98 protein-coding genes, 5 tRNA genes and 6 pseudogenes (1 of these 109 cut by a window edge) are annotated in these 115,343 nt (G+C 50.8%); 50 read left to right on the plus strand and 59 right to left on the minus strand.

Features of this window, described 5'->3' with window-relative positions:
* The 9 genes from NAL19_RS13840 to NAL19_RS13880 form a co-directional block, all read right to left on the minus strand.
* Positions 1-380: the 5' end (the start) of a DUF4942 domain-containing protein gene (locus NAL19_RS13840; RefSeq protein ID WP_137742060.1), read on the minus strand. 454 nt of this gene lie to the left of the window's left edge; the window shows 380 of its 834 coding nt (coding positions 1-380); its start codon is at positions 378-380; its stop codon lies beyond the left edge, outside the window.
* A 117-nt stretch (positions 381-497) separates the two neighbouring features.
* A complete protein-coding gene (locus NAL19_RS13845; RefSeq protein WP_137742059.1) occupies positions 498-818 on the minus strand; it encodes a TA system toxin CbtA family protein in 321 nt (106 codons plus the stop codon).
* Positions 819-887: 69 nt separating this feature from the next.
* Positions 888-1,223 carry a type IV toxin-antitoxin system YeeU family antitoxin gene (locus NAL19_RS13850; protein WP_039360467.1) on the minus strand — a complete coding sequence of 112 codons (336 nt, stop codon included), beginning with the start codon at positions 1,221-1,223 and terminating at the stop codon, positions 888-890.
* A 39-nt stretch (positions 1,224-1,262) separates the two neighbouring features.
* Positions 1,263-1,736, minus strand: coding sequence for a RadC family protein (radC, locus tag NAL19_RS13855; protein ID WP_039360464.1), 474 nt, complete (start codon positions 1,734-1,736; stop codon positions 1,263-1,265).
* 771 nt (positions 1,737-2,507) lie between these two features.
* The gene (locus NAL19_RS13860) at positions 2,508-2,819 is read right to left on the minus strand and encodes a hypothetical protein (protein WP_263057647.1); all 312 of its coding nucleotides are present in this window, start codon (positions 2,817-2,819) and stop codon (positions 2,508-2,510) included.
* A 12-nt stretch (positions 2,820-2,831) separates the two neighbouring features.
* The gene (locus NAL19_RS13865; RefSeq protein WP_263057648.1) at positions 2,832-3,119 is read right to left on the minus strand and encodes a hypothetical protein; all 288 of its coding nucleotides are present in this window, start codon (positions 3,117-3,119) and stop codon (positions 2,832-2,834) included.
* Between the two features lie 23 nt (positions 3,120-3,142).
* Complete coding sequence (locus NAL19_RS13870; RefSeq protein WP_263057649.1) at positions 3,143-3,646, minus strand: hypothetical protein; 504 nt, start codon at positions 3,644-3,646, stop codon at positions 3,143-3,145.
* The gene (locus NAL19_RS13875; RefSeq protein ID WP_180742545.1) at positions 3,643-4,371 is read right to left on the minus strand and encodes a helix-turn-helix transcriptional regulator; all 729 of its coding nucleotides are present in this window, start codon (positions 4,369-4,371) and stop codon (positions 3,643-3,645) included. The genes NAL19_RS13870 and NAL19_RS13875 overlap by 4 nt, the downstream gene beginning before the upstream one ends.
* A gap of 431 nt (positions 4,372-4,802) precedes the next feature.
* The gene (locus tag NAL19_RS13880; RefSeq protein WP_263057650.1) at positions 4,803-5,687 is read right to left on the minus strand and encodes a GTPase family protein; all 885 of its coding nucleotides are present in this window, start codon (positions 5,685-5,687) and stop codon (positions 4,803-4,805) included.
* Positions 5,688-6,287: 600 nt separating this feature from the next.
* Between NAL19_RS13880 and NAL19_RS13885 the strand changes: the two genes are divergently transcribed.
* Positions 6,288-6,917: an inovirus Gp2 family protein gene (locus NAL19_RS13885; RefSeq protein WP_263057651.1), complete on the plus strand. Its 630-nt coding sequence runs from the start codon at positions 6,288-6,290 to the stop codon at positions 6,915-6,917.
* Between the two features lie 120 nt (positions 6,918-7,037).
* Positions 7,038-7,253, plus strand: coding sequence for a helix-turn-helix transcriptional regulator (locus NAL19_RS13890; RefSeq protein ID WP_180742785.1), 216 nt, complete (start codon positions 7,038-7,040; stop codon positions 7,251-7,253).
* 348 nt (positions 7,254-7,601) lie between these two features.
* Here the strand turns inward: NAL19_RS13890 and NAL19_RS13895 are convergent, their stop codons facing one another.
* The gene (locus NAL19_RS13895) at positions 7,602-9,191 is read right to left on the minus strand and encodes a YfjI family protein (RefSeq protein ID WP_317630287.1); all 1,590 of its coding nucleotides are present in this window, start codon (positions 9,189-9,191) and stop codon (positions 7,602-7,604) included.
* 303 nt (positions 9,192-9,494) lie between these two features.
* Between NAL19_RS13895 and NAL19_RS13900 the strand changes: the two genes are divergently transcribed.
* The 6 genes from NAL19_RS13900 to NAL19_RS13925 all read left to right on the plus strand — a co-directional run bounded on the left by NAL19_RS13900 (position 9,495) and on the right by NAL19_RS13925 (position 15,540).
* Positions 9,495-9,632: a hypothetical protein gene (locus tag NAL19_RS13900; protein WP_263057652.1), complete on the plus strand. Its 138-nt coding sequence runs from the start codon at positions 9,495-9,497 to the stop codon at positions 9,630-9,632.
* A gap of 261 nt (positions 9,633-9,893) precedes the next feature.
* Positions 9,894-11,348: a flagellin gene (locus NAL19_RS13905; RefSeq protein ID WP_263057653.1), complete on the plus strand. Its 1,455-nt coding sequence runs from the start codon at positions 9,894-9,896 to the stop codon at positions 11,346-11,348.
* Positions 11,349-11,399: 51 nt separating this feature from the next.
* Positions 11,400-11,945, plus strand: a complete 546-nt coding sequence (locus NAL19_RS13910) for a helix-turn-helix transcriptional regulator (protein ID WP_263057654.1) — start codon at positions 11,400-11,402, stop codon at positions 11,943-11,945.
* Positions 11,946-12,334: 389 nt separating this feature from the next.
* Positions 12,335-13,240, plus strand: a complete 906-nt coding sequence (locus NAL19_RS13915; RefSeq protein WP_263057655.1) for a helix-turn-helix transcriptional regulator — start codon at positions 12,335-12,337, stop codon at positions 13,238-13,240.
* 3 nt (positions 13,241-13,243) lie between these two features.
* Positions 13,244-14,089, plus strand: a complete 846-nt coding sequence (locus NAL19_RS13920; protein ID WP_103158361.1) for a hypothetical protein — start codon at positions 13,244-13,246, stop codon at positions 14,087-14,089.
* Entirely contained in the window at positions 14,089-15,540 is a 1,452-nt protein-coding gene (locus tag NAL19_RS13925) for a hypothetical protein (protein ID WP_263057656.1), read from the plus strand. The genes NAL19_RS13920 and NAL19_RS13925 overlap by 1 nt, the downstream gene beginning before the upstream one ends.
* A gap of 208 nt (positions 15,541-15,748) precedes the next feature.
* On the opposite strand, the gene NAL19_RS13930 is transcribed toward NAL19_RS13925, so the two are convergent.
* The 12 genes from NAL19_RS13930 to uvrY form a co-directional block, all read right to left on the minus strand.
* Positions 15,749-17,263, minus strand: a complete 1,515-nt coding sequence (locus NAL19_RS13930; RefSeq protein WP_263057657.1) for a class I SAM-dependent DNA methyltransferase — start codon at positions 17,261-17,263, stop codon at positions 15,749-15,751.
* A gap of 1 nt (position 17,264) precedes the next feature.
* Complete coding sequence (locus tag NAL19_RS13935) at positions 17,265-18,077, minus strand: hypothetical protein (protein WP_263057658.1); 813 nt, start codon at positions 18,075-18,077, stop codon at positions 17,265-17,267.
* Positions 18,074-19,804 carry an AAA family ATPase gene (locus NAL19_RS13940; RefSeq protein WP_263057659.1) on the minus strand — a complete coding sequence of 577 codons (1,731 nt, stop codon included), beginning with the start codon at positions 19,802-19,804 and terminating at the stop codon, positions 18,074-18,076. Before NAL19_RS13940 ends, NAL19_RS13935 begins: the two co-directional genes overlap by 4 nt.
* Positions 19,805-19,807: 3 nt before the next feature.
* Positions 19,808-21,604, minus strand: a complete 1,797-nt coding sequence (locus NAL19_RS13945) for a restriction endonuclease subunit S (RefSeq protein WP_263057660.1) — start codon at positions 21,602-21,604, stop codon at positions 19,808-19,810.
* Positions 21,601-24,381 (minus strand): type I restriction-modification enzyme R subunit C-terminal domain-containing protein, encoded by a 2,781-nt coding sequence (locus NAL19_RS13950; RefSeq protein WP_263057661.1) that lies wholly within the window; start codon positions 24,379-24,381, stop codon positions 21,601-21,603. The genes NAL19_RS13945 and NAL19_RS13950 overlap by 4 nt, the downstream gene beginning before the upstream one ends.
* Positions 24,382-24,517: 136 nt before the next feature.
* Positions 24,518-25,777 carry a tyrosine-type recombinase/integrase gene (locus NAL19_RS13955; RefSeq protein ID WP_263057662.1) on the minus strand — a complete coding sequence of 420 codons (1,260 nt, stop codon included), beginning with the start codon at positions 25,775-25,777 and terminating at the stop codon, positions 24,518-24,520.
* A 202-nt stretch (positions 25,778-25,979) separates the two neighbouring features.
* Positions 25,980-26,066 (minus strand) — tRNA-Leu (locus tag NAL19_RS13960).
* 8 nt (positions 26,067-26,074) lie between these two features.
* Positions 26,075-26,148, minus strand: a tRNA-Cys gene (locus NAL19_RS13965).
* 51 nt (positions 26,149-26,199) lie between these two features.
* Positions 26,200-26,275, minus strand: a tRNA-Gly gene (locus tag NAL19_RS13970).
* A gap of 139 nt (positions 26,276-26,414) precedes the next feature.
* Entirely contained in the window at positions 26,415-26,963 is a 549-nt protein-coding gene (gene pgsA, locus NAL19_RS13975; protein WP_039533720.1) for a CDP-diacylglycerol--glycerol-3-phosphate 3-phosphatidyltransferase, read from the minus strand.
* A gap of 58 nt (positions 26,964-27,021) precedes the next feature.
* Complete coding sequence (uvrC, locus tag NAL19_RS13980) at positions 27,022-28,854, minus strand: excinuclease ABC subunit UvrC (RefSeq protein WP_263057663.1); 1,833 nt, start codon at positions 28,852-28,854, stop codon at positions 27,022-27,024.
* Positions 28,847-29,503 carry a UvrY/SirA/GacA family response regulator transcription factor gene (gene uvrY, locus NAL19_RS13985; RefSeq protein WP_010279369.1) on the minus strand — a complete coding sequence of 219 codons (657 nt, stop codon included), beginning with the start codon at positions 29,501-29,503 and terminating at the stop codon, positions 28,847-28,849. The genes uvrC and uvrY overlap by 8 nt, the downstream gene beginning before the upstream one ends.
* A gap of 643 nt (positions 29,504-30,146) precedes the next feature.
* On the opposite strand from uvrY, the gene NAL19_RS13990 reads away from it, so the two are divergent.
* Complete coding sequence (locus tag NAL19_RS13990) at positions 30,147-30,371, plus strand: DUF2594 family protein (protein ID WP_225085144.1); 225 nt, start codon at positions 30,147-30,149, stop codon at positions 30,369-30,371.
* Between the two features lie 92 nt (positions 30,372-30,463).
* On the opposite strand, the gene NAL19_RS13995 is transcribed toward NAL19_RS13990, so the two are convergent.
* Both NAL19_RS13995 and NAL19_RS14000 read right to left on the minus strand, forming a co-directional pair.
* A complete protein-coding gene (locus tag NAL19_RS13995; protein WP_225085145.1) occupies positions 30,464-30,751 on the minus strand; it encodes a hypothetical protein in 288 nt (95 codons plus the stop codon).
* Between the two features lie 615 nt (positions 30,752-31,366).
* Positions 31,367-31,442, minus strand: a tRNA-Lys gene (locus tag NAL19_RS14000).
* Positions 31,443-31,777: 335 nt separating this feature from the next.
* Here NAL19_RS14000 and cycA point away from each other — a divergent pair.
* Positions 31,778-33,190: a D-serine/D-alanine/glycine transporter gene (gene cycA, locus NAL19_RS14005; protein WP_225085146.1), complete on the plus strand. Its 1,413-nt coding sequence runs from the start codon at positions 31,778-31,780 to the stop codon at positions 33,188-33,190.
* 170 nt (positions 33,191-33,360) lie between these two features.
* Here cycA and iraP read toward each other — a convergent pair whose 3' ends face one another.
* Positions 33,361-33,627: an anti-adapter protein IraP gene (iraP, locus tag NAL19_RS14010; RefSeq protein WP_225085147.1), complete on the minus strand. Its 267-nt coding sequence runs from the start codon at positions 33,625-33,627 to the stop codon at positions 33,361-33,363.
* A 392-nt stretch (positions 33,628-34,019) separates the two neighbouring features.
* A pseudogene (locus NAL19_RS14015) lies at positions 34,020-34,289 on the minus strand (LysR family transcriptional regulator); the annotation flags it as partial.
* Positions 34,290-34,668: 379 nt separating this feature from the next.
* On the opposite strand from NAL19_RS14015, the gene NAL19_RS14020 reads away from it, so the two are divergent.
* Positions 34,669-34,744 (plus strand) — tRNA-Asn (locus NAL19_RS14020).
* 425 nt (positions 34,745-35,169) lie between these two features.
* On the opposite strand, the gene NAL19_RS21730 is transcribed toward NAL19_RS14020, so the two are convergent.
* Positions 35,170-35,607 (minus strand): hypothetical protein, encoded by a 438-nt coding sequence (locus tag NAL19_RS21730; RefSeq protein WP_317630288.1) that lies wholly within the window; start codon positions 35,605-35,607, stop codon positions 35,170-35,172.
* A gap of 50 nt (positions 35,608-35,657) precedes the next feature.
* Positions 35,658-37,046: a sensor histidine kinase gene (locus NAL19_RS14025; RefSeq protein ID WP_263057664.1), complete on the minus strand. Its 1,389-nt coding sequence runs from the start codon at positions 37,044-37,046 to the stop codon at positions 35,658-35,660.
* Between the two features lie 98 nt (positions 37,047-37,144).
* Here NAL19_RS14025 and NAL19_RS14030 point away from each other — a divergent pair.
* Together NAL19_RS14030 and NAL19_RS14035 are read left to right on the plus strand one after the other, a co-directional pair.
* Positions 37,145-37,309 (plus strand): annotated as a pseudogene (locus NAL19_RS14030) (IS256 family transposase); the annotation flags it as partial.
* A gap of 73 nt (positions 37,310-37,382) precedes the next feature.
* Positions 37,383-38,591 carry an IS256 family transposase gene (locus tag NAL19_RS14035; protein WP_263057665.1) on the plus strand — a complete coding sequence of 403 codons (1,209 nt, stop codon included), beginning with the start codon at positions 37,383-37,385 and terminating at the stop codon, positions 38,589-38,591.
* Positions 38,592-38,601: 10 nt separating this feature from the next.
* On the opposite strand, the gene NAL19_RS14040 is transcribed toward NAL19_RS14035, so the two are convergent.
* Complete coding sequence (locus NAL19_RS14040; protein WP_263057666.1) at positions 38,602-39,285, minus strand: response regulator; 684 nt, start codon at positions 39,283-39,285, stop codon at positions 38,602-38,604.
* 204 nt (positions 39,286-39,489) lie between these two features.
* On the opposite strand from NAL19_RS14040, the gene NAL19_RS14045 reads away from it, so the two are divergent.
* The 6 genes and pseudogenes from NAL19_RS14045 (at position 39,490) to NAL19_RS14070 (ending at position 43,934) form a co-directional block, all read left to right on the plus strand.
* Complete coding sequence (locus NAL19_RS14045; protein WP_263057667.1) at positions 39,490-40,326, plus strand: MipA/OmpV family protein; 837 nt, start codon at positions 39,490-39,492, stop codon at positions 40,324-40,326.
* A 327-nt stretch (positions 40,327-40,653) separates the two neighbouring features.
* Positions 40,654-41,136 carry a DUF2501 domain-containing protein gene (locus NAL19_RS14050; RefSeq protein ID WP_263057668.1) on the plus strand — a complete coding sequence of 161 codons (483 nt, stop codon included), beginning with the start codon at positions 40,654-40,656 and terminating at the stop codon, positions 41,134-41,136.
* A gap of 172 nt (positions 41,137-41,308) precedes the next feature.
* The gene (locus tag NAL19_RS14055) at positions 41,309-42,808 is read left to right on the plus strand and encodes a SulP family inorganic anion transporter (RefSeq protein ID WP_263057669.1); all 1,500 of its coding nucleotides are present in this window, start codon (positions 41,309-41,311) and stop codon (positions 42,806-42,808) included.
* A 326-nt stretch (positions 42,809-43,134) separates the two neighbouring features.
* Positions 43,135-43,299, plus strand: a complete 165-nt coding sequence (locus NAL19_RS14060) for a hypothetical protein (protein WP_263057670.1) — start codon at positions 43,135-43,137, stop codon at positions 43,297-43,299.
* A 61-nt stretch (positions 43,300-43,360) separates the two neighbouring features.
* Positions 43,361-43,684 (plus strand): annotated as a pseudogene (locus tag NAL19_RS14065) (enolase C-terminal domain-like protein); the annotation flags it as partial.
* 73 nt (positions 43,685-43,757) lie between these two features.
* The gene (locus NAL19_RS14070) at positions 43,758-43,934 is read left to right on the plus strand and encodes a hypothetical protein (RefSeq protein ID WP_411561435.1); all 177 of its coding nucleotides are present in this window, start codon (positions 43,758-43,760) and stop codon (positions 43,932-43,934) included.
* 212 nt (positions 43,935-44,146) lie between these two features.
* Here the strand turns inward: NAL19_RS14070 and NAL19_RS14075 are convergent, their stop codons facing one another.
* The 3 genes from NAL19_RS14075 to NAL19_RS14085 are packed head-to-tail and all read right to left on the minus strand — an operon-like array spanning position 44,147 to position 49,139.
* Positions 44,147-47,230, minus strand: a complete 3,084-nt coding sequence (locus tag NAL19_RS14075) for an efflux RND transporter permease subunit (RefSeq protein WP_263057671.1) — start codon at positions 47,228-47,230, stop codon at positions 44,147-44,149.
* The gene (locus NAL19_RS14080) at positions 47,230-48,312 is read right to left on the minus strand and encodes an efflux RND transporter periplasmic adaptor subunit (protein ID WP_225085181.1); all 1,083 of its coding nucleotides are present in this window, start codon (positions 48,310-48,312) and stop codon (positions 47,230-47,232) included. Before NAL19_RS14080 ends, NAL19_RS14075 begins: the two co-directional genes overlap by 1 nt.
* Before the next feature lie 26 nt (positions 48,313-48,338).
* Positions 48,339-49,139 (minus strand): MipA/OmpV family protein, encoded by an 801-nt coding sequence (locus NAL19_RS14085; RefSeq protein ID WP_263057672.1) that lies wholly within the window; start codon positions 49,137-49,139, stop codon positions 48,339-48,341.
* Positions 49,140-49,306: 167 nt separating this feature from the next.
* Here NAL19_RS14085 and NAL19_RS14090 point away from each other — a divergent pair, with 167 nt between their 5' ends.
* From NAL19_RS14090 to NAL19_RS14100, 3 genes are all read left to right on the plus strand, one after another.
* Positions 49,307-49,996, plus strand: coding sequence for a response regulator transcription factor (locus tag NAL19_RS14090; protein ID WP_225085183.1), 690 nt, complete (start codon positions 49,307-49,309; stop codon positions 49,994-49,996).
* 5 nt (positions 49,997-50,001) lie between these two features.
* Positions 50,002-51,201 (plus strand): sensor histidine kinase, encoded by a 1,200-nt coding sequence (locus tag NAL19_RS14095; RefSeq protein WP_263057673.1) that lies wholly within the window; start codon positions 50,002-50,004, stop codon positions 51,199-51,201.
* 331 nt (positions 51,202-51,532) lie between these two features.
* Entirely contained in the window at positions 51,533-52,366 is an 834-nt protein-coding gene (locus NAL19_RS14100; RefSeq protein WP_225085185.1) for a transporter substrate-binding domain-containing protein, read from the plus strand.
* 28 nt (positions 52,367-52,394) lie between these two features.
* Here the strand turns inward: NAL19_RS14100 and NAL19_RS14105 are convergent, their stop codons facing one another.
* Positions 52,395-53,804, minus strand: a complete 1,410-nt coding sequence (locus NAL19_RS14105; protein WP_263057674.1) for an MmgE/PrpD family protein — start codon at positions 53,802-53,804, stop codon at positions 52,395-52,397.
* 289 nt (positions 53,805-54,093) lie between these two features.
* Here NAL19_RS14105 and NAL19_RS14110 point away from each other — a divergent pair, with 289 nt between their 5' ends.
* From NAL19_RS14110 to NAL19_RS14125, 4 genes are read left to right on the plus strand one after another with little or no spacing between them, the layout of a single operon-like run.
* Positions 54,094-54,771: an amino acid ABC transporter permease gene (locus NAL19_RS14110; RefSeq protein ID WP_225085187.1), complete on the plus strand. Its 678-nt coding sequence runs from the start codon at positions 54,094-54,096 to the stop codon at positions 54,769-54,771.
* 8 nt (positions 54,772-54,779) lie between these two features.
* Complete coding sequence (locus NAL19_RS14115) at positions 54,780-55,445, plus strand: amino acid ABC transporter permease (RefSeq protein WP_263057675.1); 666 nt, start codon at positions 54,780-54,782, stop codon at positions 55,443-55,445.
* Between the two features lie 23 nt (positions 55,446-55,468).
* Entirely contained in the window at positions 55,469-56,281 is an 813-nt protein-coding gene (locus NAL19_RS14120) for an amino acid ABC transporter ATP-binding protein (protein ID WP_225085189.1), read from the plus strand.
* A 28-nt stretch (positions 56,282-56,309) separates the two neighbouring features.
* On the plus strand, positions 56,310-57,227 hold the full coding sequence (locus tag NAL19_RS14125; protein ID WP_263057676.1) for an aminotransferase class IV: 918 nt from the start codon (positions 56,310-56,312) through the stop codon (positions 57,225-57,227).
* 509 nt (positions 57,228-57,736) lie between these two features.
* Here NAL19_RS14125 and NAL19_RS14130 read toward each other — a convergent pair.
* A pseudogene (locus tag NAL19_RS14130) lies at positions 57,737-58,888 on the minus strand (IS3 family transposase).
* 68 nt (positions 58,889-58,956) lie between these two features.
* On the opposite strand from NAL19_RS14130, the pseudogene NAL19_RS14135 reads away from it, so the two are divergent.
* The 8 genes and pseudogenes from NAL19_RS14135 to NAL19_RS14170 all read left to right on the plus strand — a co-directional run.
* Positions 58,957-59,298, plus strand: a pseudogene (locus NAL19_RS14135) (TIGR03747 family integrating conjugative element membrane protein); the annotation flags it as partial.
* Between the two features lie 278 nt (positions 59,299-59,576).
* On the plus strand, positions 59,577-60,362 hold the full coding sequence (locus NAL19_RS14140) for an arylamine N-acetyltransferase family protein (RefSeq protein ID WP_225085191.1): 786 nt from the start codon (positions 59,577-59,579) through the stop codon (positions 60,360-60,362).
* 7 nt (positions 60,363-60,369) lie between these two features.
* On the plus strand, positions 60,370-60,933 hold the full coding sequence (locus NAL19_RS14145) for an RBBP9/YdeN family alpha/beta hydrolase (RefSeq protein ID WP_225085192.1): 564 nt from the start codon (positions 60,370-60,372) through the stop codon (positions 60,931-60,933).
* A 2-nt stretch (positions 60,934-60,935) separates the two neighbouring features.
* Positions 60,936-62,120 carry an MFS transporter gene (locus NAL19_RS14150; RefSeq protein ID WP_225085193.1) on the plus strand — a complete coding sequence of 395 codons (1,185 nt, stop codon included), beginning with the start codon at positions 60,936-60,938 and terminating at the stop codon, positions 62,118-62,120.
* A gap of 26 nt (positions 62,121-62,146) precedes the next feature.
* On the plus strand, positions 62,147-63,052 hold the full coding sequence (locus tag NAL19_RS14155; protein ID WP_263057677.1) for a diiron oxygenase: 906 nt from the start codon (positions 62,147-62,149) through the stop codon (positions 63,050-63,052).
* Positions 63,053-63,074: 22 nt separating this feature from the next.
* A complete protein-coding gene (locus NAL19_RS14160; RefSeq protein ID WP_411561398.1) occupies positions 63,075-64,109 on the plus strand; it encodes a 2Fe-2S iron-sulfur cluster-binding protein in 1,035 nt (344 codons plus the stop codon).
* A 27-nt stretch (positions 64,110-64,136) separates the two neighbouring features.
* Positions 64,137-65,390 carry an ATP-grasp domain-containing protein gene (locus NAL19_RS14165; RefSeq protein ID WP_225085196.1) on the plus strand — a complete coding sequence of 418 codons (1,254 nt, stop codon included), beginning with the start codon at positions 64,137-64,139 and terminating at the stop codon, positions 65,388-65,390.
* A 187-nt stretch (positions 65,391-65,577) separates the two neighbouring features.
* Positions 65,578-65,742: pseudogene (locus NAL19_RS14170) on the plus strand (RAQPRD family integrative conjugative element protein); the annotation flags it as partial.
* 34 nt (positions 65,743-65,776) lie between these two features.
* Here the strand turns inward: NAL19_RS14170 and NAL19_RS14175 are convergent.
* Positions 65,777-67,290, minus strand: a protein-coding gene (locus NAL19_RS14175; RefSeq protein WP_411561399.1) for an IS3 family transposase whose coding sequence is annotated in 2 segments (ribosomal slippage) — positions 65,777-66,840 and positions 66,840-67,290 — 1,515 coding nt in all. Because the reading frame shifts where the segments join, the coding sequence is not laid out codon by codon here.
* A 254-nt stretch (positions 67,291-67,544) separates the two neighbouring features.
* On the opposite strand from NAL19_RS14175, the gene NAL19_RS14180 reads away from it, so the two are divergent.
* Together NAL19_RS14180 and NAL19_RS14185 are read left to right on the plus strand one after the other, a co-directional pair.
* Positions 67,545-68,912 (plus strand): pyridoxal-phosphate dependent enzyme, encoded by a 1,368-nt coding sequence (locus NAL19_RS14180; RefSeq protein WP_263057679.1) that lies wholly within the window; start codon positions 67,545-67,547, stop codon positions 68,910-68,912.
* 45 nt (positions 68,913-68,957) lie between these two features.
* Positions 68,958-70,118, plus strand: coding sequence for a trans-sulfuration enzyme family protein (locus NAL19_RS14185; protein WP_039360130.1), 1,161 nt, complete (start codon positions 68,958-68,960; stop codon positions 70,116-70,118).
* A gap of 447 nt (positions 70,119-70,565) precedes the next feature.
* Here NAL19_RS14185 and NAL19_RS14190 read toward each other — a convergent pair whose 3' ends face one another.
* Positions 70,566-71,654, minus strand: a complete 1,089-nt coding sequence (locus NAL19_RS14190) for an NADH:flavin oxidoreductase/NADH oxidase (RefSeq protein ID WP_225085198.1) — start codon at positions 71,652-71,654, stop codon at positions 70,566-70,568.
* A gap of 87 nt (positions 71,655-71,741) precedes the next feature.
* On the opposite strand from NAL19_RS14190, the gene NAL19_RS14195 reads away from it, so the two are divergent.
* From NAL19_RS14195 to NAL19_RS14205, 3 genes are all read left to right on the plus strand, one after another.
* A complete protein-coding gene (locus tag NAL19_RS14195) occupies positions 71,742-72,047 on the plus strand; it encodes an ArsR/SmtB family transcription factor (protein WP_225085199.1) in 306 nt (101 codons plus the stop codon).
* A 173-nt stretch (positions 72,048-72,220) separates the two neighbouring features.
* A complete protein-coding gene (locus tag NAL19_RS14200) occupies positions 72,221-73,768 on the plus strand; it encodes an FGGY-family carbohydrate kinase (protein WP_225085200.1) in 1,548 nt (515 codons plus the stop codon).
* Positions 73,765-74,793 (plus strand): 2-hydroxyacid dehydrogenase, encoded by a 1,029-nt coding sequence (locus NAL19_RS14205; RefSeq protein WP_263057680.1) that lies wholly within the window; start codon positions 73,765-73,767, stop codon positions 74,791-74,793. Before NAL19_RS14200 ends, NAL19_RS14205 begins: the two co-directional genes overlap by 4 nt.
* A 52-nt stretch (positions 74,794-74,845) precedes the next feature.
* Here NAL19_RS14205 and NAL19_RS14210 read toward each other — a convergent pair whose 3' ends face one another.
* The 5 genes from NAL19_RS14210 to NAL19_RS14230 form a co-directional block, all read right to left on the minus strand.
* Positions 74,846-75,787 (minus strand): carbohydrate kinase family protein, encoded by a 942-nt coding sequence (locus NAL19_RS14210; RefSeq protein WP_263057681.1) that lies wholly within the window; start codon positions 75,785-75,787, stop codon positions 74,846-74,848.
* Positions 75,788-75,849: 62 nt separating this feature from the next.
* Positions 75,850-76,848: an ABC transporter permease gene (locus NAL19_RS14215; RefSeq protein WP_263057682.1), complete on the minus strand. Its 999-nt coding sequence runs from the start codon at positions 76,846-76,848 to the stop codon at positions 75,850-75,852.
* On the minus strand, positions 76,845-77,837 hold the full coding sequence (locus NAL19_RS14220; RefSeq protein ID WP_225085204.1) for an ABC transporter permease: 993 nt from the start codon (positions 77,835-77,837) through the stop codon (positions 76,845-76,847). The genes NAL19_RS14215 and NAL19_RS14220 overlap by 4 nt, the downstream gene beginning before the upstream one ends.
* A complete protein-coding gene (locus tag NAL19_RS14225; protein ID WP_263057683.1) occupies positions 77,834-79,381 on the minus strand; it encodes a sugar ABC transporter ATP-binding protein in 1,548 nt (515 codons plus the stop codon). Before NAL19_RS14225 ends, NAL19_RS14220 begins: the two co-directional genes overlap by 4 nt.
* Before the next feature lie 3 nt (positions 79,382-79,384).
* The gene (locus NAL19_RS14230) at positions 79,385-80,365 is read right to left on the minus strand and encodes a sugar ABC transporter substrate-binding protein (protein WP_411561436.1); all 981 of its coding nucleotides are present in this window, start codon (positions 80,363-80,365) and stop codon (positions 79,385-79,387) included.
* Positions 80,366-80,604: 239 nt separating this feature from the next.
* Here NAL19_RS14230 and NAL19_RS14235 point away from each other — a divergent pair, with 239 nt between their 5' ends.
* Together NAL19_RS14235 and NAL19_RS14240 are read left to right on the plus strand one after the other, a co-directional pair.
* The gene (locus NAL19_RS14235) at positions 80,605-81,126 is read left to right on the plus strand and encodes a 1,2-dihydroxy-3-keto-5-methylthiopentene dioxygenase (RefSeq protein WP_225085207.1); all 522 of its coding nucleotides are present in this window, start codon (positions 80,605-80,607) and stop codon (positions 81,124-81,126) included.
* A gap of 84 nt (positions 81,127-81,210) precedes the next feature.
* On the plus strand, positions 81,211-81,675 hold the full coding sequence (locus NAL19_RS14240; RefSeq protein ID WP_015840924.1) for a DUF1456 family protein: 465 nt from the start codon (positions 81,211-81,213) through the stop codon (positions 81,673-81,675).
* A gap of 100 nt (positions 81,676-81,775) precedes the next feature.
* Here NAL19_RS14240 and NAL19_RS14245 read toward each other — a convergent pair whose 3' ends face one another.
* From NAL19_RS14245 to NAL19_RS14280, 8 genes are all read right to left on the minus strand, one after another.
* On the minus strand, positions 81,776-82,720 hold the full coding sequence (locus NAL19_RS14245) for an Rpn family recombination-promoting nuclease/putative transposase (protein WP_263057684.1): 945 nt from the start codon (positions 82,718-82,720) through the stop codon (positions 81,776-81,778).
* A 156-nt stretch (positions 82,721-82,876) separates the two neighbouring features.
* On the minus strand, positions 82,877-83,710 hold the full coding sequence (cobA, locus tag NAL19_RS14250; RefSeq protein WP_263057685.1) for a uroporphyrinogen-III C-methyltransferase: 834 nt from the start codon (positions 83,708-83,710) through the stop codon (positions 82,877-82,879).
* A gap of 25 nt (positions 83,711-83,735) precedes the next feature.
* On the minus strand, positions 83,736-86,444 hold the full coding sequence (locus tag NAL19_RS14255) for a nitrate reductase (RefSeq protein WP_263057686.1): 2,709 nt from the start codon (positions 86,442-86,444) through the stop codon (positions 83,736-83,738).
* Entirely contained in the window at positions 86,441-90,628 is a 4,188-nt protein-coding gene (gene nirB, locus NAL19_RS14260) for a nitrite reductase large subunit NirB (RefSeq protein ID WP_263059725.1), read from the minus strand. The genes NAL19_RS14255 and nirB overlap by 4 nt, the downstream gene beginning before the upstream one ends.
* A gap of 19 nt (positions 90,629-90,647) precedes the next feature.
* Positions 90,648-91,442 (minus strand): ABC transporter ATP-binding protein, encoded by a 795-nt coding sequence (locus tag NAL19_RS14265; protein WP_015840929.1) that lies wholly within the window; start codon positions 91,440-91,442, stop codon positions 90,648-90,650.
* Between the two features lie 10 nt (positions 91,443-91,452).
* A complete protein-coding gene (gene ntrB / locus NAL19_RS14270) occupies positions 91,453-92,367 on the minus strand; it encodes a nitrate ABC transporter permease (RefSeq protein WP_263059726.1) in 915 nt (304 codons plus the stop codon).
* Between the two features lie 12 nt (positions 92,368-92,379).
* Positions 92,380-93,639: a CmpA/NrtA family ABC transporter substrate-binding protein gene (locus NAL19_RS14275; RefSeq protein ID WP_263057687.1), complete on the minus strand. Its 1,260-nt coding sequence runs from the start codon at positions 93,637-93,639 to the stop codon at positions 92,380-92,382.
* A gap of 932 nt (positions 93,640-94,571) precedes the next feature.
* Entirely contained in the window at positions 94,572-95,861 is a 1,290-nt protein-coding gene (locus tag NAL19_RS14280; protein WP_263057688.1) for a nitrate regulatory protein, read from the minus strand.
* Positions 95,862-96,161: 300 nt separating this feature from the next.
* On the opposite strand from NAL19_RS14280, the gene NAL19_RS14285 reads away from it, so the two are divergent.
* The 7 genes from NAL19_RS14285 (at position 96,162) to NAL19_RS14315 (ending at position 103,191) form a co-directional block, all read left to right on the plus strand.
* The gene (locus NAL19_RS14285; protein WP_263057689.1) at positions 96,162-98,282 is read left to right on the plus strand and encodes a tail fiber protein; all 2,121 of its coding nucleotides are present in this window, start codon (positions 96,162-96,164) and stop codon (positions 98,280-98,282) included.
* Complete coding sequence (locus NAL19_RS14290) at positions 98,282-98,899, plus strand: tail fiber assembly protein (RefSeq protein ID WP_263057690.1); 618 nt, start codon at positions 98,282-98,284, stop codon at positions 98,897-98,899. Before NAL19_RS14285 ends, NAL19_RS14290 begins: the two co-directional genes overlap by 1 nt.
* A 535-nt stretch (positions 98,900-99,434) precedes the next feature.
* On the plus strand, positions 99,435-101,012 hold the full coding sequence (gene cydA, locus NAL19_RS14295) for a cytochrome ubiquinol oxidase subunit I (RefSeq protein WP_263057691.1): 1,578 nt from the start codon (positions 99,435-99,437) through the stop codon (positions 101,010-101,012).
* Positions 101,013-101,026: 14 nt separating this feature from the next.
* Positions 101,027-102,166, plus strand: a complete 1,140-nt coding sequence (gene cydB / locus NAL19_RS14300; RefSeq protein WP_263057692.1) for a cytochrome d ubiquinol oxidase subunit II — start codon at positions 101,027-101,029, stop codon at positions 102,164-102,166.
* Between the two features lie 19 nt (positions 102,167-102,185).
* Entirely contained in the window at positions 102,186-102,290 is a 105-nt protein-coding gene (cydX, locus tag NAL19_RS14305; protein ID WP_010278781.1) for a cytochrome bd-I oxidase subunit CydX, read from the plus strand.
* Positions 102,291-102,501: 211 nt separating this feature from the next.
* On the plus strand, positions 102,502-102,867 hold the full coding sequence (locus tag NAL19_RS14310; RefSeq protein ID WP_263057693.1) for a YidH family protein: 366 nt from the start codon (positions 102,502-102,504) through the stop codon (positions 102,865-102,867).
* Positions 102,868-102,870: 3 nt separating this feature from the next.
* Positions 102,871-103,191, plus strand: a complete 321-nt coding sequence (locus NAL19_RS14315) for a DUF202 domain-containing protein (protein WP_263057694.1) — start codon at positions 102,871-102,873, stop codon at positions 103,189-103,191.
* 88 nt (positions 103,192-103,279) lie between these two features.
* On the opposite strand, the gene fdhE is transcribed toward NAL19_RS14315, so the two are convergent.
* From fdhE to NAL19_RS14365, 10 genes are all read right to left on the minus strand, one after another.
* Positions 103,280-104,209, minus strand: coding sequence for a formate dehydrogenase accessory protein FdhE (gene fdhE / locus NAL19_RS14320; protein ID WP_225085220.1), 930 nt, complete (start codon positions 104,207-104,209; stop codon positions 103,280-103,282).
* Positions 104,210-104,573: 364 nt separating this feature from the next.
* On the minus strand, positions 104,574-106,025 hold the full coding sequence (locus NAL19_RS14325) for a PLP-dependent aminotransferase family protein (RefSeq protein ID WP_263057695.1): 1,452 nt from the start codon (positions 106,023-106,025) through the stop codon (positions 104,574-104,576).
* Positions 106,026-106,133: 108 nt separating this feature from the next.
* Complete coding sequence (locus NAL19_RS14330; RefSeq protein ID WP_263057696.1) at positions 106,134-106,856, minus strand: glutamine amidotransferase; 723 nt, start codon at positions 106,854-106,856, stop codon at positions 106,134-106,136.
* Positions 106,857-106,972: 116 nt separating this feature from the next.
* On the minus strand, positions 106,973-107,419 hold the full coding sequence (locus tag NAL19_RS14335) for a hypothetical protein (protein ID WP_263057697.1): 447 nt from the start codon (positions 107,417-107,419) through the stop codon (positions 106,973-106,975).
* On the minus strand, positions 107,412-108,317 hold the full coding sequence (locus NAL19_RS14340; protein WP_225085224.1) for an endonuclease/exonuclease/phosphatase family protein: 906 nt from the start codon (positions 108,315-108,317) through the stop codon (positions 107,412-107,414). Before NAL19_RS14340 ends, NAL19_RS14335 begins: the two co-directional genes overlap by 8 nt.
* Positions 108,318-108,472: 155 nt before the next feature.
* A complete protein-coding gene (locus NAL19_RS14345; RefSeq protein WP_225085225.1) occupies positions 108,473-108,949 on the minus strand; it encodes a YlaC family protein in 477 nt (158 codons plus the stop codon).
* Positions 108,950-109,106: 157 nt separating this feature from the next.
* Positions 109,107-109,736, minus strand: coding sequence for an SDR family oxidoreductase (locus NAL19_RS14350; protein ID WP_263057698.1), 630 nt, complete (start codon positions 109,734-109,736; stop codon positions 109,107-109,109).
* Positions 109,733-110,233 carry a heme utilization cystosolic carrier protein HutX gene (gene hutX, locus NAL19_RS14355; RefSeq protein ID WP_263057699.1) on the minus strand — a complete coding sequence of 167 codons (501 nt, stop codon included), beginning with the start codon at positions 110,231-110,233 and terminating at the stop codon, positions 109,733-109,735. The genes NAL19_RS14350 and hutX overlap by 4 nt, the downstream gene beginning before the upstream one ends.
* A gap of 14 nt (positions 110,234-110,247) precedes the next feature.
* A complete protein-coding gene (gene hutW / locus NAL19_RS14360) occupies positions 110,248-111,561 on the minus strand; it encodes a heme anaerobic degradation radical SAM methyltransferase ChuW/HutW (RefSeq protein WP_263057700.1) in 1,314 nt (437 codons plus the stop codon).
* 414 nt (positions 111,562-111,975) lie between these two features.
* The gene (locus tag NAL19_RS14365; protein ID WP_263057701.1) at positions 111,976-113,568 is read right to left on the minus strand and encodes an ABC-F family ATPase; all 1,593 of its coding nucleotides are present in this window, start codon (positions 113,566-113,568) and stop codon (positions 111,976-111,978) included.
* A 117-nt stretch (positions 113,569-113,685) separates the two neighbouring features.
* On the opposite strand from NAL19_RS14365, the gene NAL19_RS14370 reads away from it, so the two are divergent.
* On the plus strand, positions 113,686-114,582 hold the full coding sequence (locus tag NAL19_RS14370; protein WP_263057702.1) for a PhzF family phenazine biosynthesis protein: 897 nt from the start codon (positions 113,686-113,688) through the stop codon (positions 114,580-114,582).
* A 13-nt stretch (positions 114,583-114,595) separates the two neighbouring features.
* Complete coding sequence (locus NAL19_RS14375; protein WP_225085231.1) at positions 114,596-115,156, plus strand: GNAT family N-acetyltransferase; 561 nt, start codon at positions 114,596-114,598, stop codon at positions 115,154-115,156.
* Positions 115,157-115,343 lie beyond the last annotated feature (187 nt).

Raw genomic sequence — 115,343 nt, forward strand, 5'->3', positions numbered from 1 at the left:
GCTTCGCTAATGACAGGTAGGTCACCCTCATCCAGATTTTTATGCCATTGTGTACGCGCTTCGGCGTCCATTAGCGACAGCATGCCGGATTTCAGCATCAGGTCACGCCAGATATTACGATCCAACGTGCGGATGATGGCTGACATCGCTTTAGCTGGCGTTTCTGTCAGCCAGCAATCGTAGCGATGCCCTTGCTTTAATGCCCAGTCTTCGGCGGTGCCGCCACCGATAGTCGCCGTTAGCGTTGAGATCGACTGTAGCTGATTAAGGAGTTGTTCTATCTGTTGTAGCGCGGCATCACGTCCGGTAACGATACGCTCAATGTTGGTCGAGCAAATCAGCTCGGTGTGTTCGGTCAAAACCTCGGGTTCAGTTTGCATAGTTTGTGGTCCATACATAAAAGCAAATGCGCCAACCGGTCAGGGCTGGCGCATTATGCATCGGAGAGAAGAATAAATAGATTTGGTGAGATGTAACTGGAAAGCGGCTCGCAGTCTTTATGCTTTGAGCAAGCCGGTAGCACGTCTGGCACGGAGAACATCAACGGCAGTGAGAAACGGCGATTGCTTCTGCCAGCTAAAGCCGTTGCGATCTATACGCACCAGTTCATATTTTTCCACCAGAAAATTGATGGCATTGAGCAACGTGATGCCAGCATCAATATGTTCCTGAATAACATTTTCCTCACAGAACGGTGTGTCGTTCAGCGTCAGACCGTAGTGTTTTTCCAGCAGGTAGGTAAGCAGTTGCTGCCAGACGGCTATAGGCGACGCACAGGGGTTATCCTCCCGTGGCGGGATTGCAGATGATGTTTGCATGGGAATACTCTCTACAGGTTAGGTCGATAAAATCAGGGAATTGCCAAGGACGGGGAGAGAAGCAGCGGATTATTGTGTTGCAGCAGAAATTGGATAAATAACAATATACACGTAGCCAAAACTGCCCAGCGTATCGGCTTCACAGGTCCATTCGTTGCAATGCAGCGTGATGCAGCCTTGTTTATGGGGATTCAGTTCCCCCGTGCGTAGCTTCTGTTCCAACTGCTTAATCAACTCAGGAAAGATCTGTTCCAGATGACGAGCTTCTGTTTTGCTGAACGCACCGATAACACTGGCCCGATCTGCCAGATAATGAAGAGAGTGACCTTCCTGAACCAGCCTGGCTCCGAATTGCGGAGTAACGGCACGTTTTAGTCCCCATTCCGGGGAATCTGATAATGACATAGTGCTTTCCTTATAAGAGAGCAGTGGTAAGTGAGATCATCACAGCCAGCCACGTTCAGCAAACGACACCACCTCATCGCCGCCAATCACCAGGTGATCAAGTACTCTGATATCAAGCGGTGAGAGGGAATTTTTCAGTGTGTCAGTGATATGGCGATCGGCCTGACTGGGCTCTGCCCAGCCGGAAGGATGATTGTGGGCCAGTATCACGGCTGCGGCGTTATGACGCAGTGAAGATTTGAGGATTTCACGCGGATGCACTTCGGTACTGTTGATACCACCCAGCGCAATAATTTCCTTTTCTATCAGGCGATGCTGGTTATCCAGATACAGCACCATAAAGACTTCACGCTCCAGGCCGCTGAGCTCTAGCAGTAACCAACTTTTGGTGTCCTCCGAGGTTTTGAACTGCCGCGCATTTTTACGTACCCGTTTTTCCAGCAGGAACAGCGCCATCTGGATGATGCGCTGTTCTTTGGACGCAACGCTGCCAGCCAATGAATTACATGACATGGTGATTCCTTGAAGTGAAGTAATAAGGGGAAATAGATCAGTGCGAGTAAAACTAGAATGCCAGAACCAGCATATTTTCGGCCAATATCCACAGTTTTCAGTTAAATGGTTGGTAATCAGGACCTTTAATAATCTGGCCGTAACTCCCGAAGGTTATACGGCCATCGTTTGCTAATGAGCGAAGAGATATAAGGTGGTGGTGGCACAGGATGATCCGACTATTGCTGGGTCCGAAGCTGCGATAGTCTATCTTAATCACTACCAGTTAAAGGTAAAAGGGCCTTGACTGGTCTGTACCGTTAACTCCAATGGTCGGCACTTTGTGAAGCCGCTGTTGCTGGGCGTTGTGAAGGAGAATGTTTGTCCATATCCCAGGCGTTTGTTCATATTTTTTCCCCGACCTGTTATGGATATTAAACAGTTACCCCGGTTTAATGTAAGCGACTGAATGGTGATGTCATTTTCTAGGCTGGTCAGAGTCAACTGCCAGACGGGAAGATTGGGGTTATTGATAAGATAAGTTCCCTGAGAGCTAACGGATAGTGGGACTGTGTTAGCGAGGGTAGAGAAGCTGCTGATAAGCAGCGCAGCGGCAAATACGTATTTAAACATGACTGTTATTCCTTTTCGAAGATTCACATGAATCATTTATTTTTATATGGTAATGGCGAGATTTTTACACACCAGATGCCTCACTGCGTGTGCTGCCTGGCGTATAGACAACCAGTTGAGAGGCCAACTCATCCATCTTAAGTGGATAATTACCATGCATTACATCAGTTGTTTGCCGACAATCATCAGGCCAGCAACCCAACCGATACACTGGGGTCCCACAAGCCAGAACATCCTGGCTTTCATCAACCCTCCCATACCTCCGTTGGTATAAATACTATCCGGCATCAGCCAAAGGCGCAGACTAGCGCCGATGGTCATCCCGGTACCGGGCCCCAGCGTCATCCAAAACAAGTAGCCCATACCCTGACCGAAACTTCGTATCTCGCCGGTATTACCAAAAGCGTTAAACAGGACAACCACAAGCGCGATAGCGAATGCAATCGCGAAATATTTAATAATAAGAGCCATTCTCTTCTGTCCTTATTTACGGCACTGCTGCGCAGCGCTCAGCATATTTTCCATAAAGCGTGGAGGAGCAGAACCGTACTGCTGATTCATTTTTTCAAGCTCCCCATGCGTATATTTCGTTTTAAGGTCATCCCAAATGCATCCACAAATGGCGGTAGTACCACCTCCCGATTTACAGCCCCGGATAAACTCACGTTCATTTTTGTCACCACAGCCGCTCAGGGCTGCAACTGACAAGAGAGTGCTGAGCAGAAAGAGTAAGCGGATGGTAATTTTTGTGATTAATTGCATATCTGGCATTGCTTTTCCTTGCTGTAAGACCATTAAAGATTGTCCGATTGAGGGATGCCTTCTTCAGAAAGTGCATGACTGATGTTGTTCACCACCGTGTCCGGATCAAGCTTTATTTCCGCCAGACGCTTGCCGGTTTCCGGCGAGCCTTTAAAGACATTAAGAAAAGTGAGCGGCTTACCTTCATCGTTTGTTCCCGTCGTAATCTGGTAATACGTGTCACCGTTGTGAACGGTGAACTCCTGAATACTGATAACCTGATTGTTTTGGTATGCATAAGTGGTACTGTTCGCCGGAACGGTAATATCCATTTCCTTATGCTCTGCACCGATCACACCGAACGAATAAGATACCGACGGCGTGATGATGCAAATCTCCACCTCTTTTTTGTGGTTTGCTGTCTGCGCATAAAAAACGGGTTTGGCGCAACGCTGTAGATGAGCCTGTATGAGTGCTTCGGGTGTGCTGGCATATGCTGCTGGCAATGATGACAGCGTCAGACCACAACAGAGCAGCAGACCTGTTATGTGTTTCATGTTTTGACTCCTTTTAGTTTGGATTGAGCAGCAGGGTGGTATTCTCGGAAGGTGTGAATGACGTTGCTGATAAAGTGAAAATGCGGAAGTGCGTTAATAAAATCCTCATCCGTAATCAGTGCGCCAATCTCACTACGTCGGCTAAAATGTTGCTCCGATAGAGAGACGGAACTGACATCCTCAAGTCTGAATACCCTTATCGCACCATACTGGCTAGTGACCAGATACCAGTGTGGATACGGGTAAATCAGCCGATAAGGCTCCAGGTCATCATGGCGAGTACCCTTTACCAGTAAGCTGACTGTCCGGTGATGGTAAATAGCTTCTGCAAGCCGCAGGAAGCAGTCCGGTAGCACACTGGTTGGTTGCTGTGCATGACCTATTAGACACGGAGAAGTACCGTTTTCATCCATCAGCAGTTGCATGAGCTGACGGCTTTGTGAGGGAATGAGATGGGCTATCCCGGTGTTGCGAGCAAACGCCAGTGCTCCGGGAATGTGATCGCGCTGCGGATTCTGGTTCAGACGCCATACTCCGTTATCACTGATGATATCAAGATGCAGTAGACGCTGATGGAAATCCCGACGAAGGGTGCGTTCAGAAACGCCAAATTCATCCGACAGTGCTTTTAGTGAAAGAGATTCACCAGCAAGAAGTCGACTGATAATGACCGACAGCCTGAGCGCTAATCTGTCGTGTCGCTGCGCAGGCTCCCTGGTGCACATATGCCCTCCTTAAACAAAAAATAGCCAGATAACTCATACAGTTATTATGCAGGATGGACCGGACAGGTTATGTCCAACGACAGTGAGGGCTGGCAAGAAAAATGCAATATTTTTCTGCTGGTAACATGCTGAAAATAATGGAATTGACAAGGGTTGCTTAAAAAGAAAACAGAGCGTGGACATATCCTGTCACAAGGCATGCATACAGGATACCCGGCTAGGACGAGAGGAGTATGAATAATGGATTCTTAAGAATCCATTATTGAGAAATAGAAAGAAGGTGTTAAACAGGACAGTGAGTACCAGACAAAGAATGCGAATATTATCCTCAACCCAACGTGATGCCCGACAGTAATGTTGGATGCGATGTATATTGCAATTCAGTTTCCGTCCATGGAGGCTTTTAGGATCAACATGCAAATCATCCACACTTAAAAAAACCAGTGCCAAAACGCAGTGGCTGCATTCACAATTCCCTCGCGCACCGAGCCCAGACTATCACGCACCGACCTTGGTAGTGGGATCTCTTCCACTATCCGGGTGAACAATTCCCCCAGAAGGGCACCGAAATCCTTTCGGGCGGTACTCTCTGCTTCTTTTGTTCTGTGCTCTGTTCTGACCTGACGAAATACACCACTGCTTGCCTCTGATGGTAGCGCGTGTACCAGTGTTTCCACCAAACGAGCCAAGTTATAACCGGCTTTTGCTGAAACAGCGTGCACCGGGTATGGTGTGGAGAACTGACGGGAGACAGTTACACTTCGTGATGTAAGCGTTAGCAACTGAGCGATGGAAGGTTGATGGGTTTCACGGTCCCATTCCAGTGATGGTTCAGCCTTATCGGCCTGGTTGATCACAAACACGATACTGGCGGGTGAAACACCGCATCTCAGCAGAAAGCGGTGAAAGTCTTCATCGCTGGCACAAGCACGGTCATCAGCCTTCATGACCCAGAGAATAAGATCCAGTTTTGGTAACTGCTCTTGATACAGTTGCTGGTATTCCTGGTCGCGCTCAAGGGATTCGCCAGCACCGGGTAAATCAACCAGCGTCATACGCCGTCCTTCTATTTCCAAGGTAAAGCGTAGTGGCCTGCGGGTGCATCCCTCCACATCGCTGACCGGACTGAGTGGTCGCTGGAAAAGGGCATTACAGAGAGATGATTTACCTACTCCAGTTTTACCCATAATACCAATAACTGGCTCGTAATGAATACACTGGCGAATACGCTCGATTACTCTATGGGTAAGATATTCAGGAAAAAGGGATAAATGTTTCTTCAGGGCAACAATGCCCTGTTCGGTGTTATCAGTCATAAAACCTCCGGATATAAAATAAAAACATACGCCAGTATCTCTACTGGTTTATTCAGGTGGATAATATAGGTTTTAATTTATTTTTAATTAAATTTTCTAGGGCTATCTTGAGAATGGCAGAAGGGAGGTTAAGAAGCTGTGTCTTGTGTACAATAGGATTTTTACATATTTTTCAGACCCGCTATTATATGTAATAACAATTGCTAACTTGAGAGTAAAAACAATGATCTATTTGAAGTAATAATCGAAATTTTCATGAGTTTCTTCTTCTATTGCAGTTGTGAATTAGTCTCCAGTGATACTTGTCGGGTTGGTAATATATTAATATAGTCATAAGCAATATCTTTATGCATGAGAATTAATATAAAAACACATTGATTCATTGGTGATAATTAATTTACATACAAGAGTTTATTCCATCTGCGCATATCTAATTCGTGACAGTGGTTATTTGTAAAATTAGTTAATCATATCATAGTCACCACTCCATTAGCTGTATTAATTATGCACACTCAAGCATATCACTCGTTCCACAAAAAGTAATTTATCACTGCACAACACATTCTATTGAATAAACTAAATAACATAAGGTAACAACATATGAGCATCAATACTAACAACTACGGCACACTGAATCAAAATTACATGAAACGTATTCAGGACACCATCAATAAAGCACTTAATGAATACCCAAGAGTCATGGTGTTAAGGGTCGACCTTCGCTTGCCTGATATTAACACAGGTTTATATAACACAGACTCTGGATTAATTACTCGTTTCACTGTTTCCTTGAAAGCTCAAATTGAAGCTGATTTGTTGAAAAAACAAAATTCAGGCAAACGGGTTCATTCCTGCCATGTTCGTCATATCTGGGCGAGGGAGTTTAATGAGTATGGCAAGAAACATTATCACGTGGCATTACTCTTCAACCGAGAGTCATATGCGTTTCCGGGAAGCTATACCTCCACGAATGGAGAATATACCCACAACCTAGCATTAATGATTATGGAGGCCTGGATGAGGGCTCTTGGGCTTAATACCATCGTTAATTATCAACAGTATTATCCCCTGACAGAATTTCCGGTTAATTGCTACTACCACCTGAGTAAAAACAGTGATGATTTTTCGACTCAGTTTTCAGCCATAACAGACAGGGTTAACTATCTTGCAAAAGAGTACAGCAAAGATAATTTAGATGGTCAGCGCAACTTTGGCTGCAGTCAGTACTGATTGAGCTGAAATGTATTTTTCTACTGATGAAAGGAATGTTATGACAGAGCACCAGGATAACAGTAATGGAATACCTGGAGCTTCTGTCTTTCATTCCTTTTAAGACAGAGAGAAATAGTCATGACTAATTCAAATTCTAACCAGAGTCTGTTTAACGATAAAATGGTAGATATGGTATTCATCACTGAATTCACAGGGCTCAGTGATAAATGGTTCTACAAGCTCATCAGCGATGGTCAGTTCCCTAAGCCAATTAAATTAGGGCGTAGCTCCCGGTGGTTAAAGAGTGAAGTTGAAAACTGGGTTAATAAGAGAATCTCTGATTCACGTGGTTGATTGCTGATAATATTTTCAATCTAGTTAATTTTTATAAAATCGAACATCATGCCTCATGTAAAAATGAACCATAGCGATTTATAATATTTCCAACTCTTTTTACAGGCAAGATTCTAACATATCACAACCAGCTCTATTTATAGTCAAAAATCATCATTACGATCAAAAAAACACAGCTTCAGTTGCTACTGTAGCAACTGAAGCCAATTAAAAACAATTCACAAACTTTAGTGTGGGCATTTTTTAACCAACTGAATGATGATGAGATTTGCGTGTTACGCCTTCATCCGAAGGCCATAAATTTTCGATATCTCAATGTCTAGTATTAAATTGCATATCAAAACTGACTTAAATCACACTTATCTTGTAAGGCCTTCCCTTCGTATTATCCCTCGATTGAATAATCGCACATGGAGTATAAGGCATGAAACCTTGAGGCAGATTGAAAACACCATTAGAATGATGAAGAGTAACGAATAAAGCGCCATTGGAATTCATCTGGATAACTCCAAAACATCCCTGACTGATTAACTGATTTAGTACTGGCGTCAATCTTTCAGTACGTCTAAGACGATGGGGGCCATATTTTTCCAGGTCATTTTTCAGAAATGCGGCTCCATTATTTTGTCTTATTCTGTTCATTATCCAAGAATATAGCTCACGAACATCTAGCTCAAACTGACAACGTTCTGACATAGGGTAAAACAACAAACTTGCCTGATTTAAATACCAATCCACAATTTTCATTGCACATTCTAAAGTACCAGATGGGATTTCCTCAGAGTTATCATCGTAAAAATACTGAAGCAAAGCTGCTATTCTTAAGGTATTTGCACTAGCCTTTGATGCTATATCTCTAATATGCTCCCATTCATTTCCTAGGGACATTTTCTTTTCTATCTCTGAACGGTTATTTTTCCAGAGAGGCAGAGCATTTTCCGTAAGTTTTAGTTTTTTCTTTTGCGCGGTGGTATCATAAATCTGGGTTTTATTTAACTCCAGAAATTCTGAAACTCTTTCATGAAAAATATTTAAATCATGTTCTGCTGCTATAGATTCTTGAGTATTACCACGTAATCCAATTGTACTTTCACCCCAAGCAAAAAGAAATCGGGACATAAACCCGCTAGATCTCGCTAGGCCACCATGTTTTTTCAGGTAGTCCATAAATACTCCGGGCTGGGACATTAATGAAAAAGTCAGGCGTGGAGTCATCTGATAAATTTCACCTTCAGCTCGACGAAAGTCAAATACCTCACCATCCCAGGCTTTATTCAGTAGCCCGGGATTATTCTTCAGATAACTTTTAAAAAAGGTAATCGCTTCATCGGAAATGAACCCGGCTTCAGGATGCTCACTGAGTCCTTCAACGAGAGCTTTTAACGAGGTGTCTTCATAGATGAAATTCGGTCGTACTGGGCGTCGAGGTTCACTCTCAGCATGCTTATTTATTTCCTGCTCTTCATTCTCTCCGGGGTAACCTTTTCTAATAGCCTGCCTGAGATTGCTTTCGAGTGCTTGTTGTCGAATTTTCCAGATTTTAACTTTTTGCTTATAATTGACTAATTGCTGCTCATATTGCTGTATGAGTTCTGATGCGAACGCATAACAGGGCTTCATGATCTGCTTATTAATTGTTGTTTTTCCTTCACCTGATTCTGCTATGGTCATCAGATAAAGTGAACAGGGTTCCGACATGTTTGTATGAGGCTGTATCACCTCAATCAGTGACTGGCAGGCCAGTGATGTTGCCGCCAACACAACATTACCAATCATTTCAACCGGAATTTGGGTATTGCTCTGTAATGCCCGAATAACATTTCTCAGTACGGGAGGAAAGGACTCCACTGGATAAGGCGGCAATGATTTTTTTACGGGGTTGTGTAGCCCTGGGGGGGTTGCCGTTGTGAAATTATAAACATCAGGGTACATACTCATATTTCTTTACACCTTCGTTATTCTGGATCGAGGCAACATGATTCAGCCAGCATAAAACAGAATGCCTTACAGATGAAAGAACTTGTATGTCCGTAAGTAGGTACCGTATGAAGCACTTTCCGCCGTTGGTAACAAAGGTTACATCTTGTTCTACAAGTATGCCTATCTGCACTTAAATAAATTGGGAAACGGTCTCCAGCAGTTATTCAACTGCGAATACGCTCCCCCATAATGCAGAAATTGCTAACACTACTTTGCTGGTTAGTAATTGGTTAACAAACCGCTTACCCAAGAATCTTATCATTGAACCGCAAAAACAACATACCAATTCAGGTGTGGATTAACACCCGCCTGCGCACTCAGCCAACACTACGGGCGGTGATTGAAGAATATGTCTTCTTCGCCTGCTTTGGTTACTGGGCAGACTACCAACCTGCTTAATTTTCATGCCGTTACGTGAACACTGATTCAGAGCGCTTTTGATCGGTAACACCGATCGATACGATCGCATCGATCTATCAAAACGATTATCTTTTGATCGTCAGCGTCGATAAGCTATTGCTGAGAATAACCATAACGTAATGTTTTATCTGTTTTTATTTCCATTATCGGGAAGAACTGACTATTGCCTTTTGTCCGGTAAATCAATAATCAGCAGATAAAACTCACCCGTTATTTTTGCCAAATTAGGACTGGTGCGCAATGACGCCGATTACCTCTCTTCATTTAACTATACTGAATCAACAGGGTAAATCGGCCACCCGATTGAGCCAGGCGATTGAACGGCTTTCATCGGGCCTGCGCATCAATGGCGCGAAGGATGATGCTGCGGGCCAGGCGATTGCCAACCGGATGACTGCCAATCTGAATGCCAACAGCGTCATCATCAACGGAATGAAAGATGGCCTCAGCCTGATGCAAACGGCCGAGAGCGGGCTCAGTGCCATCAATAACCTGATACAACGCGGCAGGCAACTCGCGGTGCAGGCGGCAAACGGCACGTTGTCAGATACCGACCAGGCCAGCCTGAACGGCGAATATCAACAAATCAGGGAAGAGATCGACCGCATCGCTTCATCGACACAGATCTTTGGCCGCTATCCGTTGGCACCTGCTGAACCGGGCCCTCAGCCTGCCAAATTAGGGGAAACTTTGCCACTGGCTGGAAAGTTTCCCGTCCCCAATATCAATCATCAATTTCCTTCTGGGGTCATTTCGCTGGCTTACATTCCTGCTGGCGCAAAAAACATCACCATAACCATCGACTCATTAAGCGCCGATGACGATATCCAGCTATTCGCGCGAGATGGCAAGCATCTGGCCGGTACACCCGCAGTAGGCACAGACGCCGATATCGTCTGGTCAGCAAACGGTGTGACAGATGAAAGCACCATCAATACCGCCGTGATTACGCAAGATAACGGTTTTTTACCTGGAGCCACCTACTCGGCAGATTCGCTGCTGCAAGCCGGGGAATACAATATCAATACAGGGGCACAGACCACTTATCAGGGTATGATCATCACCTACAGCGGTGATGGTGACCGTTTTGAAGATGCCAACACCGGGGGCTTTAACGATGGAAATGTGGGCGCAGCAAACCGACTGGAAAAAATTCACATTGATGAGGTGACAGAAGATCTGATTGTCATTGTGGTTGGCAGCGGCGTGTTTTACAGCAACGCAAGCTGGGATGAACTTCCCACACCGACAGAGCCAGCCCCGCCACTGCCGCCCTCCGTACCAATCAGCAAGGAAACGACATTTGTCGTCGGGGCAAGTTTCGGTGATGAGTTGCAAACGGTCACTATCAACCCAACGCCAGCAGATAGCCAGTCACTGGGGCTTTCCTCTGTGACGCTAAGTACACCAGAACAGGCCAGCGCGGCATTAGCCACATTCGATAACGCACTGAAAACTCTGGACGGTTACCGCAGTGAGTATGGCAGCCAGATGAACCGTTTTGAATCCGTCACTGCCGTGCTGTCACAGGAGAAGGTTGCAATCGCTGCCGCCCGCTCACGCATATTGGATGCGGATTACGCCATTGAGGTTTCCGCGATGGCAAAATCCCAGATTCTACAACAGGCTTCCCTGTCCGTATTGTCACAAGCCAACCAACTGTCGGGAAACGTATTAAAGCTCTTACAGGGATGACGTGCCGCCATAAACATCACGTTGTTATTTTTCTATCGAATTGCGATCGCCATGAGTATTGAAATATTCAGCCGCTGCCCTTTCACCACGGCGGCGTTTACCTGTCTGGGAAATAGGGGTAACGGTAATGTGCCAATCACTGTTGTTGATATTGAACACGGTATCGACATGGCACTATTAACCCACATCATTACCACTGAACACCGGACATTAATTATTATTCTCAACAACCGCAGACATGCACCGGTGATGGTAGCTAAAAAGGTATTGCTATTATCAAAACACGCACCGATGAGTACGATTAAAAAAGTGATCTCTGCCCTGTCATCGTTCAAAGAAATAAAAGGCAAGACGATATCGTTATCACCAAATGAGAAAATATTCTTCGGTTATTGGCTGGACGGAATAGCAATACAAACCATCGCAAAGAAAATGGCGATAACCCATAAAACCGCCAACAATATGAAAAATAATATCTACAGGAAATATGGCATAAAGGATCTGCTCACCTTTTTACTCATCGCCAGAATTTCACATATGCAAAGTATCGCTGACGCCGAGCATCACAGGGTTATCTACGTTGATAAGGTGGCGTAAAGTCGGCCAGTTAGCACCCCATAAATCATTGCTGCTTTATATGCTACAAGTCAATCAGCAAGGGCATTCGTGCTTGTTTCACTAGGGCGATGAAATCCACCGACAATCCTGACGTCTGCTAAACACTTTTGAGCTACAGTGCCATGCTCCAACTTAATAACTACTGTTGATCGTTATCAACACTTTCCTCACACCCAAGCCAGTAAAATGGACGAGTAAAGGGATCGCTTCATCACAACAGAACCTTTTAAGAAAAGCCAAATTCTGCCGATAAATAGTGAAGGATTATTTGTAATACCCTTAGTCAAGTGACATCCAACCATTTGACTGACACGCCCTGACAGTAACGAGGCGTAATTTGATAAGGAAATGCTACAGGGGTACTGCACATGAGCGGACATGAAGTCATGGTTCAGAGAATTACCGTTATTATTTCGCAACTTTATCAATACGGTTTTATCTCACGCGAAAAGCTGATAGATGAATTCAAAATCAGCGAACGCACACTGTATCGCGACCTTAATCGTCTGGGTGATCGTATCGCCCATGATGGTGATGGTATCTACAGATTGTCCCCAGTTTACGCCAAATCTCAGTCACTTAAAGAATTACAAAGCCTCCTCAGTACATTAGGTATGGAAGAACTAATTCCTGTCCAAAAACTCTTATCTCAGTCAGATTTCACTTCATTAAGCATACGTTCACTTCCGGGGGACCCCGAAGCCAAACGTATACTGGAGAATAACTACAATCTGTTTGATAAAGCGATTCGTGAAAGCAGCATCTGCGAGTTTCACTATAAAGACAAACACCGTAGCGTTTCACCTTATAAGCTTATGAATATTAAAAGTGTTTGGTATCTTGGCGCAGTAGAGAACGGAAGCGTTAAAGGATTTCAACTCACTAAAATCCGTTGGCTGAAACTGACATCACTACGTTTCAAGCCAGAATCTCACATAAAGCAATATTTTGCTGAAGAAGATGATGTCTGGTTCTCTCTTCATAAACAGACTGTACACATTAAGATTGCAGCAGATGTCAGCTACTACTTTCAACGGCGCAATGTATTACCCGCACAGAAATTAATACGAAAAGAACGCAATGGCGACTTGATAGTACAAACGGAAATGGCGCATGAAAACCAACTATTTCCACTTTTACGATATTGGCTGCCAAACCTCACCATTATAGATCCTATTAACCTACAACAACGTTTTTATCAGTTGCTCAATCAGCAGTTAGCTGCAATAGAAATAAATTGTGGGGATACTTTCAACACTATGCAAAAGGAGTAAAAAATGTTACGAGGCTCAGAAAGGAAAGATGCGTTATCCAGCTTGCAAACCACCACCAATAATTATGAAAAACAGGCTAAAAATGCCCAGGAAAAAATCACAGATCTCTTCTTATTACGTCAGAGATGTGGCAAAGATTTAATTCCCCGTGTGGAAGGTTTTGTAAGTCGGCTAGCCAATAAACCTAAAGAATTTGACAAGTCATGGGAAGAACTGAAAACGGAAATTGCTGAATTTGATAATGTTGTCGAAAAACTTGAAGAAGAATATCGCTCATCGCACGTAGGTAAAGGGACTGCTGCTGCAGGAGTCGCAGTAGGTGCAGGGGTAGCCGCATTTGCACCTACAGCAGCACTAGCTGTAGCAACAACTTTTGGAACGGCATCAACAGGAACAGCGATTGCTACATTAAGTGGTGCAGCCGCGACGAATGCAGCTTTGGCATGGTTAGGTGGGGGAGCGCTAGCAGTTGGCGGCGGGGGGATGTCAGCTGGTAGTGCACTACTTGCACTCGCTGGGCCTATTGGCTGGGGTATTGGCGCTGTGGGTATTGCGGGGGGAACATTACTTGCACGTCGCAAGAACGGAAAAATTATTGAGGAAGCTCAGAGGGAAGAACGTCAGGTTCGTGCCAAGACTAGCGAACTCAGGGTAATGGAACGCAGTGCGCAAGAATTGAAAGTGTTGACATCAGAGCATTATCAAGGGACTGAAAACATCGTTGATGTACTGGAAAAAACTGCACCGCGAGACTACAGACAGTTTAATACAAACCAGACAGCTCAATTAGGGGCATTAATTAACCATATCAATTCGTTATCAAAACTGATCAATAAGAAAATTCAGTGATGAAAAATACCAATATGCATAACGCAGTAGGCGATCAACTTATCGGCAGTGCTGTTAATTCTCTCAATCAGATTCGCATAGAACATGAATTGTTCAGGTTGTCACAGCAAGATCGAGCGTTTGAACTAGCTGGCGAACAGATACAAAAGGTACGTGACTTCATTGCATCCCCTAATAATATTCTGGGCTCGATGGCTACCAAACATGGCGAGATTGCTGAACAAGTTGAGGTTGGGGTGCGTAACGCTCGTCAGGCGGTCGATGAAGGGCTTGTTGATGAATCTGCTTTACGCGCAACATTTAACGGGGTGGGCCGCACAGCTCCTGCGGACTACAAGATCGATGGCTTTGAAGTACAGTCAAAATTTATAAACGGCATTAATAACAATCTAACGCATGTCCTGAAGCACATGGAAACCTATCCTGACTTCACAAAGGGTGAACCATTTTACCATATCCCCAAAGATACCTGGCAGACCATTCAGGATGTAATTGACGGGAAACCAGTTGAGGGATTGAGCGAAAAAACATTGCAGGCCATCAAGAATAAGGTTGCCGATATTGAGAGCGCGACGGGGAAACCATTCGCCGATGTTGTACGTCCAAGTGTCTCTGATTATAAAGACGTTCAGTGGGGAAAAATCGACGAAACGCTTGATAAGCATGATCAGGAATTAGCAAAACAGAACGAAGCCAAAAAAGCGGAGATTATCGACGATCACCAACCATCTCTGAGTGAAGGAATGCGTGCAACAGCGATGGGGGCTGCTTTCGGCGGTTTTTTTGCACTTGGAGCAGGGATATATAGCAAATATCGTGAGGGTAAAAATATTTTTCATGGAGAGTTCGATGTGCAGGACTGGCAGGACGTTGGATTGGATACACTCAAAGGTGCTGCTATCGGCGGGGTATCCGCTGGAGCGATTTATACCCTAACTAACTATGCCTCTATGGGGGCTCCATTTGCCAGTGCGCTGGTCACCGCTGCTAAAGGAGTGGGAAGTCTTGCAATCTCTTATCAGCGTGGTGAGATAAATATTGATGAGTTTACTGATCTCGGACTTATCATCTGCGCTGAGTCTGCAATCGTCGGAGCTATGTCCATCGCAGGTCAAGCGTTAATTCCCGTACCTGTTCTTGGCGCATTAATTGGCTCCATCTCAGGGAAGTTTATGGTTGCTGTTGCCAAAGGTCTGGACAGTAAAATACGTCGAGCTCTACAGGCAAGGATGGACGACTTTACTCGCCGTCTGGACGATGTTGAGCAGCGAGTGCTTAATCGTATTCTGTCCGACTTCGCCGCATTGGGCGAACTAACAGAAGCTGCTTTCAGCGTAAAAAATAACATCCATCTGTTGGAGAGCAGTATTACTCTGGCACAAGCCTATGGTGTTGAGGAAAGCAAAATCATCAAAAACGCAGACGATCTAGATGCGTTTATGATGGCTTAACTTGATAAGTTTAAACAACGTTCAATGTAGACTACATGATGTTATAACTTATAGCAGAAGCAAGAAAACCATAAGGTAAATATAAGTTGTATTAGTGCCAACTTAATATTGAAGTCAGTAGCTCATTAAATTAGCCAATTATCTTTGCAAAAAATTTTTATATGCTAGTTATCCATAAGAATTGGATAACTAGCTATTTATTATTTAACTATTTGGATTTTGATGCGACTTGTAACCCATTAGCCACTTCGCGGAAAGCGGTTAATGCAGCTTCTAAATGTTCAATAATTTCGTGCTGTAGAACATCTGGTGGCGGCAAGTCTTCAAGATTATCCAGGCTGTCGTCTTTCAACCAAAAAATGTCAAGACTAGCCTTATCTCTAGCTACAAGATCTTCATAGCTGAAGAACTTGAAACGTTCAGTTTCTTGTCTTTTGTGACGATTTTTTGGGTTATAGCAAGCGATAAAATCCTGCAAGTCATTTAGTTTTAGCGTACGAGTCTTTAACGTAAAATGCTTGCCAGTACGCAGATCATAGAACCAAATTCCTTTTGTATGAATTTTCCCATCTTTAGGCTTTGCATCAAAGAACACAACGTTAGCTTTCACGCCTTGTGCATAAAAAATACCTGAGGGTAAACGCAGTATGGTGTGAACATCACAATTTTCCAGCAATTTCCGTCGAATCTTTTCCCCTACCCCACCTTCAAACAATACATTATCAGGCAGTACAACAGCCGCTTTACCGTCTAATTTCAGCATACTTACTATATGCTGCAAAAAGTTTAGCTGTTTGTTAGAAGTCGTTTCCCAAAAATCCTGACGCTCATAAGTCAACGCATCGTGGTCTTCTTCACCTTCTTCGTTAGTAATAATCATGCTGCTCTTCTTGCCAAATGGCGGGTTGGCCAGCACGTAATCCACTTTAATTCTAGGCTCAGAAATTAAGGCATCAGCACGCTCAATAACGGGTTCACCATTCAGCTCACCGATATTATGCAAGAACAGATTCATTAGGCACATGCGACGAGTATTAGAAACAATCTCATTGCCATAAAATGTTCCTTCACGTAAAAAACGTGCCTGCTTACTATTTAACTTTGGGATTTCACGAGACAACCAAGCTTTATTTTCTTTTATCCATTGCCCAGTACCAGATAGCCACTCATTAGCAACCAAGAAGAAACCACCTGTTCCACAAGCAGGATCAGCTATGGTTTTCATAGGGACTGGCTGAATACAAGCTACTATCGCTTGTATGATTGCCCGAGGTGTAAAATACTGCCCAGCCCCACTCTTAGTATCTTCGGCGTTCTTTTGCAGCAAGCCTTCATATAGATCACCTTTAGTATCGGAATCAAGACTAATCCAACGTTCAGCATCGATTAGCTGAACCAACCGAGAGAGCTTGGCTGGGTCTTGAATCTTATTCTGAGCTTTAAAAAAGATAGCTCCAAGCATCCCTGATTGCTGCCCTAGTTTATGCAAAGTTGCCAAATAATGGGCTTCTAACGGTTCCCCTGTTTTACGGCTCAAACTGTCCCAGTCATAGCCTTTAGGAATCTTTGTTTCGTGGTTATATGGCTCTTGTGCATATTCGTGAGCTAACTTCAGAAACAGCAAATAAGTCAACTGTTCTAAATAATCCCCATAGCCAACACCGTCATCGCGAAGAGTGTTGCAGAAATTCCAAAGTTTCTGGACAAGGGTGCTTGCGTTCATATCAGGCCTCTAAGAGTTCTTGTATCCAGGGATGAGCTTCGCTTCGCTGCCCCCGTAGAAGAAAATGCATGTCGCCACTGTAAGGCGAATCGCGGTCAATGGCTCGTCGCAATCGCGCAGCAACGGCCTTGAAGTCACCCGCGCGATTTAGATCTTGCGTTGCCAGCTCGAATAAGCGTTTGCCCTCATCTATATCAGACATCAGTTGAACTACTGCAGCATGGCGTCGCTTGCATGTCGGTTCGTAGTGAAGGTGATAAATTTCGATGGACGCTTCAGCTCGTTGCTTAGAGATAGGGTCAGTACTGGCTGCACATGGCTGACCATTTTCTTGATGGCAACCAAGTAGGCGCCAGTCTGAAATCTCGCAAGGGTCTAGTAACAGTGGTTGCTCAGCAGTTACAGACCCTACTGAGTAAACACGCTGTGCTTCGTTAACCAGAGGAAAGCGATCAGCCTTACCACCAACTGTACCACCCTCTTGATCCTTACGCCGACTGTTGCAAAAGGTACAAGCATAGCGGAAATTGCTTTCGTCAAAAGCCAACCAGCGATAGCCTGCGTGAAAATTGGCTGCATCACTGACGCGATTCTTTGGACGGAAGTGATCAACAGCGTTGTCTGACCGGTCCACGGGGGATTCGCAGTACCAACATTTGTCGTGTAAAAGCGTAGCCAGCCCATCTTTGAGGGCACGCCAAACCTGATCGTAGTCGTTCGGATTCTCGCCAGTAGCGACTGCCTGAGCAGCAGTTTGAGAGCGTTGAGTCCAGCCAGTTGGCTTCACAAGTCTTGAGCGATCGACATACCTCATGAAGCAGCCCCTTCAGGTGGATTCGCAGAGCCGGACAGCAGTTCGGCGATAAGCCGTTTAGCCAGTTCCTCGCGCTCAGCCCGAGACATTTGCACCACATGTGTGGCGAGTTGTTTGGGCTGTGCTGTTTCAAATTTCTGAACCAGCAGGTCATTGCGCAACCGTAAGTAGCGCGAGTACTCGTCATCGGGGTGGAAAAAGCGGAATCCAAGCCGATCCAATTGCGCGTTTGTGAGGTCTAAGTCATTCTGCTCTTGTTCGGTAAGTTTTTCCTTGGCTGCGAAAGCTCGCTGGGTCTCCAAAAGTTCCTGTGTTGGGAGATCGAGTGACGATGCAATCCCGAACATATCACTGGTCACGATTGCCGCATACCCCATCCCTCGTGGAGCCATCTCTGGGTAACAGGCCACAACTCGTCGTTGCTCATTCTCTTTGGTCATCCGCAGGATCTGTACTTGTTCACGATCCAGTTCGGCAATAGCAAGTGGGTTATGAGTTGTCAGTAAGATGTGACTTGTCTCTTCTTGCTTAGTACCACTAGCAATAAACTGTTTTAGGTATGAGATATAATCCACACTCCACCTAGGGTTCAAATGAGTATCCGGCTCATCCAATAAAAACAGACTTTCGTCTTCGGCAGTAAAGCGCAGGAGCCCTAGTACTGTCAGTAACTGTTGTTCGCCTTCGCTGAGCTCTCGAAAGGTCACATACCCTTCGTTTTTCTTTAAACGAACGCGAATACGAACCTCTTCGATCAGTTCAGAGACATAAGTGCTTTCCAAATCCCGAAAGAATTCGGCTGGCGCTTGACTGCCGACCAAGCGCCGCAGCGCATCAATATCCTTTATATAGAGATATTTAAATTGCAGTGTTTCTTTGTTCCAGATAGAAGTTGACACACGCCGTGATACCTCAATCGGTGCCAATGCAATGTCATAGAGGTGCGATAAGAAATCACGCACGACTCCTCGTGCATTCCAGAAGCGACTATCCCCATCTGGAGCTTTGGATTTCCATGGTGGTTGTCTCAACACAAACAGTACAGATTCAATCCCCTCATCTGGATCGAGACCTAAATGCTCATCCAGAAAGTTCCTAACAATATCAGACTGTTGAATCAGAAAAGCGAGCAGGACGAATTGGCTGTGTACCGGCATGGCATAGAACAATCGTTTTAAGCCAGGATCTTCACCATTGCGTAGCTTACTATCATAACTTTCCAAATAAGGCCGGAAAATCTCGTGCATACGCGAACTTTCGCCCGAATAGTAGCTGAATACATAACGAGGAAGATGCTCAACACCAGCATTCAAAAAGGTACTAAATTTTATCACTCTGCCACGTAGAGCTGAGACATCTCCCTCCCCATCGAGGAAGGGAGCGAAAGTTCCCTTACCATGGGCCTCTGCATCCGTCGCAACATGGATAATAAAAGATTCTTTTTCTCGATCAGGATCAGCATCAATATGAATGTACCGGAGACTATCGCCAGCCCCCATACGATAAGACAACTGAAAGGCAAAAACTGGCGAGCGTTTTTTGGCGATTAAATCACGAAAAATTATAGCCAGTGCCTCTAGCACATTTGACTTGCCCGTACCGTTCCAACCAATTACCACAGTAACCCAATGATCCTGATCGAAATCGATAATGACATTCTTCAGGTTTTTGAACTGGTGGGTTGGGCTGTCTTTAGGGCTGCCTATAGTGAGCTTATCCAAACGCATAGCTTAACCTACCAACTTTAGGCGATCGCCAATTTTGCGGCCTTCTTCGTCCATGACCACATCAACTAACAACCGTTTATCTTTATCCAACACTCGCAACTCGGCATACAGCATTTCAACCTCTTCGGTTTGAGCACTATCAGCTATCCCACAGAGCTGAAAAGCATCTTGTGCTGGTAACCAGTCGCTCGCTTCAGTGAGTACATCAACTAATTTGCGGGTCACAGTCGAGAGCTCCTTTTTTTTGTTCTTGGTTCTGCGCGGTTTAGGTTGTTTAGCTTGTTCCGCGAGTTGGATACGGATGCGTTCCAGCAGCACGCTGGCAGGTTCATCATTAGGCTCCTGCGTTACTAATTGCCCAGAGAATGCGGCACGCAGAATATTTTGGCGTTGGGCGCTGCATTGTTTGAGCGATAAATCGATAGCAGCCAATTGTACAAAAGCATCGTTGTCTGCTTCGCCAACCATCCGCACAATTAGAGATTGTTCATTGGCTGGTGGTACAGGGACCGCTAACTTACTGAATCGACCAAGGCTTACCTTTTTTTGGGCTACACCTTTAGTCATTGGCTCAATTTGACGCTTTCCAACATTCGAATTGATCGCTATTTTCAAAAATAATGGGTTCATTAATTCGCCACAGCATCGAATTTTTATGCAATCTGCCGTGATAATCGCGGGAGGCTGATCGTCTGGATATACGTCTGCATCCCCTGGTGGCTCGCCCATTTTTGTAACTATGACATCACCCGGCATTACACCATGCGCACTTAGCTCGTTTGCTTTTACCTGTGATACAAACCTGGTGTTCTCACCACCGTAATTGCCTGAGCGAATATTGCGAACAAAGACCAAAGGCACACCTGAAGCACGGTAATCAGAAACTTTAAGGTTGCTGCCAAATGGTCCTATAGCAAGGCTGTATTGTTCATCAGAAGCAATTTGTTCCACACTCGCCCAAACCCACCCCTCCGGCAGTTGCGGTAAATCAGTAGTATCGGGTTGCACCGGCTCAGGGTATTTTTTCTGCCAGTCCTTCGGTGGTTTTTTGCCCTGCTCGGTAAACTTGGCCAACTGCTTGGCTTCCCAGCGAGCGCGGCGCTCAAGCAGAATGCGTTCCAACAGTTGTGATCCACTCTCGAACGGTGGGTTGCTCTCTCGCCACTCTGCTGTCAAAGTCCCTTCGACGGCGGCTTTGAGCAATGACTGGCGATACTGGAAAAGCTTTTTCTGTGCAGTTTTAAGCTCGGCTACACCCGCATCGAGATCTGCCAGTAGCTCTTCGAGTTTGGTGACGATGCGGGTTTGTTCAGCACGGGGAGGCACTGGTAGTTTCAAAGTACTTAAGTTACCGCGAGAAATTCGTTTTCGTGTTGAACCACTTTGCAATGAATGAATATCGGCTCTGAATGATGGTGCGTTGATGAAATGCATCAACCAAGAGCGATCAAAATGCTCTTCTCTTCCTCGGACAACACACACATCAACCACTGTTACTGACTGTTTATTATCGCCGGGGAACAAACATGCCCGCCCCAATGGGTCAGGCATTCTAGCTATCAGCACATCGCCACGTTTTAGGAATGTGCACCCCAATTCAATAGCAGTTGAGTGTGTGAGAAAACGATTCGACTTATTCAAGTACCGACCATCGCCAATATCAGCAAGTTGAATAAGTCGAATGTCACCAGTGGGATCTTGATCCTTGCTCTCAATCCAATCACCGTCTACAAAAATGCCATCATTAGAAATGAGTTCAGGTAAGCAGGCATATACCCATCCACACGGCAATTCTCTCACGCCACCAATTCCTTATTCATTTCGTTTATCAAGGTATCTAGTTCCTTATCAAATAGTTGCCAGGCCTTCTGCAACCCGCCCTTATCGGCCAGTTCGGCGTAGTCAAAGTCATCGCGCTGAATACTACAACTGCTGGCTATATGCTCTTTAATCAAGCGTAACCATTCGGTTTGCTCTGGGGTAAAGGCACTAGCTCGCTGAGCATTATGGCGGAAAATCCAGGTCTGGAAGCGCTTATCTACCTCATCGGCAAAAGGTTTGAGTTCACTCTCCAGCCCCAGTGCAAAACGGACCAGCGAGACCAGATCGGTGAGTTGACGTTTGCGCTCAACTCCCTTGACCTGGTTAGTCTGAACCCGCTCATAGGCACTCCATAGTCGTTCAGTGGTCAGCATCAATGGCGGCTTGGCGAGATGTTCGTGCAATTCCTCGATCATGTCAAAGGTCAATGCCCGTCGCTGGTAAGGTTGTTGATAGAAGAAGCTAAGTGCAGCAATTTCATCCTTATGCAGTTGAATATAACTCACAAATTCAGCAATATTAGCTTTAGCTTGGCTCTCAGCCTGTTCAGAGAAGCCGGAGAAGATGACCTGATCCAGGTTGATATGGTCAATCAGTTGCTCTCGCTCACGGCAAGCATTCTCAATAGCATCACGCAATGATGGTTTATCAAAAGGAGCACAAGCTTCAGCGACACGGCCAGCACGAGCAGCAGCTATCTCCTCAGGCAATAAGGTCTCTTCGTTACGGGTGAGTCCCTGTGAGAGAGTAATATCCAGCGCTGTAGCAACAATAGCATCGGGATCCAGTGCAGTGATCAAACCTTTACCGAGATCACCAATACTCAGTCCCCCAGAGGCTTCTTCAATCCTAGCCTTGGCTTTGTCATCCAACTGTTTGGCTAGCCGGACAAGACGATTAGCCAGTGACAAAACGGTGTCATCATCCCTACTCCCCATCGCGACACCCTGAAGTAGATCCTTCAGCGCAATATTCGGCTTTTTCTCTAGTGGGCGGCTCTCAGTTTTGAGCGATTTCTCCACCCCAACAGCATCAATCAGTACGAAGCAGCTTTTCGCGCCGTCAGCACTGTTACTCACACGCTTCAAGCTATCGCTATCAAGCGATCGCACACCCCGGCCTTTCATCTGCTCGTAGTAACCCTTGCTGCGAACATCACGCATAAACAGCAGAACTTCCAACGGTTTGATATCCGTACCAGTGGCAATCATATCCACTGTCACAGCGATACGCGGGTTGTAGTCATTACGAAAACTACTGAGGACACTATCCACATCTTCGTCCGATCGATAAGTGACTTTCTTGCAAAATGCATTCCCTTGGTCATAGATTTCACGCACTATATTGATGATGTCATCAGCGTGGCTGTCTGTTTTAGCAAAAATAAGTGTTTTGGGTGTCTCTTGCCGGGATGGAAAGATCTGTTTTTCAACTGCATTCTTCATCGCAAGGATCACTTTGCGGATCTGGCTGGGATTAACTACAGAACGATCCAACTCTTTCCCTGAATAAATGGTATCTTCCTCAGTTTCACTCCAACGCTTTTTGCGCGTTTGTCGGTCACGATGATCCACCCATTCTTTAGCTTTAAGTTCAGAACCTTTCTTGGTTATTTCCGTTTCGATTTCGTAGACGTCGTAACCGACGTTGACTCCATCAGCGACTGATTGTTCATAAGTGTATTCAGCCACAATGTTTTCGTTAAAAAAGCCAAAGGTACGCTTATCAGGGGTAGCGGTCAGGCCTACCAAACTGGCGTCAAAGTAATCGAGAACCTGCTTCCAAAGGTTGTAAATGCTTCGATGGCATTCATCGATAATGATGAAGTCGAAAGTCTCTACCGGAACAAGCGGATTGTAGCGGACCAGCTTTTCTTGCCGACTGGTTTGTTGCACCTCATTAAGAGAAACATCTTCAGCCGACTCGTCTATAGGCTCTCCACTTAGGATGGAATACATCCGTTGGATGGTGCTGATACACACCTGCGCATGAGGATCGACATTCGGAGAATTCAAACGTTGTACGTTATAGAGTTCGGTAAACTTACGCCCATCATCCGGCGGAGTGTAAGCCATGAACTCTTGATGTGCTTGTTTGCCGAGGTTACGAGTATCCACCAAAAAGAGAATACGCTTAGCACCGCCAAATTTAAGCAATCGGTACACCGAAGTGATCGCCGTAAAGGTTTTGCCCGCACCAGTAGCCATATGTACTAAAGCTCTCGGCTTATTCTGGGCCAACGATGCTTCCAGACCAGTTACTGCACTAATTTGGCAGTCGCGTAAATTACGCTCTGGCAAGGCAGGCATCTGCTCGGCCAAACGGCGTCGCAGGGTCTCTGGTTGATCCAGCCAGGTTGCCAAGGTTTCCGGTTTGAAGAAGTGGAAGATCTCGCGCGAGCGCGGGGAGGGATCCGCATTATCAGTAAAGCGGATGATTTGCCCCGTAGCTTGAAATAGGAAACGCAGAGGAGACGAGTCTTTCCGCCATTTCAGTTTGGCCGAAGCATAACGGTCAGACTGAGTCTCAGTTACTGTAATATTTTCACCAACGCTATCCCTTTTAGCTTCAATGACGCCGACCATATCCCGGTTTATGAACAACACATAATCCGCAGGTCCACTGTCTGTGGGGAATTCACGTATCACTACACCAAGGCCTGCCGACAGGTTAACTTGCTTCATATCCTGAATAATCCAACCGGCTTGTTCTAGCCTCGAATCGATTATCTGGCGCGCCTTCGCTTCTGGCGTCATACGTGCTTCCTCCTTTACCAGCGTGTGTATACAGTCTTATAGGTCAAAATAATGTTCAAAAAAATAGCTCTTTTAATAATTCTACTTTATTAGGTTGTAACGCTTTCCAGAGTTACAACCTGTTATTTACTATGAATTAGCCAGCCAATAACTTCCCAAAATCAAACGCACTCACCGCCTTCTCCCGATTCGCATCGAGAAAATCCGCCCACCACTGCAACATCAAACGACGTTCATCCAGATGCTCCGCTTTATGAATGTACGCAGCACGAACACCGTTACGTTCCTGATGGCTCATCTGTCGCTCTACCGCATCCCTAGACCACAACCCTGACTCAATTAACGAACTACAGGCCATGGTGCGAAAGCCATGACCGCATACTTCCGTTTTGGTGTCGTAGCCCATGGTTTGCAGCGCTTTGTTTACCGTCCCTTCACTAACAGGTTTTCGTGACGAATGATCGCCAATGAAAACCAGCTCGCAATGCCCACTCACTTCTCTGATCTTTTTAAGGATCTCCAGAGCCTGACGGCTTAGTGGAACAAGGTGTGGCGTGTGCATTTTTGAACCGCGTTCGGAGAACTTCACGCCGGGGATTGGTTCACGCTCTGGGGGAATCGTCCATAAGGCACGCTCGAAGTCGATTTCCGGCCAGCGGGCAAAACGGAGTTCGCTGGAACGAATGAAAATCAGTAGGGAGAGGTTAATAACCCACTTGGTAAATTCACGACCTTTGTAACCGTCGATCCGGCCAAGAAGTTCAGGCAAGCGTTCGAGTTCCAACGCAGGGCGGTGTTCGACTTTGCCGGGCATAATTGCCCCTGCCATATCTTGCGCCGGGTTATAGTCAATCAGTCCATTTTGTACGGCATAGGTCATGATGGCAGTCACACGTTGTTTTAGACGCTTAGCCACTTCTAAACGTCCAGAGCGTTCAACGTTTTTAATCGGTGTCAGCAAGTCGCGTGTTTTCAAATCTGCGATATGTGTGCTGCCAATAGCGGGGAAAATATTGTCGCTCAGGCTTTTCAGGATACGTTCGCCATGGGATTCCGACCACTTCTTGTTGTCGGCGTGCCAGGCGCGAGCCACAACTTCGAAGGTCTTTTCATCCTCTTCCTGTTTGGCTTTTACCGCTTTCTTATGTTCGCGGGGATCGATGCCCGCAGCGACCTGCTTCCGAGCGTCATCCCGTTTCTGACGCGCTTCAGAAAGAGAGACTTCAGGATAAACGCCTAATGCCATGAGATGTTGCTTGCCACCAAAACGAAAACGCAGCCGCCAGTATTTGGAACCATTGGGATGAACCAGCAGAAACATCCCATCACCGTCAGTCAGTGAATACTCTTTTTCTTCTGGTTTTGCCGAACGCACTTTGATATCGGTCAGAGCCATTATCAATATCCTCATTGGTGCTTACGGTGAGTATACAGAGCAAGATAGAACCAACATATATACTCAGATGTATACTCACAAGCAAGTTGATGTAGGTTGAATTGCGTTGACGTTGGGAGAGTATGGAATGAAGGGGAAGCCAGTAAAACCGTGGGTTTTAGGCAAAAAAATAGACGTCGGTTGACGTCTATTGATGTATCAATGGTGCCCGGGGCGGGACTTGAACCCGCACAGCGCGAACGCCGAGGGATTTTAAATCCCTTGTGTCTACCGATTTCACCACCCGGGCATAAATATTGGAGGCGCGTTCCGGAGTCGAACCGGACTAGACGGATTTGCAATCCGCTACATAACCGCTTTGTTAACGCGCCAAAATATTCAGGTCTCAATGACCAACATCCGCTATTGCCGATGCTTTAAATTGGAGCGGGAAACGAGACTCGAACTCGCGACCCCGACCTTGGCAAGGTCGTGCTCTACCAACTGAGCTATTCCCGCAACACAGAACTTACTGATTTTTTTAACTTCTTACAAACCAGCGTTGCTGTTGATGCGGTGCATTCTACTGACCTGACACGATGAGTCAACAGAATTATCAAGCAACCACGTTCGTTTGCTGATTTTTACGGCGCTTCGATCAAGGTTCAAGCAAATCGTGACGCGCCGCGTTTAAATATTGGAACATGGACCAGAAAGTGAGCACCGCCGCGATGTACAACGCCACAACACCAACACCTTCAACAATGCGTTCCGGCCGCCATAGCAAAGCAAAAAGCGCCATCATCTGAGCCGTAGTTTTCACCTTTCCTACCCACGACACGGCGACGCTACTTCTTTTGCCAATTTCAGCCATCCATTCGCGCAAGGCGGAAATAATGATTTCCCGCGCGATCATCGTTGCTGCTGGCAGCGTAATCCACCAGGAATGATAGTATTCCGCAACCAGCACCAACGCGACAGCCACCATCACTTTATCCGCAACGGGATCAAGGAAGGCGCCAAAACGCGTGGTCTGTTTCCAGCGGCGGGCAAGGAAACCATCAAACCAATCCGTCACGGCAGCAAATACGAAAATCAGCGCACAAAGCAGTGGTGCCCAGACGAACGGAAGATAAAACGCCAGCACAAAAAACGGAATAAGAGCAACACGAAACAGGGTAAGCAACGTCGGTATATTAAATTGCATAGCGCTTAGGTAACTATCTGGCTGGAGTGGATACTAGGAGTATGTTGCTACATTGTCCCTAGTGTTTCAATGCATGGAAGATCTTTTCTGCCAATGCATGCGAAATTCCTGGAACATTTGCAATCTCCTCAATACTGGCATTCATCAACGGTTGTAGCCCCCCCATGTATTTCAGCAGGGTTTGACGACGTTTAGGGCCGACACCTTCGATAAGCTCCAGCGTACTGGTACTCTTGACTTTTGCTCTCTTTTTACGATGTCCGCCAATCGCATGATCATGTGAATCATCGCGAATATGCTGAATAACGTGCAACGCAGGAGAATCAGGTGGCAGTGCCACGCCCTCGCCTGTTGCCTCAAAAAACAGGGTTTCCAATCCAGCTTTACGATCGCTGCCCTTTGCAACCCCAAGCAGCAGAGGCTTATTTTTATCCCATGATACTTGTAACGAGTCGAATACGGCTTGAGCCTGACCGAGTTGCCCCTTCCCGCCATCAATCACAATGACATCAGGTATTTTACTCTCATCCAGCGCTTTACCGTAACGACGTCGGAGGACTTGAGCCATGGCAGCATAATCATCACCGGGCGTAATACCACTGATATTATAGCGGCGATATTCGGAACGTAACGGACCATTCGCATCAAATACCACGCAGGATGCCACAGTCTGTTCACCCATCGTATGACTGATATCAAAACACTCCATGCGATGAATTTCCGGCAGTTGCAAGACGCTTGCTAATGCAGCCAGACGCTGATGAATTGTGGATTGTTGAGACAGTTTTGTGACTAATGAAGTGGCAGCATTCGTCCGCGCCAGTTTTAAATAGCGAGCGCGATCACCGCGGGGCTTCGTCTGAATCTGCACTTTTCGCCCCGCAACCGCCGTCAGGGACTCCGTTAATACGTCTTTATCGGGCAAAGTAAAATCAAGCAGAATTTCTGCAGGAAGCGTTCGGCCTAAGCTTCCTTGTAAATAGAACTGCCCAACAAACGTTTGCACCACTTCCCCTAATTCCGTACCACCAGGCACTTTGGGGAAATAGCTCCGACTGCCAAGCACTTTTCCCTGCCGGATAAACAGGACATAGACGCAAGCCATGCCAGCATCAAAAGCCACACTGATCACATCCAGATCTTCACCGTCGCCGGAAACAAATTGTTTTTCCGTCACCCGTCGGACCGCCTGAATCTGATCGCGTATCCGGGCCGCCTCTTCAAAATTCAGGTCGCGACTGGCGGCTTCCATTCGAGAAATGAGTTGATTCAGTACTTGTTGATCTTTGCCAGACAAAAACAGGCGGACATAGTCAACCTGCTGCTGATAATCCTCATCGCTTACCAAACCGCTAACGCAAGGCCCAAGACAGCGGCCGATTTGATATTGCAGGCAAGGACGAGAGCGGTTGCGATAAACGCTATTCTCACACTGGCGCACAGGAAACAGTTTTTGCAGCAATATCAGCGTTTCACGCACGGCATTGCCGTTGGGGAATGGGCCGAAATACTCGCCCTTCGCATACTTGGCACCACGATGAACAGCCAGACGTGGATGAGTATCACCGCTCAGAAAAATCATGGGGTAGGATTTATCGTCGCGCAGCAAGACGTTATAGCGCGGCTGATAAAGCTTAATGTAATTGTGTTCCAGCAGTAAGGCTTCAGTTTCTGTGTGCGTGATCGTGACATCAATATACTTGATGCTTTTGACCAATGCCTCGGTTTTACGGCTGGCGACATGACTGCGGAAATAGCTGGCAAGCCGTTTTTTTAAGTCTTTTGCCTTACCGACATAGATGACCGTATCACCCGCGTCATACATACGGTAGACACCAGGCTGGCTCGTTACCGTTTTTAAAAATGCCAAAGCATCGAAACTCTCACTCACTACTTAACAATGTCTCCGCGGTAAAAAGCCCATGCTTGATAGCCAGATGAGTCAACTCTACGTCGCCGTTAATATTCAGCTTGCTAAACATACGGTAACGATAGCTGTTCACAGTTTTAGGGCTAAGATTAAGTTGATCTGAGATTTCAGTCACTTTCTGCCCCTTCGTTATCATTAGCATAATCTGTAATTCGCGTTCAGACAAACACTCCAGCGGTGCGTCCGTTTGCGGTTCCAGCTGGCTTAATGCCATCTGTTGGGCGATATCAGAAGCAATATACCGTTTACCTGCGTGTACTGCTCGAATGGCGGAGATGACTTCCTGAGGGGCAGCAGCTTTGCTCACATATCCCGCAGCTCCGGCCTGCATTACTTTTGCGGGTAGTGGATTCTCCGTATAAATAGTGAGCATGATGACTTTTATATCTGGAGTAAAACGCAGGATCTTACGCGTTGCTTCAAGCCCACCGATCCCCGGCATGCTCATGTCCATCAGGACAACATCCACATCATTGCTTCGGCACCATTTAACGGCATCTTCACCACAGCATGCCTCACCAACCACTTTCAGACCTTTGATATCGTCAAGAATGCGTCGTATCCCTGCCCGCACCAGTTCATGGTCATCAACAAGAAAAACGCTAATCAAAGAATAATTCTCCAAAAAAGGGAGTAACACTTACATAAAAAGTTGCTTGCAGGTGATACTACGTTGGTTTCAAAAAATAATGAACACTGATTTATATGAATATGTATTTTAAAATATGCCGAGAAAGAATAAAGCGCGTTCCCGATCATAACAATATATCGTCAAGCTGATGGTGTATGTCGATCACATTCTTAACATTTCAAATACGCCACGCAGTATAAACAGTCCGGCGGCACAAAATGTATAAAAAACAATGCAAATCAAATGGCCTGCAATTGGCTTTACATCTTAAATGTCAATAAAAAGTCACTATTGTAATCGGAATATCATTGGGAATTTTATCATCGCCTATCACTTTATTATACAAATAATATATTCAGTGAAGCACGTCCATAGTGAACATCATATGTATTAAACGAAACACATCTATAGCCTTTACCACGAAAAAAAACCAAGAATATAGACGCTCTTTTAATAAGTTAAATGCATAAAAAACAGTCACTAAAATGGCGTTATCCACGAATAATATCAATCCACAATATGCTTTATGGTATACTCCCGTTCATCTGGTTCTGCCTGCCATACCAGCGGTAACGCCCGCAGCAGGCGAAGAAAAACATCTTTTTCTTGTTGAGGAGAAAACATGAGCAACGCAGATTTTTCTACTGCCGCATCCGCTGAAACACTGGCCCACGAGGTTACCTGCCTGAAGGCGATGGTTACGCTGTTATTAAAATCAATCGGCCAGGCAGATGCCGGTAAAGTTATCATCAATATGGAAAGATATATTGCTCAATTGGAAGATGCCGAGCAAGCCGCTGTTTTTGATAACACGATTAAACAGATCAAAACCAGCTACCGTAAATAGCACTATTTGCTACACCGCCATGTTAATAATTTGCTCTGGCGGTGTAGTGATATTTAGTGTTGCTATACTGATTAGAAAATAGAGACTCTCGTCTATTTATTTCCAATACTGATGAGTTTCAAAAGTAGCGCCTCTTCTTTCTTTTTATATTGCGATAATTCTGTCACCAACGCTTTATCCAGAAGCTGTTTCCTCGAGAGTGATTTTCTTTCATCAACCAGTTCTCTCAGCTCGGTGAAGCATTCATTGATTTTGTACTCTTTAGAACTTTCAGTACAAATTATTTCATGGATTGCCTGACTCAGTTCAGACAACGAGATAACCGATTTTGGATCCTGGTGACTTTTTTCTATGACAGCCAGTAATTTTTCGAATCCCATATGACCCTCCGAAATCAAGCAGAAACTTGCTTATGGCTAACCAGGAAACTCCAGCTACTTCTAAACGCCGCCCCAGTGGATGTGAACACAGCCCTGTGCAAACTCGTCATATTCAAGCTACATACGCGCTGGCTACACGACTCAGCACACTGATGTGTACTTCTGCGCACGTCGCCCTAAAAGGGCAAACGCCTTGCGCTGTCCAAAATGTGAACGTTTTGCCTGCAACTCGAATGATGTAGAGCAGTTCAACCCGCAATATCATTATTACGCTCTGTCGACTATTCCGTCTGTTAAGCATAGCACTTTCTCGTGACTCTTCAGAGCCCGTACGACACATGCCCATCACGCAGAACGATGACTTTCAGCAACATCATCAGCCGCGTTATATCCTCACCAACATTAACGTGCCTATGAATAAAAAACGCCATAGAAAAGCCGATCTATTAAGTAATAAGATTGTGAAAAAAATGAGATAAAATAAAAACCCGGAGAGTGATGAAATAACGCAGAAATACGGATAAATTTAAGAAATGATATAATTAGAGAAAAATTAACTAAAAAGAAAAGCAATAATAAAAAACAAAGAAAATAAACATAACTCATTGAAATTGTTGGTGGGTCGTGCAGGGTTCGAACCTGCGACCAATTGATTAAGAGTCAACTGCTCTACCAACTGAGCTAACGACCCAACGGGGAGGATTATTCTCCTCCCTGATTCATCTGTCAAACACTTCATATTAATTTTTTATACGCGTTAATAGCATTGTTAGCGATTGGTAAATTTGTTAACCTGCTCAACCTATTTATCTATGCCTATCATCGTTTTATATCCTCTTCATTTTAGGGCGAAAAATATACAGCATCACTTTACATCATTATCTGCCCTCTTTATGCCTGGCTATCTCAGACATCCGCTGTAATAAGTACCGCGGTTGCGCTATCTTCTTTGTTTCGATTTTCGCAAACGAGAGCCGCCAAAGAGCTCAAAAAACATCACAGACAGAAACAGGAACGTGTACTTAAATGGTCGAACAATCAAAAGAAGCCGCAGGCCTTGCTCCTGAACAGGGAGAGGGACTGCAACGGAATCTGACTAATCGTCATATTCAGCTCATCGCCATCGGCGGAGCGATCGGTACTGGGCTATTCATGGGCTCAGGTAAGACAATCAGCATGGCAGGCCCGTCGATCATCTTCGTTTATATGATCATTGGCTTTATGCTATTTTTCGTCATGCGCGCAATGGGGGAGCTATTACTCTCCAACCTCAACTATAAATCATTCAGTGACTTCGCAGCCGATCTGCTTGGTCCGTGGGCAGGTTTCTTCACTGGCTGGACTTACTGGTTCTGCTGGGTCGTAACCGGGATCGCCGATGTCGTCGCGATTAGCGCCTACTCTCAGTTCTGGTTCCCCGATTTATCACAGTGGGTCTCCTCCCTGCTTTGCGTTCTGCTCTTACTTACGCTTAATCTGGCAACCGTGAAACTGTTTGGTGAGATGGAATTCTGGTTCGCCATGATAAAAATTGTCGCCATTGTTGCGCTAATCGCCGTTGGCGCTGTACTGGTCATGATGCAATTCTCTTCGCCATCGGGCAACGTCGCCTCTTTTACCAACCTCTGGAATGATGGTGGCATGTTCCCCAAAGGAATAAGTGGTTTCTTCGCTGGATTTCAGATAGCCGTATTTGCCTTTGTCGGCATCGAACTGGTTGGCACGACGGCTGCTGAAACGAAAAACCCGAAGGTCGTATTGCCTCGGGCGATTAACGCCATCCCGATTCGTATCATCATGTTCTATGTTTTTGCGCTCATCATGATTATGTCCGTCACGCCTTGGAGCGCGATTACGGCAGATCGTAGTCCTTTCGTAGAAATGTTCGTACTTGTCGGCTTACCTGCGGCTGCCAGTATGATCAACTTCGTCGTCCTGACGTCTGCGGCATCTTCAGCGAATAGCGGCGTTTTCTCCACCAGCCGCATGCTCTTTGGTCTGGCTAAACAAGGCGATGCACCGAAAAGCTTCGGCACGCTCTCTAAACGTGCTGTCCCTTCGGCTGGACTGATGTTTTCCTGTATCTGTTTACTGTCTGGCGTCGTGTTGATCTATCTGATTCCGAACGTGATGACCGTCTTTACGCTGGTAACCACGGTTTCCGCAATCTTATTCATGTTCATCTGGAGCATCATCCTGTGCTCTTATCTGACCTATCGTAAAAAGCGCCCGCAGCTACATGCCGAATCATCCTATAAAATGCCATTGGGTATTGTTATGTGCTGGGTATGTTTGGCCTTTTTCGCTTTTGTTATTGTACTGTTAACGTTACAGCCAGATACACGGCAGGCGCTCATTGTTACGCCGCTGTGGTTTATTGTTCTGGCTATTGCTTATCAGTTTATTCGACGAAAAAAGCAGGCTGTTGACGTGAAGTAAAGCGTATAAATGCAAGAAAGGCGCGGACAACGTCGGCGCCTTCAAGTTTTTTCAGCAAAATCACCCATAGCAGAAGTATTCTCTATTATTGAATATAAATAATTCTCAATTGGATATACGAAGATTAATACGCGATCAATTAATGTCGTTACCATTGATATATAAGAAAGTTATTCCCGTAATGAAACGGTTGTGATTCGATTGATATTTTTTGCCAATAGTTCGAAAGCTAATGAATTATGGTCATCCTTCCGCTGAGAAGCATCAGCAACCACACCTTCTATTTTTCTATTTAACTCATTGATTTTGCTGTCATCAAATGTTGAAACAATAGCAGAAATCAGCATCTCTAACGATTCAATCTTCGCGTTAAGCGCTTTTTCTCCAACTTCTTTTTCTGCCAGCTTTATTAAAAGATGAGAGAGGATATTATTCATTTGAACTCCTTAATCAAAAAAATAACCGTCATACACCCATAAGGTAACACCTGTCTTGACGAACAGGATTAGAGAAAACATAACGAAGATTAATGTAACACTGTGAATGGCCTGATCGCTAGTGTCTATTACCATTTTAAGGAAATCATATTCACATTGCGGCAATAAAATGAAGTTGCAGATAAATAAACCAAATAAATAAAAAAAATAAAAAGCCATTTTATTTTTAAGAATGACCTCCCTGTTTTGAAGAAGACCGACAACGCGAAAATTGTGATGAAGTTCACGAAAAAATAAAAACACATCGATTTCTGACAGAACGTCAGAAAAGAAAGTCAGATTGAATAGCCAGCCATCGGGGAACGGCTGGCTTTAAACGTTAACGCTTACGCACTCATTGATTGTCGTGCGCCACTCACCGCATCCTTTGCCTGTTCACACTGTGACAATATCGTCTGTGCGTGAGAATAAAGAATTTTCCCCGCCTCGGTAGGCGTCACACCGCGTCGACTCCGCACCAGCAGTTGTTTTTCGAGTTCACTCTCCAGCGTCGCGACCTGCTGGCTCAGCGCCGGTTGTGCAATATGCAACAACTCAGCAGCCTGCGTCAGGCTACCGATATCAACGATTTTCACAAAATATTTGAGCCGTCTAAGATTCATGTCTGCCTCCTGAGTAGTTACTCTAAAGAGGTAGCAAAAAGCGCGCCATATTATGTTTCTATGCCTAAGAAAAAGTGATACCTCATTGATAAGCCACAGGTAAAATAAGGAAAAGCAATGATTCTGCTAATCAACCTCCCTGCTTTTGCCTGAAGAATCAACCACCGGGCGAATACCCGTCTGCACCATCCTAAAGCAAACCCTGCTATTTTAGAGTGCACGCTTGCCCGCTCATCGATGCGTATCACGACTTTCCTGTGCTCAACTTGGGCAATAATTTCAATATGTTGGTTATTAGTTCGTCAATCAAACACCTCGAGTGATAACAGCCTTTGACAACCCGAAACGCTCCCGCTATTATCCATCGCACTTAACCGATTCCTCTGTAGTTCAGTCGGTAGAACGGCGGACTGTTAATCCGTATGTCACTGGTTCGAGTCCAGTCAGAGGAGCCAAATTTAGAAAATCCCGCTTAAAGAAATTTAAGCGGGATTTTTGCTTTTCAACATCTTATCCAACAAATTCACGTGCAAAACATTCCTGATGCCCACGTTTTCCTTCTGCATCGTGAGAATGTGGTGGTCAGATTGGTGGTCAAGTTGGTTCGATGCCGGAGTGCCCCCCAAATGGCGCTTAATGACTCAAATATCCGCAACGTAACGGTATCCGTAGAAAGTGGATCACTACATCACGGGAAATGCTCTGCGGCTGGTTAGCCGTGCCAACGAACCGTTGCTACGGCGAGTAAAGCTATCGACGGAATAACCCTTTCAACACGGCTGTAAACTTACAAAGAAGCAAGTTACGCGTGGATAATATTCAATTTCAGGGAGTGGCTAATTTTGGGGCGGGATGTTTCGCTGTATAGCTTAGTGTCATGCTAGCAGGTTCTATCGCCGTCAGCCCACCGCTTGATATCACTTATATTTGGCGACCTGATGCCTGTACTCAAGATATTCTTCGTGGTGTATAGATTGATCTTAGCTTTATCACCACCATGGTTTTCTATCTCAATTAGTGTGTTGTTAATCAGCAGTCCTTCTGAAAGAAACTTTTGATTGATCTCGCCTTCTTGCCGCTCGCCGTCAAACTCACTAAATACGATGACCGGATTTCCTGAATATGACTGATACTCCAGACACTGCCTTGCCATGTACCTTAGCGTTCGATAAGTATCGGACGCTCCCGTCTTGCTAATGAAACTGCCGTCTAAAGACGATTCGCTATTCTTTAAATCGCTTACGGTTATGGCACATCCGCTGAGTGATATAGAAAATACTATTGTAACCAGGGGCAAATATTTCAATTTATGCTCCATTATTCTGGTAAGTGTCCTACTCCGAGTTGGGACTAAAACGGTGCTTTCTTTCAGACGGAATGGTGATTTGGGAAGTCAACAATAACCATGAGTCCACCTTCTGCTGACGTGATCAGGAAAACACGACTGTTGTGTTGTTGCGCAACCGCTTTGACTATTGCAAGCCCCAACCCGCTCCCACTTTGTATCTGATTGGGATCACGAAAGAATCTGTCGAACACCCGCTCCCTCAATTCAACCTTGATGCCTGGCCCTGCATCTGAGATACGCAATTGAGTGGATTTATCTAACGATCGTACTTCTACCTCAACCCGCCCGCCGTCAGGACTGTACTTCACAGCATTTTCAATTAAGTTATCGATCAGCGATATCAGGCGTTCCCTGACACCTGTAATCCAGACTTCATCATGAGAGTAGAACTCAAGCTCAATTCTGCTCTCAGCAGCTAGCGGTGCCAACTCAGCCATTCGCTCTTGTATTAGCGTCGTCAGCGGTACAGGCTCCATAACCGTGTCAATGCGTGCTTCACTGTGCATCAGCACCAGCAACTGATTGACGAGACGAGCAGCACGGCTATTGCTGCGAATAATCCCTGCAAGTAATTCCTGTTGGCTAACGTTACTTACATCGGACTGTAAAGCCTCAACATTGACTCGCATTGCCGCCAGCGGAGTACGCAACTCATGTGCGGCATCGGCAATGAAAGTCCGCTCCCTTTCCGTGCTTTCTCGTACCCTGGCAAGGAATATATTAATCGCGTCCACCATTTGGCGAAGTTCCATGTGCTTGGGAACTGCTTTTAAGGGAGAAAGATCTTCTGGTGTTCGCAAGGAAACTTCATTTGCCACTTTGTTCCAGGGGCGCATTGCAATGCGGATTGACAGCCACGCGGGAAACAACAGAAAAGGAATGCATACCAGCAGCGGTAATATGTAATATCCGCGCGAGTTCAGGTATATGAAGAAGTTCCAACCTCCGGCAGGCGTGACCAGTGTCACCTCTGTGTCGGAATGACCAGACTTCACAGTACGGCTAGTCCAGGTTCGGCCGTTACTCTGAATCTTCTGAATCATCCCATAATCGGTGTTTGTCACGCCTACTGGAGCGCCATCAGATGAATAAATGATCGCTTTATTCTTCCGAACGATTAGGCTGATTGACATTTTTGGGTCTTCACCTCCGCCATAACCTTCCCGCAGCGCCTCGCTGAACGTTTCCAGCACATCGGTTAGATCGTGCGGGCGATCCCCCATACGATCCACCAATGTCAGAATAGTTTCATAGGTTTTGCTGCCTGATAGCATTGGAGGGCTACGTAAGTTATCCCATAAAATGTAGGTCAGAAAAATACACCAAAGCAGCGTGAGTAATAGCATCTGGGCGATCATAATTCGCCGTACGAGCGTTGGGATTCTCAGATTGCGCCAAAAATTACGCATCAACCGCCCCCCCTTCTGAATGGGTAGAGCCTGTACATAAATTTGTGTAATTGCCTGATTTTGATATGTTCAATCCAACATCAAAAGCAGGTTAATTTATGGACGAAAAACAATTACAGGCACTGGCTAACGAACTGGCCAAAAATCTTAAAACACCTGATGATCTCAGCCAGTTCGATCGCCTGCTGAAAAAAATCAGTGTTGAAGCCGCCCTTAATGCTGAAATGTCCCACCATCTCGGGTACGAGAAAAACCAGCCCAAAGGAGCCTGTACATAAATTTGTGTAATTGCCTGATTTTGATATGTTCAATCCAACATCAAAAGCAGGTTAATTTATGGACGAAAAACAATTACAGGCACTGGCTAACGAACTGGCCAAAAATCTTAAAACACCTGATGATCTCAGCCAGTTCGATCGCCTGCTGAAAAAAATCAGTGTTGAAGCCGCCCTTAATGCTGAAATGTCCCACCATCTCGGGTACGAGAAAAACCAGCCCAAAGCGGGTCTTAACGCACGTAACGGTTATTCCACAAAAACGGTCATTACTGGCGATGGCCCGCTCGAACTGCGTACTCCGCGAGATCGTGATGCCACATTCGAACCTCAACTGGTGAAGAAAAATCAGACCCGGATAACCAGCATGGATAACCAAATCCTGTCGTTATACGCCAAAGGCATGACTACCCGAGAGATCGTCGCGACGTTTAAGGAACTGTATGACGCAGATGTGTCGCCGGCCCTGATTTCAAAGGTCACGGACGCAGTGATGGAGCAGGTTGTTGAATGGCAGAATCGGCCGTTGGATAGCCTTTATCCCATTGTTTATCTTGACTGTATTGTCCTTAAGGTCCGTCAGGATAGTCGTGTCATCAACAAATCCGTGTTCCTGGCCCTGGGCATCAATATCGATGGTCAGAAAGAACTACTGGGTATGTGGCTGGCGGAAAATGAAGGGGCGAAGTTCTGGCTGAATGTGCTGACGGAGCTGAAAAACAGAGGTCTGAACGACATTCTCATCGCCTGCGTTGACGGTCTGAAAGGCTTCCCTGACGCTATCAATGCGGTCTATCCGCAAACCCGCATCCAGTTGTGTATAGTCCATATGGTGCGCAACAGCCTGCGCTTCGTCTCATGGAAGGACTATAAGGCCGTCACTCGCGACCTGAAGGCGGTTTATGGGGCCGCGACGGAAGAAGCGGCGTTGCAGGAGCTGGAAACATTCGCCAGGGTCTGGGATGAGCGCTACCCGCAAATCAGCCGGAGCTGGCGTGCAAACTGGGCGAATCTGTCAACATTCTTCGCGTACCCGAGTGACATCCGTAAGGTGATTTACACGACCAATGCCATTGAATCACTGAACAGCGTCATCCGGCATGCCATAAAGAAACGCAAGGTGTTCCCGACAGATGACTCAGTAAGGAAAGTGGTGTGGCTGGCAATACAGTCGGCATCAAAAAAATGGACGATGTCGATCCAAAACTGGCGGCTGGCGATGAGCCGCTTTATTATCGAGTTCGGTGACCGCCTGGACGGTCACTTCTGAGAAATGGCATTTACACAGAATCATGTACAAGGTCAATGGGTACGGTGTCAATGACAAACCCCACGCCTCTCACCGTTCGCACATAGCCGTCACCGATTTTGCGCCGCAAATTTCCCATATGTACATCGAGCGCATTGCTCATATTTTCTTTTGCACCGAAGATCCGTTCTTCCAGAAAACGACGTGTCAGAACGCGGTCAGCGCGCAACATTAATGTTTCAAGCAGCGCGTATTCACTTGCCGTCAAATCAACATGACTCTCACTCACTGTCACGCGACGAGTCGGCGCATGGAGAGATAGCCCTCGAATTTCTATCACCTCATTCTGAAAACCGTAACTGCGCCGCACAAGTGCTCTCACCCTGGCCAATAACTCGGCGAGAACAAAAGGTTTGACGAGATAGTCGTCTGCACCGGCATCCAGCCCAGTCAAACGATCTTGCAGAGTGCCTCGAGCCGTCAGGATGATGACAGGGATTCCCTTGAACTGCTGACGCAGACGCGTCAGCAGGCTCATGCCATCACCGTCGGGCAGGCCGAGGTCGAGCAATACCAGTTCTGGCACGCATACATCGAGTTGATGCAGAGCATCCACTTTACGGCGAACCCATATGACATCTAACCCTTGGTCTGTCAGGGCAATACGTACGCCATTGCCAAGATCGATGTCGTCTTCAATTAGGAGAATTTTCACAATAGCCACTTTATCAACAGTGAATGAAGAACGTCTGAAGAAAAAACGATATCAGGGAATCTATCAGGTTTGCAGAACGGGCACTTACTTCAGTATTTCTTCATTTTGGGCTCATGAGAACTTCAGAGTCAGCATTCAAACTGAGCGTTCCGGCGTTTAAAACCGCTTGTATTGTAGTCAGTTGAATCCACAAGGACTTCCTTAATGAGAAACATCGAACTGAGCCATAAGTTCCTCCATTCACTCTCGGGGCGTACCCTGAAAAAATCGTTGTCGGGATTTATCCTGGCGTTACTGTCCACCCCAATACTGGCAGCAGGACAACAACAGGGTAACCAGTTGACCCTCGGGGGAGGCGCGGATGTTGCACCACGTTATTCTGGTTCGGATGAAAGCCGCGTCACGACTGCCCTGGTAATTGATTACTCTATGGTAAATGGTTTCTTCGTCAGTACCACGCGTGGTATCGGTTACGGTAACAGCATCGGCAAATTTGATTACAGCGCTGCGCTGAGTTATCGCGCAGGCCGAAAGGATCGTGACGTGGACAGCGACTCGCTCAGCTACGGTAGTGACGACTTGCGAGGTATGGGTGACGTCAAAGGCTCGGCTATCAGTGTGCTTGGCCTGGGATACGAGGTCACCGACTGGCTTAATTTGCAATTGCAGGCTGAGGTGCCGATTTCTCAGCGAAACAATGGCGAGGCCCTGCATTTCAGCATTGTCAGCCCGCTCTATTCGTCATCGAAAAATTCTGTGACACTGGCGCTGACCAGCAGTTGGGGAACCAGCAAGTACATGCAGACTTACTACGGGGTAAGTGCATCACAGTCGGCGGCATCGGGGTTTACGCGATATGATGCCAGGTCTGGAATTTACGCCTATTCACTGAATATGGGCTGGACGCACAAGCTCAACCAAGACTGGAGCGTAGATGCCGCAGCAGGTTTTACGCAGTTGGCTGGTGATGCACGCAATAGTTCAATTGTTCAACGAAAAACATCGCCCACGGGAAGCCTGAAGGTGACATATAGCTTCTGATCGTTGTTAGATATGTGTTTCTCGGAAGCGTGTGGCTATGCACTATCAATAAATACAAATTCGAACCGCCCTAGTTCAGATGATGGGGCGGTACTGAACAAAAAGAAGAGATCACACCTTTGCCCCCATTAATGGACTGTCCGAGCATCGTATTCTTGAATTCCCTGGGAGAACGGATAGATAGAGACAGGAGTCAGAAAAAACGTGGTAGAAACCGTAACAAATTCAAATAAAAGAAGAGAAACGATGCAGAGATTTCTGCTTTTTAAGTACGATATTTCGCGGTATTTTCTACAACGTGGACGTTAAACAGAGAGTAAGGGTGTCATGAAATCAATCAGAAACGTAGTCGGTGCCGTTGGTTTAGCGGCTTTTATGCTTACAGGCTACGCCCAGGCAGCAGGTTTGCAGGATTCACTTTCCAGCGCGGTTAGCCAACTCGGTCAGAATAGCGCTTCATCCGGCGGATTGAGTGGATTAGCAGGGCTGCTCAATGGTGGCAATCAGGCGTTAAGTGCCGGCAGCATGAACAACGCGGCAGGGATCCTGCAATACTGCGTGAAACAGAAGTTGGTTTCTGCAACCAATACAGAAAACATCAAAAACCAATTGTTGGATAAACTTGGTCTGACTTCTCAGCAAGAAAAACAGCAACAGACTGATTATACACAAGGGCTGGCAGGTCTCTTGAATACCCGCGATGGCAAACAACTGAATCTGAATAATATAGGAAATACGCCTTTAGCGGAAAAGGTGAAGACCAAGGCGTGCGATATTGTCTTGAAGCAAGGTGTGAAATTCCTTTCCTGATATTGATTCATTGGCTCTTGCCAACGGTTTTATTGAGCAGATATCGCGCCAATGCCCCCTTCCTTCATCGCGGAGTTTTCCCTACCTGCCGATGAAGGACAGTATCTTTTATCCTGCCGATAATTTATCCTCTCCCGCATTTTGTCATGACATAAAAATTAAGCCTGCATATATGATTTCATCACCCGACGCCACGCCGGTACCATCGCCTTCTGCGCCGTCAACGCTTGCTGTATTACGCTCTCCTTCGCTGCTGATGCGCGAGATTTTGGCTGGCACCATCACCGCACTGGCACTTATCCCAGAAGTGATTTCGTTTTCTATCATCGCAGGCGTCGATCCGAAAGTTAGCCTGATAGCCTCCATTGTGTTGTGCTTCACCATGTCCTTCCTCGGCGGTAGGCCAGCAATGGTGACGGCGGCGGCGGGAGCCGTAGCGCTGGTTATCGGACCGATGGTACACGCACACGGCGTAGCTTATATCCTGCCTGCCGTGATCATGGCAGGGATCATCCAGATTCTGTTTGGCCTGGCCGGATTGGCGAGAATGATGCGCTACATCCCGCGCTCGGTGATGATCGGTTTCGTCAATGCGCTGGGCATCCTGATTTTTGCCGCGCAGGTCCCGCATATTTACGGGCAATCCTCGCTTGTCTGGCTGCTGTTTGCGCTGACGCTCGCGATTGTTCTGCTGTTGCCTTATGTGGTGAAAAGCATTCCCGCACCGCTGGTCGCGATTGTGACGGTAACCGCAATCGCTATTTTTACCGGCATCACGGTGCCTAATGTCGGCGATGCTGGCCCTATGCAGCCCGGATTACCGGGTTTCACTCAGTGGCTGGTGCCGCTCAATCTTGAAACGCTACACATCATCTGGCCGACCGCGCTGAGTATTGCCTTTGTCGGACTGATGGAGTCGCTGTTAACGGCCAAACTGGTCGACGACATCACGGATACGCCGTCCAGCAAGCGCCGCGAATGCTGGGGACTGGGGGTTTCCAATATCTTCGCCGGCTTCTACGGCGGCATTGCCGGGTGTGCAATGATCGGGCAAACCGTGGTCAACGTGGAGTTAGGCAAAGCGCGCACGCGCCTTTCTACCCTCGCCGCCGCGCTGGTGCTGCTGCTGTTAGTGACCGGACTGAGCGAAATCATGGCGAAGATTCCCATGGTGGTGCTGGCCGGCATTATGATGATCGTCGCGGTCAAGACGATGAACTGGCATAGCCTGCATCCTACGACGCTGAAACGTATGCCTCTGTCGGAAACGCTGGTGGTCATCGTGACGGTTATCGCCACCGTCTCGACGGGGAATCTCGCTATCGGCGTAGCGGGCGGTGTGATCTTTGCCATCCTGCTGTTTGCTCGCCGCGTGGCGCACGTCATTCACGCGGAGCGGCAGGTGAGTGAAGACGGACAATCGGTAAACTATACGGTGCGCGGGCCGCTCTTCTTCGGCAGCAGCAACGACCTCTTCGAACACTTTCTCTATGCGCAGGATCCGCAAAACGTCACCATCGATCTGACGCACGCCCAAATCTGGGATGCCTCCAGCGTGGCGGCGCTCGACGCGATCGAAACCCGCTATCATCGCTATAATGCGAAGGTTGCGATAGTCGGGCTGGATACCCATAGCACCAAAATCCACCAGCGTCTGTCTGGGCACCTCTAAGTCACCCGGCGTTCGAAGACGGCTACCGTCGCGGACGCCAGCGTTGACAACCCGCCCGCCTGTGTGATTAGACTCAATGCTAAGCAGGCTAACTTAAGGAAAGGGTTGATGAAAATTACCGACGTGCGCGTGATCCTCGCGAATCGATATATGTTTGTTGAGGTCACCACTGACGAAGGGCTAACGGGCATTGGCGAATCCGGTACCTGAGGCTTTCTCGATGCCTCCAAAGGTGCGGTTGAGGCACTGCGCACGTATCTGATTGGGCAAGATCCGCTGCGTATTGAACACCACTGGCAGTATATGTACCGCTCGGCGCCGCCATCATGGGGGCCATCAGCGCCATCGATATCGCCCTGTGGGATATCGCGGGCAAATATTACGATACGCCGGTTTATAACGTGCTGGGCGGTCGCTGCCGCGACAAGGCGCGCGTTTATGCGCATGCAGGAGGCCGCACCACGGAAGAAACTATCGCCAACCTGAAATAGGCCAAAGCCGATGGCTTTACCGCGATTGGTCATCTGACGCCTTTTCTGGATGAGTCGCGCGATGCCCCCCTACTTCATCACCCACGCCAAAGAGATCGGCAAAGCCATTGAGCGCATCGGCCTCTATCGGGAAGCGGTCGGTAACGATGTCGACCTGTGTATCGAAGTTCACCGCCGTCTGAAAACCGCCGATGCCGTGGTGTTCGCTCGCGGTATTGAGCCGTTTTATCCCTATTTTATTGAAGACCCTATCGGCGCAGATAACTTCGACTCCATGGCGGAGGTGGCCGACAAAATCAATATTCCTATTGCCACTGGCGAACGCCTGAATAATCCGCAGGAATTTGCGATGTTGATTCGCCGCAACGTGGTCGCCTATGTGCGCCCTGATGTCTGCATGTGCGGGGGGCATTACCGGTGCGACAAAAGTGGCGGCGCAGGCAGAAGCCAACGATTTGATGGTCGTACCACACAACCCACTCAGCCCGGTGTCTACCGCCGCCTGTTTGCAGATCGCCGTCAGCATTCCGAATTTTGCCCTGCTGGAGTATCCAAGGGGGATGACCAGCCGGCGTTGTCGGAAAAATTTGGCGCAACAGGCGTCGAAAACGGCGTACGGAAAAAAGACGTGGTGAAGAACACCTTCAAATGCGTGGACGGGTTTATGGAAATACCGACGCAATCCGGTATCGGTATCGAGCTGGCGGACGATCTGGAGAACCGCTTCCCTTACCGTCGTCGCGGCCTGAAAACCCGGCTGCACGTCGACGGTTCCGTCGTCGATCAATAACGACAATTCGGCAGGTTGTGGCTATCACGCGTCGCGCCACAACCTGCCGCGTTTTTCTTAAGACGACGTAGAATTTGCCGCTTTCCGCCCTTCCCACTGCATGAGCAAACTCAGCGCCGCAGGCAGCGCAAGCAGTGTCAGCAGCGTCGCCACCATCAACCCGCCGATAATCGCGTACGCCATCGGCCCCCAAAACACCTGATGTGCAATCGGGATCATGCCAAGAATTGCCGCCAGCGCGGTCAAGACTATCGGCCGTGAACGATGCTGGGCGGCATTCACAATCGCCTCTGTCGCGGGCTGCCCGTTTTTCACGTTCAGATCGACTTCGCCAATCAGAATAACCGCATTACGAATAATCATGCCCGCCAACGCAATCGCCCCCAGCAGCGCCACAAACCCCATCGGTGTGCCGGTCGGCAACATGGCGGCAACAATACCGATCAGGCCAAACGGCGCGGTCAGAAATGCCAATACCATGCGAGAAATGCGCTGTAACTGAATCATCAATAGCACCAGCATGACCAACAGCGTCACTGGCAACACCGCATATACGGAACTATTGCCTTTATCAGACTCGGCCGCCACGCCACCTTCTGTGATGTGGTACCCTTCGGGTAACGTGGTACGATAGCGTTCAATCTCAGGCGCCAGTTTTTCAGATAGCGCAGGAGCCCGCACGCCCGATGCCACATCCATTTGTACCGTAATGAACGGCTCGCGCTGACGCCGCCAGATAATCGGATCGTCGACACCATACGCCACGGTAGCGATTTGCTCCAGCGGGACGGCGCGCCCATCCGCGATCGGTATTTGCAGATTAGCGATCGTCGCGACGTCTCTGCGTTCCTGCGGCGTGCCGCGCACGACCACATCCACCAGCCGATTACCATCGCGCACCGACGTCAGCGTAGAACCGGAAAATATCGCCGCCAACATGCTGGCTACATCCTGCGAACTGATGCCAACGGCGCGGGCTTCCGTCTGATTGAGCACCACGTTCACCGTGCGCTCCGGTTGGCCCGAGGTCAGATTCACCTCACGAACATCAGCCTGATTCCCCACCAGGCTAGCCAGACCTTGCGCAATATCACGGACGCGGTGAATATCCGGCCCGGCGACTCGATATTTAAGTGGCCAGCCCACTGGCGGCCCCAGCTCCAGTGCGGACACACGCGCCACAATATTGCTAAAATCGCGCTCAAGCACCTGATTCAACCGTGCGGCCAATGCGTCCCTCGCCTCCAGACTTTTTGCCACCACCACTAGTTGCGCAATATTTTCGTGGCTCAACAGCACATCCATCGGGAGATAAAAACGTACCGCGCCCGACCCAACATAGGTGGAAAAGTGGTCAACATCGGGATCGTCTTTCAGCATGGCTTCCAGCCGTTTCGCCTGCGTTTCCGTCGCTGCCTGTGAAGCGTTCGCCGGCAGCGTCAGACTGACCAGCAGTTCCGGTCTGTCCGAAGCGGGAAAAAATTCGCCTTGCAGCCGGGTAGCGCCAAACAAGGCGACCACCAGCAACAGCACTGCGATGAGTAACGTCATTCCCCGGTTTGCCAGCGCTTGTTGCAGCCACTGGCGATAAAGACGACCAACCCGCCCCAGTTCGTTATGCTGGTGACGAAACGTTTTTGGCAACAACCAGACGCCGAGCAAGGGTGAAAAGAGAATGGCCACGATCCAGGAACTCAGCAAGGAGATAAGCACGACGACAAAAAGTGAAAAGCAGTATTCGCCCGCGCTTGATGAGGCAAACCCCACCGGGATAAACCCGGCAATCATCACCAGCGTCCCCGTCAGCATGGGGAAGGCCGTGCTTTCATAGGCCCATGCCGCCGCCCGCTTGCGATCCCAGCCCTCTTCCAGTCGCGACACCATCGCCTCCACGGTAATCATGGCGTCATCAACCAACAACCCCAGCGAAATAATCAACGCCCCGAGCGAGATACGCTGTAAGCCAATACCGGTTATCTCCATACCAATAAAGGTCATCGCAAGCACAATCGGGATGGATGCAGCAACGACCAATCCGGCACGGCTGCCAAGAGAGACGAACGATACCGCCAGTACAATCGCAACAGCTTCCAGCAGCACTTTGATGAATCCGCCGACTGCCCCTTTCACCACTTCCGATTGATCGGCCACGCGCGTCATTTCAATCCCATGCGGAAGCTGCGTTGCAATCACGTTCATTTTATCGCGAATGGCCTGACCGAAATTGAGCATGTTGCCAGTCGGAGCCATGGAGATTGCCAGCCCAATCGCTTTCTCACCATTAACCCGAAACGTTGGCGACGGTGGTTCTGCCGTTTCACGGTGAATCGTAGCGATATCAACCAGCGGGACAAATTTCCCGCCGATGCGCAATGTAATCTGGCGCAAGCTTTGCTCGGAGGTGAACGCCCCGCTAACGCGCACGGCAATCTTCTCATCTTCAGTGCGAATAATACCCGCAGGTGTGACCGCATTCTGCGCTTTCAGTGAATCAATAACCTGCTGCGCATCAATCCCTAATCCGGCAAGACGTCGGGGAGAAAACGTCACCACGATCTGTTCTTCTTCCACGCCCAGCATGTCGACCTTGCCAACATCCGGCACGCTCAATAACGCAGCGCGAATATCCTCGACACGATCGCGCAGCTCTCGCGGCGAAAACCCTTCGGCGGTAAAGCCATAAATCGTACCAAACGTATCATCAAATTCGTCATTAACAGACGGCGGGCTGACGCCATCAGGGAGCGAACTGGCGATGTCCGTCATTTTCTTACGCACCGTATACCAGATATTCGGTACGGCAGATGGCGGCGTGTCATCACGCAGGTTAACGAAAACCACCGATTCCCCAGCTCGGGTGTAGCTCTCGACATAATCGAGATACGGCGTTTCCTGTAATTTTTTCTCCAGCTTATCAGTAACGAAATTGACCGTATCATTCACCGTGGCGCCCGGCCAGGCGGCAGACACCACTGCGGACTTAATGGTAAATGCCGGATCTTCGTTGCGAGGCAAACGTTGGTAGCTCATCACGCCTGCCGCCATAATCACCAGCATCATAAACGCGACCAGTTGCTGATGCGCCAGTGCCCAGGCGGACAGGTTAAAGCGGGCGCGAGTGGGTTGTTGTTCCTGTGACATCAGCGACGCTCCTCCTCATCCAGCCGAATTTTCTCATCTGGCCGTAATTTACTGACGCCAGCGGTCACCACGCGATCGCCTTGTTTCAGCCCCTCGGAGATGAAAATCGTCGTGTCGCTATAGCGCGCCACGGTAACCGGCCGCAAACGAACCGTCTGCGTTGCCGTGTCTACGACATAGACCGCAGGCTGCTCCCTCTGTCGCGTAAGCGCAGAGGCGGGCAGTTCAATGACGGCCGTGTCAGACTGCTGTATTGCACCCTTCACACTTGCTCCCAGTACCATCGCAGCGGGTGGCGAAGTTAACGTGACTCTCACTCTGAAAGTACGCGTAACGGGATCGGCCTGTGGGCTGATATCCCGCACTCGCCCTTCAGCCTGAACGCTCGGATCCGACAGCAATGAAACACGAATAACGCGCGAGGAAAGTGACTGATTAACCAGCCGTTCCGGTACATCAAACACCGCATCGCGCCCGTCGAGGGAGGCCAGTTTCACCACCTCTTGTCCGGCACTCACCACCTGGCCGGGGTTCGCGCTGACAGTAGTGATGACGCCGTCCTGTGTGGCCGTGAGTTGCGTATAGCCGAAGCGTTCCTGCGCGCCTTTCACCGTTGCCTGCGCACTTTCACGGCGGGAAACCGCCGCGTCCCAATTTGCCTGCGCTTCATCAAGCTGCACGCGTGCAATCGCTCCGCCCGGAGCCAGTGCCTTCATGCGGGAAAAATTGCTTTTCGCCAGCCGTTCCGCCGAAATTGCGCTGGCTAAATCCGCCTGTGCACTACGCAACTGGTTTTCACTGTCGCGTGCATCAAGCGTCGCAATAACATCGCCACGCTTTACCGACGCGCCCACATCCACCAGACGATTAAGGATGCGACCATCCAGTCGAAAACCTAACGCCGTTTCTTCATAAGGACGAACTTCCCCTGTCAACGTCACCGGTTCCCGACTCATCGCCGGCATGACCACCAACGTTTTTACCGGCCTGACGGACGGTGACACAGGCACATCATCAGCGCTGTCACAGCCGCTAAGTAACACGGCCGACAGCAGACAGAAAGCAAAACGGCTGACCATCATTACATCCTCTCACTTACCAGATAACATCAGAACGAATACAGAACGGCCAGCGTGGCGCCGGTATCATTACGCCGTTCAACAACTTGACTATCCGCAACCTTGTCAGTAAGCCAGGTTGAGGTCACCGCCACGTTAGTTGACCACACAGGGCTAAATTGATGCGTCCAGTTTGCCCCCAGCGCATAGCCGTAAACGCCTTTACCAGCATGATAAACTGCCAACCCGGAGCGGATACTCTGCTGCTGCGTCACGCCATAGTAGGTTTGGTTAAAGCGAGCATCCCCCATCAACACGTCCGCCGACAATGCCAGCACATCGTCTTGTGCCGCGGACTGCCATACCGTGCTCTTTGCCCCGACGCGGTAGTGATTTCCCCTTTTTGTCTCACTCAGCGCAAACTCGCCGCTCGCTTCCAGCGCTAGCCACGGCGCAAACTGATACCCCGCCGTTACGGTGGTGGTTACCGATCCTTTAACCTTGCCCATTCCTTTCAGTCGGTTTGAGCCTGCACGCCACTGGCTGTTTTTATCATCCCTTCCCATGTCGTAACCGATGGCGTGATCGAGATAAAAACCGGAAGGCGACTGGTATTGCCAGCCGATACCATGCGTAGAATCGAAATAAAGCGCGCCGCGCTGAATGGTCAGCACAGGCAGGGCCGTAGTCTGACGATCTTTACTCCCTCGGTAACGCGGCGCATTTTGAGCGGCAGCGCCCACGGTCACATCCGTGTGGTCGCCGAAAATCGAGGGCGATGATGTTTCCAATTCCGCAGCCAATGCGGTGCCAGATAGCACGATAGCGGGCAGGCTAGTAGATAAAATCATTCTTGTTATGTTCATACATCCCCTCTTTGACGCGATAATCTTTTACCATGGTGTTCCCTGGTGGGTGCAAGGTAATTGGTGTTAGCTTTTATGCACCGTGGCGGATTATGCTGATGCTTAGTCAAGAAACGTTTTGTGGTTTTTTAAGATTTCATCAAGAGGGTGCGATGGCAGAAAAACGGGTGTTAATTATTGAAGACGACATGGATGCCGCTAGCGTGCTCGAGGCTTATCTGCGGCGCGATGGCTATCAGGTTGCTATCGCGCCTGATGGACAAAAAGGTCTGCACATGGCGCTGACCAGTAAACCCGATTTGATTTTGCTGGACGTAATGCTACCGAAGATGAATGGTTCAGAGGTGCTATCCGCCCTGCGTCAGCGCAGTAATATTCCGGTGATTATGGTCACGGCTATCGGCGACGAGCCGGAAAGGATTGGCGCACTGCGCTACGGTGCGGATGATTATGTCGTCAAACCTTATAACCCACAGGAGGTGGTAGCACGGGTGCAGGCCGTACTGCGACGAACGGGCTATGCGGTCCGCGAAGAGGCGATCCTGACATTCGAAAATCTCTCGGTTGATCCCACCTCCGTGACGGCAAGCATCGCGCTATCGCCATCCGAATCTGTGGTTCTCGATCTGACTCCCACTGAATTTAATATTCTGGTGACGTTGCTCAAAGCGCCAAACCGCGCCTTTACGCGGAACGAATTACTGGAAGCCAGCCTGCCGGAAAGCGACGCGCTGGAACGAGTGGTGGACACGCACGTCCACAATCTCAGGAAAAAGCTCAACCAGCACAACATCATCAATGTGCTCGTTACCGTCCGCTCCGTCGGCTATCGATTCCGGTGAACCTGATGAAAAAATCGATCTTTCTGTCAGAAAACATGTCGCTGTGGCGCTGGCTGTGTTTCCGTATTATTTCACTGCTGCTCGCCACCATACTGATTATTGCGGCCCTCATGTGGCTGCGCTTCGCCATCAACAATGTCTACATCGAACAGCAAATGCCGGACGAGGTACGGACGGAGTTTCAACAGTTAAGCAAACAGGAAGATTACGGTAATCTTCGCTACCAGCAGATTATCAATCAGTATTATGGCCCGGATTTCTTCGTGCCTAAGATTGCCAACACCGACTGGCTGGTGCTCGCGATCATGATTCTGATCGCCTTACCTACCGTCGTCGTCGTGCTTCTGTGGCGGGCGCGGCCGCTGTCACAGCAATTTTCCAATATAGCCAGCGCCGCACGTGACGTCGCTCAGGGAAAATTTGATACTCGCACGCAGCTTGTCGAACAGGCGCCGATGGAGCTAGTCACGCTGGCAGACGATTTTAATAACATGACCGCGCAGTTGGAGCGCTACGAACGGGAACTGCGCGAATCCAGCGCGGCGCTGGCCCACGAACTGCGTACGCCGTTAAATGCGGCGATGGGCCGCGTTCAAGGCATGCTCGATGACGTTTTCCCGCGTGATAAAACCCAACTGACAATGGTCATCAAACAGCTTGAACAGCTCAATCATGTGATTCAGGATCTGCACTTCCTGTCGCTCGCCAGAGCCGGGCAGTTGCAACTGGTTCAGACCCCTTTCTACTTCGACGAACTCATTACCGAGCGACTGACCTGGTATCGACCTCAGCTAGAGCAGGCAGGATTTCAAACGCAGACGCATATTGAACAACACGACTTTTGCCTTGCCGACCGCGAACGGTTAGGACAGGTGTTCTCGATTTTGATCGAAAACGCATTAAGCTATGCCAGCGATGGCCGCTATCTGGCGATTGAGGTACGTGAAACAACGCTGCGTGAAAACGCGCCGTGCTGGCAGATTACCGTTTCCGATCGCGGGCCGGGGATTGAGCCTGAATCGCTGCCCCTGCTTTTTGACCGCTTCTGGCGTGCCGAACATTCGCGCGGACGGCACTCCGGCGGCAGCGGGCTGGGGCTATCCATCGCCTCCGCCATTATCACCGCACATGGTGGCACTATTTATGCAGAACGCGGCAAAAACGGCGGACTTATCATCATAATGACGCTGCCTCGTCGTACCTGAAAGAACAGTGCCTGACAGAACGGGGGATTATGCGTAATTGCTCATAATTAAAAAGCATAGCGAAATTATTGCTATGCCCTGCCGCAGGGGAAAACACCGAAAATAGCGGCAACGTTCACCAGCTCCGTGGCAAAAGAAATGGAGCAACCCCAGATGACGCGCCTTACCGCAAGGAAGACTATGCGCCAGAGTGATTTTTATCTCAATGAATCGTTATATTTATCTGGAATGAGATAAGACGAAAAGAACTAATTTCGCTATAAGTATTTCGCTACTCTGCATGAGCGAAATATATCGCCTCGATTAAAACTCAATCATCAAGGTAACTATAATGAAACGTTCACTTCACCAGGTAGTCATGGCGTTAACGCTGATTAGCGCCGCCTTCTTTAGTCAGGCTGCGGAAACGCAAACCTCAACCTGGCAGCACATCAAACAGACCGGTGAGTTACGCATCGGCGTGGCACAGGGTGAGCCGTGGTATTTTAAAAACCCGTCAACCGGAGAATGGGACGGCATTGGCTATAACATCGGCAAAGAACTGGCAAAAGACCTTGGGGTAAAATTGGTGACGGTGGAAACCACATGGGGCAACGCCATCGCCGCCTTACAAACCGGTCAGATCGATACCATGCTGGTGCTCGACCCAACGGAAGAGCGGAAAAAAGCGGTCGATTTTCCTGAACAACCTTTCTTTTGGTATGCACAAGGCGTGTTGATTCGCGATGGCATTACGGTGACCAACTGGGACGACCTCAATCGGGAAGATGTTAAAATCGGCGTCACGCTGGGTTCCAGCCCGGATCTGATTCTGACCAAACGTCTGCCAAAAGCGCAGTTGGTGCGTTTCCCGAATATGGATGAAGGCGTGGCGGCATTCTACGCGGGTCGGGTCGATGCGCTGTCCTATTTCCACCCTGCGCTGGCGCTGCAACAGGCTAAAGTCGGCAAAGGCAATTTGATTCTGCCGAAGCCGATTATCGAAGTCAGTACCAGCGGAGCAATCCGTAAAGAAGCTGATCAAACTTTCCATAACTTCCTGAATGACGAGTTTGCCAAGCTGTATCAATCCGGCAAGACGCAGCACTACTATGAGCAGGCGCTCAAATTGCGCGGCGTGGACGTCAGCAAAGTGCCATCGGTCATTAAAGAAGACTGGAAATAAGCTAAGTCGCTACCCGTCCTGAACGGATTCAGGACATCTGCATTAGCGGGGTCAGCAGCGCGGCGACATCCTGACATTGCTCAAGTTCGGATAACGCCGCCGTTGCCTCCGCAACCTTTGCTGGGGCAAATCGGGACGAGAGATTCTGCGCAAATTTCGCCATAATGCGGCTTTCCGCTAGCGGGTTTTCGGCGCAGCCCAGCGGAAACGCGATGCGTTCACCGCTCACTACCTTTCCTCGCGTGACAACATCAACCTGCAACACTGGCCGACGTGCCTGCGCCATAAGCTGGTCAAGTTCAGGAGAAACCTCAACCTGAACCTTATCGGCCAGCGCCAGAAGTTCTGGGTTGGTTAAGGCGTCGTCCGCACTCCAGCGATGGCGCGGAATACGATAAGCCAGACACGCCAGCGCAAACGGCAGGCTAAACTGCGCGTCCGTCGCATTTTGCGGTCGCGTATCCATAAAGTCCGCGGCCAGCCGCTGGCTTCCCTTGACGCGAATCAGGTCAATGTCCTGCGGTGATAGCGCCAGATCATGCTGTACGCGCTCGAAGGATTCCAGTGCGGTATGTATCCAGCGACAGGCCGGATACGCTTTGAAGCTGGCGTGCTGGATGGCCCACTCCTCTCCTAGTCCAGCCAACAATGCCGTTTCATCAAAGCGATCAGACCCCATCATGCGCCAAAATCCCTGCTCGCCGGACAGCACATCTCTTGGCCCGATAATCCCGCCGCGATGGAGTTCTACCCCACGCACGCCCGATTCTGCCGCCGGGGCATTGTAATCCTTGAAAGACACCAGCGGCCGCTGCTGCCAGTTGTATTTGTGCAGGCTGGGCAACGGCGTCAGCGACGCCGCCAGACCGATGGCGTTCTCTAGTCCTTCCGCATCACACCCCGTCAGTAATCCGTAGGCCACTGCCGCTCCAATGGATTCATGCTGGCACACGCCGTAAACCTGCTGAAAACGCGCCGGACTCGGCTGCTGAGACTGAATGATCCGGCCATTAATTTCATACGCCGCAGCCAGCGCACAAATCAGCGTTTCGCCGTCGATCGGACGCGTTCCTCCTGCCGCTAGCGCGGCGGCAACCAGTGTGGCACCGGGGTGCCCCATGCCGCGCCCGGCAACCTCATAACCATCATCGTAATCCAGCGCATTGATCGCAGCCGCATTCAAAAATGCCGCGCCGATGGCGGCTAGCGGCGCTCCGCCATCCACTATTGGGCTGTTACCCGCCGCATAGTGCAGGCGGGTGACGCGTGCACAATCCCGTACCACCTGACTGTTTGCGCCTGCAATGCCGCAGCCCAGGCTGTCGATAAAATGCAGCACAATTTTTCGTCTTAATGCGGCGGGAATGTCCTGAATCGTCAACCGATGCGCAAAGGTCGCCAGACGCAGCGTCAGCGGTAATACGGCAGAGTGAGTCATCGAAAAATCATCATTGTTTATACATAAAAGGAATATTAGCACCACGTTTTATTATTTATTTATCATTTTTTCGACCTGCTAAGATGCATAGGTTCTAACAAAATAAGAAACGTATTTCCTAATTCACCCTAAATAATTCGAGTTTCAGGACAAAACGTTAGCGTTTTGAACAACGCAAGGCGTTGGCCCACAGGGCGAGGCCCACGACGGGACGAGTATTTGAACGTAGCCAACGCACATGCAACTTGAAGTATGACGGGTATACGCACTTTTCAGGGGCGCTATATCTATGTCTTATCAGTGGGATTTTTCCGCCATCTGGCCTTACCATCAGCTACTGCTGGAAGGACTGTGGGGAACGATAAAGATCGGTGCCACCAGCATCCTGATCGGAATGGTGGCAGGCATGGTGCTCGCCGCGATGAAAATGTCACCGCGACGACTGTTGCGTCTACCTGCTGGGATATTGATTGGCTTTTACCGTAATACACCCGCGCTGGTGCATTTTTTCTGGATTTACTATGCCCTGCCCGTCATTACGCCGTTAACCTTTTCGCCTTTTACCGCCGCCGTGATCGCGTTGTCCGCACAGTCCGGTGCCTTCTATGCCGAAGTTTACCGTGGCGCGATCTCCTCTATTCACACGGGACAATGGGAAGGGGCTAAAGCGCTGGGCATGCCGAAATCAACGGCGCTACGTCGGGTTATTCTTCCGCAGGCATTACGCCGGATGATCCCGCCCTTTATTGAGCGCTCGTTTGAACTCATCAAATCCACGTCGCTGGCGTCATCTCTGGCCTACAGCGAGCTGCTTTATCAGGCCATGCAGATCAACAGCCAAACCTACCGACCATTGGAAGTCTACAGTCTGGTGGCGGTGATGTATTTCACCCTGCTGCTGCTGATTAGTCTGTTGAGTCAACATATTGAGAAACGGCTGTCGCTGGCAGACCGTCGGCTCACGTAAGGAACATCATGCACTATCAATGGGATTTCTCGCTGGTCTGGCAAAACCTTCCCGTGTTGCTAAAAGGCCTTGGCGTCACGCTCGAACTCTGGCTGCTCGCGGGGGTACTGGGCACCGTACTGGGGCTGGTTCTCGGTCTGTTTCGCGTATTTGGCAAACGCTGGCTGTCGCTCCCTGCCAGGCTCTTTGTCGAAATCTTTCGCAACACGCCGGTGCTGATTCAGTTGATCTGGTTTTATTACGCCTTCCCGGTTTTGGTCGGTGTGCAGTTCAGCACTTTTGCCGCCGCCGCACTGGCTCTGACGCTCTATAGCGCCGCCTACTGTACGGAGATTTTCCGCGCGGGGCTGCAATCCATCGACCACGGGCAGTGGGAAGGGGCGAAAGCGCTGGGCATGCGGCAGGCGGTGATCCTGCGGCGCGTGGTGCTGCCGCAAGTGTTACGCAACATGCTGCCCGCCCTCACCAACCGAATGATCGAGCTGGCTAAGGTCACCTCACTGGCCTCCATACTGGCCGTCAACGAACTGATGTACCAAGGACGACTGCTGAGCAGCACCTATTATCGTCCGCTAGAAATTCTGACCGTGGTGGCGCTGCTGTATTTCGTTTTGATCTGGCCGGGGAGTTACCTCGCCGCACGGCTTGAGCGTCGTTTCCGTTCCACCCCCTAGTCTGACAGCACCACAGGATTGCTATGAGTGAAGATAACGTTCTGCGTGAAGATATAGACCTGAATGAGGATGTCGTCCTGAGCATTCGCGGCCTCCAGAAGCGCTTCGGTGCCGTTGAGGTATTGAAAGGTATCGATCTGGATGTACGACGCGGCGAAAAAATTGCCATCATCGGCGGCAGCGGGTCGGGAAAAAGCACCCTGCTGCGCTGTCTGAATTTCATGGAGATTCCCAGCGCGGGCACCATCGAACTGGATGGCGTCGTGTTGGGAAAAACCAACGCGCAAGGCCAGCGCGACTACCCGGAAAAGCAGCTGTGCGCCGTGCGTGAACGCGTCGGCATGGTGTTTCAGCAATTCAACCTGTTTCCCCATCTGACCGTGCTGGAGAATGTGCGTGAAGCGCTGGTGTCGGTGAAAAAAATGCCGCGCCATGATGCGAATGCCATCGCCAAAGCCCAGTTGGAAAAGGTTGGATTGAGCAACAAGCAAGACGCACGCCCCGCCAACCTGTCTGGCGGCCAGCAGCAGCGCGTGGCAATTGCCCGTGCGCTGGCCATGTCGCCGGAAATCATGCTGTTTGATGAGCCGACCTCATCACTGGACCCGGAACTGGTGGGGGAAGTGCTGCACACCATCCGCGACTTAGCGGACGAAGGACGCACATTGCTGCTGGTCACTCATGAACTGGGATTCGCCTACCACTTCGCCGACCGCGTCATCTTTATCGAGAATGGCGTGATCCATGAAATGGGCAGCGCCGAACAGGTGCTGAAAAACCCACAGCAACCGCGAACCCAGGCTTTTCTTGCCCGGTTTGCCGAGCGAGCCTTTTAATTCATCATTCACATTCAGGAACAGCAAAATGCAACCCACGTTATCCAGCCAAAGCAGTCAGGCCTACTTGCAGGATCCGCGTAATAACGACGTACAGGTGTATGTGAATGGGGAATTTGTTCATCGCGATAACGCGGTAGTGTCGATCTTTGATTCCGGCTATGTGTGCGGCGACGGCGTATGGGAAGGATTACGTCTGGTTAACGGCCGCCTGATCGCGCTGGATGCCCATCTGGATCGCCTGTTCGACGGTGCCGCCGCAATCCAACTGGATATCGGCCACAGTCGGGAGGCGCTGATCGATATTCTCTACAAAACGCTCGCCGTCAACGGCATGACCGATGGCGTACATATTCGCCTGATGATTACCCGTGGGAAAAAACATACCCCGAATCAGGATCCCCGCTTTATTATCGGCGGCGCGACTATCGTGTGCGTGGCGGAGTATAAGGTCGTCGATACGGCAGCGAAAAAGCGCGGGCTGACGCTCTTTACCTCCACCTATCGCACCAGCACACCAGACGTCTTCGATCTGCGGCTGAATTCACACAGCCGGCTTAATCTTATTCAGGCGCTGTTACAGGCCTTACAGGCCGGTGCCGACGAAGCGCTGATGCTGGACCCGAACGGTTTTGTCGCCAGCTGTAACTCCACCAATTTTTTTATCGTCCGCCGCGGTGAACTGTGGACGTCGTCGGGCCGTTATTGCTTCAACGGGATTACTCGCCAGACCCTTATCAACCTCGCGCAGGCTAATGGACTCAAGGTCAGGACTCAGGATTTTACGCTGGCAGAAGCCCTCACCGCCGATGAGGCTTTCGTCACCGGCACGCTGGCAGGCATCACCCCGGTAAAAGCGCTGGATGGCCGCCCATTTAACGCCGAACACCGTCCGGTTACCGAACAGCTCAGCCGCTGGTATGAGGCGTACTTACACGCACGCTAATAAAGATGCATCGTCGAGATAACGACGACGATGCAAGAGATATCCTGAAAGTCTGTGCTGCGTCGGGAATGCATTAGCTCAGACTTGCACTGGCTGTGTTTTGTGTTAGAACACGATTATTGGATAGTCGGTAATGAGCGAAGAGCGGACATCAAATTTGTAAAGGTATGGTTTGGAAGTGTTTTGACCAAAAATGGTAACTCGATAAAATTTTCTAGGAAGTTATTTTTAGAATTGACCAACCGTGTACCATACCTGTGTACCATACCTTAGCATTTTCTGATTTGATATTGGGTTTGATGGAATGGACTTGAGAGGCTCATATGAGCAATCTAACTGATTTGGCTAAACTTGTTTGCGGCAGTCGGTAAGTGTCAAGATAGTTGGCCCCCCCTCTTCCACCAGATACAGGTAAAACCAGCGCCCCTTTATGGTTGACGGAACCCATGTAATGTCCCATGTCCACACCTCATTCGGCCTGATCCTACCCACGTAATGTGGACACAGCCCTAAGCGAGGTTCTGGTTTTCAAACTGTTCCGGGCTGAGACCGTCGCATGCACTGTGGCGACGCCAGCGATTGTAATCGCACTCGATATAATTAAACACCGCCATTCGCATTATTTCCCGGCTGGCAAAGCACTCACCGTGGATACATTCCACTTTCAGTGAGTGGAAAAACTTTCAGCACAGGCATTATCGTAACAACATCCCTTTGCGCTCATGCTGCCTCGCAGATTATGGCTTTTCAGCATGGCCTGATAATCTGCTGAACAATACTGACTGCCACGGTCTGTGTGAACAATCACGTTCTGAGGCCGTTTTCGTCGCCACAGTGCCATGTGCAGGGCATTACAGGCCAACTCCGCCGTCATTCTCGATGACATCGACCAGCCGACAACGGCACGCGACCACAGGTCAATGACCACCGCCAGATACAGCCAGCCTTCATCCGTACGTAAGTACGTGATATCGCCTGCCCATTTTTGATTCGGGCCGCTGGCGATAAAGTCTTGCTTCAGCAGATTTTCAGACACGGGCAGGCCGTGCTCCCGGTAGCTGACCGGACTGAACTTTCGCGCGGCTTTTGCCCGCAGCCCCTGACGGCGCAGACTGGCAGCAATCGTTTTCACGTTATAGTCCGGTAGCTCATCAGCCAGTCGTGGGGCTCCGTACCACTGTCTGGCATGATTGAATGCCTTGCTGACGCGGCAGCATCGCAGACAAGTCGGAACCGCTGACGCGAGTTGACCTGATGACGGCGAGACCGCCAGACATACCAACCGCTGCGCGCGACTCTGAGCACCCGACACATGGCTTTGACGCTAAACTCAGCCCGATGCTTTTCGATAAAGACATACTTCATTTCAGGCGCTTCGCGAAGTATGTCGCGGCCTTTTGGAGAATGGCCAGCTCCTCGTCCCGCTCCGCCAGTTGGCGCTTGAGGCGGGCAATCTCTGCTGCCTGTGCACTTTCTCGCTCAGAGGACGTTGTCTGGCTCTGCTGCTTGCTACGCCAGTTATAAAGCTGGGATTCGTACAGACTGAGTTCACGAGCAGCGGCAGCCACACCGATACGCTCTGCAAGCTTCAGGGCTTCGTTGCGAAATTCAGGCGTATGTTGCTTACGTGGTTTTTTACTGGTTGATACGGCTTTTGTCATGTGAGCTACCTCTGGTAGAGAGTTTACTCACTTAGTCGCGTGTCCACTATTGGCGGGTAAGATCACTTGCGTTGTGGGAATACTTACAGGCGACGGTTTATGTCACGGTCATTTTTGCGATACGGGTTGGCATTTTGGTGCTATCGATACCGCTTTTTATCATGGTTGCTGTGACAGGGATCGTTGATGGTTTGGTTCGTCGGGATTTACGGCGCTACGGTGCTGGCTACGAATCCAGTTTTATCTATCATCATGCGAAGCGGTTTGTGAAGCCTGCTATGTATGGCCCCTGCATGCTGTATTTGTCCTGGCCAACTGCCGTGTGGCCGAATCTGTTGCTCTTACCCGCTGCGGTGTTGTTGGGCGTAATACTATCTGTAGTCACCGGAGCATTTAAGAAGTATCTATAAATAACATGTGGTAATTATTTTTATTTTAATTATTTTATTTAAACGGAAGTTTATATAGTGATAACTATATAACTTGTAACTATATGATATGGAATCAATGAGATATTTGTGTTTTTTACTTTTCATAAGCTAAGTAATGTTTTTTTACAAAATAAGTTATGCTTTTTAACATTGCATGCTGAAAATTAATCCGTATTATCACGTTTTCAATTCATCCATTTTAATGGAATCTATGGTTGCAGTTATCTGGCGATTGTAGGAAATACATGGAGAGTTTCATGAACGATTTACTACGTTTCACTTCTCGTATAAATATTTCTTCTCCCCCTATTTCAGATATAAGTTACCTTTTCAAATTACATTATGCTCATATATGTTCAATTCCATTTGAAAATATGAGTATGAAAGAAAATGCATCAAAGGGAAACAGCTATTTAACTATATCCGAAGCCATCTTAGGGAATAGGAGAGGAGGGATTTGTTTCGAATTTTCTGTTTTACTTAGACCTTTTCTAGAACATGTTGGATTTATATATAGATACCGATTGGCTAGATTGTTAACACCGATGTTGACCCCTGCAACCCACCAGATATTCATTATTTCAATAGAGGAGAAGGATTGGATATTTGACGTTGGTTATGGGGCTAAAGGCCCACGCGCGCCTTTACTTTTAGTTGATGGATATGAGCACCAACACTCTTTCCTTTCTTCCCGCGTAAGTAAATGCCGCAAGCATGGATGGACCGTTTCAGTGAAAGAAAATAGTAAACCGGATGCATCGTGGGAAGCTATTTATGCTTTTCATGATATTGAAACAACTATTGAAGATGTCGAGATGGCGTATTTCTATACTCTGTATTCATCAAAAAGTCTCCTCAACACGAATAATGTGGCAAGTATGCCAACGAAAAATGGGCGGATAAGTATACGTAACAACATTTTCACTGAGGTCGACGGGTTGTCTTCTTCTTCAAAAGAAATAGCAAACCGAGAAGAACTATCATTACTTCTTTCATCTCGATTTGGGATCAATATCGAATCCGAAAAATTACCCCATATGTGAGGAATGAATGGAAACTACTTATCTGGTTGTCCCTGGCTACACTAACTCTGGTCCTGAGCATTGGCAGTCTTACATGGAAAGGAAGTATACGAATGTTATCCGTGTCATACAGGATGATTGGAATAATCCTTGTCGCCAAACATGGGTCGAGCGTCTGGATCAGACCATAAAGAATACTACAGGTGACATCGTGCTAATCGGGCATAGTTGCGGCGCTGTTAGTGTAGCCCAATGGGTGGAATCTTACGATAGTGAGAAGGTCGTGTATGCAATTATGGTTGCGCTTGCTGACGTTGACGCTCAGGATGCTCTGGAGGATATTCGTCAGCAAAGGCCGTTACCTACCAAGAATCTTTCTATAACTTCTCTTTTGATTTGTAGCGATAACGATGAGCATCTTTCATTGCAACGAGCCCATGAGTTGGCCTCCGCATGGGGAAGTGAAATAAAAGTAATTCCTGGTGCTGGACATATTCATACAGCCGCAGGATACGGCGAATGGTTGACTGGGGAAAAACTAATTGAGGAATTTACAGGTAGGAAATTAATCAGCAAGGGAGAAAAAGAATAAAAATGTTAAAAGAAATAGAGAAATTTAGTCCTGCGGTTAGGAATTTCCTGATTGCGACTTTTTTAATGGGGTTGAGTAATGGCATGTTCGATGCTGTTTATAATTTCTATCTGGAAATTCGTGGGATTGATAAATCAGATACAGGACATATTTACGCCATTGCAATGATAATGATGGCCGCAGCAGTAGTGCCTTTGATTTATCTGAGTAAGAAAGTTTCTCAGAAAACACTTCTTATCTACTCTTCTTTCATTTATGCATTTCCTTTCATTTTACTCCCTTTCTTGACAACAATAACTGCGAGTGCATTGGCGTTGGGAGTGATCTTATCTGGCATGATTGCGTTGCTATCGCTCGGAAACTCATTGGTAGGATCAAATGTTGAATCTAGTAGCCGTACTGCGCTATTTAGCTGCTTCTTCATTTCTTATCTGGGAGCGGCCATGGTAGGATCGGTTATAGTTAGCCTAATAACTTATTATTCTCGTGTGGATAACCTAGTAAACTATCAATTTATTCTATTGGCATCTTTTTTTTCTGCCATATTGATGATTTATTTCCGTTTGAGATCTTTAGATGGAATTGTTGAGCCAGACAAAGAGGGAGTAAAAATTTCAGGGGGACGGGAAACAGAATGGTTCAATTTTTTTGTGCTTTTTGTTGCATCTTCCTTTCTTGGTGGTTCTATTACCTTGATATTTCGATTCATTAATATTGTATTCAATCTTGCGTATTCAATGAATGTCAGTGAAATCTCTCTTATAATGGGGGGGGACAAAATCATTAGTGTTGTTGGGGCAATTTTTGCGCCTTTGTTGGTTAAACGGTTTTCCCTTAAACCGACTGTCATTATCTCTGGAGTGCTAACATTCATATGCATCTATGCTCAGTCTCTCCATGTGTCAGTTGCGATTTTTATCGCTCTGTATTTCATCAGACTTTTACTTAATTATTGTCTGATGCCACTTCTTGATACGCTTGCTATTACGGGGTTCGCGAAAGAGAGAACACTATTATCGACAAGTATACGCCAACTTTCTTTCTATCTCGGGAGTGCTTTATCTGCCATCATTTATGGAAAATTTCTTGATAGTGGTCATTGGGAAAATGCCCTTGTAATTTCAGCTGTGCTTGCACTCACTGGTTCCATTTTTATGACCATGATTCGAGTTAAAAATAGCAATTAATAGTTACATGAACTGAGGCATAATTTATGAATACTAATGTAGTGATCCCTGATAGTGAGAACGTTGCGATAATGTTGAAAAAACTTTCCTTATTATGGAGAAATAGGGCAGCGGTCAATAACAAACATTCAGAATATTCAGACCTTGAGTTTGATGTATTAAAAAAAGACTTTAGTGAGTCACTTCTACCATTTCGTTTGCATGATGCATGGAAGGAGGCACCTGATGAGCTAAAAAATAGATGCCTCTCGTATGCATGGGGTATCTATAACCTGAAGACAATATACATTGAATGCGACATCGTAACGCCAGCATGTGAGGATATAATCAAGTCACCCCCTGTGAACGCTCCTAACCGGGCAGAGTTACAAGATGTTATGTCTGAAGCCCTTTTGGATGAAGCGCTTCACACACGTATGTCAATTATGGCCTGCAACTATATCTATGATAGGAGACGTATTGCTCCATTAAACCACACAAGTTTCAATCTGATTAGCTGGCGTCAGCAACTCTTGGCGGGTTGTAGTGCTGAGTGGCAGAGGCGGCTTAGCCGATTTGCCATTGCTTGTGCAAGTGAAACGTTGATAACTGACTATCTTAAAGTCATGGCGGAAGATGCCAGTATTCAAAAGATCTGTCACGAAGTAACGAGAATTCATGCAGAAGATGAATGGAGTCATGCTAGCGTATTTAGCTATGTTGCTTATGATATTGTGAGAGACCTCAGCCGTAGTGAAAGGAAATATCTGCGGGAGACCATGTTGAAAACTGCTGACTTATTTGCAGATAACGAACTTGGTGCATGGGAGAATGTGTTCAATATGGTTGAATTCCCGTATGCCAGAGAAATTATTGCTGAAACAGACAGTTGCAATGAGATAAAAATCTATCTTGACTCGGCAGAAACCGTCATATCTAGAATTGGCTTGTAATATTATTTATGGACAATCTCTGATGAAGCTTATTTGTTCCGAATCCTATTTACTTACAACTAATACTAGACTGTTTCGTCTTAACCTTGTCGAGAACACTTCCGTAATTGATGCTGATCTAAGTCCTGGTAAATATTTAGTTTTCAAATTTTCGGATGTAGATAATTCATCCCAATATCGATGCTATACACTAGTCTCAGTTAGTGATGAACAATGCTACGATATTATAGTCGAGAATAAAGGGACTGCCAGTGTTTCATCTAGGATAACGGAACTCTGTTTGATTGGAAAGGAAATGGAAGTTGTCGGTGTTGGTGGGAACATCACTTTTGATACCATTAAAAATAGTAATCACCTGCTAATGATTGCGGGGGGGATAGGCATCACACTTCCACTATCACTGATTAGAGAATATTATAGATATTATGGAGAGGAAAACACTGGACATACGGTAACACTCGTATTGAGTTTTAACGAACTAGTCGCTATTCCGTACTTAAATGAGCTTATTGATCTATACAGGCGTTGTAGTTGGTTCAACTTGCATATTCATGTCACACGCAGTCCGTTATACAGAGTTGATGAAATCATTCGTTATGGAAGAATAGATCTACGGAAAATTAATTTTTCCTATGAACCCGATAAAGTTGTTATTTGCGGGAGTATTCAATTTGCTGCTGCCATAGGAGAATCAGTACGGTTGATTTTTCCTATGGCAAAGGTCGAAACAGAATCATTTACTTCCTCAACGGCCTTAGAATTAGGAGAGGAAAAAACGGAAGAACAATCATATATGGTTATATCCGGTAGAGATCTGTTCCGACAGGTGAGCGTAAACAGAAAAAAGACTGTACTGGAGAACCTGATTTTACATCAGGTTCCTATTAGAAGTATGTGTCGATCGGGGATATGTGGAAGTTGTAAATTCCGGCTGAATAGTGGAGAGGTTAAAAGCGAACCTGATTTTTGTCTTTCCGTAACAGAACGAGATAACGGTATTCGTCTTGCATGCTGTTCTTATCCATCGAGCGATATCGCTAGTATAGAAATCATTTGAAAAATATTTTTAAATAAGGATGTATCAGTGAAGAGTAAATATGTTCTGGTAGTTGACCCTTTTTCAAGTGGCGCAGTGTTCGCGAATAGAATTAAAGCACTCTATGGATATGAGACTATTGCTCTGATAACAAATAGTCATCTTCCCGAAGCTGTTATGGCAACCTTCAAGAAGGAAGACTATGCACAGGTTTTTTATTATAAATCACTGAATGTCACTGTGGCTGAAATCGAGAGTTATTTAACACAAGCGCCTGACTTTATCATCTGTGGTTCTGAACCCGGAGTCTCTGTATTTGATTTACTGTGTGATAAATGGGATCGTATGCCTAATATATTGTCACTTTCGGCAGCGCGCCGCGATAAATATCTGATGCAGAAACAGCTCAAATTGGAAGGTATCAGATATATTCCGCATTTTAAATCGGGGGATTTTAACTGCATATTACAGTGGTGCAGTGATAATCCTTTCACTGAGTATGTGGTTAAACCTATTCGCTCATTCGGAACAGAAGGTGTTTTCTTTTGTAAAAGCGTTGATGAAATAAAAAAGGCTTATGATAGCTTAATCGGTACTTTAGACTACTCCGGTAACCGCAATAGTGAACTGCTCATAGAACAGAAAATCGAAGGGATCGAGTATGTTGTTGACGCAGTAAGCAATGAGGGTAAGCATTTCATCGTAAATATATTCAGATATATAAAAGAACAGGTAGATGGAGTGCCTATTTACCGACAGATGATTACTGAATCTGTAACTGAACATTCGGCTCTCGTTAACTATGTCAAACAGGTCCTGACCTCACTCGGGATCGTTAACGGCAGCTCCCACAATGAAGTCATAATGTCCTCAGATGGCCCCGTATTGGTTGAGTCAGGAGCAAGAATGCATGGTGGGCTTGGGCCCCGTCTCGTGAATGAATGTAATTCACATTCCCTTGTTGACCTTGGTTTGATGGCTCGCATTTCTTCTTCAGATTTTAGAAGGCAAACCATGAATGCTCCGACATTGAAGAAATATGCCGTTGAATATTTTCTCAGTTCGCCCTCTTCAGGAATGGTAAAAGATGTGTGCATAGAGGATATGTGTTCACCATTATCAAGCTACGGATTTACAGTATGTAAAGTTAAGTCTGGCGATCATATAGAGAAAACTACCGATCTTGTCACATCGTATGGCCGTGTTGTGCTGTTCAGTACGGATTTGGCAATTCTTGAACGAGACGCAGCGGCTATAGTTGAAATGGAGAGAAATAGTAGATTAATCATACTCGAAAGCTAAACATCGGTTATCTGGCTATTTTATCGCCATATATCAAGTGAATAAGGAGGAAATATTCCTCCTTATTCTAACAAATGGTGTAGTCGCACACTAAATTTTCACCATCCCATAAACAGTTTCCTGCTGTGCTTATCCCCCTGTTACGTCAGTCTTTCTCCTCGCCGTTATGCGCTACAGGAGAAGAGAGATGTGCCGATTTATTGGGCTGAGTGTACTGCTGGCTTCGGTTTGCGTAGTTCAGGCCCATGCTTCCGAAAAAGATGAACTTGCACTGGTTATGCGTCAGCTTGACCAGGTTCAGGCTGGATTAGATCGTGCCCGGGTGGTTGCCAATCAGAATGGTCAGGATGCGGTAAGTGTCAAGATAGTTGGCACCCCCGGTTGATTTAGGCTGCCTGTTTTTCCCGTTCTGGATTCAGCATTACCTTCCCTACCTGATGCCAGTTCCGTGTTCTGCCAGACCAGCGTTCAGGCCGTTGCGATTTTGCCTTTTTGTACACCTCATCCCGATTTTTCAGCAACACACCGTCTTCTCCACGATGTCGCTGACCCGGCGTCACATCCCTGATGCCGCTATGTCTGTGCGTTTCGTTATACCACTGCGTAAAATCTTCTACCCATTCACACGCCTCATCCAATGTATCGAACCCCGATGACGGCCACTGCGGGATATATTTCAGTGTCCTGAACAGCGACTCCACATACGCGTTGTCGTTACTGACTCCTGGGCGGCTGTGAGATGGCCTTATTGCCAGCTCATGTAGCTTCATTTGCAACGTCTGTGACTTCATCGCCGCACCATTGTCCGCATGCAGTACCGGCGGGGATTGCCAGCATCCTTCCCGGAGGACCGTGCGTTGTATCAGGGCTGCCGCCTGCTCACCACTTTCAGTTTCATGCACTTCATATCCCACGATTTTTCGGCTGTAGAGGTCTTCCACCAGATACAGGTAAAACCAGCGCCCCTTTACGGTTGACGGAACCCATGTAATGTCCCATGTCCACACCTCATTCGGCCCGCTGGCCTGCCAACTCGTAGCCGGGGTGACCTTCTGAGCCGCCCGTTGTCGTCCCCGGCGATGCACCTCTCCATGACGACGCAGTACCCGGTAAAAGGTTGACTCGCTTGCCAGATAAATCCCCTTATCCGCCAACGCCGGTACGATTTGTGACGGGGGAAGGCTGGCGTAGTCTGGCTGATGGCACACTGCCAGTATCTGTTGCTCTTCCTGCTCACTTAACTGGTTCACCGGGGAGGGTCTGACCGCGCTGACGCGCTTGTCCTCCCTCGACGTTTGCCAGCGTCGCCACGTCCGTTCACTTAATCCCGCTTCCGTCAGCGCTATTGACAGCCGGGCTCCTGACGCCATCGCTTCCCGCACATAACCGATAAGTGCCTGCCGCTCTGTTCCGGGCGTCAGTCGTCCTCGTCGGTTTCCCCGTAAAAATCCCGCAACTGCTTTCGCAGCACCAGTATCGCTGCCGCCTCCGCCAGCGCCTTTTCCTTACGAACCAGCTCGCGTTTTAGTTGTTTAACTTCTTTCTGGCTTTGTTTGAGCGCCGCTTTGTCATTGGGCGAAGAGACCTGCAAAAAACCTTGTTTCCACTGACTAATCTGCTCAGGAAAGAGCCCTTTTTTACGGCAGTATTGGGCGAGTTCCGATTCAGTGAGTGTTGCGGTTTCGATAATTACTGCCAGCCGGGCTTCGGCTGACCATTGGTCTGTAGTTCTGTCTGCACCCGGCACCGGTATTCCCTCTGCTTTCGCCTTGTTACGCCAGTAATAGAGAGTAGCTTCCGATATCCCTTCCATCTGCGCAACTGCGGTGACGGTCATGTTGTAGGGCGGTAGCAATTTAGCCAGTGCGGCTGATTTACGTTCTGGTGAAATTCGTTTCACGCTCTGTTCCCATCTTGTCATTAGTATTTTCGATGGGGGTGACAACTATCCTGACAGAGGGGGTCACAACGCGATCTATTAATCCTTTCGCTGGCAGTCTATACGCCCGCACCGCTACGCCTCTGCACATCCTTACGGCCAATCAGAATATTATATTACTTAAATGCATATTCTTTGGTGATTTACTTCGTTCATTTTCGATTTGCAGCAGATCTACTATGTGGCATCCACCATTTTCGACAGAGTGAAATGCTATGAAAAGTGCCAACGCCGTTCTCGACCTGATCGGTCATACGCCGTTGCTGGAGCTCACCCAGTTTGATACCGGCCCCTGCCGACTGTTCGTCAAACTGGAAAACCAGAACCCCGGCGGCTCGATTAAGGATCGTGTGGCGCTGTCTATGATTGAAAACGCAGAGCGTCAGGGCTGGCTGAAACCGGGTGGCACCATCGTTGAAGCCACCGCTGGCAATACCGGACTCGGCCTAGCACTGGTCGCCGCACTGAAAGGGTATCACCTGATTCTGGTGGTGCCAGACAAAATGAGCCGCGAGAAAATCTTTCATCTACGGGCACTCGGTACAGAAGTGCGGCTTACGCGCTCTGATGTCGCCAAAGGCCACCCTGATTACTATCAGGATTATGCCCGTCGTCTGGCAGAGGAAACGCCCGATGCGTACTACATCGATCAGTTTAATAATCCAGCCAATCTGGAGGCGCACTACCGCACGACGGGCCCCGAACTGTGGCAGCAGATGGAAGAACAGATTGACGCTGTCGCCGTCGGCGTGGGTTCCGGTGGCACGCTAGGCGGGTTAACCCGCTACTTCGCCGAGGTGTCGCCGCAGACTGCCTTTGTCCTTGCCGACCCCGCCGGTTCGATTCTGACGGACTATATACAGCGCGGTGAATATGGTGAGGCAGGAAGCTGGCTGGTGGAGGGGATTGGCGAAGATTTTGTGCCGGATCTGGCCGATTTCACTCAGGTTACCCACGCTTACGCGATTGATGACGCCGAGTCTTTCCACACCGCACGGGAACTGCTACGCAAAGAAGGCGTTTTGGCTGGCTCCTCCAGCGGCACGCTACTGGCAGCCGCCCTGCGCTACTGTCGGGCACAAACCGAGCCTAAGCGGGTCGTCACCTTCGTTTGCGACAGCGGCAACAAATACCTGTCCAAGATGTTTAACGATTACTGGATGATTGAGAAAGGACTTATCACGCGTCCGTCACACGGCGACCTGCGCGATCTCATCACCTATCGCCACGATGAAGGTGCCACGGTTTCGGTGTCACCTGACGACACGCTCAGCGTGGTACATACCCGTATGCGACTGTACGACATCTCCCAACTTCCCGTATTAGACAACGACCGCGTAGTCGGCGTGATTGATGAATGGGATCTGCTAAACAGTCTCAAAAACGATACCCAGCATTTTTCACTGACGGCGCGTGAGGCGATGTCCGATCAGGTCAAGACGCTGCCAAAAGAGGCGTCGCCTGACGATCTACTGGCAATTTTTGACAGGGGGTTTGTCGCTGTGATTCTCGACGGCGATCGTTTTCTCGGTTTGATTACGCGTACAGATGTCCTGAACCAATGGCGGCAGACGCTTCGCTGATACGTTGCTCACGCTTCTCTTTTCTTATCACTTAGGATGTGAACCATGCCTCAATTCGATACCCAAACCGTTCACGCGGGCTATACCCCGGACAGCACTGGCGCAGTCATGCCCGCGATTTATGCAACCTCCACGTTTGCCCAACCCGCACCCGGTGAGCATACCGGCTACGAATATTCACGCAGCGGCAACCCGACGCGTGCGGTGCTGGAGGCGGCGATTGCCGAACTGGAAGGTGGGACGCGAGGCTTCGCTTTTGCCTCTGGTCTGGCCGCCAGTTCCACGTTGCTAGAACTGCTCGATCAGGGTAGCCATATTGTGGCTGTGGACGATCTCTACGGCGGCACCTGGCGTCTGTTAGAAAATGTCCGCAAACGCACCGCCGGATTGCAGGTGACCTACGTTGACCCCGCCGATCTCACCGCGCTCGAACACGCCATTACGCCGCAGACAAAAATGATCTGGGTTGAAACGCCAACCAATCCACTACTGAAACTGGCCGATTTGGCGGCCATCGCTACGTTAGCCAAAAAACATCGGCTCATCAGCGTGGCGGATAACACCTTTGCTTCACCAGCTATTCAGCGTCCGCTGGATGTGGGGTTTGATATCGTGGTGCACTCCGCAACCAAATACCTCAACGGTCATTCAGACGTGATTGCCGGGCTGGCAGTCGTCGGCAAGAACAGTGAACTGGCGTCACAGTTGGCCTATCTGCAAAATGCGATTGGCGGCGTACTCGACCCCTTCAGCAGCTTCCTGACGCTGCGCGGCATCCGCACGCTGGCGCTGCGAATTGAACGCCACAATCAGAGCGCCCTTCAACTTGCACACTGGCTGGAACTCCAGCCGCAGGTGGAGCAGGTTTACTATCCGGGGCTACCGAGCCACCCGCAGCACGGGTTGGCACAGCAGCAGATGCGCGGCTTTGGCGGCATGATCTCTGTGAGGTTGAAGGGCGATGAGGACTATGCGCGTGAGGTTATTAAGCGCACGCGATTATTTACGCTGGCAGAGAGTCTGGGCGGCGTGGAAAGCCTGATTAGCCAGCCCTACTCCATGACCCACGCTTCCGTGCCGTTGGAAAAAAGACGACAAAAAGGGATCACGCCACAGCTGCTGCGTTTATCCGTGGGGATTGAAAATGTGCAGGACTTAATCGACGACCTGTATCAGGCACTGAATGCGAGCAATATAAGTGAATGAAACAGGCGGCATCTGCCACTCATAGCATTAGGAAACGTCAACCAACGCGTGTCGTTTATGGCACCGATCTTCACGGCGTAAAAATTATGCTGAGGTGGACATGAACGCCGAGTGAGCGACAGGACGTCGCGAAAGTCAGTGCCGCGTAGGACAAAAACGTCGAGACGTTTTTGAACAGCACTTGTGCTGGTCCGAAGGGCGAGACCCATTTATGGGGCGAGTAAACGCGTCACTGACGGCTCGAAAGGCGGGCATGGGCACCGAAGGAACCGCGTTAGCGGCATAATTCCCGCCAAAAAGCCTGGGTTCTTAGGGCGCCGGCGATTGGGCGCCCTAAGTCGGGCGTGGCATCAATGCCACAGAGAAACTCCGCGGCTTATCACGCACGAAACCTACTGTTCCTTGTGTTGGAATGCATCTAACTTTCACAAAGATAGCTATCAGGGATTAATAACGCTCCAGCCAGTGAGCGTAAGGCGTTGGCAGCGTCCATGAAGCGCGTTCGATGCCCAGTTCGCGGGCGGCTTGATAGCTCCAGTGCGGATTCGCCAAATGCGCTTTGCCGACCATCACCAGATCCAACTGACCTGATGCCACCGCCTGCTCAGCCAGTTCCGGCGTGCCGAAACCCCAAGCGGAAGAGACAGGCAGATCGGCCTGCTCGCGTACCTGTTTAGCAATCGGCCCCATAAAAGCGGGTGCCCACGGCACATTCGCTTCCGGCGTAGAGAAGCCGATGCTCACGCTGAGCATATCCAGCCCTGCGGCTTTAAAGCGACGCGTCAGCTCAATGGATTCCTGCAAGGTTTCTTCATCACGACCGTCAAATTCAATCACGCCGAAACGGGCGGTCAGCGGCAGGTGTTGTGGCCACACGTCGCGAACGGCAGCCAGCGTTTCCAGCAGAAAACGGCTGCGGTTGTCAAAACTGCCGCCGTACTGATCGTTACGCTTGTTGGAATGAACGGAGAAGAAACTCTGTGCCAGATAGCCGTGAGCAAAGTGCAGTTCCAGCCATTCAAACCCGGCATCCAGCGCGCGGCGCGCCGCGGCAACAAAGTCATCACGAACGCGGGCGATATCTTCCAGCGTCATTTCCTGCGGCTGTTTGGACAGATCCGCGCCGAAAGCTTCTGCGGAAGGGGAAATGGTCTGCCAGCCGCGTGAGTCGCCAGCGGGGATATGGTCGTCGCCTTCCCAGGGAATGTTGGCGCTGGCTTTGCGTCCGGCATGTGCAATCTGAATTCCCGGCACGGCGCCTGCATCCTTAATGGATTTGGCAACCTTGGCAAACGCCTGCGCCTGCTCATCGTTCCAGATGCCTGCACAATGCGGCGTGATGCGGCCTTCAGGGGCGACCGCCGTCGCTTCCACGATAACCAGCCCGGCACCACCGCGCGCCAGTGAGGCATAATGCACCTGATGCCAGTCGTTGATCAGGCCATCATTTGCGGAATAGGTACACATCGGTGGAACGGCAATACGGTTGCGTAACGTGATGTCTTTCAGTTTGAAGGGTTGAAACAGTGCGGACATAATATTTCCTACCTTGTCTGGTTACTTCGATAATTCGATATTAATCGAACAATAGATTTTAGACAACCCTATCGCTATAATTCATCTATGAGACCTTTTAAGCACCCATCCCCTGAAGAATTTACTCTTGAGCGCGTCCTGTACGCCTTAAGCGATCCGTTACGCTTATCCATTGTGCGTTGTTTGTCCATACAAGAAGAAGCAACATGCAGCGAACTTGACGGCGGCCGCCCGAAATCCAGCGTATCGCACCATTTTCGCGTGTTGCGCGATTCTGGCCTGCTGCATACCACGAACAGCGGTACCACGCACATCAACCGACTACGCCGGAGCGAAATGCAACAGCGCTTCCCTGGCCTGCTTGACGCCATTCTGTCTCAACCCGTCAAGTAACGTTATCGCATCAATGGCGGCCTCTCCGCCATTGCATATTCGCAGCACATTCCCCTCGCTTCCACATGCTCCGCCATTCCAGCATTGATGCTTTGCTTTGCACTTCTATGAATATAGCCGCCGTCATTTTTCCATTACTCTGATGCTGATACAGGTTTTATGAGGCAGCGTGGATGGATTACTACATTGGCATTGATATCGGGACCTCAAAGGTCAAATCGGTGTTATTCGATGCCGATTTCAACGAGCTTCAGATTGCGTCGGCCAACACCGTTACCGATTCTCCGCAGCCTGGCTATGCTGAACAAAATATGCACCATGTATGGGACAGCGTACTTTCTACCCTGAAAACACTGGCCGTTTCGCCACCATTACGCCACGGCCGCGTGCGGGCCATCGGGCTGACCGGTCAAGGAGAGGGGGTCTGGCTGAGCGATCGCCACGGCCACCCCATTCGGCAAGCCATCCTCTGGAGCGATACCCGGACGGCGGAACAGGTTCATCAGCTTAAACAGCGCCCGAATCTGGAAGCGACGCTCTTTCCCGAAACCGGTTCTCCCCTGCTCCCGTGCAACAGCGCGCAGCAATTACGCTGGCTGGTACAGCACCAGCCAGATGCGCTAAGTAACGCCGATTACTTCTTTTTCGCCAAAGACTGGGTTCGCTTTCGACTAACCGGACAGGCGAATCTGGAACTGACGGATACGGGGACGTCGCTGCTGGATCTGCATAGCGAAACGCTGTCAAAAACCGTGCTGGATAAACTGGACTTACACGCCATCAGCGCGCTTTTTCCACCCTTGCTTTATCCCGATGACATCGCCGGCACCCTCAGCGACGCCGTCGCCGCACAGACAGGCCTGCCTACGGGAATTCCCGTCTGTGCTGGCGCACTGGATGTCTCTGCCGCCGCGCTGGGCATCGGCGCCATTCACGACGGCGACATTTTCACCATTCTTGGCACCACCTGTTGCACCGGCATTGTGTGCCGTGGTTTAACGCAGGTGAGTTTGCAAACCCGTTTTGTCGCGCACGCCTGGCCGGGCCACTATCTCAACCTATTCGCGATGCAGTCCGGCACGCCAAATATCGACTGGGCGCTGAACGCGCTGGCTGACGATGCCGACTTTCATACCATCAACGCACGTATTGCCCGCATTCCTCCTGGTAGCGGCGGCGTGTTCTATCAGCCTTACCTTAATGGCGAGCGGGCACCGTTTTACAGTACCTCAGCACGAGCAGGATTCTTTGGCATCGAGCAATCCACAACCAACGCCCATTTACTGCGCGCGGTATTTGAAGGACTCGCCTATGCAATAACCGATTCGCTCAGCGGTTACCCTACCCACGGCGATCTCTACATCGCCGGTGGCGGTGCCGCCTCAGCGATTTGGCTGCAAATTATTGCGGACTGCACCGGACGCCGGGTCATCGCCAGTTCGGTCAAAGAGCTGAGTGCATGCGGCGCTGCGCGCCTCGCCGCCTTATCCATCGGAGAAAATGCCAACATCGTTCCCACCGTCAATGCACAGGCATCAACGTTTTTCCCCGATACCGACGCCCATCGGCAGTATCAGACACTGTTTCCGGTTTTTCGCCAACTGCGCGACCAGCTACAGCCGCTCTGGCAGGCGCGGGCTCAGGCACTTAATGCACTAGAGAACCACAGCGCAATGCATTCGTACACGACGCCCACCTCACAGGAAAGTCTTGCCTCATGAAAATCGTCTTTACCGCCGAATATGGCGGCAACCTTGATGCCTTTCGGGCGTTGGGGGAACTGATTGTGGACGGCTGGGCCATCGGTCAGCCCAAACTGAGCGAAGCGGCACTGATTCGACTGGCGGAGAACGCCGACGTCATCGTCACCAGCTATGACGATATTACCGCTCGCGTCATTGAGGCTTGCCCTCACCTGCGGCTCATTGCCTGTACTCGCGCCAACCCGGTAAATATCGATATCGAGGCCGCCCGCCGCCGAGGCATTCCGGTGCTTTACACGCCCGGACGCAATGCCGATGCTGCCGCAGAATTGACGCTGGCGCTAATGCTGAATGCCGCACGCCACATCCCTCAGGCCCATAGCGCCCTGAAACGCGGGGAGTTCACGCGCGAAACCGACACCGCCTTACAAACACAGACGGGGTTGCGGCAAGATGTCGTATGGGACGTAGACAAGCACAGCCCGTATGAAGTTTTCAAAGGCGGCGAGCTGCGTAACAAGACGCTCGGCCTCATCGGCTATGGCAGTATCGGTCGCCGTGTCGGGAAACTGGCACGCGCCTTCGGTATGCAACTATTGATTGCCGATCCGTATATCGCCGCCGAAGAGATTGATGAACCAGGCATTCGAAAAGCCACGCTTGATGAGCTGTTTTCACAATCCGATTTCGTCAGCCTGCATCTGAACAGCACACCGCAGACCAAAGGGCTGGTCAACCTCGACAGACTCAGGAGCATGCGCCCTACCGCCTATCTGATCAACACCTCGCGTGCAGCCGTGATTGTCGAAGCCGACCTGATCGCAGCGCTACGCGAGAAGTGGCTGGCAGGTGCCGCACTTGACGTTTACGACAGCGAACCGCTCTGGCGTCATCACCCGTTCATTACCGAATTTGATAACGTGGTACTCACACCGCACATTGCCGGCGCGACGCGGGAGACGCTGGTGAAGCACACCGCGATGATTGCCGCCGACCTACAGCGGTTCATTCGCGGTGAACCGCTGCTTTACGAATGGAAATAGACGCCGCACCGCTCTGGTCGGTCAGCGTCGCTTAATAGGTCAGCAACGCCTACTAATAGGTAGGCGTTTCTGCCATAAATTGCAGCGTGTGTTCCCAGTCGATCACGCCCGCATCAGACCCCAGACCAGTAGCAACCAGCCCTGAAACGGCTGAACCAAGCTGGCAGGCCTGTTCCAGATCCCAGCCTTTCGCCAGACCAGCAATAAAACCGCCGCAGTAGCTATCGCCGCAGCCGGTAGTATCCGAGACCGCCACACGGTAGGCAGGAATACGCAGCGCACCCCCCTGACCGAACGCGTAAGACCCGGCCACTCCCGCTTTGAAAATGCAGGTGCCGACGCCGCGATCGAGAAAGAAAGCCGCAATCTCTGCTGGCTTAGTCAGGCCGGAGATAAACGCGGCCTCGTCCAACGATGGCATAAAGTAGTCGACGTCCGGCAGCAACGGCGTCAGTAGCCCAAGCGTCTCGGCATTGGGTGCGATAAGATCGAAACTGGTCGTTAGCCCCTTCGCTTTGGCGTGACGGAGCAGACGCGCGCTCTGACCCTGATCCATTTTCGCCAGCAGCCCCGTGCCGCCGTGGTGTAGGAAACGCGCATTACACACGGCATCAAAGTCCTGCTCATCAATGAACAGGTGATCTGATGCGCCGCGATAGTGCAGCGCCGGACGCTCGCCGTCCGGTCGAATGGTCAAAATCGTCGCCGATGTCGACGCTGCCGCCGTTCGCTGTATTAGAGAACAGTCGATGCCCAGCTTGCGATAGGTCGCCAGAATAAAATCGGCTTTTTCATCCTCACCGAGACAGGCGGCCGTCGCCGTGCGGATACCGAGTTTGGCTGCGTTCATCGCCGCGCCGCTGGCCGTTCCGGCAGGATTAAGGCGAATTTCATCGATAAAATGAACGCCACCGCCTTCGGGCAACCCAGTCACTGGCCGACCGGCGACATCCAGAATAGTTAATCCGACAAAAACCGCATCAAACTGATTCACGCTCGCTCCTTCTTCATATTCTGCTTCTTCACGTTATGCTTTTTTATTCGTGTTCGATTCATTTATTGCCGCTGGCGCAGCCGCCCTTGCAGGAAAGAGAGCGCCAACGCCAGCACTAAAATCACGCCGCTCAGCGCATCTTTTACGATGAAATTCAGCCCCATCAAGTTCAAACCGTTGGCGATCATGCCGAGAAACAGCACGCCGATTAGCGTCCCCGCCACGTTAGGTCGCCCCTGTGCGTGGAACGCAGTGCCGATGAAAACAGCGGCAATGGCATCCATCAGGTACGCCTGTCCGGCCAGCGGCGTAAACTGCCGCAGATTGGCAGATAACACCACGCCACCGATAGCGCACGTCACTGACGTGACAATCAACAGCCAGAACATCGTGCGCCGCACGTTAACCCCGGCAATCAGCGCCGCGGGCGCATTCAAGCCCATTGCATGAATACGTTTACCGGCAATCGTCCGTTCAAAAAACAGGTAATAGGCAAGCCACAGTACCGCAACAATCAGAATCGGCACCGGAATGCCCCACAGATCGCCCACAGCCAGTTCGTGATACTGCGATGCCATCCGGCGGTAAGCGATCGGCCCGCCACCTTCGGTGTAGATACGTTCGATGCTGCTACCGATAAACCATGTCCCCAGCGTTGCCAAAAACGGCTTAATTCGGCAATGGATAATCAGCACCGCATTCACCAGCCCCACCAGTGCGCCCCCCGCCAACGCGGCCAATACCGCAGCCTGCCACGGCAGACCATAGACTTTGAGCGCCACCAGCGCGAAGGCCGCGCCAAAATCCAGCGCAACCCCCACGGACAGATCGATCCCGCCCGCCGTCACCACCAGCGTCATGGCCAGCGCCACAATCAGCAGTACCGCACTGCCCTGCAGCAGATTCCCCCAGTTGCCTAACGTTAAAAATATCGGGTTTTGCAGTGAGAAAAACACCAGAAAGGCCAGCAGAATGACCAGAAAGCCATAGCGGATAAAAAACGACAATCCGAGCCTGCTGCCCGACAGCGCAGGCTGCGCCGCCAAAGAAGAACTTTTCACATGCGGCTCCTTTGTCTGCGCAGCGAGGCGGCGGTGAGCACCACCAGAATCAGTGCGCCCTTAATCGCACCGACCCAAAAAATATCGACGCGCAGCAGCGCCAGACCGTTCGACAAGGCATTAACCAGCAGCGTGCCCAGCAATGCTCCCCAGATAGTGACCACCCGACGACGCGAAAACGCCGCCCCCAGAAACGTCGCCAATACCATCTCCAGCAGCAACGGTTCTGCCGTACCGGGCGAGCTGCCCGATCCTTGCGCCACCAGCGTCAGCGAGGCCAACGCCGCCGCCAATGCGCCTAACAGATACGAACCGATAACCAGCGGCGTGTGGGCAATCCCCGACAGCTGCGCCGCTTCGCGGTTTCCCCCCACGGCCTGCAAATGCTGGCCCCAGCGGCTATGGTGAACAAAAAACTGAAACAAGAGAAAAACCAGCAGCATGAACCAGACTGCCAGCGGCAGCCCGAGCAGGCTGCTATCACGAAATGCCACAATCACCGGGTCGCTCACGCTGATACGCCGCTGCTGGGTGAGCAAATTGGTGAGCCCGATAACCGCCACGGAGCAGGCTAATGTCGCCAATAGAGGCGGTAGCCGAATCGCCACCACCAGTGCGGCATTCACCGACCCCGCCAATAACGCGGCCCCCGCCACTAGCGCAATCAGCCACGGATAGCTGATACCTGCGTTCGTCAAACCGTCGCTGACGATCGCGACGGCAAGTACCGCAATCGCGGGCAGCGAGAGATCGATACCGCCGGAAACCACATCGTCGCCGCCGCCGGTAATCACACAAACCAGTCCGAAACACAGGATCGCCAGCGGCGCGCTTTGGCGCAAAATAATGGTGATATTCTGCCAACTGAGAAAATAAGGTGCGCTCAGGCAGAGAAACAGCAATAGCGCTGCAAACAGCAGCAAGGGAATATGATTGGTAAGCCAGACTAAACGCGATGTCGGACGGATGGGCTGTAGAGCGTGAGTCATACCACCTCCTGTGTTCGGCCACTGCTGGTCAACGCCAGCAGGCTATCCAACGAGAGACGCTCCGTCGGCACATCGGCGATGAGTTCGCCACGCCACATCACCAGAATACGATCGCACAGCCCCAGCAGTTCACCATCGTCGCTGGAAGAGACGATAACCGCCCGCCCCTCGGCAGCGAGCTGTCGGGTCAACTGATAAATTTCTGCCTTCGCGCCAATATCAACACCCAGCGTCGGTTCATCAAGGATAAACAGGCGGGTGTCGGTCTTCAGCCAACGCGCCAGTATTACCTTCTGCTGGTTACCGCCGCTTAAATTACGTACGGGGATACTGACATCACCCGGCCGAATATCCAGCGTCTGCGCCAGATGATTCGCCTGCGCAGCGGCTTTTTTACGCCGTAGCCAGCCGCGCCAGGCGACAGCAGGCAAGGAAGCCAAATTGATATTGTCCGCCACGGATAGCGGTAAAATCAGCCCATCATGACGACGATCGCGCGGCACCAGCGCCATACGCCGTGCAATTGCCTGTACCGGAGAACGCGGTCGCAGCGTCTGCCCCTCGATCGCGATATGTCCCTCACGGGCAGGCGTAATACCATAGAGCGCATCAATCAGCGCCTCACGCCCCGAACCTAACAGCCCCGCGATACCAACAATTTCTCCCGCCGCGACCTGAAAACGGATCGGTTGGAAATGCTGCCGATCGGTAAGCTGTTCAACCTGTAGCAGCGGCGTTTCACTTTTCCCTGCCTTCCGTTTACCGTCAAACAGACTGGCAATCTCTCGCCCTACCATCAGGCGGATCATTCCATCGATATCCTTCGTTTCAGGATCGTCCAGCGTCGCCACGCCCTTACCATTACGTAATACGGTGACGCGATCGCAGATATTCGCAATTTCATTAAGATAGTGAGAGACATAGATAATGGCGATACCACGCCGTTTCAGCGTCTGGAGCGTATCCAATAGCTGTGCGGCTTCGCGTGCTTCGAGTGGCGCGGTCGGTTCATCAAACACCACCAGCCGCGCCTTGCCATCAATCAGCGCCCGCGCAATCTGTACCAGTTTGCGTTCCGCCAGACTTAGCTCGCGAATAAGCCGGTTAGCGTCTATCGATAAAGTAAAGGTATGCTGAAAAAACTGCTCCGTTTCACGCCGCATCGCCCGACGATCGACACCTCGCCAGCGCTTCACAGGCTCCTGCCCCAGAAACACCGATTCCGCCACGGTAAAATGGGGAATCAGATGCAGTTCCTGATGGATAAAACGCACGCCGTGCGCGTGGATAACCGCAGGCGTCACGGCGGGCAGACGTTGCCCATCGATGGCGATCTCGCCGCCGTCCGCAGCATAAACACCAGCCAGTACCTTGATTAAGGTCGATTTCCCCGCACCGTTCTCCCCGATCAGACCGAGAATTTCTCCCGGCCGAACCGTTAGCGAGACATTATCCAGCGCGGAAATCCCCGCAAACTGCTTACTGATGTGTGCCATTGCCAGACCGCCGCCGGATGACGACGAGGCTAAATCATATCCCGCCATAGATTATTTCAGGTCGCCATAGCCAAGCTGTTTATAGACTGCCTTGGCTTCTGCCTCCCCTTTGACGGGCAAGACCGGCACAAACGTCTGCGGCAGCAACGTGGCACCCGCGAAATAACGGGCGACGTTTTTCGCCGATGTAGTGCCAATCAGGCGCGGCTGCTGTGCGACGTTAGCAACAAATGGGCTGCCTTTTTCCGCCATAATTTCCAGCGTTTCTGGTCCGGCATCAATCGCCGTGACCTTCACGTCCTTGTCACGCCCGGTTTCTTCCAATGCCTGCACCACACCGATGGCGGGCTGATCCCAGCAGGCAACGTGAATGGCATCCAGCGTGCCTTTCGGATGCTGGCTCAGCAGTTCAAGGGTTTTCTTGCGCGCGTCTTCCGGCGAATTGGAATATTGTTCAGCCAGTTCAGGCTGAATGATTTTGATCCCTGGGTAATCTTGCAGAACGTATTTCCACAAGTCATAGCGAATACCACAGATGCGCAGCGCGTTGGAGAACGCGTTGAAAACCGCGATATTCCCTTTTCCACCCAGCGCATCCGCCGTATAACGCCCGATCGTCGAACCGATCGCATAATTATCCGACGTCGTGTTATTGATGGAGTAAGACGAAACATGATCGACGGTAAAAACCGGAATCTTTGCCTCACGCAGCGCTTTAAACTTCGGCTCTACCGCGCTGTCGCCGAGAATACTGATAACGGCATCGACCTTGCGCGCCAGCAAAATATCGTGGTTATTGGCATGAACCTGATTATCACGTCCGCCATCCACGCCCACGACCTGCCCACCGAGTTTCTCGATTTCCTCGGTCGCCCCTTTGTAAGCCTCACGATCCCAAAAATGCTGTGTTCCCACCACGGCAACGCCAATGGTTTTTCCCTTCAATGACAGTGTCTCATCCGCCGCCTGAACCGAGGTCAATACCCCTGTCGCCAGCACATATGCCGCGAGACGAGAAAAGCGAGTCTTCATCATATTTATCCCGATTTTTATCAAATTATTAGCAGTGAAAGAGATTAGCAACGGGAAAAGTTAAATCGAAATAACAAAAATGATAATGGCTAGTAATTAAATGGAAATAGCATTGATCAGCAGATGTAATGATTGTTAATCATTGAATTATAAGGAATAAGTTATAAAAAAAGCATCTTGTTTTTTATCCCTATAAAGTAAATGGTTAAGGCTCTTCTACCCTGATGAGAAAAACGGCCATGACAACGCTCTCGATTTATCACCGCCCGCACATCACACAGCCCGTCCAGCAACTCACTGCGTTTACTGACATCGCGGCTCTACTCGCCAGCGCTGGAATCCAGTTAGAACACTGGCAGACCGACGCACCGCCGCCTGATGCCAGCAGCGAAACCATTTTGACGCAGTATCATGCCGATATTGAGCGTCTCAAACAGCAGGAGGGCTACACCTCTGCCGATGTAATCAGCCTGACGCCAGATCACGCGGAGAGACAGGCACTGCGGGAAAAATTTCTTCAGGAACATACCCATAGCGAAGATGAAGTGCGTTTTTTTGTGCGCGGCAGCGGCACCTTCTTTGTACCGATGGGCGAACAGGTTTTCCAGCTTACCTGCGAGGCCGGCGACCTCTTACGCGTTCCCGCCAACACGCCACACTGGTTTGACTGCGGCGAATTTCCTGATTTTGTCGCGATCCGCATTTTTACTAATCCAGAAGGCTGGGTTGGGCACTTTACCGGACGGGAGACGTTTCACTAATTCCACGATCGTTTCTGCATTTCTCCGCCGTTCCCTTTATACTGTGCGTTTTGTACCAAGATGAACGGCGAGACCCCTTCCGTAATGATGAATAACGATGTCCTGCGCAGCGTGCGCTATATGCTGAATTTGAACAATGACCACCTGCTGAAGATCCTGGCGCTGGTGGAGATGACCGTCCCTCCCCAACAGTTGGCGAGCTACGTCAAAAAAGAGGGTGAGGAAGGCTATCAACCTTGCCCGGACATCGTGATGAGTTATTTCCTGAATGGACTGATTCTGCAAAAACGCGGCAAAGATGAAAACCAGCCTGCGCCGCAGTTTGAGCGCAAGATGACCAACAATATTATTCTGAAAAAGCTGCGTGTCGCATTTTCGCTAAAAACGGATGATATTCAGGCGATCCTGCTGGAGCAAAATTTCCGCATTTCAGTGCCGGAAGTGACCGCGATGATGCGCGCGCCGGATCATAAAAACTATCGCACCTGCGGCGATCAGGTGATCCGCTACTTCCTGAAAGGGCTGACGGCACGAGTACGCAAAGGCTAAAAGCGCCGTTAACGAAAGACGTGAGCGTTGCCTGACTGACCTTTTCTTGTAAAGGTATCAGCAACGCTCAGTTTTTAGTGCAGTATCGTTGAATACGGTATCAATGCTGTGTGTCATGCAAGATGGCCGCGACCAGTTGCTCTAGTTCTTCGTTTTCAAGTCGGGTAATTTGCCGCACTTTTTCTTTATCCATACCCGTTAACAGCAACTCTCGGGCAATTTGCCTGGCACTGTTTTTCATCCCTTGTTCAATACCCTGCTCCAATCCTTGCTGAATACCGTGTTGGATCCCTTCTTCGAATCCCATTTTTTTCAATTGTTCTGCAATCGTCATAATGTCCTCCTGACCGGTTGATAGCGGTGCAGCCAGTGCGTCAATAAAATCTGCGGGTTTGGATGTGTTTCCCGCTTGTGCAATATAAAATAACAGCGCCCGACGCTGCGTCAGCGGCACCGACCAGCGTTCAAATAGTAACCCAATCTCACGCGCCAACTCCAGCATATCACGGGTACGAATATGCTTCTGTACCAGTTCCAGTAACGCCATACGCCGGTGCGTGCGAATCTCATCATCCGAAATAGCAGTTAAATCCACCAGTGGAAAAGGCTGTTCATATAGCGTTTGTGCCAATACAGGATCGGCAAAGCTGTCCAACCAGCGCAGACTATAGGGATAAGGACGCGCTCTGCCATGATAAAACAGCAGCGGCACCACTAACGGTAAGCGATCGTGCCCCTGATCCAGATGCTGCTGCATGGCAGCCAGACAATAGCGCAGCAGCCGGAAAGCCATCTGCTTTTCTGGGCGGCTTTGGTGTTCAATCACGCAGTAAATGTATCCTTTACCTGCGGTGGTGCGCAGCGAGTACAGTACGTCCGATATCCGCGCGCGCAGCTTTTCATCAATAAACGACGCGGATTCCAATTGCAGCGTGCTGAAATCACAGCGTTCGCGGATTTCATCCGGCAGATGAATAGTCAGAAAATCCCGTGCGACCGCGATGTCGCTGAGAAACTGTTTGAAGATCGCATCATGCGATGGCATCTCGTCCCCTTCCCTGTAGACCATGACTGAAAATTCAGTAGGGAGGGTAACGGGGACACGATAAGAAAGCAGAAAATAGCGGAGAAAGTGGAAAGCGCCTCGAAGAAAAATCGGTTTATTTCGAGGCGCTCGACTGTAGACAGGGAGCCGTTGCCGTCAGGCGGCTTGATGTTTTTCCATCGCCAACCGCGCAGGTGCCGCGTCGACATGCAACGCCGGATGACGGCAGAAGCGGACGACATCACCGACCACCAACAGACTGGGCGACTGTGGCTGATAACGTGCCAGCAGTGCCGGTAACGTCGCCAGCGTCGCCGTCAATAGCCGCTGATCCGGCTGCGTACCACGTTCGATAATCGCGACGGGAGTCTGGGCTGAGAGCCCATGCTCAATCAGGCGCTGGCACAGTCGACTGCTGTGGCTCAGCCCCATATAGAACACCAGCGTTTGCTGGTTGTCCGCCAGCGTCGGCCAGTCCAGTTGCGGTTCGCCATCGCGCGAATGGCCAGTCACGAAGCGCACCGACTGCGCACAGGCGCGGTGGGTCAGCGGTAATCCCACGGCCGCCGCACAGCCGGTCGCGGCAGTAATACCCGGCACCACGTGGCAGACGACCCCAGCCTGCTGGGCATAGTCCATCTCTTCACCACCACGACCAAAAATAAACGGATCGCCACCTTTCAGACGGATCACCCGCTGCCCAGCCTGCGCCAGTTCGACCAACAGCTGATTGATTTTTTCCTGTGACAAACGATGGCAGCCGCGCGTTTTCCCCACGTCGATGCACAGCGCCTGCTCCGACACCAGATCCATAATCTCCGCCGACACCAGCCGATCATAAACCACCACATCCGCCTGCTGGATTGCCCGCAGCGCCTTCAGCGTCAGCAGTTCCACATCGCCCGGCCCTGCGCCCACCAGCCAGATTTCACCGCCGAGTACGGGCTGACGCCGCTGACCTTGTGCCAATATCGATTGTGTTGTCATCATGTCACACCTCATTACGCCGTGGCGCTCAACCTGCTTTCTTCAGTTCATTGATCGTTATCGGTACATGCTGACTCAATAACGCCTTCAGTTCGGGGATACAGGAACCGCAGTTAGTGCCACATTTCAGCGCTCCGCCTAACGCCACCACGCTGTGGCACCCTTGACGAATCGCGCCAACAATGATCGCTTCACCCACGCTATAGCAGCTGCAAATCGTTGCACCTTGCTGCACCTGCCCCTGTGGTGCCTGACCCGCCAACAGCGCATGCCGCTCGTGCGGTAGCTGAGGCGGATGGATAAACGCCTGACACACCGCATCGCTGTCGATGCGCAGCACCTGTGCGCTGACATAGCAGGCAAGCACGACACGGCCATCACGCCAGCCAATCAGGTGAAAGATGCCGTTGCCCTGTGCGATCTGATACTGCATGTTCTCCAGGCAATAATGCTCAGTCAGCCATGCCTGCCAGTTGTCTACCGGCACGCGGTCGGCAAACAGATACTGCGTCACGCCCTCATGCGGAATCTTGCTCCAATAGGGTGCAGGCGGCGGCAGAACGTCATGCTCTGTGGGTAATCTTAATGGCGCTGAAGCCGATTCATCGGCAAAAAATAGCGTTGCCTGCCAGGCGGTATGCGAGGGTTGGATACGTACCCGGCTGTGCTTGCTTTCCGGCTGGCCGGAATGGGGATCGGTAATCGGCGCGACTAAACTGTCGACCCGCGCCTGGGCGCTGAACTGCTGATTCCAGTGCATCGGCACAAACACGCTGCCGCGTGCCTGTCCGGCGTCAATCCGCGCCCGCGCCAGCATCCAGCCGTGCACCGACGACAGGCGAACCAGATCGCCCGCCTGAATATCATGCGTTTGTGCATCCTGCGGGTGCAGCTCGCAGTAGGGTTCGCTGATATGACGCATCAGCCGAGCCGCTTTACCGGTGCGCGTCATGGTGTGCCACTGATCGCGAATCCGCCCGGTGTTCAGCACCAGTGGATATGCCTCGCTCCACAGGCTTTGCGGCAGCGACGGGGTTACCGCCACCAACCGCGCTTTGCCATCGGCATGCCAGAATCGGTCATCGTCACCCAGCCGGGCACGCCCGCGTGGAAATGCCGCATTCACCGGCCACTGTATCGGTTCCAACTGCTGCCACTGCTGATTGCTGAGCGTCGCCAGCCCGCTGATATCAAACGCGCGGCTGCCGTTATTCTCAAACCCGGACAGCGCCGCATGTTCACGAAAGATCTCCGCCGGATGCTGATAAGCAAATGCCTCGGCAAATCCCATACGCTGCGCCACCTGACTCAGGATCCACCAGTCGGCTTTGGCTTCCCCCGGCGCAGACAGAAAGGCACGCTGACGGGAAAGGCGGCGTTCGGAATTGGTCACCGTGCCATCTTTTTCTCCCCAACCCAACGCGGGCAGTAAGATATCAGCGGTTTCTGCGGTATCGGTATGACGCATTACCTCGGAGACGATCACCAGCGGGCAGCGCTCCAGCGCCTGTTTCACGCGGTCGGCATCCGGCATCGATACCACCGGATTGGTGCCCATCACCCATACCGCCTTAATATCGCCGCGTTCTACTGCGCGAAATAGGTCTACCGCATTCAGGCCGGGCTGCGTCGCTACGTTATCGCTCTGCCAAAAGCGTCCCACGCGCTCGATATCCTGCGGTGTAAAACCCATGTGGCTGGCAAGCTGATTGGCTAGCCCACCGACTTCCCGCCCGCCCATCGCATTTGGCTGTCCGGTTATCGAAAACGGACCGCTACCGGGTAAACCAATTTTGCCGCTCAGCAGGTGGGCATTGATGATCGCGTTACATTTATCACTGCCCGAGGACGATTGGTTAACACCCTGCGAATAGAGCGTCACCACCTTTTCACTGGTGCTGAACAGGTGATAGAAACACTCGATATCGGCTTCATCAAGCTGGCAGAAATCCGCCACCTGTGCCACCGACCATGCTTGCGCTGACTGTAATGCTTCCTCCACGCCGGAAAAGCGTTCAGCCAATGCGGCGCGATCGATACGTGAACCTTGTGCAATCCAATGCAGCAGGCCGTTAAACAGCCCGGCATCGCTGCCGGGCTGCAGTGGTAAATGCAAATCGGCGATATCACAGGTTGCAGTACGCCGTGGGTCGATCACCACCACCTGCATCTGCGGCCGCTGCTGTTTCGCCTGCACCAACCGCTGATACACCACCGGATGTGCCCAGGCGGTATTAGATCCCACCAGCACCACCACATCCGCCTGTTCGATATCTTCGTAATTACAGGGAACGGCATCCGCACCCAGTCCACGTTTGTAGCCGATCACCGCCGACGCCATGCACAGCCGCGAATTGGTATCCATATTGGCGACGCCAATAAAGCCCTTCATCAGCTTGTTGGCAACGTAGTAATCCTCCGTCAGCAGCTGACCTGAACCATAAAACGCCACCGACTGCGGACCGTGTTGCTGCATGGTTGCCAGCAGCCGCTCGGCCACCGTATCCAGCGCCTGCTCCCAGCTAACGCGGCGCCCTTCCACCAGCGGCCACAGTAGCCGACCTTTCAAATCCAGCGTTTCCCCCAGCGCGGAGCCTTTGACGCACAGCCGACCCCAATTCGCCGGATGCACCGGATCGCCGCTGATCGTTATTGTGCCTTGCTCGTCGCGTTCTGCCAGCACGCCACAGCCGACGCCACAATACGGGCAGGTCGTCCGACAGACACGCGCGGTCATGATGCTTTCGCCATGGCGGCGTCAGCCAGAGCGACGCTTTCCGGTACGGCCAGCGGTTGACGGCATACCCAAACCTCGTCGTCTTCCACGCGCACCGGCCAGGCGCGCACGTATAGCGCACTGTCATCCGGGCTCACGCCATCACGCAGCTTGAAGCGTTTCTTGTACAGCGGTGAAATCACCACCGGTTCACCCGCCACGTCGCCGATCAGCCCACGCGACAGCACATTCGCCCCGCTGCCCGGTTCATGGTTTTCCAACGCATACACCTGCTGATCGCTGCCCGGCAGGTGGAACAGCGCGATCTGCTGCTGCCCAAGGCGCGCCGCCATGCCAGCATGACGCGGAATATCCCCCAGCGTCGCCACCTGTACCCACTCCGCTTCGTGCGCGGCGGGTTTCAGGGCAACCGGTTCTGGCGATACCGCTTTCTCATGCTCCTGCGCCGGACGAATTTGTCCACGCTCCGGCACCATCACCACCGCTTCATCCGGGCTATCGCTGTTCAGGAAACCGCGGAACAACGCCAGACGTTCCGGGCTTTCCAGTGTGGTTTGCCATTCGCACTGGTAAGCCTCCACCACGCGCTGCATCTCTTGATCTAACTCTTCGCCAATATTCAGGCTGTCTTCCAGAATCACCTGACGCAGATAGTCGATACCGCCTTCCAGATTATCCATCCAGGTGCTGGTTCGCTGGAGGCGATCGCCAGTGCGGATATAAAACATCAAGACCCGATCGATCGTGCGCAGCAGGGTTTCCGTATCCAGATCGCTGGCGAAGAGATCCGCATGGCGCGGTTTCATGCCACCGTTGCCGCACACGTAGAGATTCCAGCCTTTATCGGTGGCAATCACGCCGATATCCTTGCTCTGCGCCTCCGCACATTCGCGGGTACAGCCCGATACCGCCATTTTGATCTTATGTGGTGAACGCAGCCCTTTGTAACGGTGCTCCAATTGGATCGCCAGCCCGGTGGAATCCTGCACGCCGTAGCGACACCAGGTCGATCCCACGCAGGATTTCACGGTACGCAGCGATTTACCGTAGGCATGGCCGGTTTCAAATCCGGCATCGATCAGCTCACGCCAGATCTCTGGAAGCTGCTCTAAGCGAGCACCGAATAAATCCACCCGCTGGCCGCCGGTGATCTTGGTGTACAGGTTATAGCGCTGCGCAACCTGCCCGATAGCGATCAGGCCTTCTGGCGTGATCTCCCCTGCCGGAACGCGCGGCACGACGGAATAGGTGCCATCTTTCTGGATATTGGCAAAAAAACGATCGTTGGTATCCTGCAACGGCAGGTGCTGCGGTTGCAGCAGATAGTCATTCCAGCAGGAGGCCAGCATCGACCCCACCAGCGGTTTACACACTTCGCAGCCCAAACCGTGGCCGTAACGCTCAAGGAGGCTGTCGAACGAGCGGATCTCATGCACGCGAATCAGGTGGTACAGCTCCTGACGCGAATAGGCGAAGTGCTCGCAAATATCCTTTTTCACTTCGACGCCCAACTGCGTCAGTTCGTACTCCATCACCTGTTTAAGCAACGGCACACAGCCGCCGCAGCCCGTCCCCGCTTTGGTGCAGGTTTTCAGCGCGCCCAGTTCGCCGCAGCCGCCCGCCACCGCCGCCGAGATATCGCCTTTGCTGACGTTATGACAGGAACAAATCTGTGCGCTAGCCGGTAAGGCTGCCACACCCAGTCCTTTCGGCGCATCGCCAGAACGTGCTGGCAAAATCAATCCTTCCGGCTGTGCAGGCAGCGGCATATCGTTGAGCATCATTTGCAGCAGCGTGCTGTAATCGCTGCTGTCGCCAATCAGTACCGCCCCCAGTAAACGCTTGCCATCGGCAGAGACGACAATTTTCTTGTAGACCTCGTTCGGGCCGTCCGTCCACTGGTAGCTTTGGCTTCCCGCCGTGCGCCCATGCGCATCGCCAATCGAAGCCACTTCCACGCCCAGCAGCTTCAGCTTGGTACTCATGTCCGCACCGGTAAATAGCGTATCGCGCTGCGCCAGCGTATCCGCCACGCTGCGTGCCATTTGGTAGCCCGGTGCCACCAGCCCGAAAATCTGCCCTTTCCACAGCGCACACTCGCCGATGGCGAAAATCGCGTCATCGGAAGTCTGGCAGTGGTCATCAATCACGATACCGCCGCGCGGCCCTTTCTCTAAATCACCGCTATCCGCCAGTTTGTCACGCGGACGAATCCCGGCGGAAAACAGCACTAAATCGGTTTCCAGTACGCTGCCGTCAGCAAAGCAGAGGCGATGCAACGCCTGCTCGCCGTCGGTGATTTCCCGCGTTTCTTTACTGAGATGAATCTGTACGCCCAGTGCTTCAATCTTGCGCCGCAGCATGGTGGCACCGCCGTCATCCAACTGTACCGCCATCAGACGCGGCGCGAATTCTACTACATGGGTATCCAGCCCCAGTTGACGCAGGGCGTTGGCAGCCTCCAGCCCCAGCAAACCGCCACCGATCACCACGCCGGATTTAGCCTTTTTCGCCTGTGCCGCAATCGCGTCCAGATCGTCCAACGTGCGATACACCAGACAGCCAGGGCGCGTATTACCGGGAATCGGCGGAACAAACGCATAAGAGCCCGTTGCCAGCACCAGTTTGTCGTAGGCGGTTTCACGGCCCTGCGCATCGCACACGCACTGACGTTCCCGATCGATAGCCACGATCTCGCTGGCGCTGCGCAGCTCAATGCCGTTCTCGGCAAAAAAGCCCTCTTTTACCAGCGACAGCGAGGCCGCGCTGCGGCCGGAGAAATACTCGGAGAGGTGAACACGGTCATAGGCTTCATGACGTTCTTCACCAAAGACGACGATGTGGTAGTGCCGATGCAGGTCGCGCTCGACCAGTTGTTCAAGAAAATAGTGGCCGACCATACCGTGGCCGACGACCACCAAAATAGGTTTGCTCATGACAGGAATCCTTACAGCTTCAGGCTGTGAGTCAGAACCAGGGGAAGAAAAGCCGAAAAGCAGCGAGGCAGGCGAAATCATCTCGCCTTCTGTCGCGCTATCCATCGCGGCCAGCAAACGCTGGCTGTCGTCAATGTCGCCATACAGCAGGACACCGCTCAGCCGACCGTCGCGAACGAGCAGACGACGGTAGTGCTGCGTCTGCGGATCAAACAGGGTGTACACCTCATCATCCGGTGCCACGTTAATATCACCGCCGCTGACCACGCCAATGCCCGTAACTTTCAGCCGCGTCGCCGCCTGTTCAGGCTGATAGTCTTTCGGCGCATGTCCAGCAAGGCGCTGTGCCGCCAGCGTGGCATGGGCGAAACACGGGGCAACCAGCCCAAAGGTTTCGCCATTGAGTTCGCAACATTCGCCAATCGCGCTGATATACGGATCGGCGGTTTGCAGTTGTCCGTCCACCAGCACACCGCGGTTACAAGGCAAGCCACACTCGCGTGCCAGTTGGCTGGCGGGAATCACGCCCGCCGTCACCACCACCAGTCCGGCGGGGATCGTGCGGCCATCCGCCAGGGCGACAGCCGTTACGCCATGTTCATCACCGTGTAGCGCCACCACCTGCACATCTGTTTCACAGACAATGTCGCGTGCGCGCAGGCTGTCGCACAGCAGGCCACTCGCCGTCGCGTCCAGTTGACGCTCCATCAGAATCGGGACGCGATGCAGCAGCGTGACGTCGGCACCGCGCAGTTTCAGCGCTGCTGCCGCTTCAATCCCAAGCAAACCGCCGCCGATCACCACCGCAGGCACGGACTGGCGAATCGTCGTCAACATCAGCTCGACATCATCCAGCGTGCGGAAGCCGCATACGCCCGGCAGATCGATACCGGGCATCGGTGGCATAAACGGCGTAGATCCGGTCGCCAGCACCAGATGATCGTAATGCAGTTGCCGTTGCGTCGTTGTCACCTCACGCTGCTGGCGATCGATATGGGTTACCCGCTCACCCAACAGATAACTCACTGGCAGCGCCGCATCATCATCGATAGCCGCAGGCATCAGCAGCGTATCCGTAAACGCTTTTTCGCCGCTCAATACCGGCGACAGCAGGATGCGGTTGTAGCTGGCGCGCGGTTCATCACCAATCACGGTGATGCGGTAGCGCGTCGCAGCCAGTTGCCGCAACGTATCGACAAATCGCGCACTCGCCATCCCGTTACCAATCACAATCAGATGCGGTTTCATCATCGTTCCGGCCTCGCTGTCAGGCTGCTTTTGGCTGCTTTTCATATAAGAAATGCAGCACCTGCTGACGATAGTGGTGATAGCGCGGATCGTCAGCCAGGGCGACACGTGAGCGCGGACGTTCCAGCTCGACCGTCATGATTTCGCCGACCGTGGCCGCTGGGCCATTCGTCATCATCAGCACACGATCCGACAGCAGTACCGCCTCGTCGACATCGTGGGTAATCAGCACAATCGTGGTTTGCAACCGCTGCTGAATCTCCATCACCGCATCCTGAAGGTGCGCACGGGTCAGCGCATCCAACGCGCCGAACGGTTCATCCATCAGTAACACCTTCGGCTTCATGGCCAGCGCGCGGGCGATCCCCACACGCTGCTTCATCCCGCCGGAGATCTCATTAGGTCGCTTGTTCAGCGCATGCCCCATGTGCACCAGTTCCAGATTGTGGGTAATCCATTCGTGCATCTCGTGCTTGTTCATCTGCCCGCGAAATACCTGGCGTACAGCCAGCGCGACGTTTTCGTAGGTGGTCAGCCACGGCAGCAGCGAGTGGTTCTGAAAGACAACGCCGCGCTCCGGCCCTGGGCCGTCGATTTCACGGTTGTCACACAGCAGGCCACCACTGCTCGGCAGCGTCAGACCGGCGATCAGGTTCAATAGTGTGGATTTGCCGCAGCCGGAATGGCCGATCAGGCTGATCGTCTCACCGGTGTGAATGTCGAAACTCACCTGATCGAGCGCCAGAAACTCACCGCTGGCGGTATTGAAACGCTGGCTCACCTGCTGCACTTGAATAATCGGTGTTGTACGCATGGTCGGCTCCTTAGCGGTTGTCATAGCTGAAACGGTTAGCAATCCACACCAGTCCCTGCTCCAGCAGCAGACCGATAACGCCAATCACCACGATGGCGATGATGATGTTTTCCACATTCAGGTTGTTCCACTCATTCCAAATCCAGAAGCCGATACCGACGCCGCCCGTCAACATCTCTGCGGCGACAATCACCAGCCAGGCGACACCAATCGACAGACGCACACCGGTCAACACGTTAGGCAGCACCGCCGGCAGCAGAATTTTGCGCATGATGGTGAATTCGGACAGTTTCAGCACACGCGCCACGTTCAGGTAATCCTGCGGGATGCGGCGTACGCCTTCGGCGGTGTTGAGGATCATTGGCCAGATGGAACAGATGAAAATGGTCCAACTGGATGCCGGTTCCGCGCGCTGGAACAGCAGCAGACCGATAGGCAACCACGCCAGCGGACTGACCGGACGCAGCAGTGAGATAATCGGGTTAAGCATGTTAGCCAGAAAGGTAAAACGGCCAATCAGAAAACCGGTGGGAATGCCGACCAGCGCCGCCAGCCCAAAACCGATGCCGACACGTTGCAGCGAGGCCAGAACATTCCAGCCAATCCCTTGATCGTTCGGCCCGGCGATGTAAAACGGATCGGCGAAGAGGCTGAGCGCCGCAAGCCAGGTCGTCCACGGCGTCGGGAAATTTTCGCTGTTGAGCGCGGCAATCTGCCAGACCGCAACCAGCAGACCCAACCCCAGAACCGCGGGGAAAAGCTGCTGAAACAGCTTACGCAGCCGCGCTCGGTAGGCGAAAGCCGGTGCTGCTGGTGCTTTTTCAGGTGTCACCGGTTTGGTTGGCAGCGGCATAACTTCAGCACTGTGCACCGTTTCCGGGGCGTTATCCGCAGTAATCGGAATGACTCGAGCCTGGTTTTTCATCATCAACCTCACTTATTTCTTCACGCTGAAACTGTTGGCATACCCCGCCGGATCGCTACCGTCCCAGCGGCGGCCGTCGATAAGCACGCTGCTGCGCATGTCGCTACCGGGCAACGGCACATTCCCCACGGCCTCGGCCGCCTGCTTGTAGATATCAATGCGGTTAACCTGCTTCGCGACAGCCAGATAGTCCGGTTCTTCGGTGAGCAAGCCCCAACGTTTGTGCTGGGTGAGGAACCACATGCCGTCGGACAGGTACGGGTAGTTCACGGAACCGTCGTGGTAGAAACGCATCGCGTGTTCGTCTTTCCAGCTTTTCCCCAGTCCGTTTTCGTACTGGCCCAGCATGCGTCCGACGATAGTGTCTTCTTTGGCATTGATGTAGGCGCGTCCGGCAACGACGCCTGCCGTCTCACGGCGGTTGTCGTCCGAGGCGTCAATCCAGCGTGACGCATCGAGAATCGCGGCAGTCAACGCGCGGGCGCTATTGGGGTTGGCGTTTACCCAGTCGGCGCGGGTACCCAGCACTTTTTCAGGATGATCCGGCCAGATGTCTTGCGAGGTGGCGGCGGTAAAGCCGATTTTTTCGCTGATGGCACGCTGGTTCCACGGTTCGCCGACGCAGTAACCCACCATGTTGCCAATCTTCATGTTCATCACCATCTGCGGCGGTGGCACCACCACGGTGCGCACGTCGTTCAGCGGGTGGATCCCGGCAGAAGCCAGCCAGTAATAGAGCCACATGGCGTGCGTACCGGTCGGGAAGGTTTGTGCGAAGGTGTAAGTGCCCGCCGGGCTGGCGGCGATATATTTTTGCAGCGCCGCCAGATCCGTGACATTGGCTGCACGCAGCTGGTTTGCCAGCGTGATGCCTTGTCCGTTCTGGTTGAGCGTCATCAGTGCCGCCATATTGCTCTGCGCCCCGGACAGCCCCATTTGCAGACCGTACAGCTGCCCGTACAGAATGTGGGCGGCATCCAGTTCACCCGACACCAGTTTGTCGCGTACCGCCGCCCAGCTGGCTTCTTTGCTGGGAACAATCGTGATGCCGTATTTCTTATCGAAACCTTTCACTGCCGCCATCACCACGGAGGCACAGTCCGTCAACGGGATAAACCCGACCCGGATTTCCTTTTTCTCCGGCGCGTCGGAACCTGCGGCCCAGGCGCTATTCATCAACCCTGGCAGCATCAGGCTGCCTCCCAATGCAGCACTCCCCAACAGAAACTGGCGGCGAGAGACAGACATGCTTTTGGTTTTGGAATCACTCATCAACGGCACCCTTGCGCAAAACACCTTTTCAGGCGGTAAAAAACAAAAACGGCGTCCACAAGCCCATGCAAAATTTGCACGCTTATGGACGCCGTTGTCCGATTAACACTTTCCGCACCGCCATTGGCCCGAAACGCATTATGAATGTTTGGTTGTTGCTAATGAGTTAAAGCAAGGTTTGTGCCAGTTATCACAGTTTTGCGAACCTTCCCTTCTCAGGGGCGGTTTCTTAATCACATATCTATACAGGTTCGGAGACCGTTTCGTGCGCCATACCGCCACCCTTTTATGCAATACCGTACACGCGCCCGACGCAGGGCGCTCAAGCGCCGCAGCCCTGCGAACCCTGGCTTCCGGCTAAATTATGCCGCTACGCGGTACCATCGGTGAACATGACCGCTAATCGAGCCGCCAGTGACGCGTTCCCTACGCGGCACTGGCTTTCGCGGCATCCATGCCGCTCACTCGGCGGTCACGCCCACCGCTGCATAATTTTTACGCCATGCAAAAGTAAGATATTAATAAATAGTGAAATTTTATAATTTATGACCACAACAGAAAGAGGGTAATAGTGGTTTGTCTTTTCTGTCGCGTAAATTACGCTGAGGAGAAATCAGTCTCCAGGATGAGCAGCATGGACGCTGCGAAAGTGGCTGCCGCGCCGGGAGCGCGTCAGCTAAGGTCCGTCAGGTGACTGATTTTCCGAAGGAACCGCGCAGCGGCGTAATTTCCCGCGAAAAAGCCTCGGGTCACGGGGCGGCGGCGACTGAGCGCCCGTGTCGTGCGTGTGCTACGACGTAGCATAGAAATAGCGATCTTTGTACGCACGAAACCATTTCACACCGTCAGTGACCCAGCTATTTTCGCACTCACAAGACGGCGTCTTGCACCGCCAGCAAGCAGAACACGCACAGTTCATGTGCATATACCTCTTAAGGGGTATCCCCGAATACGTCAGCTACCGCGAGCATCGCGGTGGCGATGTCGATCAGCTTTTTATTCTGGCTCATCGCCATGCGGCGCAGGGTTTTGTAGGCCTCTTCTTCGCTTAATCCGCGGTGCTGCATCAGCAATACCTTCGCTCGGTCGATCTGTTTTCTTTCATTTAAGGTCGCTCGCAGCGCGGCTAATTCATGATCCTGCGCCTGTAAGCGCCGCGATTGTTGCTGCACCAGCGACAACAGCGATCGTCCCAACTGTGGGCTGACGCCATCGCTATTAAGCCAGCCGGGAGAGACGTTCTGCCCTTCCACATCATGACCGGCGATAAATATTGAATAGCCAGGATCGTCCTTCTCCTGCTGCGCCATCAGTTCTTCGAGATCCGCACGTTGATCGCGGCATGCCTTCTCCGCTGCCGCAATACGGGTACGGCAGCGCTGCATCAGCGTCTGCTCAAGCTCATCTTCCATCTGCTTCATTTCATCGATGCGCCGCGTGGCAATCGAAAACCAGTGCAGACTATCGGCCTCCGACAGCTTTTCTATCGGGCTGCGGGTGCACACAATGCGGCGCAGGCGCTCAAATTCGCTGTCTATCGCGATAGCATTCCAGCGCTGCTGGTTTTCTTCATCGCTAAAACTGAGAAAGGTATCGAAACAGCGCTCTTGTCGTTCAATCAAATCCAGCAGCTTTTGCCGGGTTTCCTCATCTACGCTGCCCGCCCCATAGGCCGCCGCGCCAACCGCACGCTCCTGCCCCGCCAGCTCTTTCCCCTGCATAAAGCTGAACATGGCAATCAACGCGCGGGAAATGCCCGGATCGGCTGCCGTATCCGACACCTCAAAAACCAACGCCAGCAGGTTACGGACAATGTCATTGAAAAATGTCATCGCCTGCGGCTGAGGCAGCAAACGCTGGCGGATCTGCTGGCGCAGCGCGGGCAGCAGGCTCAGCGCATAGACCACGCTGGCGACACGGCTGAACAGACGGCTCGCCTGCGGCAATTCCGCCGTCATTTTTTCCAGTCCGGCCAGATGTGTCATCAAATGCGTCTGCGCCGTCTGCACGTCTTTCTCACGTAGCACCAGTTCGTCGGCGAAAAATCGGCCGTCGGAGCAAAGAAACAGGTTGGCCGTTCCCCGTTCGCGCTGTAATAGATGCACGAGCTGGCTGATTTTCCCCACCAGTTCACCACTTTGCAGCAGGTAGCGCAGGTTGTTCAGCTCACACTGGCGCGAGGCAAGTAAAAATCGAATTGTCGTTGAAGGCTCCGCCACCATCGCACTCTCTCCTGAAAAAAACCTGCTCGGAAATATGCAATTAGCGCGCCAGCAATCTCGGCTCATATTGATTGGGAAGCAAGGACAGGGTGTCTGCTCGGTTGCTACGGCTTTCGTGCACTTTTCATTTCCATTTTTAAACTCCGTTACTAAACCCACACCACCGGAAAAGGTACGCTCTTCCTCGTGACTAAAACTGTTTTATAGCCATCGGCACAATGCTGACATCGGCATAGAAACAGAGAGAAATACGGCGATGTCACATCGTGGCACTATCATCACTCATAGGAACGCATGAAAATGGCGAATTTATCTGAACAAAAAAGCTGGATTGATGGGATTTATCAGCTTGAGACATCGGACCCGGTGGTCGCAGGCCCAGGAGGCATCTCCAACCGTCAGGCTGAGCAGTTAGCCAGCCGCACGGCGTACCTGAAAAAAATGCAGGAAACCACTGGCGAGAGTTTGCAGGTACATCTCGCGGCCAGCGACCCGCATTCCCAGTATGCCCCGAAAGCGAGCCCTGCTTTCACTGGAACGCCCACCGCGCCAACAACAGCACAGACGGCAAACAACACGCAAATTGCCACCACTGCATTTGTGAAAACGGCCATTGCCGCACTGATCAACGGTTCTCCGGCAGCACTGGATACGCTGCAAGAGTTGGCAAATGCGTTGGGTAACGATCCACACTTCAGCACAACCATCTTGAATGCGATTGCAGAAGTGAAAACTGAGGTGACCACTAAGCTGAATGCTCATGCATCAACGCTTGATGCACATCCCCAATACGCGCCGAAAGCGAGCCCGACATTCACGGGAACGCCGACGGCACCGACTGCCGGAGCGGCGGCGAACGATACACAGATAGCGACCACGGCCTTTGTGAAAGCCGCCGTAGCCGCATTGGTTAATGGTTCTCCTGCGGCACTGGATACGCTGCAAGAACTGGCTAATGCGTTGGGCAATGATCCAAATTTCAGTACAACCGTACTGAATGCACTGGCCGGGAAGCTGGCAAAAGATCAGAACGGCGCGGATATTCCAGACAAAACGCAATTTAGGCAAAACATCGGTTTACTCAACAACCCCGTGTTTGCCGGAGCAGTAACTGTTGATACGAAAAATGCAGGAATCGAAATAGGCGCAAAATCGGAAAAAAACACGCCATTCGTTGATTTTAACTCGAGCGGTAACGGCGTAGATTTTGACGCCAGAATCATCGCAGATGGTGGCAGCGGCATTAACGGCGGGGCATCACTACGGATACTTTCAAATGAGTTGCTGCATAATGGTATCCCTGTCATGCAACTGGGACAGTATGGGTTTGGCGGCGCAGGGACAGTGCTGGATTATGATGCCGGGGCGCTGTTCAACTGGTTAAAAAATTCATCCACTCCCTCACAAATCATACGCAACCAGCAGTTAACTCCATATATGCCTCGCTACTCTGCGGGAATGATGATGCGCGCAGGTGACACGTGGTCGCTAATTTCAGCGGGTATTGACAGTAACAGCGCCGAGTTTGGTGGGGTAATTGTCAGTGCTGGAAATGACTCAGGCACAATCAGTTCAGTCTATCGCCTGTGGCATGACAAAAATCTGACATTCCCACTGCGGAAAGAGCACGGCGGCAGCGGAATGGAAACGGGGGCTGTCGGAAACGCAATAACGACAAAATTCGCCACTATTGCTGATTGGCTGTATGTCTGTGACCGCTCAAGAAACAATCTAATCGGCTCTGTTGAGTTTGAAAATAACGGATGGGCATGCTTTTTGTCCGCACGCCATCGGGCTGGGGACGCCGACGGCACTGAGTGGGGTTGGATTCTCGCAGATGAGAACATGACCTCACAGGACTATAACTATTTCACGCTACGTAAACGCCATTCCACGGGGTGGTTACCGCCCGTTCACCTTTATCATTCAGGAAACCTAACGCCGCAAGCAATCGGCGCTATGCAGGCGTCTGAGCTGGCGGGTATCCCGCTGCCATTCCCCGGCGCCGTCGCCCCTACTGGCTGGCTGAAATGCAACGGCCAGTCATTTGATAAAACTCTGTATCCGGTTTTAGCCTCGCGTTACCCGTCTGGTGTTCTGCCCGATTTGCGCGGCGAATTCGTGCGCGGCTGGGATGATGGGCGTGGGGTTGATGTAAACAGAGCTATAGGTTCATTACAAATTGATGCGATGCAACCCATCACAGCCAGTTGGACAATCGATGATCAAACGGCTGATTCTAATTTTCCTCCAGCAGGTGCCTTATATACTGATACTTCTGGCTATGTTAACTATGACGCAACTTCTAATAGAGCTGATGGTGGTCGACGAGCTAAGTTTGATTCTTCACGCGTAACACGAACAGCATCTGAAACCCGCCCACGCAATATCGCATTTAACTACATCGTGAGAGCAGCATAATGAGCCACTATTCAACACAAATCAAAAACGCAGAACTGAACGAAAACGGGTTAGCCATCAACACTGGGTGGATTACGGTTTATCACGTTAATCCAGCGACGCGGGAATACCAGAGCGCCAGCTATGAATATGTGATGCAGGGCGTCGGCTTGCCTGCCGACAGCTACGCCGATGAGCCGGAATTACCGCCTGCTGGCCGAGCCTTGCGTCGTCGTGCAGACGGTAAAGCGTGGGAACAGGTGCCAGATTACCGCGGCCAGACCGTTTACAGCACGGAAACCCGTCAGGCGCAGACGGTGATGCAATTGGGCGAACTACCAGAAAATATGACCGCTCTGGCTCCAGCCACCGAGTTCGATCAGTGGGATGGAACGGCCTGGGTGACAAACCTGGAGGCGCAGCAGCTTGCCGTAACCAAAAGCCTACAGCAGGAACTGGCGGCACGGCGTGCAACGGCAACAACCCACATTACCGAACTGAGCTACGCCGTGGACTTAACTATTGCCACGGATGAAGAACAAGAACGGCTAACGCAATGGAAAAGGTATCTGGTTGCGTTGAACCGCATTGATCTCACCGCCGCATCGGTGGTGTGGCCAGAAGCGCCTTCCGCGTAGTCGATAGCCTCAGTCAACCATATAAATAAGGTGTGCCGTATTTTAACGTACGGCACACGCACCTCATCTCCGTTTCTTTGAGCGGGAAGCCTTGATCATTCCTTATTATTCTTGTCGCCAAATATAAAATTAAAGACAAAATTAAACTGTTATATTTATGCATCTCTAATCTGTTCTATTTTAATTAAATTCAGTTTTTAACAATGAAATAAATTAAGAATAAAATGTCAATTATTTAATTTAAGTGGCATTATCAACCAAAAATAAGTTAAACTTGAAATATAAAAACAAAATAACAACATTAAAGATAAAAAAACAAAACCAACAAACTGTACTATTTATCCTTTAGTTTTTGCACGTTATAATCCCTGCACGTTTCACTCACGATTTATTCTTATCTCACTTCACTCAATGAAGTTAATTTTCGACGCATGTAAATATCGTCGACGGTAATGTATTCGCATTTGTTCATCACTATTTATTCCGACACGTATCGGAATAACAGCATTTTCCTGCCTGACGCTAGGAGCCTAACATGTTTGATGTCGTCGAGCTGTCGCGGCTGCAATTTGCCCTGACCGCCATGTATCACTTTCTTTTCGTCCCGCTGACGCTGGGGTTATCTTTCCTGCTGGCCATTATGAACACCACGTATGTGTTGACTGGCAAGCCAATCTACAAGGATATGACCAAATTCTGGGGCAAGCTGTTCGCCATCAACTTTGCGCTGGGCGTAGCAACTGGCCTGACGCTGGAATTCCAGTTCGGCACCAACTGGTCTTACTATTCTCACTACGTGGGCGATATTTTTGGCGCACCGCTGGCGATGGAAGGGTTGATGGCGTTCTTCCTCGAATCCACGCTCATCGGCCTGTTCTTTTTCGGCTGGGATCGTCTGACCAAAGTCCAGCATATGCTAGTGACCTGGTTCGTCGCGCTGGGTTCCAATTTCTCCGCGCTGTGGATTCTGGTCGCCAATGGCTGGATGCAAAACCCGATTGCCGCCGAATTCAATGATGAAACCATGCGCATGGAAATGCTGAGCTTCGCCGAACTGGTGCTGAACCCGGTGGCGCAGGTGAAATTCGTGCACACCGTGGCTGCAGGCTATACCGCAGGCGCCATGTTCGTCCTCGGGATCAGCGCTTACTATCTGCTGAGAGGCCGCGATATCGCCTTTGCCAAGCGATCGTTCGCCATTGCAGCGAGTTTCGGTCTGGCTTCAGTTCTGTCCGTCATCGTGCTGGGTGATGAATCCGGCTATGTGATGGGCGATGTGCAGAAAGCCAAGCTGGCCGCGATTGAAGCCGAATGGGAAACACAGCCCGCTCCGGCGTCTTTCACCCTGTTCGCCCTCCCCAATCAGGAAACGATGCAGAATGACTACGCCATCAACGTTCCCTATCTACTGGGGCTTATCGCCACACGTTCACTCGACAAACCCGTCGTCGGCATTAAAGACCTGATGGCACAAAATGAACTTCGCATTCGTAACGGCATGACGGCCTATGGTCTGCTGGAGGAACTGCGTTCGGGTAACACCGATCCGGCCGTTCGCACACGCTTTGAAGCCGCCAAACACGATCTTGGCTACGGTCTGCTGCTTAAGCGCTATACCGATGATGTCGCCAATGCCAGCGAAAACCAGATTCAGCAGGCAACCAAAGACTCAATCCCTCGCGTCGCACCGCTGTATGTCGCTTTCCGTTTGATGGTGGGCTGCGGCGTGCTGATGCTCGGCATTTTTGCGCTGTCGTTCTGGAGCGTCATACGCGGCCGCATGGGACAGCGTAAATGGCTGCACCGCGCCGCGCTGTACGGGATTCCCTTGCCCTGGATCGCGATTGAGTCCGGCTGGTTCGTCGCCGAGTACGGCCGCCAGCCGTGGGCAGTTGGCGAGGTTCTGCCTACCGCCATTGCCAATTCGTCTCTGGAGGCACATGACATCCTGCTGTCGATGGGGCTGATTTGCGGGCTGTATACGCTGTTTCTTATTGCGGAAATGTATCTGATGTTCAAATTTGCCCGACTGGGGCCAAGCAGCCTGAAAACAGGTCGTTACCACTTTGAGCAACCAGCGACACCCTCACTCACCACACCTGCAAAACCGTAACGGGAGCCTTAATAATGCTGGATTATGAAACACTACGCCTGATTTGGTGGGGATTGATTGGCCTGTTGTTCATTGGCTTCGCCATCACCGACGGCTTTGACATGGGCGTAGGCATTCTGCTGCGTCTGCTGGGCAAAAACGATACCGAGCGGCGGGTGATGATTAACGTCATTGCCCCGCACTGGGACGGCAATCAGGTCTGGCTCATCACCGGCGCGGGCGCGCTGTTCGCCGCCTGGCCAATGGTCTATGCCGCCGCCTTTTCCGGTTTCTATTTCGCGATGATTCTGGTGCTGGCTGCCCTGTTTTTCCGCCCAGTGGGCTTTGATTACCGTTCCAAACTGGAAAACCACCGCTGGCGCAATATGTGGGACTGGGGCATTTTCATCGGTAGCATCGTCCCCACGCTGGTGTTCGGCGTCGCCTTCGGGAACCTGTTGCAGGGCGTGCCGCTGAGCGTCGATATGTATTTGCGTCTCACCTACCACGGTGGATTGTTTGGCCTGTTAAACCCGTTCGGGCTGCTGGCGGGTGTTGTGAGTATCGCCATGATTGTCGCACACGGCGCCATTTACCTGCAAATGCGCACCACAGACGTCCTTCAGCGCCGCGCGCAAAAAACGGTCCTGATCGCCAGCGTGCTGATGAGCCTCACCTTCTTACTGGCAGGCTTATGGGTACAGACGGGCATCGACGGCTACATAATTACCTCTACTATGGATAAAGCCGCACCGTCTAATCCGCTGCATAAAGAAGTGGTGCAGCAAGCTGGTGCCTGGTTAGCCAACTTTACGGCGCATCCCACGCTGTGGGCGATCCCCGCACTGGGCGTGATTTTACCGTGGTTAACCGTGCTCTTCTCGCGCCTGAACCGCTGCGGCTGGGGTTTTCTGACCTCGTCATTAACGATTGTCTGCGTGATTTTGACGGCAGGGATTACGCTGTTCCCGTTCATTATGCCTTCCAGCTTCGCGCCTAACGTCAGCCTGACTATCTGGGATGCCACCTCCAGCCAGCTTACGCTTCAGGTGATGACCATTCTGGCCTGTATTTTTGTCCCCACCATCCTGCTTTATACCAGTTGGTGTTATTACAAAATGTTTGGCCGCATTGATGCCCGCTACATCGAAGCCAATAAGCATTCCGTTTACTAACAACTTGAGGAGAAAGAGAATGTGGTATTTCGCCTGGATACTCGGCACGCTACTGGCCTGCGCGTTCGCACTGGTCACCGCATTAGCGGTGGAGAACCATGAAGCAGGCAAAGACGCTTCCTGATAAAACGAAGCGCCGCATCGGGCGCTTCATCATTCTCAGTTGAGACCATGATTGCCGATACACTCGTCGCCGATACAATAGCCATAGATACAATAGCGGCAGATACACGAGTCACTGATACAATCGGGCAGACGAAATCCGCCGGGGGTACTAGAATGCAGACGCGGTGCCCAATCGGATGCCCTCTTTTAACCTGACATCAGACGACAACATGACCACACCCAGACAGGACAAAACTCCGTGGTGGAATCAAGGGAAAACCCCGGACTACCGTTTTTCATTAGCGAATGAGCGCACCTTTCTGGCGTGGATCCGTACCGCGCTGGCGTTTCTCGCGGGTGCTGTGGGTATCGATCAATTCACCGTCCATATCGACCCGCTGATACGTCAGGGGCTGGCTCTACTTCTGGTCGTCTGCGCCGCGCTGCTCGGCGCTCTGGCCTATCGTCGCTGGGTCAGCAATGAGAAAGCCATGCGTCAGGAAAGCGATATGCCGTATACGCCGATGCTGCTGATCGTGACGCTGTTTATCACCCTCATTGCCATTGCGCTTGCCGCTATGATTCTGCTCGGGTAGCGCATGGAAACCACACGCGATCCGGGATTACAACCGCAGCGAACCGGCATGGCCTGGTCACGCACGCTGTTTGTGATGCTGATCAACAGCCTGTTGTGTTTTCGTCTGAGCATGGTGGACGACAGCCGTGTGGTGTTCGCCTGCACCATTCTGCTCTTGTGCGTTTCTGCGCTGATGTCGGTGCTGGCGATACTACGTTATCGCTTTAACGCCCGTTGCCAATCGGTACTGTCACTCGCCAGCCAAGGACTGATCGTGCTCACGTCGTCGTCCATTGTGCTCACCGCACTGGTCTTGCTGCTGCATTTCAGCGGCGTATGGTAAGCGCCGATTTTCTTGACTCTTTTATGAAAAGAAAGGTTTTTTGAAAGAAAGATGGTGAAGCCCAAACGCGCTTCACCGATTAGGCTGGCTATTCGATCGAGCTTTCCGGAAACAGGAAGGGGTTGATGCTGCTGCGAGAAAAGCCTTCTTCCTCCATTTTCACATCCAGCACCAGCGAAGCCAGATCGTCGGCAACGGCTTCTACGCGGTGATCTTTTTCCTGATATAGCAATTTCAGATACGTGCCGCAGTGGCCGCAGCTTTCCGCTTTGATGGCGGAGTTTTCACTATCCAGCGACCAGTAATTGAGATCGCTAGACTCTTCACAGTTGCTGCATTTCACCCGCACCATGTGCCATTCACTCTCGCACAGATTACAGTGCAGATAACGCAGCCCGCTGGATGTGCCTAACTGCACCACGCCGGATACCGGAATACTGCCACACACAGGGCAGAACTGGCGATGTTCGCCGGGCACCGCGCGCGCTTTACCGGGCAGCAGGCTTGCCATCTGTGCCCAGAACAGCGACAGCGCCGCCCAGATGAACGGAGCTTTATCATTGTTCTCGGCGCGAAATTCGTGTTGCAGCAGCGCAGTAGCCTGCTCTTCCAGTTCCTGCTCTGAGGCTTTTTCCAGATTTTCCAGCGTGGATAATACCTGTCCGCTAGCATCCGGTTTCAATTCTTCAATCAGCGCGCGCAGCAGCGTGTGCCAGTGTGCATCACGCGGGAACACCGCGATATCGAGCGGCGGACGTTCGCCAGACTGTTGCAGCACATCACTCAGGTCAAGCCGCAACGGATGATCGTGCAACACCTTCTGCTGGGCTTCCACCACGCCCGCGGCGAAGGTGAGGTAATCCCCCAGCGGGTGATCTTCAGCGAGTTGACGCAGACGCTCTGCACGGCTGCTGTACAAGCTTTTTAGATTGGCAAACAGCAGCGGAGGAATATTCCCTTCCGGCGTCGATTTCTCATTCTGTTCTAGCTGTTCCTGAGGAACAATGCGAATACTCATCAGGGTGGTTTTTCCTGTTGTTTACGTTGTCTTGTTTACGTTGTCTATCCGATAGATTTCGGGGTGCAGGAAGGCCGCCAGCGCGGTCCGGGTATAATAGCTAACGCCAATCGCTTCAAGATCGAGATACACGGTGCGACCACAGGGGTGAGGCCTCCCTGCGGGAACCGTCCCCTGCGATCCCCCTAAAAACGGGCTTCAATGATCAGCATTCGGGTATCGCTCAGCTTTAGTCGAGATTATACGCATCGTGCCTGATGACTTCCTGATTTCCGGCAAGGTTATGGCTGTTTTCCACCATCGATGCCGCCACCTTCCGCCATGACGGCACAGTAACAGAAAAGCGGCACACATCTCCACACCTCTAAAGGGGTGATCGGGTCAGGCGCTCGCCTATCTGCGCCCGAATCAGCGATGCTAAGACGATCACGCTTTGTTCGCAGCGATCGTCCCATTCGTAGGACGCGTTAAAGCGGAAATAGCGATCGTATTTGTCGCCGGTCGTGAACATTTTCCCCGGCGCAATGCTGACGCCCCGCTCCAGCGCACGACGGTATAGCTCCGTGCTGCTGACACCTTCAGGCAACTCCAGCCAGAGAAAATAACCGCCTTGCGAATGATTAATGCGGACTTCGCCGGGAAAGTGTCGGCGTAGCGACTGTAATGCCGCATGTTTGCGCTGCTCCAGCGCTCGCCGCAGGCGGCGCAGGTGGCTGTCATAGCTGCTGGTCGCCAGATAATCCGCAATCGCCAGCTGCATCGGTGCGCTGGTTGATAATGTACTCATCAGTTGTAAACGCTGAATGCTTCCCGCATGGCTCCCTGCCGCCACCCAGCCGATGCGGAACCCTGCCACCAGATTTTTAGAAAACGAGGAGCAGTGCAAAATCATGCCTTTTTTATCCAGCGCCTTCGCGGGCAGCGGACGTTGCAGGCCCGTGTAAAGCTCGCTGTAGACATCATCTTCTACCAGCCCGACACCGTGTGTTTCCAGCATCGCCACCAGCCGCTGCTTCTTCTCCCAGGACAACGTGCAACCAAGCGGGTTATGGAAATTGGTCATCAGCCAGCAGGCTTTGATCGGATAGTCGTTCAGCGCCTGCTGCAATGCCTCAAGATCGATGCCCTGCTGCGGATCGGTCGCAATCGCAATCGCCTTGAGCTTAAGGCGTTCAATCGCCTGTAGCGCGCCATAAAATGCCGGAGATTCGATCACCACATAATCGCCCGGCTCCGTCAGCACCTGAAGACTGAGATTAAGGGACTCCATCGCCCCCGCCGTAATCACAATCTCGTCGGGCGAGACGGCAATCCCCTGCAACGCATAGCGCTGGGCGATGTTCTTCCTCAGGCTCTCATTACCCGGCGGCAAATTATCCAGCGCGCTCTGTGGCTGCATATGACGCGCCACCGAAGCCAGCGAGCGTGTCAGTTGACGCTGTGGAAAGAGCTGCGGATCGGGAAACGCCGATCCGAACGGCATCACCGCCGGATCTTTGCTGGCCTGAAGCACGTCAAAAATGAACGCATTGACGTCCACGTCTTCGGTCAACTGAACGCGTTCCTGCCCCACAGGCGAATGCAGGCTGTCTGCCGGTAGTGCGGACAGCTGAGGTGCTGCGTAATAACCCGACTGCGGACGCGACACAATCAACCCCTGACTTTCCAGCAGCTGGTATGCATGCAGCACAGTCATCAGGCTCATACCCGAATGCAGTGATTTCTCCCGCAGCGAGGGCAGTTTGTCGCCCGGCTGCCAAATCCCTTCCTGAAGCTGCTCACGGATCTGGTGAGCGAGCTGTTCAAACTTTGCCATAGCGCTACGGTTTCGGTGGATGAAGCGGTCATCATTCTTGGCTCGATCGGCACCAATGAGTGGCGACCGAGAAGGACATTTTATCGCGCATAACGCGTTGTTCGAGGGCTACTTCGCCGCATAGCGTTGTACAAAATCCAGCAGGATCTTGCGCGCCCAGACGGGTTCTTGCGGGATGTCCATCATCCGATCGACATCCCAGCCGCCCTGTCGCAGCGCCGCTTCATTATGCCGCAGGCACGTCAGCATGATATCCGCGCTGAATTCCGGGTGGAATTGTACGGTCAACGCTTTATCGCTGTAGCGGATAATCTGGCAGCCATCCATCTCTGACCTCGCCAGCACCTGTGCACCTTCGGGCGGTTCCAGCACGGACTGCTGATGAGTCAGATAAGCGCCAAACTGCGGCGGATAATCACGCAGTAATGGGTCTTGCGCTGCGGCTTCATTCGTTGTCACAATCTGAACGCCAACTTCCTTGCCGTTCGGGTTATCCCCCACTTTGCCGCCCAGCGCATCGGCAAGCAGTTGGTGCCCATAGCACACGCCCAGCAGCGGGATATCCGCGTAATACGCTTCACGCAGCCAGCCAGCGGTATATTCACTCCAGTCCAGTCGATCTGTGACCATTGACCACGAGCCGGAGATCACCACCGCCGCCAGCGTATCAAACGGCGGCAACCGTTCCCCAAGATCGGGACGAACTACCTGCACCGGCTGCGTGTTACCCTGCACCGCATCAGCAAACCACTTCCCTTGTTGCCCAACCTGAGATGCAATGCCTTCCGGCGGTTGGCCCAACTGAATCACCAGCAATACCTTTTCGCTCATCGTCCTGTTCTGCCCGTATTTGAAAAACTATCAGCCTGAAAAACCATCGGTCTGAAAAACCACAAGAATGCGGCACGCACAGCTTCTTATGAACGCACTTGAGGAGCTACAATTTGTCAAAAAGGTGGATCTGTCTGAACGCGGGAGGACAACTCTTTGACCTTCAGCCAGAACTGCGCAGAAGAGACGATCTTCCCCAACGCATTAGCTAATGACTCCTGATCCCAACAATCGACCCTTGCTCCCTGGTATTCAATTGTAAAAGGGTAACCATCGGTATGTTGTGCCCACGTCGCAATATCTGAAATAGCACCGTCGTAGATGATACCTAACCTTCCCTTTGGGGGAAGGTTTAACTCACGGCTGCCGTCATATTCTTTTATTAGTTCCCATTCATCAAATATATCCTCTCGGGATATTCGACTTATTGCTAAATGTCCATCAACTTCACTTGCTAACGCTTTATTTAATGAACGGAAGACATCTCCAATATCCTTATGATTTTTCTCGACGACAGAGGCAGATTCACGCCCTGCCTTAATAAACTCTTTAAATTCAAACATTCGCTGCCCCTTTTTTTCTGACACAACCGATAACAGGCATATGATCGAAATAATGCTGACTATCCAGAATAGCAGCACGCAATACATCCGTTAGTACGACACCTGTCGCCGCCTCATCCAGATACCACGGCCCCGAACTAAGGAAATCACCCGAGAAGATGATCTGATCGAAAGCTGACCAGCCATTACGATTCCCCGCTTTACTATAACAGGTTCCAAAATCATGTTGCTGTTCTTCAATTGAGAATGGCACTCGGGCTGAGAGCGTTTTCCAGTAGGGGTTATAGAGCCAATAATCAGGCTGAGAGAGTACCAGTGCACGATCGTTGGTGGCCGACAGGTTTTTAAACAGGCTTGGAGCATAGGGTTCAGCGTTGTAATCGCCCATTAAAATCACCTGCTTTTTATCCGCAAGAAGGGACTCAACAAACCCTCTTAACCCGATAGAGCATTTATTTCTAAAATCTTCGGCAATGGTTCGTAACTGACTCGGCCAGTGTGAAACCAGCATGTTTATTTCGTTGGGCGTTTCCGTTTTAAACGCTATTTTTAATTGCTGTGCAATTTTTAGTGACGAGCTGCCAATTCGGCCGGTATGCGTCTTCCCTTGGGTGACCGCTATGCGAGTTGAACGATAAAAATAGCCGATATCAAATTGGCCTCCAGTTGGCGTAGTGTCATCCATAAATTCGGATGCAATATCGATGTCCAGAAGCCCTTCAACAAGTAATTGGAAAGAGGTTTGATTCACTTCACACACCGCTAATAGATCAATGTGTTCATGAATAAAAAGATGTCTGATGATCCCAATAGCATCGGCGACATTACCCCGATTTTGCCAATCTTTTACACCAGGAGGCGATATCGCACAGTTCCAAAAAGCAAAACGAAAACTCAATGTAATCAGCCTTGAAAGAGGGAATCCTATGCATTGAATTTAATCACAAATCGTTCTTCCAGAGTAATACGTTGGGTGAAATTTCGCACTGCTTCGCAGATTCAAAACATCATCCAACAAAAAAACGCAGAGAGTGCAATCAAAAACAGAAAAGATTAGGCAGAAGGTTGCTTGCGGTAGGCTAGCGAGAAAACGTCATAGAAATCTACATCGCCTTTCGTACGCTGAATTTTTTCTATCCCTGCTTTCACCGCGGGCGGCACTTGCTCATTGCGTAGCAACTGATCCAGCGTGTCCTGCGATACGTGGCGGATCGTAAACCACTCGCCGTTATAGCACACGCGTAAATCCAGCGTATCGATGTCTTCAAAACGATAGGTCGGGTTAATGTCCATCGACAGTGCCAGTGTCATCACCAGCAGAAAGACGGTAAAACCGATCAGATACGGTAAGCCAAAATAAGAGGCATAAAAAAGGATGATCGCGACCGGCACGTAGCTCACCAGCATCGCGGCAAACAGATAGGGGTGAGACTGCATGAATTTGCGACTAAAACGTATTTTATTGTCGCGTTTTTCTTCCCGATTGATACGTTCGATCTCTTCGGTCAGAAGGCGTTTTACTTCGTCCATCGTCGTCACCATCATGCTTAAGAAATACAACACTGCTGGTATCGATTAGAACATAGCCACATAAGAGATAACAGATACAGTTTTCGACAGATTGACTATAACAGTTTGCCTGATGCCGGGAGAGATTATCCCGGCAACCTTAATGACAAGATGGCAATTACGGAATGGCAGGCAGGGTGAGATCGGGATCGATCAGATTATAGATCTGATTGCCAAACACGGGCTGTTGCAGCAATTGATCAACCGCCAGCGCCACATCCCAGCGTGACACTAGCCCCAGCGTCGCAGTGCCTTGCGTCAGCTTCGCATTGTGCGTCGCGACCACATCCAGCAGGCCGCCGGGACGCACAATACAGTGATCCAACGAGCTGCTCTGCAACCAGCTTTCTGCCAGCGACTTCTCACGTACTGCAAAACCAAACGCGGCTCTGGCGCGGGGCGACAACAGCGGCCAGCTATCACCGCAGCCCAGTGACGTCACCAGCAGCATACGCTTGATGCCCGCCTGCTCGGCGCCATCGATCACCGCTCGGTGACCCTGATAATTTACCGAGCCACCGCCCATCGTCGATACCACAATGGTAGCGGGGCCCGCCACACGACAGGCTTCAGCTACCGTTTCCGGATCGCAGGCATCGCCTTCCACCACTGTCATTCCCTGCTCACGCCAGTGTTTAGCCTGTTCAGGATTACGCAGGACGAGTACGACCGCCTGTTCGCACTCAATAGCCCGCTGTAATAAGCAGGCGCCAACCCCATTGCCCGCGCCGAAAAGTAACCACGTCATACCTGCTCCAGTTGTAATTCACTCGCCAACGCGCGGAACGCCTCAACCTGAGCGCTCAACAGCTGGCGGTGGCTGTCTCGTCCAAGGAAAATTTTAAACATCGCTGCTCCGCTGGCATTAAAGAACACCACGGACGCCGTGTCCATCCCCATGAACTTACGCTCAATAAACGCAATGTGCTGACAGCTCGTTGCACGAATATGCCCGCTCAGGCCATTTTTGCCGCGCAAATTAAAGTAACCGTGGCGATGTGTACCGGTTGACAGCTCGCTCTTGAATTCCAGAATCGCGTCCGCCGTGTGGCTAATGAGCGTCACTTCACCCCAGGTCGCCATCGTGTCCCACACCTGATCGAAGCGATCGCCCATCACTACTGTACGCTGTGCCGCAGGCAAAGCCTCAACCACGGCAAACAGCGAGGTATTGTACTTTCCGGCGATCTCTTCCAGTGTGCCATCGGGGTTGGTTGCCAGTAATTCATGCAGTGTCATGGTCATCGTTGCGTCTCCGGCTAGTGCGTATGCTCTTCGGCATTAAGCTGAGGGATAATTTGTTGTAATGCCTGCATCAGGTTGTTCGCCCAGAAGCGGCCGTCGTTGGTCAGGCGCAGGCAGGTGGAATCGTCACAGGTCAACCCAGCCTGATGCCACTGGCTAAGCAGCGGCTGAAGTTCACGGGCATGTCGGGTCAGTTGAGGCAACGTAATACGACCCACTTCAATCCCCGCCTGAAGCTGATGCTGCCACGACCCGGTAGGACTAGCTGGCGTCATCATCATGATCGGTTTTTGCCCCTGATCGACCTGCTGGTAGTAGCGTTCCAGGCTGCGTTCCATCATGTAGGCTTGCCCGTTTATATTGCCGCCCGCTCCGCTCCCTATCGCCAGACAGTCCGCGCCTTGTTTAATCAACAGATTGTACAGATTGCGTTCGCGCGTGGTGCGCGCCCAGTGGCTGTTGCTCAGTTGATGCCAGCCAGCATCAGCCAGAAATGCCGCGCCAGTCCGATAAAAATCACGGCGGGCAACCACATCGGGCAACGCGACACGCTGGTTTTCGGCGGCTTTCGCCAGCGGCGTAGTCGGTAACAGGTTCAGCGCATACAGATCGACGCCGTCTAGCGGTAAATCGCTGACGATCGCCAGATCTTCGCGCCAGATTTCCGGCGTTTGTTCCGGCAGGCCGAACATCAGATCGCACACTACGGCGGCTCTGTCGCGCTCGCACAGGCGTTCAAGGAAGCGGATTGACTGCTGTTTATCCGACGTACGCGCCATACGTTGGCGAATGCGGGTATCAAACGTCTGAATCCCGATGGAAAAACGGTTCGCTCCCGCCTCCAGACAGGCATCGATCCGCTCATCGTCAAAATCCATTGCCCGTCCTTCTACCGTGATTTCACAGTCTGGGGCTAGCGGCAGAGAGGTGCGGATCGCACGAATAATTTGTGACAGTTCATCGGCTGCCAGCGCCGTTGGCGTGCCGCCACCAAAATACACCGCATGAATGGGCGCAGACTGATGCAGCGGGCTGTCCGCCTCCATCGCCAATTCCTGCAACAGATAACGGGTGTAAGTCGCCGTGCTGTCATCACGCAGTTTGTTCTGGTAAAAACCACAGAACGTACAGTGCGTCGCACAGAAAGGAATGTGCAGATAGAGCAGTCGTTTACGCGCAGGCACAATGTGCTGCTTCAGCGCCTGCCAACCGGCCGGAATCTGTTCTGGTGAAAGCGGCACATGGTTGCGCCAAGGCATTGCCATACGTCGGGTGCTAAAAGGCTGCTCACCGGGCTCGGCATAATACGGCGTCAAATCGATGTTCATTAACGGCCCCCAAATATTCAATAAAATAAATTAAATGATAATTATTTTTATTTGGCAACGAGGAGAAAACGTAAATGAAGGGGCTGAATTTGAATACAGCAAAATAACGACAGGGATTAACAAACTGTTTTCTTTTGTGCAAACTGAAAATCATGCCGAAAAACCGTATCGCTATTTTATTTCATAGGGTTACGGTCTATCCCTCTTTGTTTTTTTAACAAGTACGAAAAAAAAACAGCGTTTATTAAAGTTCGTTAATTTGAGTAATAAATACAGGCAGGATCGGGGAATGTTTCCGTCCGATGGCATCGGCGAAAAGAAATAAACCGCGCACAGAGAGAACGAAATAAAGGAAAAGAAAGGAAAATAGCCGACCTTCAGGCCATGATTTAGGCCTGAAGGTCGGTATAGGACTTACTGAATACCCTGGCTGCGCAGGTAATCTTCATAGTTACCGGTGAAATCGATCACTTTATTCGGCGTAATTTCCAGAACACGGGTCGCCAGCGAGCTAACGAACTCACGATCATGAGAAACGAACAGCAGCGTCCCTTCATACATATCCAGCGCCATGTTCAGCGATTCAATAGATTCCATATCCAAGTGGTTAGTCGGTTCATCCATGACCAAAATGTTAGGACGCTGCATCATCAGTTTACCGAACAGCATGCGGCCTTTTTCACCACCGGATAACACCTTCACTTTCTTCTTAATGTCATCCTGGCTGAACAGCAAACGACCCAGCACGCTGCGTACGGCTTGTTCGTCGTCTTTTTCCTGTTTCCACTGGCTCATCCAGTCAAAAACGGTCAGTGTCTCGTCGAACTCGTATTCGTGATCCTGCGCGTAGTAGCCGATTTTTGCATTTTCAGACCACTTCACCGTACCGCTGTCTGACTGAAGATCGCCGACCAGCGTTTTTAACAGCGTCGTTTTACCGATACCGTTGGTACCCAGAATAGCGACTTTCTCACCAACTTCGACCATCAGGTTCAGCTTGTTGAAGAGCGGACCATTGTCAAAACCTTTGCTCAACGCTTCCACTTCCAGCGCATTACGGAACAGTTTCTTATCCTGATCGAAACGGATAAACGGGTTTTGACGGCTAGACGCTTTTACTTCATCCAACTGGATTTTATCGATCTGGCGTGCGCGTGATGTCGCCTGTTTGGATTTAGAGGCGTTGGCGCTAAAACGGCTAACGAACGATTGCAGTTCGGAAATTTGCGCTTTCTTCTTGGCGTTATCGGCCAGTAGACGCTCACGAGCCTGCGTCGCGGCCGTCATGTATTCATCATAGTTACCGGGATAAATACGCAGTTCGCCGTAGTCCAGATCCGCCATGTGCGTACACACCATATTCAGGAAGTGACGGTCATGCGAAATGATGATCATGGTGCTGTTACGCTCGTTCAGCACCTGCTCCAGCCAGCGGATAGTGTCGATATCCAGGTTGTTGGTGGGTTCGTCGAGCAACAGGATATCTGGATCGGCAAACAGCGCCTGCGCCAACAGGACACGCAGTTTCCAGCCCGGCGCAATCTCACTCATCAAACCATAGTGCTGCTCAACCGGAATCCCTACGCCCAGTAACAGTTCGCCGGCACGAGATTCTGCGCTGTAACCATCCATCTCACCGTATTGCACTTCCAGATCGGCAACTTTATAACCGTCCTCTTCGCTCATTTCAGCCAATGCGTAGATACGGTCGCGCTCTTCTTTTACCGCCCACAGCTCCCCGTGGCCCATGATGACGGTATCCAGCACGCTGTATTTTTCAAAAGCGAACTGATCCTGACGCAATTTACCCAGACGCTCATTAGGATCGAGGAAGACGTTACCAGCGCTCGGCACCAGGTCGCCACCGAGAATCTTCATGAATGTGGATTTACCGCAGCCATTTGCGCCAATCAAACCGTAACGGTTACCGCCGCCAAATTTAACGGAAATGTTTTCAAACAACGGCTTGCTGCCGAACTGCATGGTGATATTGTTGGTACTTAACACAGCACTTATACTCGAGTCGGAATGTGATTTGGCGCGCATTATGCCACAAGCGCGCGATAGGATCGCGGTTAGTTTTGAGTGATATTTAAGCGATAGCGCATACAGGAGAGAAATGCGATGCCTATAGTACGTCGTTTCAAACAGGTCGACGTTTTTACCCAACAGCCTTTCAAGGGCAATCCGCTTGCCGTCATTCTGGAAGCCAATGGGCTAACCGATGCGCAAATGCAGGATATCGCGCGTTGGACAAACCTGTCAGAAACCACGTTTGTCCTGCCCGCCACCGACCCTCTGGCGGATTACCACGTACGCATTTTTACGCCAGAGTCGGAAATGCCCTTTGCCGGACACCCTACACTAGGCACTGCACATGCCCTGCTGGAAGAAGGCTTGCGCCCGAAGTCCCCAGGCCAGTTGGTGCAGCAATGCGGCGTTGGCTTAGTCCCGATTAATATCCATGATGATGGAAGCCTGGCTTTTCACGCACCGCAGGCCACTATGGTTCCGTTCGGTGACGAGCACATGCCACTGCTGGAAAAAACGCTTGGCATTACGGGTTCTGATAATGCTGCTATCGATAACCGCTACCCGCCCACCGCAATACACATGGGTATTCGCTGGCTGGTGATTCGTGTCGACAGCGCCGACACCTGCCTGAACATCACACCTGATGCAAACGCGCTTTCAGCCGTGCAAACCCTCAGCCAGACTGACGGCATTGCCATCTACGGCCCGCACGATAACGCGACACCAGCCGATTATGAAGTTCGCGCGTTCTATATTGAGCGTGGTCATCTCAAAGAAGATCCGGTGACTGGCAGTGCTAACGCCTGTCTGGCTGCGCTGCTTCGCCAACAGCACTCCACCAATAACGTCACCGCGCCACTCAGCTACCTGGCACGACAGGGCACGATGCTGAACTGCGATGGCCGCATTACCGTCACTTACCTGAACGATGAACCCTGGGTCGGCGGACACAGCGTCACGATCGTTGACGGTACCTTGCAGGGGTAACGGGAGGGATTTTATGGAAAAACCATTTGCTGATATGTCCGTGATCGATGATCTGTATGAACTACGGCATCCACCACACTTGCGTCTGACGATACAGGAAGAGCGCGATGCCGATGCGCTCTTCGCCTTGATCCAGCAGGAAAAAGCCCGTCTGCGGCGGACGTTACCCTGGCCGGATTCCGTCAAGCGCGTCGATGACACGCGTGAAACGATTCGCGGCAACAGAAAGGCGTTCTTCGACAAAACGTCCGCCGTGTATGTCATCCGCTGGGACAATGCGCTGGCTGGCATCGTCTCCTTCAATACGATTCAGGATAAAGAAGGCGTCATCGGCTACTGGATCGCCGAAGCCTTTGAAGGGAAAGGCATCGTTTCTCAGGCCGTCAGCACATTGATAGCCGCCTATACCGCTGCACACCTCGTCGAACGTAGCATCATCAAAGCCTCAACCGCCAACACGCGCAGTAACGCTGTCGCGCAACGGCTTGGTTTCCACTTTCATCACATCGAGAAAGATGCCGAGCGGATTGGTGAACAGTGGTTCGATCACAATATTTATCGCTATCCCGCCTGATATCACGTCCCATGACATGCCATCACCTGATTCGCTGGCTAGCCGGTCGCGCATCAGGTTCTTTCACTCCACAACGTACCGCATGTGCCAACTCGTTATATTTTTGTGACTGAAATCACAAAAATGTTGAAATCCGATTTCATCTTCGCTACCATTAAAAACGTGATGAACATCACACTTAATTAAC

The organism is Pectobacterium sp. F1-1 (assembly GCF_025643735.1).
Taxonomy (GTDB): Bacteria; Pseudomonadota; Gammaproteobacteria; order Enterobacterales; family Enterobacteriaceae; genus Pectobacterium; species Pectobacterium colocasium.

Bases quoted from the DNA above. Each gene is read 5' to 3' on its own strand.
- NAL19_RS14185 (WP_039360130.1), top strand. From the start codon at position 68,958: ATGCCTCAATTCGATACCCAAACCGTTCACGCGGGCTATACCCCGGAC.
- NAL19_RS14350 (WP_263057698.1), bottom strand. From the start codon at position 109,736: ATGACGTGGTTACTTTTCGGCGCGGGCAATGGGGTTGGCGCCTGCTTA.
- NAL19_RS14060 (WP_263057670.1), top strand. From the start codon at position 43,135: ATGGGGGCCATCAGCGCCATCGATATCGCCCTGTGGGATATCGCGGGC.
- NAL19_RS14335 (WP_263057697.1), bottom strand. From the start codon at position 107,419: ATGTTTGAATTTAAAGAGTTTATTAAGGCAGGGCGTGAATCTGCCTCT.
- NAL19_RS13920 (WP_103158361.1), top strand. From the start codon at position 13,244: ATGTTACGAGGCTCAGAAAGGAAAGATGCGTTATCCAGCTTGCAAACC.
- NAL19_RS13935 (WP_263057658.1), bottom strand. From the start codon at position 18,077: ATGAGGTATGTCGATCGCTCAAGACTTGTGAAGCCAACTGGCTGGACT.
- NAL19_RS14230 (WP_411561436.1), bottom strand. From the start codon at position 80,365: ATGAAGACTCGCTTTTCTCGTCTCGCGGCATATGTGCTGGCGACAGGG.
- NAL19_RS14325 (WP_263057695.1), bottom strand. From the start codon at position 106,025: ATGGCAAAGTTTGAACAGCTCGCTCACCAGATCCGTGAGCAGCTTCAG.
- cydA (WP_263057691.1), top strand. From the start codon at position 99,435: ATGTTTGATGTCGTCGAGCTGTCGCGGCTGCAATTTGCCCTGACCGCC.
- NAL19_RS13990 (WP_225085144.1), top strand. From the start codon at position 30,147: ATGAGCAACGCAGATTTTTCTACTGCCGCATCCGCTGAAACACTGGCC.
- cobA (WP_263057685.1), bottom strand. From the start codon at position 83,710: ATGATGACAACACAATCGATATTGGCACAAGGTCAGCGGCGTCAGCCC.
- NAL19_RS14280 (WP_263057688.1), bottom strand. From the start codon at position 95,861: ATGGTGGCGGAGCCTTCAACGACAATTCGATTTTTACTTGCCTCGCGC.
- NAL19_RS14240 (WP_015840924.1), top strand. From the start codon at position 81,211: ATGATGAATAACGATGTCCTGCGCAGCGTGCGCTATATGCTGAATTTG.
- NAL19_RS14125 (WP_263057676.1), top strand. From the start codon at position 56,310: ATGCAACCCACGTTATCCAGCCAAAGCAGTCAGGCCTACTTGCAGGAT.
- NAL19_RS14035 (WP_263057665.1), top strand. From the start codon at position 37,383: ATGGACGAAAAACAATTACAGGCACTGGCTAACGAACTGGCCAAAAAT.
- NAL19_RS14190 (WP_225085198.1), bottom strand. From the start codon at position 71,654: ATGTCCGCACTGTTTCAACCCTTCAAACTGAAAGACATCACGTTACGC.
- NAL19_RS14310 (WP_263057693.1), top strand. From the start codon at position 102,502: ATGACCACACCCAGACAGGACAAAACTCCGTGGTGGAATCAAGGGAAA.
- NAL19_RS13915 (WP_263057655.1), top strand. From the start codon at position 12,335: ATGAGCGGACATGAAGTCATGGTTCAGAGAATTACCGTTATTATTTCG.
- NAL19_RS14145 (WP_225085192.1), top strand. From the start codon at position 60,370: ATGGAAACTACTTATCTGGTTGTCCCTGGCTACACTAACTCTGGTCCT.
- NAL19_RS13845 (WP_137742059.1), bottom strand. From the start codon at position 818: ATGCAAACATCATCTGCAATCCCGCCACGGGAGGATAACCCCTGTGCG.
- NAL19_RS13875 (WP_180742545.1), bottom strand. From the start codon at position 4,371: ATGTGCACCAGGGAGCCTGCGCAGCGACACGACAGATTAGCGCTCAGG.
- NAL19_RS14200 (WP_225085200.1), top strand. From the start codon at position 72,221: ATGGATTACTACATTGGCATTGATATCGGGACCTCAAAGGTCAAATCG.
- NAL19_RS13895 (WP_317630287.1), bottom strand. From the start codon at position 9,191: ATGAGTATGTACCCTGATGTTTATAATTTCACAACGGCAACCCCCCCA.
- NAL19_RS14110 (WP_225085187.1), top strand. From the start codon at position 54,094: ATGTCTTATCAGTGGGATTTTTCCGCCATCTGGCCTTACCATCAGCTA.
- NAL19_RS14375 (WP_225085231.1), top strand. From the start codon at position 114,596: ATGGAAAAACCATTTGCTGATATGTCCGTGATCGATGATCTGTATGAA.
- nirB (WP_263059725.1), bottom strand. From the start codon at position 90,628: ATGAAACCGCATCTGATTGTGATTGGTAACGGGATGGCGAGTGCGCGA.
- hutX (WP_263057699.1), bottom strand. From the start codon at position 110,233: ATGACCATGACACTGCATGAATTACTGGCAACCAACCCCGATGGCACA.
- fdhE (WP_225085220.1), bottom strand. From the start codon at position 104,209: ATGAGTATTCGCATTGTTCCTCAGGAACAGCTAGAACAGAATGAGAAA.
- radC (WP_039360464.1), bottom strand. From the start codon at position 1,736: ATGTCATGTAATTCATTGGCTGGCAGCGTTGCGTCCAAAGAACAGCGC.
- NAL19_RS14080 (WP_225085181.1), bottom strand. From the start codon at position 48,312: ATGATGGTCAGCCGTTTTGCTTTCTGTCTGCTGTCGGCCGTGTTACTT.
- NAL19_RS14105 (WP_263057674.1), bottom strand. From the start codon at position 53,804: ATGACTCACTCTGCCGTATTACCGCTGACGCTGCGTCTGGCGACCTTT.
- NAL19_RS14155 (WP_263057677.1), top strand. From the start codon at position 62,147: ATGAATACTAATGTAGTGATCCCTGATAGTGAGAACGTTGCGATAATG.
- NAL19_RS13925 (WP_263057656.1), top strand. From the start codon at position 14,089: ATGAAAAATACCAATATGCATAACGCAGTAGGCGATCAACTTATCGGC.
- NAL19_RS13890 (WP_180742785.1), top strand. From the start codon at position 7,038: ATGACTAATTCAAATTCTAACCAGAGTCTGTTTAACGATAAAATGGTA.
- NAL19_RS13995 (WP_225085145.1), bottom strand. From the start codon at position 30,751: ATGGGATTCGAAAAATTACTGGCTGTCATAGAAAAAAGTCACCAGGAT.
- NAL19_RS13930 (WP_263057657.1), bottom strand. From the start codon at position 17,263: ATGAACGCAAGCACCCTTGTCCAGAAACTTTGGAATTTCTGCAACACT.
- NAL19_RS13860 (WP_263057647.1), bottom strand. From the start codon at position 2,819: ATGGCTCTTATTATTAAATATTTCGCGATTGCATTCGCTATCGCGCTT.
- NAL19_RS14100 (WP_225085185.1), top strand. From the start codon at position 51,533: ATGAAACGTTCACTTCACCAGGTAGTCATGGCGTTAACGCTGATTAGC.
- NAL19_RS14070 (WP_411561435.1), top strand. From the start codon at position 43,758: ATGGTCGTACCACACAACCCACTCAGCCCGGTGTCTACCGCCGCCTGT.
- cycA (WP_225085146.1), top strand. From the start codon at position 31,778: ATGGTCGAACAATCAAAAGAAGCCGCAGGCCTTGCTCCTGAACAGGGA.
- NAL19_RS13910 (WP_263057654.1), top strand. From the start codon at position 11,400: ATGAGTATTGAAATATTCAGCCGCTGCCCTTTCACCACGGCGGCGTTT.
- NAL19_RS14245 (WP_263057684.1), bottom strand. From the start codon at position 82,720: ATGCCATCGCATGATGCGATCTTCAAACAGTTTCTCAGCGACATCGCG.
- NAL19_RS14330 (WP_263057696.1), bottom strand. From the start codon at position 106,856: ATGAGCGAAAAGGTATTGCTGGTGATTCAGTTGGGCCAACCGCCGGAA.
- NAL19_RS14235 (WP_225085207.1), top strand. From the start codon at position 80,605: ATGACAACGCTCTCGATTTATCACCGCCCGCACATCACACAGCCCGTC.
- NAL19_RS14050 (WP_263057668.1), top strand. From the start codon at position 40,654: ATGAAATCAATCAGAAACGTAGTCGGTGCCGTTGGTTTAGCGGCTTTT.
- NAL19_RS14255 (WP_263057686.1), bottom strand. From the start codon at position 86,444: ATGACCGCGCGTGTCTGTCGGACGACCTGCCCGTATTGTGGCGTCGGC.
- NAL19_RS13950 (WP_263057661.1), bottom strand. From the start codon at position 24,381: ATGACGCCAGAAGCGAAGGCGCGCCAGATAATCGATTCGAGGCTAGAA.
- cydB (WP_263057692.1), top strand. From the start codon at position 101,027: ATGCTGGATTATGAAACACTACGCCTGATTTGGTGGGGATTGATTGGC.
- NAL19_RS14290 (WP_263057690.1), top strand. From the start codon at position 98,282: ATGAGCCACTATTCAACACAAATCAAAAACGCAGAACTGAACGAAAAC.
- NAL19_RS14195 (WP_225085199.1), top strand. From the start codon at position 71,742: ATGAGACCTTTTAAGCACCCATCCCCTGAAGAATTTACTCTTGAGCGC.
- NAL19_RS14205 (WP_263057680.1), top strand. From the start codon at position 73,765: ATGAAAATCGTCTTTACCGCCGAATATGGCGGCAACCTTGATGCCTTT.
- NAL19_RS14275 (WP_263057687.1), bottom strand. From the start codon at position 93,639: ATGAGTGATTCCAAAACCAAAAGCATGTCTGTCTCTCGCCGCCAGTTT.
- NAL19_RS14345 (WP_225085225.1), bottom strand. From the start codon at position 108,949: ATGGACGAAGTAAAACGCCTTCTGACCGAAGAGATCGAACGTATCAAT.
- NAL19_RS13905 (WP_263057653.1), top strand. From the start codon at position 9,894: ATGACGCCGATTACCTCTCTTCATTTAACTATACTGAATCAACAGGGT.
- NAL19_RS14150 (WP_225085193.1), top strand. From the start codon at position 60,936: ATGTTAAAAGAAATAGAGAAATTTAGTCCTGCGGTTAGGAATTTCCTG.
- NAL19_RS14090 (WP_225085183.1), top strand. From the start codon at position 49,307: ATGGCAGAAAAACGGGTGTTAATTATTGAAGACGACATGGATGCCGCT.
- NAL19_RS14045 (WP_263057667.1), top strand. From the start codon at position 39,490: ATGAGAAACATCGAACTGAGCCATAAGTTCCTCCATTCACTCTCGGGG.
- NAL19_RS14265 (WP_015840929.1), bottom strand. From the start codon at position 91,442: ATGCGTACAACACCGATTATTCAAGTGCAGCAGGTGAGCCAGCGTTTC.
- NAL19_RS14225 (WP_263057683.1), bottom strand. From the start codon at position 79,381: ATGGCGGGATATGATTTAGCCTCGTCGTCATCCGGCGGCGGTCTGGCA.
- NAL19_RS13955 (WP_263057662.1), bottom strand. From the start codon at position 25,777: ATGGCTCTGACCGATATCAAAGTGCGTTCGGCAAAACCAGAAGAAAAA.
- NAL19_RS13850 (WP_039360467.1), bottom strand. From the start codon at position 1,223: ATGTCATTATCAGATTCCCCGGAATGGGGACTAAAACGTGCCGTTACT.
- NAL19_RS14120 (WP_225085189.1), top strand. From the start codon at position 55,469: ATGAGTGAAGATAACGTTCTGCGTGAAGATATAGACCTGAATGAGGAT.
- NAL19_RS14285 (WP_263057689.1), top strand. From the start codon at position 96,162: ATGGCGAATTTATCTGAACAAAAAAGCTGGATTGATGGGATTTATCAG.
- NAL19_RS13880 (WP_263057650.1), bottom strand. From the start codon at position 5,687: ATGACTGATAACACCGAACAGGGCATTGTTGCCCTGAAGAAACATTTA.
- NAL19_RS14160 (WP_411561398.1), top strand. From the start codon at position 63,075: ATGAAGCTTATTTGTTCCGAATCCTATTTACTTACAACTAATACTAGA.
- NAL19_RS14075 (WP_263057671.1), bottom strand. From the start codon at position 47,230: ATGTCACAGGAACAACAACCCACTCGCGCCCGCTTTAACCTGTCCGCC.
- NAL19_RS14115 (WP_263057675.1), top strand. From the start codon at position 54,780: ATGCACTATCAATGGGATTTCTCGCTGGTCTGGCAAAACCTTCCCGTG.
- NAL19_RS14055 (WP_263057669.1), top strand. From the start codon at position 41,309: ATGATTTCATCACCCGACGCCACGCCGGTACCATCGCCTTCTGCGCCG.
- NAL19_RS14085 (WP_263057672.1), bottom strand. From the start codon at position 49,139: ATGATTTTATCTACTAGCCTGCCCGCTATCGTGCTATCTGGCACCGCA.
- NAL19_RS14095 (WP_263057673.1), top strand. From the start codon at position 50,002: ATGAAAAAATCGATCTTTCTGTCAGAAAACATGTCGCTGTGGCGCTGG.
- pgsA (WP_039533720.1), bottom strand. From the start codon at position 26,963: ATGCAATTTAATATACCGACGTTGCTTACCCTGTTTCGTGTTGCTCTT.
- NAL19_RS13885 (WP_263057651.1), top strand. From the start codon at position 6,288: ATGAGCATCAATACTAACAACTACGGCACACTGAATCAAAATTACATG.
- NAL19_RS21730 (WP_317630288.1), bottom strand. From the start codon at position 35,607: ATGGAGCATAAATTGAAATATTTGCCCCTGGTTACAATAGTATTTTCT.
- NAL19_RS14315 (WP_263057694.1), top strand. From the start codon at position 102,871: ATGGAAACCACACGCGATCCGGGATTACAACCGCAGCGAACCGGCATG.
- NAL19_RS14025 (WP_263057664.1), bottom strand. From the start codon at position 37,046: ATGCGTAATTTTTGGCGCAATCTGAGAATCCCAACGCTCGTACGGCGA.
- hutW (WP_263057700.1), bottom strand. From the start codon at position 111,561: ATGAACATCGATTTGACGCCGTATTATGCCGAGCCCGGTGAGCAGCCT.
- NAL19_RS13940 (WP_263057659.1), bottom strand. From the start codon at position 19,804: ATGCGTTTGGATAAGCTCACTATAGGCAGCCCTAAAGACAGCCCAACC.
- NAL19_RS14180 (WP_263057679.1), top strand. From the start codon at position 67,545: ATGAAAAGTGCCAACGCCGTTCTCGACCTGATCGGTCATACGCCGTTG.
- iraP (WP_225085147.1), bottom strand. From the start codon at position 33,627: ATGAATAATATCCTCTCTCATCTTTTAATAAAGCTGGCAGAAAAAGAA.
- NAL19_RS14140 (WP_225085191.1), top strand. From the start codon at position 59,577: ATGAACGATTTACTACGTTTCACTTCTCGTATAAATATTTCTTCTCCC.
- ntrB (WP_263059726.1), bottom strand. From the start codon at position 92,367: ATGAAAAACCAGGCTCGAGTCATTCCGATTACTGCGGATAACGCCCCG.
- NAL19_RS13870 (WP_263057649.1), bottom strand. From the start codon at position 3,646: ATGAAACACATAACAGGTCTGCTGCTCTGTTGTGGTCTGACGCTGTCA.
- NAL19_RS13865 (WP_263057648.1), bottom strand. From the start codon at position 3,119: ATGCCAGATATGCAATTAATCACAAAAATTACCATCCGCTTACTCTTT.
- NAL19_RS14220 (WP_225085204.1), bottom strand. From the start codon at position 77,837: ATGACTCACGCTCTACAGCCCATCCGTCCGACATCGCGTTTAGTCTGG.
- cydX (WP_010278781.1), top strand. From the start codon at position 102,186: ATGTGGTATTTCGCCTGGATACTCGGCACGCTACTGGCCTGCGCGTTC.
- NAL19_RS14370 (WP_263057702.1), top strand. From the start codon at position 113,686: ATGCCTATAGTACGTCGTTTCAAACAGGTCGACGTTTTTACCCAACAG.